The organism is Paenibacillus sp. FSL H8-0261 (assembly GCF_045040645.1).
Lineage (GTDB): Bacteria > Bacillota > Bacilli > Paenibacillales > Paenibacillaceae > Paenibacillus_AQ.
The window spans coordinates 115,344-230,686 of record NZ_CP150297.1 but is presented as its reverse complement, the minus strand read 5'-3'; the positions used below and the strand labels follow the sequence as shown (position 1 = coordinate 230,686).

Sequence of the window (115,343 nt, the reverse complement as noted above, 5' to 3'; positions counted from 1 at the left end):
TATGAAGCTTCCTATCGCGCAAGGTCCATCTTATGTTCCGCTTGGTGCGATCGTCAGTATTTATGCCGCTAGTGGCGGCGGGGAGCTGGGTTGGAGTTCCGTGTTAGGTGCCAGCTTAATCGGTGCGGTTCTAGTTATTATTTTGGGCTATGTCGGGATCTTTAATAAAATCGTTAAGAACTTTATCCCACCCATTGTAGGTGGTACGATCATATTCATAGTTGGTCTTTCTTTATTACCTGTTGCTATAAGAGACAATATCTATGGAGCTTCAGGCGCTTCAATCAATCAGAACGTTTTGTTAGCCCTTATTTCAGCAGGTACACTCCTTTTATTCGTGATTCTCGGTTCTATGTTCCGTAATAAAGGATCGATCTTCCGAATTATTTCCGTCATGATGGCATTAGTAGTTGGATGTATCTCTGCTAACTTGATGGGTGTGTTAGATTTCTCAGCGATTAGCAAAGCGAACTGGTTTAGTATGCCGCGTATCGCTTTTGTAGATTTCGGATTCTCGTTCAACTTTTCGGCTATTATCACCATGGTTATTATTTATCTCGTACTGCTAGCTGAAACAACAGGTACCTGGTTTGCTGTCAGCAACGTAATCAATAAACCTTTAACAGACGAACATATTAATAAAGGGGTTATCGGTGAGGGGATTGGCTGTCTTATTGCTTCTGCACTCGGTTCAACACCTGTTACAGGCTATTCTACCAATGCGGGCATTATCTCCATCACAGGTGTTGCCTCCCGCCGGGTTTTCCTCGCAGTAGGAGGATGGTTTGTCCTCTTCGGTTGTTCTGGTAAATTAGCTGCTCTGATCTCCTCGATTCCATCCGCTGTAATCGGCGGCGTCTTCGCTATCGTTTGCGGGATTATTGCAATTAATGGTGTGCAGGTGATGAAAAACGTAACGATTGGCGAGAAAGAAATGTATATTATCGCAATACCGATGATTATCACGTTAGCTTTGGTACTCATTCCTGGCGACTACCTACATTCCTTGCCTTCATTTGTGCAATATTTATTGGGCTCACCTATCCTAGCGGCTTCATTGGCTGCGATCTTATTGAATAAATTATTGCCAAGTGGAAAATAGAACGTAAAATGCTAGATCTTAAAACGGGCATCAAATGATGTCCGTTTTTTACTTATTTCCTCAGCTTATTGGGTAATGGAATATGCCTAATTGACTCAATGGGATGATACAGTAACATCCATGGACCTGAAAAACGCATAACCCCTTTTATTCTTTGACGATACTCCGGTTTATAACAATGAATAGGGCATTTAGCACAAGCCGTTTTCACTTCCCCGAACTTACAATAAGCTAACCTCTTCAGAGCATAATCGTTTAGATCCTGACATTCGTTGCAAAGCCCCTTATGGTGATGTTTTTTCTTACAATATATACGAATCATTTTCGTGACAATATCTTGTTCTTTTTGAATTTTAGGACCTTCATTTAACTTTCGGTTCACCTTTATTGTCATTTATGAGCCCCCTTGTAACTTGTACAATAAGATCTCATCTAATTATAGAGGAAAAGCAGTCCTTCTTTTTTTACATTTCTAAGGATTTTTATCATACTACACACCCGAGGCGTTATTTCGTTATACTCATAATTCTTTTAGAAAGGCTGTAACGTTTATAGCTTTTTACGGATATATAAAATGAGGAGGTGAACGGATGCAGGACAACGAGGAATTATACAGGGAATATTCAACCCAAGTATATAAATTCGTATTTAGCTTTTGTCATAATCACTTACTGGCAGAAGAAATCACCCAAGAAACCTTTTATAGAGCTATAAAGTCCATACACAAATACGATGGAACCTGCAAAGTATATGTATGGCTTTGTCAGATTGCTAAGCATGTGTGGTATCAGGAACTGGACAAGCAGAACAAAAGGAAGACTTGTGAATTAGAAGACCCTCCTTTTTCTAACACAAATTCAACAGAAACTGAATTCATTTTAGCTCAAGACAAAATGGAGTTATTTAAACAGCTTCATTTACTTGATCCAAATACCAAGGAAGTATTGTATCTGCGTTTGACCGGAGAGTTCAGCTTTCGGGAAATTGGCGAAATTCTCGGAAGGGATGAAACCTGGGCAAGAGTTACCTTTTACCGTGGAAAACAAAAATTAATGAAAGGAAGATCTTCATGAAATGCGAGATCATTCAGGATTTATTGCCCTCCTATATCGAAAAGCTAACCTCGTTACATAGCAACGAAGAGATTGAAAAACATCTGCAAACCTGCGAAAGCTGCCTTCAGTCATATAACGAAATGACTGCAACAGCAAATCTAAACGTGCCTATTGTTGATAAAGAAGAGGTTAACAAACTTAATTATTTTAAAAAGGTGAAATCAAAAAACATAAAGGTAATCGTCCTTTCCATCTTATCGGTAATCATACTGGCTGCAGCTCTTATTGGACTTTTTGTGATTGGCTTCCCTGTGTCCTCAAAAGATGTGACCATCGATTATCAGAAGACAAAGACTCATTTGGAGGTTCATCTGACTTTGGAAAACGGCAAGGACTTGGTGTTCTCAGGAAAAACCAAATTTATCCGCGATGAAAATAATAATGTGATCGGTTCCGAAACTAGGTATACCCCTAGAGGCTTGATTCACAATCCCTTTGATGATGTAGGAAAAAAAGTTATGTTGGGGACGGAGATTCAAACCGATCTGGATTTTCCAAACAAATTTATCCTTGAATTCAAAGATAAAACTATGACGTTCATTAATGGCGTTTTGGTGGAGTAGACATTGCCGTTAAAATGAAAAAAGACACCTTTTAAGGTGTCTTTACTGATACTCCATGTGGAACTTAGTATCTGTTCATACCTCTATGATGAGCGAAGGACTTGTCTTCTCATCCACATCGTTGCAACCCACTTTTCGCCTTTGATCACTGGCGTACCTGCATGCAAGGTGGACTCGTTTAATTCATGATTATCGTAAAAATATTCGAAGTAGACCGCCATACCTTTGTTAGGACTCACTGTTAAATTAAGCATAGGGAAAGCTGTTTCTCCACCTTCCTCCACATCATTCAAATACATCACGAGCGTACTAATTCGATTATTGCTACTTGCTCGACTCGTTTGAGTGAAGAAATCATGATGGGGTAAATACTCTTGGCCAGGGATATACAGCAGAACTTGCAAGCCATCACCATGCTCGATAGGAATATTCATAATTTGAGAGAATCGTTTCTCGATTCTTGTAACCGTCTCATTCTCCTCACAGAACACACCACTGCTCGTTCTAATCGGATTGACCGCATGGTCTTCACCAATTCTTGAACGTTGCAATCGTTGCCTAGAATATTCAATTAACTCATTACACTCCTCATCGCTAAGCACATTTCCTAACAAGACAACCAGCGGTTCCTCATACTTGGCAAGAATTCGAATCTCTCGATCCTCTGTCTTAATCGTATTTCCAGCATGATCAAATATCGTCCGTTCTTTGTCTGTCGCATTCCCTGTCGTATTCCCTATCATCCTTATGCAGCTCCCAAGTTATAACATCCATCGCAAAAAACATACCATAAAATGGTTTTATTTGCTTGATTAACTTCAGAACATCTAAAGACTCAGAAAATCAACCTATTGTACGCTTATATAAATCTACAGACAAATCAAATCCCTTTCGATACACAAAAAAACCTTCAACCACATGGCTTGCGGTTGAAGGTTTTCGCTGTCGCTAGCTTAGTTTAGCTGCTTCGAGGAAGCGCTGTAGAATCACGGTCATTTCGGCACGTGTAATGACGTTGTCCGGGGTAAGCTGACCTTGATTGCCTTTAATGATTCCGTATTTAATGTTAAGCGCAGCAGCTGCTCTTGCGGACAAGTTAAGCAAGTGGTGATCTTTGAATGCGCTAAGCTGTTGGGTGGCTTCACGATCGGTAATCGTTGTTTCTAAACCGGCAAGCTTCATGGCTTTCGCCAGCAGCACCATCGCTTCTTCCCGACTTAGCTTCTCGTTGGGAATGTACTGACTGCTATTACTTGTCGTTACTAACCCATAGCCCTCCGCAATGGAGACCGTTTCATAATACCACTGACCACTTTTAATATCAGAAAAGCTTGCAGACTGATCGAATTCATGCAATCCGAGAGCCCGAACCAGCATCGCCGTGAACTCTGCTCGGGTAATTTGCTTGTTCGGCTGGAAGCTCGATTCGGAGATGCCTTGGACAATCAGCTTCGACGCCGCTTGCTCGATCTCTTTCTTCGCCCAATGCTTCTGAATATCGGCAAAGGTTTTAGAATTCTCTATTACGGCATAGGCGCTATTCGTCAGGCTGTAAATAATGGCAAATGTCTTGCCGTTCTCCTTCACTATTCGGGTTGGCACCGGCACAATGTTTCCGTCCTTCGTAATCGTAATGCCCGTCATGATTCTACTGTAGGGATCTGCCGAATTTGGGATAGTGATCGTCCGCTCGACATAGCTGAGAAACTTGTTGAGTTCAATCGTGGTACCACCATGCTTTGCCGATATGTTGAAATTGATCACCGGCGACAAGAGTCGGGCTTCACCTAACTTATTGGAAACCTGCTCGATATCATTATCTGGCGCATTATTAATCTCGACTTGAATCTCCATGTTGCGCAGCGCATCTTCCGATCCGAAGCTCTTCGCGACGAGGCTCCAATCAATCTGATTAGCGGCTAGGAGATAGGAAGCAAGCTCCGTTTGAATTTGAATATCCGCGTTTCGGTCATTTAGTGTTTTGATAATTTGACTGTTTAAGAGTAGAAGAACACGATCCGAATCATTGTGAACCGGTATGAAAATGAATGGTTTATTGGATAAGGAATCAAGGTAACGCGATAATTTTGCTTCGTCGAAGGTTACCGTTGTCACTTTCTTTCCGTTAATAACGGCAGTTGTTACTTTTCCTAAATCCTTGTGCTTCACACCATTGATTTCAATCTCCAGCTCTGAACCTGAACTTAAGCTTGAAACTAAACTTGAAACTGAATCCGAACCGGATTGAGCGGTCGGGACATTCAGCGTAAACGTAACACTCGTCTGATTGCCTGCTGCATCGGTGACGACGAGCGTATAGTTGGCGGAAGAAGTAATTGTCGCTCCATTTGTGAACGGCTGGCCGTTTAAGGTAGCCGTACCCTCATTGAATCCAATCGTTAACGGACTCGTATAGTTGCTTATTCCTGCAGTTAGGCCGGTTATCTTCGGGTTTGTTTTATCAATCGTGAAGGATACGGTAGTAATGTTGCCCGCCGCATCCGTGACGACGAGCGTATAGTCGCCTTCGTCTCTGACTTCAGATCCGCTTACAAATGAATCTCCGTTTAAGGTTGCAGTACCCATGTTAAAGGTGATCGTTCTGTCGGTATTATAGCTCGCTCCGTAAACAACACCGATTACGGATGGGCCAGTTTTATTCATCGTAAAGTTGACTGTCGTAACGTTGCCTGCCGCATCCGTCACAATGAGCTTATAGCTGCCTTCTCCGGAAACAGTCGCGCCGCTCGTAAACGAGTCTCCATTCATGGTCGCTGTGCCTTCGTTAAACGCGATCATTCTATCCACATTGTAGCTTTCTCCTTCAGCAACGCCGGTAACCGTTGGGGCAGTTTTATCGATAGTAAAGTTAACCGTCGTAACGTTGCCCGCCGCATCCGTGACGACGAGCGTATAGTCACCTTCTGCGGAAACGGTCGCGCCGCTCACGAATGGATCACCGTTCATACTCGCTGTACCTTCGTTAAATGCAGCTGATTGGTTCGTATTATAGCTAGATCCTTCAGTCACACCACTAACCGCAGGAGCAGTTTTGTCGATGGTGAATTGAATGGTTGTAACATTGCCCGTCCCGTCCGTTACGATAAGCGTGTAGTCGCCTTCGTCTCTGACTTCAGATCCGCTTACAAATGAATCTCCGTTTAAGGTTGCAGCACCCATGTTAAAGGTGATCGTTCTATCCACATTGTAACTCTCTCCGTCAGCAACGCCGATAACCGTTGGGTTGGTTTTATCGATAGTAAAGTTAACCGTCGTATTGTTGCCTGCCGCATCCGTTACAATGAGCTTATAACTGCCTTCTGTGGAAACCGTCGCGCCGCTCGTGAATGGGTGGCCATTCATAGTCGCTGTGCCTTCGTTAAACGTGATCGTTCTGTCCACATTGTAGCTCGTCCCGTCAGCAGCGCCGGTAACCTTTGGGATGGTTTTATCGATAGTAAAGTTAACCGTCGTATTGTTGCCTGCCGCATTGCTGACGACGAGCGTATAGTCACCTTCTGCGGAAACGGTCGCGCCGCTCGTGAATGGGCTTCCGTTCAATGTAGCTGTGCCTTCATTAAAAGTGACCGTTCTGTCCACATTGTAGCTCGTCCCGTCAGCAACACCGGTAACCGTTGGGGCAGTTTTGTTGATGCTAAAGTTGACTGTCGTAACGTTGCCTGCCGCATCCGTCACAATGAGCTTATAACTGCCTTCTGCAGAAACCGTCGCGCCGCTCGTGAATGGGCTTCCGTTCAATGTAGCTGTGCCTTCATTAAAAGTGACCGTTCTGTCCACATTGTAACTCTCTCCGTCAGTAGCGCCGGTAACCTTTGGGATGGTTTTATCGATAGTAAAGTTAACCGTCGTAATGTTGCCTGCCGCATTGCTGACGACGAGCGTATAGTCGCCTTCTGCGGAAACGGTCGCGCCACTCGTGAATTGGTGGCCATTCATAGTCGCTGTGCCTTCGTTAAACGTGATCGTTCTGTCCACATTGTAGCTCGTCCCGTCAGCAACACCGGTAACCGTTGGGGCGGTTTTGTTGATGCTAAAGTTGACTGTCGTAACGTTGCCTGCCGTATCCGTCACAATGAGCTTATAACTGCCTTCTGCGGAAACCGTCGCGCCGCTCGTGAATGAGCTTCCGTTCAATGTAGCTGCGCCTTCATTAAAAGTGACCGTCATATCTGCTTTATAAATTCCATTATTAATAATGCCATACACGGTAGGCGCGGTTTTGTCGATCTGAAATTCTATTGTCGTTGAGTTGCCAGCAGCATCCACCGCGATGAACGTATATGTTCCTTCCACACTCACGACGGTTCCGCTGGTGAATGGACTGCCGTTCAACATTGCGTAGCCTTCATTAAAGGAAATCGTCCGATTTGAATTATAAAGCCCGTTATTCGTGATGCCGCTCACTACGGGTTTAACGGTATCAAGCGTAATTGTATCACTTAAAGTTATGATATCTTTACCGTCTGTTATTTGATAATAAACGGTTTGGATTCCTTCTGCATTAAACAACGTCCAATTTTTGCTCGACAAAACGTCTTCCCATTTGCTCCATGTTAGCTGATCGTTCGAAAACCTCACTTGCAACACATCTTCAACATCTGGATCGGAAGCCGTTAAATTCAGCTTCACGCTGCTCGAATTCGTGTACAGTGCGCCGTTGTTAATCGCTATCGATCCAGTTGGAGGATCGCTTTGCGCATAGGTGACGATGAGTTTAGGATGATAGGCTGCGGTGAGATACTCTTTTGAGCTGACGAATGCGCGTGCGTTCGTTAAACTTTCATTGCCTTGGAGGATGAATGTAGCCTGCCGATCAACCGCACTCGTGATTTCGGCCACAATAGGCGTAACATCAAAGGTTACGAATCCGTCATTGGGTATCTGGTTATTGGATTTCCGAGTATAGTTAATCGAGGATTTTTGGGGAAAGACGGCTCTGTCCGTATTATCCATATCGTTATTGTCCGAACCGTACGCGTCTAAATAAAAATTGGCAAGATCACTTCCTTCTTTGAAGTTCACATAAAGCTGAAGCTCATATTTGATCGGCCTACCCGGATGCGGGAGGTTAGAATCCAGATTGAAGCGTAAGGCTCCTCGGGCCGTATAAGCCCCTCCTTCAATACCTTTGCCAATATATATCCTGCCTTGCATGTCATTATTAAACACTCCAAAATCGCTGTCCCATAACAAATCACTTTCTGCCGATAACGATTGGGTCGTTATCGGCGGATCCGCCGCCAAAACCGGACCCGCCGCCGGTGCCAGCAATCCGACGAATAAAACGGCGATAATAAAAAAGATTGGTTTTCTTCCTTTCAATATGGTCTTCCCCCTTTGTAATGGACAAAAAATCTGAAGTTTTCGTTAGCTTCAGGTCGAGAAACGTAAAGGCCCCGTATTTCGTTATTATCGATACGGATATTCTGCGTCAACGTAGATAATGAAGTACATTGGAAAATAAAGTTACATATTATTGTGGGGTTGGCTACCTCCGGCTACCTGAAGCACCGCTAGATTCACTTGTAAGTTTTCTGCGGATCAGGGTCATGCCACCTTCAGTGACTATCTCCAATCTATATAATAAATCTTTTAAAATGCGATAAGTAGTGACGTCAGTCATCAAATTGTCATATGACATTTTTACATTTTATGGTGTAATAATCCATAACCTCATTCAGTTGTGGATCTATATGGTGGAGGTGAGCCGCAGCGATCCCCTGTCCGAAAATAACACATATCTGTATCCCCTTTATACCTGAACACTAATAAAAAAAGCCCCAAACATATTGTTTGGGGCTTCGAGCTCTATATTAGAGTTTTACGACATTCTCAGCTTGTGCTCCGCGATTGCCTTGTACGATATTCCACCGGGTTTAATATCCCACTTTTCCTTTGATACGTAGATAGCATAACTCCTGCTAGAATGAACAAAGACCCTAATATTTCTACACCTGTAATAGGTTTGGACAATAATATCAATCCCATGATCATAGCTACAAAAGGTTCTAAATTAGATAATACAGACGCTTTTGAAGCATCAACATGGCGAATATTGTTATTCCAAACCAGTGTAGCTACACCATGTACAACAACAGCGGTTCCGATCAGAAGAGCCCAATCCGTAATATTCGAGCTCATTCGTACAGGTGTATCTAGCGAGAAGGCAAATGGGATCGATACAATAAAGCCCACCAGATTCGAATATAAAGTAATCGTGAGTGGATCTATTCTTTGTGAGAGTACCCTAGTCATAATAATCATAATGGCGAAGGTTATCATCGTTACAACAATCCACAGTAGTCCTTTATCAAAATGCAAAGAGGAGGATCCCCCTTTTACAACGACAAAATAAATGCCTATGATCGCTAGAATAGACCCCATCAACATACGGATCGTTAATCTTTCCTTTAAAAAAATTGCCGCTAATAAACCAGTTAAAATAGGAGTCATAGCTAAAATAATTGCAGATGTTGTTGGATCAGCTGTTTGCAGCCCTTTAAAAAAGGACCATTGATTAATAAATACACCAATGACACCTAGAGATAAAATTAGGAATACATCCGATTTACTCACCAGCTTAAAATTCTTTTTGTAAGCCGTTATTCCTACTAGACATAACACTATAAATAAAAGTCTCAGTGAAGTTAATAGACCGGGGGAGAAGTCCTCAACTAAGATCTTTCCAAACACAAAATTACTGCCCCATACGACTACACAAAAAGTGAGCCAACCATAAGCTTTTAACATTTAAATCACCTTTCAATAATACCGACTCCACAATTTTCCCATTACAGCCTTACGCCAAAAAAAATAGACCCCACCCATCGTAAGATACGGGGTCTATTGTACTGTTGGTTAGCAAACATCGGTTCTTCTTTGTATCTATTATAACCTCCATGGGTTTTTCATGCGCTTAATTTATAGAGGAAAAAATATCCACAATGCGTTGAATGTAACATATTAAGCCTCCACTTTTTTCTTATTCTTCATGGACCCGGGAGCACCCGTGCCAAACTGATAACGGTAAAGTACAACTACAGCAATAATCACTAGGGACATGACGAGAAAAATATTACTGTACACATGGGCAGTTGCATTAGCATTCAAAGGATTGAACTGCACAGCGGCAGTACCCTTGTCGAGCATTTTACCGACCACACTCATGGCCATCGCGCCAGAGATAAAATTGATCATGGAGAGTAATCCCATACCCACTCCTGTTTCCTCTTTTGGCAGCGATCGCGAAATCGTATTGGACATCGAGATTTGCATGAAAGTCTGGCCCACGTTCCCTAATGTTAAAATAATGGCAATGAAATATGCCGATAATCCAATAAAAGTAGAGAGTAGGGAGAAAGCAAGAAATAACAATACCGAAGCGACGAACACAAGTACGAAATTACCACGATCATCAGCCAACCTGCCTCCCTTGCGTCCCATGATAGCCGAAGCAATAGCAGCTGGTACTAACACGAACCCAATGGTCGAAGGGGACAAACCATTCACTGTCGCTAGAAATTGTGGTGTCATGAATGTCATGCTAAAGCTCATAGCTGTCGTCGTAAAAGCAAGCAACAACCCAATCGAATAGGTTTTGTTACGGAACAAAACGGGTTTAATAAAGGGTTCCTCAGCTTTCCGAATCCGAATGATAAATAAGGCTAGCAAGACAAGGCCCCCGAGGAACAACCACAGTTGCATCTGTGTGATGGCAAGCAAGAAGATTGCGACTGCTGCAGCTAGTAACCCGCCACCAAGGACATCAATACTTCCTGCCTTCCCTCTCGCATTATCTAAATACTTTCGGAAGAAAGGAAGCGTCAGTAGCGGAAGCAAGGAAAGGACGAACATGAGTCTCCAGCTTCCAAAGCTGGTGATGAGGCCTGCAGCGACCGGTCCCAAAGCATTACCAAGCGCTAACCCAACCGCAGAAGTTCCAAGCGCTCTCCCCCTCTTCTCGGGAGCAAAATAACGGATTGGAATGATCATTGCTGTTGCAGGAAGGACGGAAGCACCGGCAGCTTGAATTACACGGCCCAGAATAATAATCCAAAACTCACTAGCAAGCAGACCTATTAATGAACCGAGAGCGAATATAAGCAGTCCATACGTTAACAAATCCTTCAACCGATATTTATCCGCCAATTTCCCCATGACGATGGAACCTACCGCGTAAACCACCATATAACTGGTCATAATCCAACTAACCTGCGAAGGAACGAGATTAAACTCTTTGCCGATCTCAGGAAGAGCTACATTGAACATCGTACCGTTCATAACCGAGAATATTAGGGTAACTACAAGTATTTTCAGCAGCTTATCTGCATTTTGTGATGATGTATCCGCCATAATCTAAACCTCTTTTCTGATTAAATTCATAATGAATTATAAGTAAAAAGATAAATAATGAGTATCCTCAGTATTATATATTACTGAGGATACTCATTATTTTCTCACCTGTCAAGTTATATCCTTTACATGGAACTATAGCTGGATACGCCTTATAAGAGTATAATATAAAGAGTGTACTCATTAAGAGTACACACATATTCACCGTTGCCATGAAATTGAGAATGAAACATTGACAATAAAGTCAAGGAGGCACTACATCCATGAACACAGATCATCCCAAGGCGATAGACGTCATTCACATATTAATGAGATCAACCAACTACATTAAAACAGAATTTCAATCCCAGTTATTAGCGCTTAATACGCCTTATCATCTCTCCGGTCCCAGGTTACGTCTGCTTTCAGTCGTTGCCGAAACAGGCAATATCCGTATGAATGAGTTAGCTGTTAAGTTAGGGATCAAAGCACGCACCGTTACCGATTTTGTTGATGCACTTGAGCAGGATAAGCTCCTCGTTCGAATTCCTGATCCAACCGACCGACGAGCTACACTGATCCAGCTTACGGAGCTTGCACAATCCACGATTGAGGAAGTTCTTACTTTCCAGGATACAGTCGCTGACAACATGCTGGAGAATCTTTCAATGGAGCAAAGAAAGCAATTCTATGACCTTCTATTGCAACTAACCAAAAACAAAGCAATCTCCGATTTATGTGAAGAAGCTAAGTGAGTCGCAGCCATATCGAGGACAGGAACTCACGGCACCCAGCTCACCTCCCCCGGAACTCATCCCTCAGCAATCTGCGGTTTCACCCTTGGCTGTCGATCCGGGAGCAATTGCTGGTTGTTTGTTTCGGAATACGTACGTTTAGCTCGTGAATAGAAATCAATTCTGGTTTTTCCCGGTGTTCGTAGGACGCACCTCGGTTGCGGGGTTTCAGTGGAACGGAAGATTTTGGGTCTACACTGGAATCCTTCACATGCTTCTAAATAAACACGTAAAAAACTCCGTTCCGCTAGGAACGGAGCTTTTGGATCTACGTCAGAGTTAATTATCATTTAACCCTTAATGCTTGGCCACAGCGTGCACAGTAGCGGGTACCCTGAGGAGACAATGACCCGCAGCCTTCACAGTAAAGCTCCTTCGTCATGGGCTTCACTTGATCGTCATGCCTTATCGCCTCATGCGTGGTTGGATTCAACATATTCAATGCATGGAACTCCTCTTTTCTTCCCCTACGAATAAGTGAGAATAATAAATAGAGTCCTATAAACCCGACTACAGCCATAGCTGCCGCCTTCATCAGACCCGATTCAAAGTGATAATTCCATAGTGCATGCATCACGACTGCCGACAAAAACATCTCCATTGCACGTAGCCCTCTCGTCCACGGATTACCGTCTCCCAAATTCGAGTGCTTATGCATGCTGCTTACATACCAGATACCCACAGTTGCAATCGCAGTCCATGTTCCATGACCGAATGGCGATAATAATGCTCTCATCCATAGGACGGCGAGCATCCCAAGTGAAGAAGCTTCGTCTATATGCACCCATCCATAAATAATACTTTCCACTGCAGCGAATCCCATTCCTGCTGCGGCACCAAACACCACTGCATCCATCAAAAAATGGATTTTTCGCGTTCGAACGAGCATCACACAGACTAATAATTTTGCAGTTTCTTCTATTAGAGCTACAGACAAAGGTACGTAAAACTGCGAAAAGTCAAAGGAACTTGCTTTTACTTCAAAAAGCCAAATCCGCTCTAAATACCAAGCCAGAGGGATAGCAACAATTGCGGTAGACACAAAAACTAAACCAAGCCTCCTCTGACGAAAGCCTATTAACTGCTGATTTCTCACAAAAGCTACGAATGCTAGGGGACCCACGACACCTCCAACAATTAAGGCGGCGATCTTCCACCATTGGCTATGAAGGAACAGTGCCAAGAAGGATAAGACAAGGAATCCACCGACCAGCCATAGCAACTGGTTAATCCAATTGTCTTTGGCTTTAGGTAGCGATTCATTATCCTCGATAATAGACTCCTCGCCGAAAGCAATTGTAACTCTCTCCATCAGATGGGGGGTTCGCATATTTAGAAACTCAATGAGTTGTTGACGAACCGGAGCGTAATAATCGAGTATAGATAAGAATTCTAACTTGCCCATGATTAGCAATTCACTATCTTCTATCGCGATCAACGTGTGTGAGGAAGCCGTGTCTGTTAGTAACTCTGTCTCTCCATAAAAATCCCCTTCACGAAGAACAGTCTTGCGCCGCTTTTGACCGTGAAGTTCGATACTCCCGCTACTAATCATGAGAAATTGATCCATTACCGCACCTTCTACGATAATCTCTTCGCCCTTCGTTACTTTCTTGATCATTGTAATCTCTGCAAGACCCCGAAGTTCAGCATCAGGGATGACCGACCAAATTGTCGCTTTGCGAAGCATACTATGGATCATTCGGATCCGTGTATTCACAAGTACACTCTCATAAAATAGCGGACTCAGCTTCGCCAAATATTCGAACGAGGAACGGTCTAGACGCAAAGCTTGTACTGGCCCGATTGCCGTAACACTAGCTGATCTTTGTACGTTCCGAATAAGACCGATCTCTCCTACTAACTCTCCCGGTCCAAGTTCAGCTAAGAGCAGCGCCTTTCCAACTAAGTTCACCGAGGTGACTTGCACTTTCCCTTGCCATATAATGAAACAGTCCTTAGAGGTGGACTCTTCCATAAGAAGTCGTTGTCCATCCTCTAAAGACATAAGTTTTATAGCGTTAATTACATTTCGTAGCTCATCATCAGGAATACCTCGTAATAACGGATGATCACGTAGAAAATCGACTGCAGCACTTGGTATCATAGGTTTAACTCATCACCGCATATTTCCAATAACACTACTTCTGGAATCTTGCATTTTTTTAATAAAATTTGTCATTGTATCAAAAGCTTCGTTACGTTTATTCGTTAGACTTTGCAGGCGCAGCATATCCATTTGCTGACTATTACTTGCACTATCAATCTGTGATTTGATTTGTCCCAACAGATTCTCAAGTTGCCCTTTTGTTTGCGGTATAGCCATACTCATAGCAGTAAACATGGCCCCCTTGTCATCTGCCAGCTTTACAGCAGCGTTGGCCTCGGCACCTGAAGGAAGCTTCGCTAGCTCTTCATTGATCACTCCTAGCAATTGATTCAGTTTTGAGATTGTTTCATTCTTGGCTTGTACGGATGCGATTTGATCTTTCAACTGATCCTCTAACATAGTTGCACGACTCGACTGTACAGCCATCATTGCTGCTTCAAGATCCATGCCCTGAATGTTAACCTGTGTCATACCACTCATATCAACGCTACCTACCGAATTTTGCGTGGCATTTCCATTCAGGGCATCCTTAACAGAGTTATACACCGAATTGTTATACAACAAAGCCCCTCCTACAATGATCCCCAGTACAAAAGTACCTGACATAGATAAAACTAATTTTTTCACGCTCATTTCATTTCCTCTTTTCATTTATGGATGATCATTGCGTCATTACGATTAACAAATCCAAATATGCGCTTTCTTTGTTAATATTGTTATATCATTTTGGGTAATTAATGGTCTGTAACCCCAATTACAATTTCCAAATACTCGAACTCAAATTACATCAAGTATATTTCTAAGTCTATCTATGTTGCACACGAGTATTTTCCTCTGATCAATACGTATTAACTGCTCATCCTGTAATCCAAGCAATGATTTTGTCACGGTCTCGCGCGCCGTTCCTGTCATATCTGCCAGGTGCTGATGCGTCAGCTTCAAATCGATTAGAACACCCTCATCAGAGGGCACTCCATGCTGTTCTGTTAGACGCAGCAATACGCGAGCAATGCGCGTACGCACGTCAATAACGGTCAAGTCTGTTATTAATTTATTGGCATCACGTAGACGATCTAACGCTGTTTCCAAAATGCCGATTAATATTTCTGGATTACTTTTTAATAAGGGTATGAAATCGCGTTTTTTCAGAATACATAAGGTGGATTTCTCAATGGTTCTTGCAGACGCAGAACGTGCTCTTTCATTTTGCAATAAAGCCATCTCTCCAAAGAAATCACCTTCTCTAAAAATAGAAAGGATTACATCCCTAGAGTGGTTATCTTGATAGATTTGAACAACTCCAGATATAACCAGATAGAGTTCCTCTCCCTCTTCACCTTCAAAAAAGATGGACTCTCCCTTTATATAAGTACGCTCGCTACATAACTTGGCAATTTCAGCTAAATATTCATCATCAAGATGTTCGAAGAATGGGAAGTCTCGTAACAGTTGTGGGTTCATCTTCAAGAGCAGCCTCCAGTGTATCATTTTATAATTTCTATTAGGCTTCAACTCTAGCAAAAGTTAAATCTTTAGGACCATCCTTTATTGTAATACTTTTAAATTAAGATAAATAGTGACTGTAGTCATCAAATTATCATGTGACATTTTTACATTTTCTGGGCATTTAAATAAAAAAGAATCAAACGCATGGATCATCGAAAAGATGCTCATGGCTTGACTCTTATTTTCTACTTAAAAGCTCTTCGTAAGGCCTCAATTCTTCTTGCTACACTCTCCTGCACAATTTCACTTTTTTCCGCTATATCATACCCATGAATGGTCCCCTTGGTATAATACACTTCAACCTCAATCCAGGTTCAATTATCGTTAGCTCGACTGTTCCGTCTTTATAGCCTGCAATAACTTGTTTCGTTACATTCACACCTTCAGGTGAGTTGAATTTATTCACACTTCTCGCAATGAGTTTATTCAAAATTGGTAATAACAAAGGATTTAATGGGAGTGTCGTCTTCGCGTAGGGTTCAAAGTCGCTATGGATATTATATTTATTCATTGGATTCCTCCTCTAATAAGTTATTTACTTAAGTACATATTAGCAAATCGTACTAAACTGTCTAGCAATCGTAAGATCAGCGTTAGCGCATCCGACCACGGCTGCGTCGGCATGATTCAAGTAATAAGATCACAAGAAAAGCGACCCTTTAAGGTCGCTTTTCTAATGCTCCTTTTGAAGCTGAGGCACGTCGAACCGCTGCTTGAAAAGTTTACGAAGCACGGTTTAGAAAAAAACTATCTATTCCAACTTCATATAATACAGATTCGCCGTACTGTCCTTCGTAATGGTATGTGCGCCCGCCGTAAGGGAGACAGTGGCAATGCCATTCGTTATAGGATAATTTGTTCCATCCACTTTTATTTTGGTTCCTTCTGTATTGAACACTAGGGTTAGGGTTGAAGCTTTAGCAGCTGTGAACTGAATACTGGTTGCACTCTCGATTTTTAGACATTGGGTTAGGGTTAAACCCTGATATGTCACATTTCCCTTACTTGTTGAGAGATTTCCTTGGATATTGAAGAAGCTGCTCGTTGTTCCATCAGTGGTAAAGTTATGAATGGTTGCTCCCGCTGTCGGCACTGGCGTTGCCGTCGGTGTAGGTACAGGTGTTGCTGTTGCTGTTGCTGTTGCTGTTGCTGTTGCTGTTGCTGTTGCTGTTGGAGTCGGTGTCGGACTTGTTGGGTTTGAATTGCCCCCTACAGAGACAAGCCCCGTTGTGTAGCTTCTGATTGCAGACATCAGTGCAGTATTCAGCGCATACGATGCGTCATCCACGGAATCATTAAATTCCCATGTGAAGTCTCCACCATTCAGACGTCCGGCTTTTGCCGTAACAACCTGTTCCACATTGCCTACGTTGTCAATATTCGATACGTTCACTCCAGTTTGGACGCTCGTATCGAAGTTATTATAAGCTGTTCCGCCTTTTAATGCTTTGTATGAGCTTGGGACGGTTTCATTTCTCGACGAGGCTAAATAGGCATCAAATGAGGTTGCATTAGCAGGAGCTGTCCCTGTGTTGGAGTTAGCGTAGATAAGACTTGAAGCATCAACAATTAGATTGTTATAAGCTTTAATCACACCCCCATTTTCACCCGAGAACGTACCCTCACCTAAAGCATCTGTACCCTGTAAAGAACTAAGCATTGGGTCTTTAGTATTTCTAAAAACATTGGATTCCACAAAAGCCGAAGCTCCGGTTGTAACGCCGACACCATATTTCGAGACTCCATCATAGAAGTTATTATAGACGTGAACAGAGGCCACTCTGATCCGCGGATGACGGGAGTCCGAATGATCGAACCAGTTATGGTGGAAGGTAACAAAGAATTCTGCAGACTCACTAAGTCCGACTAGAGCAGCCTTTCCGGAATCAAAGTAGTGGTTGTACGAGATGGTAATGTACGTTGATCCTTTTTTGAGGTCCGTAGATCCGTCACCTTTGGCTTGGTCCGCGTCGCCCCCTGCGGATCCATAAAAAATATCATTATTATGCACCCATACATTCGCATTGCCTGTGTCCATTGAAATGCCATCGTCAGGAAATAACATCACACCCAGATTTCTTACTTCCAAATTACCAACATATCTAAGCAGCAATCCCCAACCGTATGCATAAGCATCTTTTCCGATACCTTCGATTGTAATATTCATTTCCGAATAATTATTTTTACCTTTGACTTCAAGATATCCACTGCTGTTAAGCTGTCCACTCAGGTCAGCAGCTGTAACTTTACCGATAATTCGGATGGCAAGTGGGGTTGTATCATAACCCTTTTGTCTCAGAGCCAAGATGCTACCAAGACCAACGCCTGTTTGTACAGCACCTGAGCTGTTGATTTTCACATCAAGTGTTACGGTTTTCGCATTCTGAGATGTTATATACAGCACTTGAGCACCATTCTTGAGGGTTCCATTCTCATTATAAGCGCCAGAACCCGTACCAAATGGCGAGCTTGCCGAAAAAGCAAACCCAGATCGATCATATGACGTTACGGATAACGTATTTGATACCGCACTTGCCGTTCCTCCCCCTGATAGGGTAGCTTCAACCTTCATTACATAACTTCCAGCTGCAAGCCCTACAGCATCCGCTCTCCAATAGGAAGAATATTTGCGGATCAATTCATTATCAATCTGTTGGTACCCCGAATCTGATGCGCTTGCCTGTTTAACATATACGTTATATCCTGTCGCATTACTTACAGGTGACCATTCCACATATGCCGCTTCATTCCAGCCTCCACTGCCTGTCATCGAAAGACCAGCAGCATGCACTACTGTATTTGTCCATCCACCTGCTATCAAAGAAAGTGCAAGAGAAAACAACACACCAATACTGATTACCTTGGCAATACTTTTTTTCATTTTATTCCCTCCTGATTCTAATTTGTTGCAGATAGAATTGTAACCGCTTGCAAGAAGATATAAAGCTTCCTTTTCACCTCCTGACAATATTACATTTTATGGGACTAAAACATCCTCAACATATCAGAACAGAAATCAGTTCCGATACAATCATTTCCTCATATTTTTTCACATCTAACAGTATTCTGAGTTAATGATTATAGGACAGAGCATTGATTCACCCGTCCTTTCAGCAATGTATCCTGGGCTCTTGTGAAAATACAACATGAATAGCCACACAGTAGCCAGCACATAATAAAATTCACAACCATTAGATAATCAAGGGAGGAGCTTTCAATTGAGTGCAAATCAACCAGATAAGAATCTAATCAACACAGTAAAAGAACTGGAAGCCACGCCCGTAAACAGCCTGGAAGCCCAACAGCAGCAGCAAGCCCGTAATGATCGCCGCAAACAAGCTCTGCATGACAGCGATGGCAAATTCTCAGAAAATGAATCTGGGAACTTCCATTAGAGTCTTCAGCTATGTCCGCACCCCAATAAATCGCACGTTTTATGATCCTTTCCAAAATGAAAAAAACGTAAAAAAGCGACCAACGATGGTCGCTTTTTTACTGATATTAAGAAATGCCTTCTCCTGCAAATCATTCTTATCTTCAGTATCCAGACGAATACTCTTTGCTTTCTTTTAAGCGAGCAATATCATGGCCCGTCGGGTTTTGGAAGACACGAAGCCCAAATATCGGTACAACTGCAAAAATGTGATCAAAGATATCAGCTTGAACCGATTCATACACCACCCAGTTAGTATCATTGCTAAACGCGTAGATTTCTAAGGGCAGTCCATTATCCTCTGGCGCGAGCTGTCTGACGATCAGCGTCATATCCTTATGAATTTTAGGATGATTCCTCAGATACTCATGAATATATTCTCTGAATACACCAACATTCGTGAGATGTCTTCCATTTACTTTACTCTCCGTATTGATTTGATGTTCGATATTATAAATGCTAATTTCATTTAATCTCGCCCTTATAAAATCGGAAAGGTGGTGAATCTTCTGGAATTCCTCCATCATTTCTTTTGTACAAAAGCATATGCTGCTTGTATCGATATGAACGCTTCGTTTAATCCTTCTGCCGCCAGATACTTGCATGCCCCTCCAGTTTTTGAACGAGTCTGAAATAAGGGCGTAGCTGGGAATCATGGTGATTGTTTTATCGAAATTCATAACCTTTACCGTATTCAATGTAATGTCAATTACATCACCATCCGCATTATATTTAGGCATTTCGATCCAGTCACCTACACGAACCATATCATTAGATGATAATTGAACACCTGCCACCAAACCCAATATAGAATCTTTGAAAATTAGCATAAAAACAGCGGATAATGCACCTAACCCACTAAGTATAATCAGTGGATTCTGACCAATGAGGTTAGAGATCACCACAATAACACCAATGATAAATAGAATAATCTTTGCAACCTGAATGTACCCCTTGATCGGCCTAATCTTGGAGACCTCGAATGAGCGATAAATAGCATCGATGGCATTAAGTAGTGCATTAAACACCGTGATAGTGACGATAATCATATAAGTTAAGGCGGATTTTTCAATAAAAGCCTGATATAGCGGAAAGATAGACGCAGAATAATAGATGATGAAGGCTGGCGCCAGATGCGACAGCTTGTGAAACACTTTTTTCTCCAAAACGATATTATCCCATGCATACCGATCCTTACTAATGAAATGAATAATTATCTTCAGCACGATTTTTTTGGCTATTAAATTGGCCAGTACAGAGAGTAGTGCTATAAATAAGACCATGATTATATTCGAAAGATAACCTGTCATTTGTTCGTTTACACCGTATCCTGCTAGTTGATCTTTTATAAAATTCATCATTTCCTCCTGCTGTGTGTTACTTAAATTGTTTGATGAAATGGACTAGCACTAACATTCGACGTATCGATCGTTGCGGGTGAACTATTATGGCCTAGTTTCAATTAATTGTATTAACCTGGTTAACGCGCTTGAGTAAATTGTGTCATGTCTATGCACAAACCATACCTGCAAATCTCGATACTCTTCAGGCAAACGGTGGGAAGTGATTATGCCCTGTTCTTCCGCCTTGGCAATCGATGACTGTGGCAACATAGACACACCAAGTCCAGAGGAAACGCCATCTAGAATAACTGCTAATGTGCCAAATTCCATAATCTGATAAGTGGTCAGGCCAGTGCCTCTCAGAAAACTCTCTGCTTTTGCCCGATGCGTACATCCAACGTCAAAGAACAACATCGGTTTCATGAGTAGCTCATACATTTCGTTTTGTCCCGGCTCAGAGATCAACACCAACTCCTCTTCAAAGGCCGCGATATGTTCTATATCTGGCTCATCAACAGGACCATAGACGAACGCTCCATCAAGCTCGTAATCCAACACCTTTTGTAAGAGCGCATGTGTCACACCCGTAGTGAGCGATAAATTAACATCCGGATATCGTGATTGATACTCGGCCAATAAAGGAGTCAGATGAATGACTGCTGTCGCTTCAATGGAGCCTATCCGAAGAGGCCCTGCAGGATGGTCCGAATATTGTGTTGTTTTCACAGCCTCGTCCATCAGAGTCAGTATTTTATCCGCATATCCCAGTAAATTCTCGCCAGCCAAAGTTAGCGTCATTCCTCGATTGGATCTCCGAAAAAGGGGTGTTTTCAACTGAGCCTCAAGATACTGAATTCGAGTCGTCACATTAGACTGTACATAGTTCAACATTTGCGCAGCCTTGGTTATGCTACCCTCTCGAGCCACAGCCTGAAATATTCTTAAATCTCCGCTTTCCATTTCTATATCACCTGCTTGGTATGATCATTTATGATACTCACAATCGGTTTTGTTCATTTTACTGTATGATTCCCACTCTGTACAATTCAATAAAGATTCATTGAAATACGAATGACTGGAGGATTAGGATGAAAGCAATCGTACATGCTGGGATGAACGGCTTGAAGAGCCTGACATATGAAGACGTTGTTGATAAACAGCCAGGCTTCGGTGAAGTAAAAGTAAGGCTGAAAACCGCAGGGTTAAATCATCGAGACTTATTTCTCATAGCGGATCGAAAAAATGAGGATGCTCCCCTGATTATGGGCTCTGATGGGGCGGGTATAATTGAAGCGGTAGGTGAAGGCATAACATCACTTACAGTAGGTACCGATGTAATCATTAATCCGTGTATCGGATGGGAAATCACCCACGATGTCCCGAACGTTCCGGCCATAGTGGGCGGCCCTTCAGATGGTACATTTGCCGAGTCTATCGTCATCCCTGCGCAAAATGCCATCAGCAAGCCAGCTTATTTGTCTTGGGAAGAAGCGGGCGTGTTGCCCTTATCTGCCTTGACAGCCTATCGGGCTTTGTTTACGAGAGGCCGCTTACAGCAAGGTGAACATATCCTTATTCCGGGTATTGGTGGCGGTGTGGCTACTTATGCCATGCTTATGGCTTCAGCAGCGGGTGCAAGAGTCAGTGTCACATCACGAAGTGAATCAAAAAGGCAAGTTGCTCTTGCACATGGGGCAGATCATGCCTTTGACAGTCATAGTGATTGGAAGGAAAGTATGAAAGGAGAAACTGTGGATCTCATCCTGGATAGTATCGGGCCAGCGACGTTCCAACAGTACTTTGATATCATTAAGCCAAATGGCCGGATCGTTACGTTTGGAGCAAGCTCAGGAGATCGAATGGAAATAGCAGCACGATCCATATTTTTCCCCCAAATCAGTATCATCGGCACCTCAATGGGAAGCAGTGAGGAGTTTGTTGCGATGCTTCAATTTATGGAACTCCACTCGATACGCCCTATCATTGATAGTGTGTATCCTTTACAAGACACCCTTCAAGCCTTTCAGCGAATGCAACAGGGGGAGCAGTCTGGGAATATTGGAATAAGAATTGATTGAAAAAAGACACCTTGTGAGGTGTCTTTTATTTACTCTATATGGAACCGAGGCGTGGCACGGTAAATCCATTAGCCGCCGTGTGTTCTAGGGCATGTAAGTATTTCCACTGCAACATGCCAAGAGTCAGCAACCATCTATCCTATTACGTGGCGCTAACACGTCGTTTAGCAAGCGCCATCGCGGCAGCATAGCCGGAGCTCCAGGCCCATTGCAGGTTATAGCCGCCGCAATCTCCATCGACATCCATCACTTCACCTGCCAAATACAGCCCAGGGACTAACTTAGATTCTAACGTTCCTTCGATTAGCTCCGTCGTATCGATGCCACCGGCTGTTGTTTGTGCATTCGTGAAGCTATTGGTATCGGTCACTTTAAATTCCCAACGTTTCAAGATTCGATAAAATATTTTCTTGGTTTTCCATGATAAATCCATACAAAGCAAGTGCGGCTGTTGATCAATTCCAGCCTCCTTCAGCAGAACTGGAATCAGTTTCTTGCTGACGATGCCCACAAAAGAATCGGCAACCGTCCGGTGTCCGAAGATCCCCCAGTGGATCTCCAGAAAATCAATTAACTCTTCCTCCATGCGCTCCGGCATTAAATCAACCGACAATGTCACCGATTCTCCTATTCCGAGATTATACGCAGCCTTTCTGCTGAGCTGAAGTATGGGCGGGCCCGAGATACCATAGTCCGTAAAAAGAATCTCACCAGACTCAGTGCGGATGACTTCATTGTTTACGATAACATGGGCCTCTCCCTCAAATTTGATGCCCGATAGTTCCTTCAAATACGGATAATCCAGCTTCAATTGTACAATGCCTGGCACCGGGTTGATCAGGGTGTGCCCCAGACGTTGGACAAGCGTATAACCGGAGCCGTCCGTTCCCGTTTTGGGAGCGGTAAGGCCGCCTGCACATAGAAAAAGATAGTCGCTGGTATACACAACCTGTTCCTCTGTCTCCGTCTGGCAGGTTATCGCGAACCGCGGATGTCCCGCCGAAACGGTAACATCCAACACTTTATGTTTATAATATACGGGAACATTCCGATCCTCCAGCGCCAGCTTAAATACACCCGGCACCGAAGCCGCCTGCAGCGACATCGGATACATCCGGCCATTCTCCAAGCTTACAAAAGGAAGCCCGAGCGAGGAGAAAAATTCGATCGTTTGGCGGACACCGAATTGCCGCAATACATGTATTGGGAATCCTTCCTGATTACTGTGATACTTGCGTGATAAAGCGGCCGCTTCATCCGTACCGGTGGCGGTGGATTGGTTCGTAATGTTGCAACGCCCGTTACCCGTCGTTATTATTTTCTTCCCAAGCCGGTCATTGCTTTCAATAATTGCTGTATCAATACCTTGATCCCTCGCTGTAACTGCAGCCATTAGACCTGCAGCACCCCCACCGATAATGAACAGCTCGTGGTGCTTAGAAGTCTGATCCTTATACATGTTAATTGATGCATCCCTTTTCCTAATAAATTTATTGAATTGACTTAGCTAGCGCCATCGCGGCCACATATCCGGAACTCCAGGCCCATTGCAGGTTATAGCCGCCGAAATCTCCGTCGACATCCATCACTTCGCCAGCCAAATACAGCCCAGGCACCAGCTTGGATTCCAGCGTTCCTTCGATGAGTTCCGACGTATCAATGCCGCCGGCTGTCACTTGCGCATTCGTAAAGCCATTGGTATCCGTCACTTTAAATTCCCAACGCTTCAAGATTCGATAAAATTTCCCCTTGGTTTTCATCGATAGATCCTGGCAAAGCAGCTCTGGCTGTTGATCTAAGCCAGTCTCTTTTAGTAGGACAGAAACAAGCTTCTTATTGAAGATGCCAACAAGGCAATCCGCCACAGTCCGGTGTCCAAAGGTCTCCCAGAGCCTTTCTAAAAACTCAACTAGCTCTTCCTCCGTGCGGCCCGGCATCAGATCAACCGACAATGTTACCTGTTCTCCTCTTGCAAGATGATACGCAGCCTTCCTGCTTAGCTGAAGAATTGGCGGGCCGGTAATACCATAATCCGTGAAGGCAATTTCGCCCTGTTCACTGCAGATGACTTTACCGTTCACAATGATATGAGCTTGTCCCTGAGATTTGATAGTGGACAGTGCCCTCATGTTCGGATATTGCAGCTTCAATTGCACAATGGCCGGCAAAGGCTTAATCAGGGTGTGTCCCAGACGTTCGGCAAGTGTATACCCAGGAGGTTCTTTTCCCGCATTTGGACCGGCAAGGCCACCCGCAGATAGAAGTAGATAGTCGCTAGTATAAACAACATCCTCCTCTGTCTCCGTTTGGCATTTTATCTTGAAGCGCGGATGATTCTTCGAAACAGTAACATCCAACACTTTGTTATTGAGGTATACCGGAACATTCCGATCCTCCAGCGCAAGCTGGAAAATATCCAGCACCGCTGCTGCCTGCAGCGACATTGGATACATCAAGCCCTCCTTCAATCTTGTAAGTGGAAGCCCGAGAAAGGAGAAAAAATCTATAGTCTGACGGATGCCAAATTGCTGCAATACCGCAATTGGAAATCCGGCCTGATTACTGTGATACTTGTGCGATAAAGCAATTGCTTCATCCGTACCCGTTGCAGTGGATTCATTCGTAATGTTACAGCGGCCATCACCTGTCATTAATATCTTCTTTCCAATCCGGTCGTTACCCTCCAGAATGGCAGTATCGATACCCATATCACGCGCAGTAACGGCGGCCATTAGTCCGGCAGCACCTGCGCCGATAATAAACAGCTTGTGGTGCATAGAAGTCTGATTCTCATACATGGTTGGTCAATGCATCCTTTATCCAATTTTTCTAAAAGCACAGAGTCACTTTATTAAATTATAGCATAAGTATACTGGTTTTCATTTATATCTCCCTATTAACTCTTCCTATCCTATGTTTGCCATTTTTATCCTTATATAGAACCTTGAATTTTTCTTCACGCCTTCTTCACTGCAATCTTTAATTCCACATACGAAAGATACTGGATCTAGCAAGATACTCATTTTTTTGAACCGTCACGCATAGTCCAGATCATACTCTGAAAATATGAAAAAAGACACCCTTCATGGTGTCTTCAATAATACTCCATATGGAGCCGAGGGGAGGCTTGGAAAACCCACAATCCGCCGTCGTGTGATGCTGAGAATTTTTGGAGAAGTAGCTTAAGATCACAATGCCTCAAATCATCAACTTTTACAACATATGATAAGTATCAAACTTCTCTTTCAAATTGCAGACTTATATTAACTTTTTATAGTTTTCCAGTATTGATAGCCACAAATGATGCAACAAGGTATTTTCTTTGTATCTTAATGAAGATCTTCATACAATGCCTTGATCACAATGAGCTCAGATTATTATTTATTATGAATGAGCTATTCATAGGTAATTTGATATACTAATTGTATCATCTTAAAGGAGGAAAAAAATTGAAGGTTTTCTGGACGTTTATTTCTATTATATTTGGTTTCATTATCATTCTATACTGTTTACCTGTATCAGGAATAAAGATATATACTTCCTATGGTAGTATCGATTCTTGGATACAAATGTATGGAGGAATATTCGGCAATATAATCGGTGGTGCTATAGGCGGTTATGTTGCGTTTTTAATTGCAAAAATGCAGATAGATCATCAGAATGAGCAAGAGAATAACGATAAAATAAATCGAAAAATAAATCATATAAGACTGTTAATTGGTGAATTGGAGCATAACAGCCGAGTTTTACATGAATCAATTACCGAGAAAAACAAAAGATACTTTTCACGACTTCAAGGTGGAATATGGAAGTCCCTTAACATTTCCATGGATTGGATGGATTCAGAAATTTTCAAACAACTTTTCGATCTCTATATGAATATCTGGAGCATTAAAAGATTGGAAAGTGATAATCGATTTCAAGAAACCGAGATAGAGCGATGTAATAACTGTCTTATCAATTTGAATGATTTAGTGAATAAGTTAAATAATAAGCTTGAAGAATTTCAAGCATAATTTCAAAGACAACAGAATGAACCCCTGCCCGTATTAACCATTGTGGTTTTGTGCGGACAAGGGTTAATTTTTCCGAGCCGTGGCTTGGCAAATCCACAATTCGCCGCCGCGTGATGCTACAGTTATTTGGTGAGGTTGCTTGAGACATGAAATGGTCTAGTGCTGCTAAAATAATTTATCAACAGGAAAGTCCTTAGAAAAATAATCTTGATGAATTACTAAATGATCATCAGGTATACCAAATTCGAATGAGAATTTTTCCTTTATTCTGTGCGGGTTGGGATCAACAATCGTAATTCGAGGTACAGTTTTCCTTTTCATAAAAGCATTTTTAAACAAATGGTTGCTTTGAATATCCGTCACTGGAAAAGAATATCCAATAATAACAATCTCACTTGCTTCAGTCAAACAAAGTTCTGCTTCTCTCCATAGCTCCTTAAACAAGTGGCCGTACATGTCGTAGGTTTTGTGTTTAACAGGTGGGATAATTAAAGGCATTGAAGTAAGTCCAGACTTCCCAGCAGTGCCTTTAGGCATATGAGGAAATCTTGGAGTTACTCTTACGAACACTTGATCTTCTGGAGCTGGCTTTCCTGGGTCCGGTATATTAGGTGGGTAATATCCATAGGAGTACGGCTCGTAATTACTCATATACCTACCATTATGTGTATCGTAAGGATCAATTGTAGATTCAAAAACATAAAAAGTTTCAGGGCTAGCTGACTGAGTCATTGTTATCTTCTCATTTTCAATTGTAGTTGCACTACTTAGCCAGTTGGTAGAACCGTGTAGCTTAATAAGCTTAGGATAATCAGTTTTTTGTGGGATTGAAGCAGACTCCCATGCATTTCTATAGATCATTTTAGGCGTTACGAAATACCCAGCATCCGAAGTCCATTCTGTAGTTTCAGCTAATGCTCGATCCATAAGCGTATCCCAATTGAAAGTAACAATAACATCATCTTTTTTCAAAAGCTTAGCTAAATTTATGTGTGGTTCAGACACAGGTCCATTTTGTATTTCATTAATAACAGAAGTAAATAGAAACACCAATTGATTATAAGACTTAAAGGATTCCCTAAGACTGACACAGTCCTGTGAATCATTAAAAGCACGAAGTAACTTTTCCTCAATCTCAGAATGTAAAACTTCAATGTCTGTACTATAATTCACAAAATCTTCCGGTTTCATCTTGTGATGTTGGTTCAAGTAATTAATAATCTCTCCTACCAAAACCCATGGATTTTGACTTATTTCTAACTTGTTGTAAGTTTTAAAAAAATCAATTGCAACGGGCATTCTAATCTTTGTTGGGGAACCATCATAAGCTTTTGATGCGCCAGCTCCCAGAATGATAGCTTTCATTCTTTCAACTCTCCTTTGGTTCAGTTTCAGCTCTGAGATACGAATATGCTACTCTCACTCCAATGCTATTTTCACCCAATCTAATTGGAACCATGATGAACCCATGTCCAACATTATTTGTTGTGGTTTTATATGGACAAGGGTTGGATTTACAGAGCCATGGTTCTGTAAATCCATAATTCGCCGCCGCGTGATGCTGAGGATTTTTGGGGAGGTGGCTTAATAAACATCTTGCATTGATGTGTTAACCTCTAGGAAACATGATAAGTATCAAACACACCATTAAACCCACAAGATTTAATAACATTTTCGTATTGCTTACGTAGTGCAATATCATCAAAGTCATTTAGATACCAAGTAACATCTGCATTCGGTAATCTGCGACAAATCTCCGTTATGTATATTTTATCAACCTCGGAGAAAGAAAATCCGAATGAATATACTCTATCAACAGATATTGTTCTAATACTATTAAAGAAATCCTGGTTCCCTTTAATAGCTTCGGTTGTTTTCTTTCTTAATTTCCCTTGCATACCCTGTAGTGCGTTCTCAGAACCAACATGGCGACCCATATATTCTTCTGTATAATCAGTATCGTTTCCATGCCCAAACAATAATTTGCCGCCTTGCTTCCCATGAATGTGACAAACATTCTTCGCTTCGTATAGCGCCTCTAACGTAGCAGTGTAATTGAAGGTTAGGAAAAGATCTTTACCATTATCAATCAGCTTTTCAAAATCACTCTTGGGAGATACTTTATTAATATCTATTGTATTAATCCATTCAGCAAAATAATCGGTAATCTCCAATACTGCTCCAACGAGATTGCTTGATAGGTCTTCATTTCTGTAAACTTTGTGCCACTCGTTATCATCATCATCATCAAAGTTATCGAGGTATTCATCTAAATCTAAATAACCAAGTGATGTTTCGAGATCGGACCATTTTTCACCTTCCGGCTCGGCATTGGTAATGACCTCCATCAAGAAACCTACTACATCAATATCACCATAACTCATATCACCATCAGGCATCATTTGAGCTTCGGGTACACATCCATCGAATAAAGCATCAGGATATTCCTCCTTAAGATATTGATGGAAGTCTTCATAAGATGTTTGCATACCATGAGCTAAATCAAATCCATTACCAATAGTATATAAATTCGCCATTTTCATCACTCCTTTGCTCAAGTATACAATCTTATATTAACTAAGTCAATATAACTAAGTTATTTTAAAAGTGTATAACTTTGTTTAAAAGGAGTTATAAATGGATAGACTCAGCTCGAGTTCCTCATCTCTAAATTGATAGAGTTGCGTTTTGGGTCCGGCATACCTTTGTTCCTTCTTATTAAGAACCTCTAAAAGACCCTGTCTTCCCTTAGTTGAAAGAAGCTTTTTGGAGAAGTTTGTTTCGTCAACCTGAAATTCAGGCACAGTATCCCTTAATAGTCGATGTAACTCTCGGAGAGTAAATCCTGTTTCATCTAAAAATTGTCTTGCTATTGTCGTTGTTAATAATTCAGTATGCATTCGTTTAATAGCGCAACGGAGAATATCCTCATGATCAAATGCTAATCCTAATTCAAGTGCTTCATCTAAGGTGAAAAGTTTTGCTTCCATAGCATCTGTACTCGCTTCTAGATCCTTAAATACTACTTCCCTAAACACATCAGTCCCGTTTTGAACAGTTACAAAAACCTCTGGTCTTACTAATGCAAAATATGCAACAGATGGTATCCATCCCCTTGGGTCTCTACCTTCGTTGTAGAATGTCTTTAGCTGATCAAGTTGAAAGTCTTTGACAATACCAGTTTCCTCTTTTAACTCCCTTTCTGCCGCTGCATCTAAAGTTTCATCCATCTTAGAAAATCCCCCTGGTAATGCCCATCCCCCACCATAAGTTTCATCTTTTCGTCGAATCAACAGAATATAAGTTTTAAATATGGGCATATGCGGACGTTTTTTACACTCGAATTCAGGTATTACTGTAAAAACACAAATATCTACAGGTAATCCATCAGGTGTATGAAATGCCCAAATGGAGTCCACAGCACCTGGCAATAATCGTTTTTCACCTCCTGGGTACTGGCCATAAACTGCAATATTATTTTCAGATCCAACAACCAAATCGTCGATAATACAAGACGTATGGTTTGAACTCAAGCTCTTATAGAACTCCCCATTCAAATAAACTTCATACGATAAAGCATTTGCATCAGCTAATTCGGCCCAATTTACACGTACTGGTTTTGTTAATAAGCGTTCCATCCTTAACTTGCCCATTAACTAACACGCCCCTTTAACCCTGTTTATTTAACTACGTTATTATAACACAATTAATTCCTTTTAAATAAAAAAGCTAGTATTTGCAGAATGTTTATTACATTCTACAAATACTAACCAAATCAAATCATTTCCGAGTAATTCATTTACCATTGTGGTTTTATATGGACAAGGGTTTACACAACTGAGGGGAGGCGAACCCCTGTCCGAAGATAACGGCACATAAGCTTCTACGAGTGTAGTTACAGTTTTGATGTCACCCTAGAAGCATTCTAACCAGCATTTGATGAGTCTGTCTGATTTTACTTAGATAAAAATTGGCTATATTACTGCTCTTGCTTGTTATATATTCAACAAATTATAGAATCGTATAGAAATTACTTATCTATGGTTAAAAAAGGAGACTGATCATAGGAATAACTCCTTAGAATAGTGATGCAATTATATAAGTTAATACGCAAAAGTACCTTTGCCGCTACAGATGATGGCTGGATCCTTTTAATTTTTAGAAGTGCTAATTCCCTGCAGAATCAAGATACGTTTCAGCTTCTTCTATCGATTCGTACAAGTTTGCAATATCTTTAAACATACGATGCATTTGCGTTTTGTAGAAAGAAGTAGGCGCAACATACACCCATTTGTGTTTTGTAGAGATTCCAGCTTTCACAGCATCTTCACTAGTTGGAGCAAGAATTGCCAACACTTCTTGCTTAAATACCAGGCCACCAGTAATTACAGTCATACCTGTAAACCCTCGCTTAGTTTTCTTCAGTACTTTCGGAAATTGTTCCGCGTACGCAAGGGCATCCTCAACATCCATACCGTCCGATGTTACAATAATTCTGTTTTTGTTTTTAACATAATCAATAGTAAAACTCATGATAGTAATTCCTCCGAATGTTTTTGTTTTTGGATGCTTAATACTATAATTTTATATCAGTTCGAGCTCTTATAGATATTATTAACTTCAAAGTGAATGATCTAATTTTAGATGTAGACAACATGTCTACAATAATGAACACATTTAGTTCCCTATAACTCCTTGTCTACATTCGGTCTACAATCCAACCACTAAACAGCAAAAAACCCGCTATTTTAGCGGGTTTTTCTTATGGAGCCGAGGGGAGTCGAACCCCTGTCCGAAGATAACGGCACATAAGCTTCTACGAGTGTAGTCACAGTTTTGATGTCACCCGAGTATCGCCCCGTAACCGGCTATACGTTGGGTCAGCCTGATTATCTTCTTCCGTTGACCCCAGGCGGAGACCAGACGGCGTATCCCACTACTTGTTAGCCCCTATCCCTGTCACATGGGCGATGCAGGGTAGAAGCACGCGCGCAGTTTCTTAGGCTGCGAAAGCGTAGTTGTTTTGTTGTTTGCCGTTTAATAGGCTTTAGCGTTGATGAAGCGGACGCGTCCCCACTACTCGCTACTCATGCTCGAACTACCCCCGTCGAATCCAAGAACGGCCCCTCATTAAAAAGGGCGCTTCGGATCAAGCGGATCTTCCAAGCAAGAGAGATCCTATCCACAGCTTCTTCTTCAAGAAGTCTGTAACGAAGCAATAATCTTACTTACTCAGTATATCACATTTATCAATACTTTAACACGTAGGTTAAAGGAATTGAAGGTGGAAACTGGTACTCATTTGAATCGTACATTCATCCTAGATTATCTGGCGATCTTTTGCTTTTCACGCAATACACGCTGGATATCACGCTGAGCATCACGCTTAGCAGCAGAGTCACGTTTATCGTACTCTTTCTTACCTTTACCAAGACCAATTAACAGCTTCGCGTAGCCATTTCGCACATAAACCTTGAGTGGCACAATCGTAAATCCATCTCGCTTGGACAAGCCCAGCAGTTTATGAATTTGCTCCTTGTGCATCAGCAATTTACGAGTACGCGTCGGGTCAGTAGGGTTAGCACGATTACCTTGTTCAAAAGGGCTGATATGCATGTTGTGAATGTGAATCTCACCGTTACGGATCGTAGCAAAAGCATCTCCAATATTAGCGCGGCCATTACGCAGCGACTTGATTTCTGTACCTGTCAGCACCAAGCCAGCTTCATAAGTATCCTCGATAAAATAATCATGGGAAGCTTTTTTGTTCTGGGCAAGTACTTTCCCGTCTGCTTTTTTACCCATGAGAATCACTCCTTGAATCATATTCATAAGTTAAAGTAACCATGTCTCTCTAATCTTAAACGACATAGTCATCGAACGTCTGATCTATATTGTAACAAATGGAATCGATTGTGCGCAAGGAAGGATCAGGTAATCCTTTCCCAGCCATTTTGACAACTAGTTGTCAGTAAGTTTACCCAATAGTTAACTTTAATTACATTTATTTATAAAAAAGGTGTTCATGTTTCTATATTCACTCATTCCAGTCAACTCATACCCTTTTCTATTCACTCTCTCCCTCCGACGCTACGCTAAAGCTAGATAAATGTACTTTATACATCTATTTAATATATTTAGACGCTCGATGGTTGTTTAGTTGTACTTTCTGCAGTTAATAACTCAAAATCATGCGGTTTTGAAGATACTGATCAGATTTAGATGTACAAAGTGCAATTAACCTCAATCTCTACTGAATCGCCGGAATTTCAACTGCACATTATGCAATTAAAAAATAAGCATCGTGATAGCACTGGTTACTTTGCTTCAACTCAAGTGTCATAGTTACAAAACGACGCTGTCACATAGCTTCTTCTGATTATTACTCAACAAACTTGCGGCAACCAATAGTCTCGGTCAGAAACGAGAATTTCACACTTGAGCAGCGAAAAAGAATTAAAAAAGCACCGCCCCCAATCTGGTCAAGCCCCCATTTTATAGACGCTGAAAAAAGACCCTAGGCAATAAGCTGTTTCCGGTACTCTACCGGAGGCAGCTTATTTAGCTTTCGTTGTGGCCGATGTTGGTTATAAAATCGAATGTAATCTTCAATTTTCCTTTGTGCCTCATCGATATTTCGGATATCATAAGGATAGAGTCCTTCCGTTTTGAGATGCGAGAAGAAGCTCTCCATAGAGGCGTTGTCATAACAATTGCCTCGGCGAGACATGCTGATTCGGGCGCCAACCTTTGGCAGCATGTCGTGGTATGCATGAGACGTGTACTGGAACCCCTGATCGCTGTGAACGATCAGTCCGGTCACGTCTTTTTGTTGACTCCACGCCTGCTGAAAGGTCCGGAGAACCAGTTCATTGTCGTTCCTAGCGCTCATTTGATAAGCAATAATTTCGTTATTGAACAAATCTTTAATAGCTGAAAGATAGAGCCACTTTTCGCCTATGCGATATTGCGTAATGTCTGTCACCCATTTTTGGTTGGGAGCATCCGCTTTGAAATCCCGTTTCAATATATTTTTCGCCACACGATCTCCTTCGGAAGTAGCATAATTAAAACGATGTTTTCGGCGGATCCTCGAACGAATGCCTAAATCCTGCATAATTCTGAGTACCTTCTTATGATTCATCCAAACCCCGTGGTCTTGTAGCAAGAATAATTGAATTTGGCGATAACCGTAGACTCCGTTATACCGTTCATATACCTTTTGAATGAGCGCCTTTGCTTCCTGATCCCGATCTGTTCCTTTGCGCTTCAAGAAAGCGTAGTATCCACTTCTGGAGACCCTAAAGAGTTTACACAGGTCGCTAACGGCATACTCTTTTGCAGCGCTCTCAATGGTTCTATATTTGTGCGTTTCACCTCCTGCATCCAGATTTCCAAGCACTTTTTTAGCATTTCATTTTCCCGTCTGAGCTTTTGAACATACCTATCTTGATCGATATATTCTTTACGACGCCCCCGTTGATCTAGTAACCCAAATTCCCCTAGCTCTCGGTATTTCTTCATCCATTTCTTTACCCGCCCTTGGTCTTGAATCTCAAAATGCTCCGTAATTTTCCGGTAAGTCCATCTTTCCTCCACATGTAAACGAATGGCCTCTTTTTTAATCTCATCCGAGTAAGTTTTGAACTTCTGTCCTTTAATCGCCATAAAAATACACCCCCTAGAATTTCATCGGACAAACCAGGGGTTTTATCCAATGTCTATTCTAAGGGGTGCACTTCAATCAAGGGAGCGGTGCTTTATCTTTCGTCATAGAGCTACGAAACGTAGCCCAATAACGTTATTTATTTCTTCTTTCTCTTACGAGGAGCTCCGTCTGGTGCGTTACCTGTAGTGTCGCTACGTTTAGAAGCGGCTTGTTCCGACGTCTGAACGTTGCCCGGTGTCACGGATTGACCGATGAACACACCGCTTTTGTTCTTCTTTTTCCGGCGACCTTTACCTGTTGGAGCGCCGCTACGGCCTTCTCCACCGCCAAAGTTACCGCCGCGGTCCTCACGGCTACGGAACTTCGTGCTGCCGTCCAGGCCGCGGACTTCGCCGCCGGAAGAGTCAGACGCAGGAGCGCCGTATCCGCCTTTGCCGGAGCCAAAGCCGAAGCTGATGCCGCGTCCACCACCGGCACCGCCGTTGTCACCGCCGCGGCCTCGCCCGCCGCTGCGCTCACGTGGCGCGCCTGCGTTGCCCGCTTCGCCCCCGCGCTCTGCGCCGGTGCTTCCGCCCGGCGCCGCAACTACCCGGCTCGCATCCTCGCCGGCATCACGCCCGCGCTTCCGCTTTCCGCGTCCGCCCGGTGCACCAACACCGGCCGCTTCGCGCGGCCCTTCACCGGCGCGCACACCAGCGCCCGGCTTACCCTTGCCCGCGCCTACAGCAGCGCCGGGCTTGCCTTTACCGCCGCGGCCCTTGCTGCCCGCGCCGCCTTTACCCCCGGCTGGCGCCTTGAAGCCGCCGCCACCTGGACGGCCGCCTTTGCCACCGCGGCCGCCTCCAAAACCACCGCCGCGATGTTCACCTGGCGCGCGTGGTTTCATGTCGACCAACTCGAAATCGATCGTGTGGTCATCCATATTTACCTTGGCGACTCGAATCTTAACCTCGTCGCCAATGCGGAACACCCGCGATGTGCGCTCGCCAATGAGCGCCATATGGGCCTCGTCGAAGTGATAATAATCGTCGCTCATCGCACTGAGACGAATAAGGCCTTCGACGGTATTGTCCAGCTCGATGAACATTCCGAAGCTGGTCACACTGCTGACCATTGCCTCGAATTCCTCGCCTACTTTATCCTGCATGTATTCAGCTTTCTTCAGCTGCTCTGTATCGCGTTCTGCTTCTACTGCCAAACGCTCACGTTCCGAGGACTGCTGAGCAATGTCAGGCATCCGACCAGCCAAATAATCATGTCGTTTCTGGCTCAGCGCCCCTCCATTCTCAATCACTTCACGCATTACACGGTGAATGACCAGATCGGGGTAACGGCGAATCGGAGAAGTAAAGTGGGAATAGTATTCTGCAGCGAGTCCGAAATGGCCTGTGCTCTCCGCATCATATTTCGCCTGCTTCATGGAACGCAGCATCATTGTGCTAATAACGGTCTGTTCTTTAGTCCCTTGGATTTGCTCCAACAGATCCTGCAAAGCACGTGGATGAACCGAATTGCCACGGCCCTTCACGTGATATCCGAAATTGGCCGCAAAAGCCATAAAATTCTGTAGCTTCTCAGGGTCCGGATCTTCGTGAATCCGGTAAAGGAACGGAACCTTCAACCAATGGAAATGCTCAGCAACCGTTTCATTCGCCGCGAGCATGAACTCCTCGATAATCTGCTCAGCTACAGAACGCTCACGCTTCACAATATCTACAGCTTTACCGTTCTCATCTACGATGATTTTGCTTTCTTCAAAGTCAAAATCAACCGCGCCCCGCCGCATCCGTGCATCACGCAGCTTCATCGCCAATTCTTTCATAAGACGGAAATCATCAATTAATGGACTATAGCGCTCCAGCAATTCAGCGTCTTCATCCTCCAAAATTTTGCGGACATTGGAATAAGTCATTCTTTCCTTGGTGCGAATCACACTTGTAAAGACATCGTGCTTCACGACCTTCATTTGTTCATTAAATTCCATCTCACAGGACATCGTTAAGCGGTCTACCTGCGGATTTAAACTACAAATCCCGTTAGACAAACGGTGAGGCAGCATCGGAATCACCCTATCCACCAAGTACACACTACAGCCCCGATCATAAGCTTCTTTATCGAGCTCAGAGCTCTCACGCACATAATAACCTACATCAGCAATATGCACGCCTAGCTTGTAATGTCCGTTCTCCAGTCGCTGAACATTAACCGCATCATCCAGGTCCTTAGCATCCTCACCATCAATCGTGACAATGTTTAGTCCGCGCAAATCGCGACGTCCCTGCTCAGCAATTTCCTCTTCTGTGATTGAATCCGGAGCGTTGTCCGCTTCGTTCATCACTTCAGCCGGAAAGGCCTCTGGCAGCTGATGCTTACGGATAATAGATAGAATATCGACTCCTGGATCATCCTTATGTCCGAGGATCTCAATAATTTCACCCTCTGCCGCTGATCGGCCTTCTGGATAATTCACGATACGTACAACGACCTTTTGACCGTCTACCGCCCCCATGAAGGATTGCTTCGGAATAAAAATATCGCGATTAATCCGTTTATCATCAGGCAGCACAAAGCCATAGGTCTCCAGATTTTGAAATACGCCAACCGTCTGCAATACTCCCCGTTTTACAATGCGCTCAACTTCGCCTTCCATACGTCCGCCGGACGGACTTTTAGAGGTAATACGGATAAGGACGATGTCACCATTCATAGCTCCCTTAAGATCATTCGCATGGATATATACGTCAGGATGATCACGATCATCCGGGATAAGAAAAGCGAAGCCTTTCGCATGAGCCTGTAACCGGCCTCGCAGTAAATCCATTCGTTCCGGCACGCCATAACGTGCATTACGAGTTAATACAATTCTTCCGTCCTGCTCTAATTCAATTAGTAATTCCTCGAACTTTTTAAACCCTGTGCTATCTTCTAGAGCAAAATGGCTCACCAGCTCTTCATAAGTCATTGGTTTATATGCAGTTTCCCGCATGAAATCGAGTAATATTTCTTGTGTTATCATGTTCGTCACCCCAGCCCTCCGCGGCTCCAAGCCGCTGGCAAATATGTATGTCTTGTCCTGCTCTGTAGTAATGCCAAGTAAAATTTACCTTTACCTACTTCATACCCTAGTATACACGAAATCAATCCTGCGCATCCCTGTTACTGTCATCCAAAGGTAAACGCAGTACGAAATTTCATTCACATCGAAGGAGAAAGTTTATTTATTAAGGCTTTACCGTAACGAATCTTATTCTTTCTGCTATGCAAAGAAAAGCACCTGCAGGTGCTTTATCCCCTTTTTATTATAACAAAAAAGCCTTCGCTCCATTCCATTCAGAACAGAGCGAGGGCTTACTGTAGGTACTTTAGTCAATGAAAACAGCAGCTAGAATCGCCATAATGAAGAATCCTGCAGCAAGTCCAACTGTTACACGTTGTAGTACGAGTTCCATACCACGAGCTTTTGTTTTACCAAAGAGATGCTCAGCACCACCGGAGATGGCACCGGAAAGACCCGCGCTTTTCCCCTTTTGCAGAAGAACGACCGCAATAAGACCGACGGAAAAAATCAGGAGCACAACTTTCAAAAAGATATCCATTCACTTCCACCTCCTACGCCTAAGCATCACTATCTATGGTAATTGAGGTTATCACGATACATAAACAGTATTCTTATTTTATCATAGCAGTGCCGGTAATACAACCGCCTAGACTGTTAAGTCGTAGCTTTTCTTGAAAGATTAGGATAAACATATATTAAAAAAAGACCCGCCATATGGCGGGTCTTCGTACTCTGCTATAAAAGCAGATTATCTTTTAAGGTTGTAGAAAGATTTCAGGCCGTTGTATTGAGCCAATTCACCCAACTCGTCTTCGATGCGAAGCAATTGGTTGTATTTAGCAACACGGTCTGTACGGGAAGGAGCACCTGTTTTGATTTGACCAGCGTTAGTCGCAACAGCGATGTCAGCAATTGTGCTATCTTCGGATTCACCGGAACGGTGAGAGATAACTGCTGTGTAACCAGCACGTTTAGCCATTTCGATAGCATCGAAAGTTTCAGTCAATGTACCAATTTGGTTAACTTTAACCAAGATGGAGTTACCGATACCTTTTTCGATACCTGTTGCAAGACGCTCAGTGTTTGTAACGAACAAGTCGTCACCAACCAATTGAACTTTGTCTCCCAATTTTTCAGTAAGCAATTTCCAACCATCCCAGTCGTCTTCGGACATACCGTCTTCGATTGTGATGATAGGATATTTTTCAACCCATGAAGCAAGAAGGTCAACATACTCAGCGGAAGTGTAAGATTTACCTTCGCCAGCAAGGGTGTATTTACCGTCTTTGTAGAACTCAGTGGAAGCAACGTCCATACCCAAGAATACGTCAACACCTGGTTTGTAACCAGCTTTTTCAATAGCTTCGATGATTGTAGTGATTGCTTCTTCATTCGAACCAAGGTTTGGTGCGAAACCACCTTCGTCACCAACAGCTGTGTTCAGGCCTTTAGATTGAAGTACGGATTTCAAGTTGTGGAAGATTTCAGCACCTGTACGAAGAGCTTCTTTAAAGCTTGGAGCTCCTACAGGAAGAACCATGAACTCTTGAACGTCGATGTTGTTGTCCGCATGCTCACCACCATTGATGATGTTCATCATTGGTACTGGAAGAGTTTTAGCGTTGAATCCGCCCAGGTATACGTACAAAGGAATATCCAATGCTGCTGCAGCTGCGCGAGCTACGGCCATGGATACAGCTAGGATTGCGTTAGCGCCCAATTTTCCTTTGTTATGAGTTCCGTCCAAAGTGATCATCAATTTGTCGATGCCCACTTGGTCAAGAGCGTCCATACCAATAACTTCTGGAGCGATGATTTCATTTACGTTCTCAACAGCTTTCAGAACGCCTTTACCCATGTAACGGGATTTGTCGCCATCACGAAGCTCTACAGCTTCATGAGCGCCAGTGGAAGCGCCGGAAGGAACGATAGCGCGGCCTTTAGCACCGGATTCAAGATAAACGTCAACCTCTACAGTAGGGTTACCACGGGAGTCAAGGACTTCGCGAGCATAAACATCAGAAATAATAGTCATTTTAGTTAATCTCCTTTAAACAATGTTTTGGTTTTGATTGTTGAAGCTTAATCTTAGGTATTGTTTCCTTATTTGCGACTAGCGATCATGGATTGACCAGTCATTTCCGCAGGCTGCGGAATTCCCATCAGATCCAGAATGGTTGGTGCTACATCAGCAAGGATACCGCGATCGCGCAATACAACATTTTCATCCGTAAGGATGAACGGAACCGGGTTAGTAGTATGAGCTGTGAACGGACGACCGTTCTCATCAAATACCATGTCTGCATTACCGTGATCGGCGATAATGATCGCAACGCCACCCTTGGCAACTACTGCGTCCACTACTTTACCTACACACTCATCAGTTACCTCTACAGCCTTGATTGTTGGCTCCAACATACCGGAGTGTCCAACCATATCAGGGTTTGCAAAGTTAAGGATAATAGCATCCTGTCTTTCAGCTTCGATTTCTGCTACGCAGGCTGCAGCCACTTCGTAAGCACTCATCTCGGGTTGAAGATCATAGGTTGCCACTTTAGGAGAGTTGATCAAGATACGAGTTTCTCCTGGAAGTTCCTCATCACGTCCACCACTGAAGAAGAACGTTACGTGCGGATACTTCTCAGTTTCCGCGATGCGCAGTTGCTTCTTGTTGTGTTGCACAAGTACTTCACCCAATGTGTTATCCAGGTTCTTCGGTGAATAGGCTACATAACCTTGTACCGTTTCACTGAAAGTAGTCAGGCATACGAAGTGCAAGTCTTGCGGGAACAAAGGACCCCGGTCGAAACCGCGGAAATCTTGATTCGTGAACACTTGTGACAATTGAATAGCACGGTCAGGGCGGAAGTTGAGGAACACGACGGAATCGCCGCTTTCTACTGCCGTTACTGGCTTGCCTTCACTGTCTACAATCACGCTAGGTTCAACGAATTCGTCGAACACGGAATTTGAATAAGATGCAGTGATAGCTTGCAGAGCATCTGTGTATTTCGGTCCTTCGCCATAAACCATAGCACGATAGGCTTTTTCTACACGATCCCAACGTTTGTCACGGTCCATTGCGTAATAACGCCCGGATACCGTTGCAATTGTACCTACTCCAACTTCTTCAATCTTAGCAACCAGATCTTGAACAAACTTCTTACCACTATCTGGAGGTACGTCCCGGCCATCCATGAAAGCATGGATATACACTTCGTGCATATCTTCTTTCTTAGCCAGGTCAAGCATAGCAAACAGGTGATTAATATGGCTATGTACCCCTCCGTCGGATACAAGCGCGTAAAGATGAAGCTTTTTACCTGTGTTCTTAGCATTTCTAACTGCGGCTACCAGTGTTTCATTATCGAAGAATTCGCCCTCACGGATCGATTTATCGATACGAGTCAAATCCTGGTATACAATCCGTCCTGCACCAATATTTAAGTGCCCTACTTCAGAGTTGCCCATTTGGCCTTCTGGAAGACCAACAGCTTCACCACAAGCAGTAAGGGTAGTATTAGGATATTGTTTCAAGTAACGGTCATAGTTAGGTTTGTTAGCTTGAGCAACGGCGTTACCTTCAGATGTTCCACGCAAACCGAAACCATCCATGATGATCAAAGCTACAGGTCTTGGAGCTGACATCTTACTTCGCCCCCTCAACCAATTGAACGAAGGAAGCAGGCTGCAAGCTGGCACCGCCAACAAGCGCACCATCGATGTCACTTTGGCCCATGTACTCAGTTACATTCTCAGGCTTCACGCTGCCGCCGTATTGAATACGAACAGCTTCAGCTGTTGCAACATCATACAAATCTTTTACAAGACTGCGGATGTAAGCAATAACTTCGTTAGCATCTTGGGAAGTGGAAGATTTACCTGTGCCAATAGCCCAGATAGGTTCGTATGCAATGACAACTTTTGCTGCTTGCTCGGCACTAAGTCCTTGGAATGCAGCTTCAGTTTGTACTTTACATACTGCTTTAGTTTGATCAGCTTCACGCTCTTCGAGCTTTTCGCCAACACATACGATTGGAGTGATACCGTGACGGAATGCAGCATGCATTTTCTTATTCACGATTTCATCTGTTTCGCCAAAATAAGCACGACGCTCTGAGTGACCAATGATTACATAGTCTACTCCAAGATCGCTAAGCATTACACCACTGATTTCTCCTGTGTAAGCACCGTTATCTTCAAAGTGCAGGTTCTGTGCGCCAATCTTGATGTCTGTACCTTTTGCAGCTGCTACAAGTGCAGGCAGGTTAGTAAATGGGGCGCAGATTACAGTCTCAACGCCTTCTACTTCTGCTTTGCCTTTGATGTCAGCAATAAAGCTTTCTGCTTCAGGAACTGTTTTGAACATCTTCCAGTTACCCGCAATAATTGGTGTTCTCATGAATTAAATTGCCTCCTTCTATACGTCTTACTTGTCGTTCAGTGCTTCTACGCCAGGAAGCGCCTTGCCTTCCATGAACTCAAGGGATGCACCGCCACCAGTGGAGATGTGATCCATTTGGTCAGCCAGGTGGAATTTTTCTGCTGCTGCTGCGGAATCTCCGCCGCCAATAACAGTGTAACCTTCAGTTGTTGCACAAGCTTTTGCTACTGCAAGTGTACCTTCAGCGAATTTATCGATTTCGAATACGCCCATAGGTCCATTCCAGACAACCAGCTTGGAGTTCTTGATAATATCGGCATAAAGTTCACGAGTCTTAGGTCCGATATCAAGTCCTTCCCAACCTTCTGGGATTTCATTGTAATTAACGATCTTAGTGTTAGCATCAGCACCGAATTTATCAGCAACCACAACATCAACAGGAAGCATGAAGTTTTTGCCAAGTGCTTTAGCTTTTTCGATGAATCCAAGAGCAACGTCAAGTTTGTCGTTGTCTACAAGTGACTTACCGATTTCAAAGCCTTGTGCTTTAGTGAATGTATAAGACAATCCACCGCCGATCAGGACGTTATCAGCCAAAGACAACAAGTTATCAATAACATCAATCTTGTCTTTAACTTTCGAACCACCGATGATCGCAGTGAAAGGACGTTCTGGGTTAGTAAGAGCTTTACCAAGAACGGTCAATTCTTTCTCCATCAAAAGACCGGATACAGCTGGTAGGAAATGAGCGATACCTTCTGTCGATGCATGTGCACGGTGAGCCGCACCAAACGCATCATTGACGAACAAATCAGCCAGTTCAGCGAATTGTTTAGCCAATTCAGGATCGTTCTTTTCTTCGCCTGGGTAGAAACGAACATTCTCAAGTACAAGTACGTCGCCTTCGCCTAGCTCAGCAATTTTTGCTTTGACAGCTTCGCCAACAGCTTCGTCAGCTTTAGCTACTGGTTTGCCGAGAAGCTCGGACAGACGTTCAGCAGCAGTAGTCAAACGCATGGAATCTACGAATTGACCTTTAGGACGTCCCATGTGACTCGCAAGAATGATCTTTGCACCGTTCTCAATCAAATATTTAATGGTTGGAAGGGTTTCGCGAATACGAGTATCATCAGTAATCTTACCGTCTTCTACAGGTACGTTGAAATCCACGCGTACAAATACGCGTTTACCCTTTACTTCTACATCACGGACGCTCTTTTTGTTCATGATTAATTCCTCCACACCCAAAGTTGTTTCTAGCAGGAAACAAGAAATACATTTAGAAAGAGCGGAAACAAGGAACTTCTGTTTCCGCTCTATAGATGTTACTTATATCAAGTCAATTACTTAGCGATTTTAGCGAATTTCTCCAAAGTACGAACCAATTGTGCAGTGTAGGACATTTCATTGTCATACCAAGCAACAGTCTTAACGAGTTGTTTGTCGCCAACAGTCAATACTTTAGTTTGTGTAGCATCGAACAGGGATCCGAAAGTCATACCTTTGATATCGGAAGATACGATTTCATCTTCAGTGTAACCATAAGTGTCTGGATCGGAAGCTGCTTTCATTGCTGCGTTGATTTCTTCAACAGTAACGCTCTTATCAAGAACAGTTACAAGCTCAGTCAGGGAACCAGTTGCAACTGGAACACGTTGAGCCGCACCATCCAATTTACCTTTAAGTTCTGGAATAACAAGACCGATTGCTTTAGCAGCACCAGTAGTGTTAGGAATGATGTTTTCAGCTGCTGCACGAGCGCGTCTGAAGTCACCTTTAGCATGTGGAGCATCCAAAGTGTTTTGGTCACCAGTGTAAGCGTGAATTGTAGTCATCAAGCCTTCAACGATACCGAACTTGTCGTTCAATACTTTTGCCATTGGAGCTAGGCAGTTCGTTGTGCAAGATGCGCCGGAAATAACAGTCTCAGTACCATCAAGAATGTCATCGTTAACGTTGTAAACGACAGTTTTCATGTCGCCAGTAGCTGGAGCGGAGATAACTACTTTCTTAGCTCCACCTTTCAAGTGTTTTTCAGCTGCTTCTTTAGTTGTGAAGAAACCTGTGCACTCAAGTACGATATCAACGCCTAGGTCGCCCCATGGCAATTCTTCAGGGTTGCGGTTAGCAAGAACCTTAACTTCTTTGCCATTGACTTTGAAGAAGCCATCATGCACTTCAACATCACCTTGGAATTTACCTTGAGTTGTATCATATTTAAGCAAATGAGCAAGCATCTTAGCGTCAGTCAAGTCGTTGATTGCTACCACTTCGATACCTTCTACATTTTGAATACGGCGGAAAGCAAGGCGTCCAATACGTCCAAATCCGTTAATTCCAACTTTTACACTCATTGAATAGTTCCTCCTAGAATTCGTTTTATTTATTCAAAACAGACCGTGAAGCCTGTCATGACAACAATGTTAAGTATGATGCAAGATATATGTTCTAGTGAGTTACGAGGATATCTGTAACTGATTATCAATTTCCTTGCCGATTTCCACAGCAGCAGCCTCGTCGGTGACGAGTATATTCTCCTGCCCGAAACGCAGCATGGCATGAATGGCTTTGGCCTTTGGTTTGCCTCCAGCAATACCGATGACTGTCTCCGTCCGAACAATATCTTCTAGACGTAGTCCCATCGTAAGCATCGTATGGACAACCTGACCATCTTCGTTAAAGTAATACCCAAAGGATTCAGCCACGGCTCCCTCACCCTGGATTTCTGAGACAGTTGCCTCATCCAGCTTGCGGCGGCGAGTCATTTCAATGGCATCCCCAATCCCATGTACAATAATACGCGAACTGCGGATGATTTGTACAATCTCTCCAATATTAGAGTCAAGTGCTAGTGACTGGTAGGCATCCCCACTAAGTAAATCAGGTACATGCAGCAACCGGTAATTCGCTCCTACCCGTTTTGCCATTGTTGAGGCAATCGTATTGGCTTGAATCTCCATACTCTCTCCTAATCCACCACGCGCCGGAACAAACCAAGCGTTCTTATAGGAAAGGGATAACGGCGGTGTCAATTGATCAGCCATATCGGCAAGCGTTGATCCACCTGTGACAGCAACTATATCATCTGTACGAAGTACACTGAGCAGCGCTTTTGCACCCGCTCGGCCAAGCTCACGTTTAGTGAATGGCGATGACTCACAATCACCCGGCACCACAATAACTTTATCCAGACCGTACGTTGCCCGAATTTTCTCTTCCAGCTCATCCAGACCAAACAGGCTCTTAACGACCGGCTCTAGCAAATCAAGCAGTCTACGCCCAGCAGCGCTAATGCGCATGCCAACGCTCTCGATCTCAATGAGCCCTTGCGATTTCAGAAGATCCGTCTCGGCACGCAGTACCCGCTCAGTCATATCAAGCGAAGCGGCAAGCGTTCTGCGCCCAATTATATCGGACAGCATGATCTGATGAAGAATCGTGTACCGTCTCTTAAGGGTTTCCATGAGATCAGGCAGAAGCTGCTTTTGGATATCTAATAAATTACGCATACTTTCACTCCTGCAACTTCGTCTTCCTCTATTCCCTTGTTCATGGTCTCAAAATGTCCCGGGTAAACTTTTTAAGTCCCACTCATATTCTAACCAAATATTGCTCGAAGTGCAAGTCTTCCGAGAGTAGAATTCTCAAGCGCTTGTCTTCTTATACATTTATAGGATTGGGAAAGAGGTTCAGCTCCAAAAAACCTGTCATTAACAATCCAGATTCTTTAGCTGAGTGAAATACAATGTACGCTTGTCCACCTTGAAGACTATGGATAGAGCCTGTGTACAGTATTATTATTTCATTGCAATTGCACAGGAATTGTATTATAATCATTTTTGTTGCGCCCGTGGTCCAATGGATATGACGTAGGCCTCCGAAGCCTGAGATCCAAGTTCGATTCTTGGCGGGCGCGCCATTAATTTCACTTTTGTACATAATTTAGTAGTGCCTATACTACTACTTAACCAAAGAGCCGCGTGTCGGCTCTTTTTTTTGAATATAAGTTTGACTTTCTTTGACTTTTTGTTTGAATTTGTTTATCATGTGGGTAATACGGCAAGAGTAAAAATGAATACATTTGAAGAACCAATATCAAGGAGGTTTTCCACGTGAGTTATATTCCTATGGTAGTAGAACAGAGCAACCGCGGTGAGCGCGCTTATGACATCTATTCCCGCCTGCTGAAGGACCGCATCATTTTCCTTGGAACGGAGGTTAATGACGTGGTAGCCAATTCTATCATCGCACAAATGCTGTTCTTGGCTGCCGAAGATCCGGAGAAGGACATTCACCTTTATGTGAATAGCCCAGGCGGTTCCATTACTGCAGGTATGGCTATTTTTGATACAATGCAGTACATTAAACCGGACGTTTCCACCATCTGTGTGGGTATGGCAGCTTCTATGGGAGCTTTCCTACTTAACGCTGGCGCTAAAGGCAAACGCTTCGCGCTGCCTAACAGTGAGATCATGATTCACCAACCTCTGGGTGGTGCTCAAGGTCAAGCAACGGATATCGAAATCCGTGCCCGTCGTATCCTCAAATTGCGTGATAAGTTGAATCGTATTCTTGCAGAACGTACGGGTCAACCGCTAGAACGTATTGAGAAGGATACAGATCGTGATTACTTCATGACTGCTGCAGATGCGGCAACTTACGGTATCGTTGATAAAGTCATCGAGAAAACACTGCCTAGCGGTGTGTAAGCTATAAAACAACACAAAGAGGCTGTGCCCTATCCACTTGATGGTTAGCGCACAGCCTCTTTACTTTTCAGACCACCACTTCATACGAATCTCAGTTAAATCAAACCGCCATATCCAAGCGCATCGAGTTTCTCAGCAATCACACGGTAGCCTCGGCCATTCGGATGTAAGTGGTCAATCGATAATAGCCCTCTCTCATTTCCTGCAAACTCACTATAGATAGAAGCAAACCCACATACTCGGCTACTATACTGTGAGGCATAGCGGTTAAACTGCCGCACCCACTCTGTAGCACCCACTACCTGAGGATAAGGATTATACAGTCCCACAATCCGAATGATAAAAGGTCTACGCGTTCCCGTCTTCAATTGGAAGAGGATACTCATAATTGCAGCAAAATTTTGTTTGCATTCTTGCAATGATCTTCGCAGCTCTTTAGATAAATTTTCAGGTTGTCTAGCTGCAGCCTTCGCAGCATGGATTAAATCGTTGCCACCGATGGATAGAGTGATGATGTCGGCTGCTCGAATGGCTTTGCGAGTCATTGCACTCCCCCGCAGCCGCTGTTCCAGTTCAGAAGTAGTCAATCCATTCACGCCCAAATTCGTAGAGGCTACATTAGAACGCAGTCTCCCTTCCGCCATTCTACGGTACACCGATACAAAACCGTTCCCTGGCAGAGCGCCAAATCCAGTCGTCAAGGAATCGCCAATTGCAGTGTATTGATAGCTCATAGCTCTCCCCCGTTCATAAACTAGTTACTCCATTTAGCATATGAATTCGAGGTGATTCTGGTAAGGGGGAGATGTCCAGTGGTGACACTAGCGGGTACGACTTCTCTATTTATTTTACAGCAGCAAATGGGCTACCGCCTTCCGGCAACAATTCTTTGAAAGTAAAGGGATATTCCGGGAACCCCGCAGCATAAGCTGTGTATTCATACAATTGGAAGAACAGAACGACCTGATCATCCTTCAGATAAAAATACTTTTCCGTATTCAATCCGTTGAATCCTCCCAAATAACTTTCCTCCGCTTTTACTAGCTTGTTCAACTTAGCATTCAACTCTTTTTTGTAGTTTGGGTTAGCTCCGAACAGGTCGCCCAACAGTAGACGTTTGCCATCCTTGAGCGAAAAGGTAAAAGCCTCCCGATTGGTCATACCATGAGCGCCGCCCGTATCGCTATACTGTGACATCACTAAGCTGATCACACCATCCTGATTGTAGGTCACCACATAATCTATATCATAAGTATACTTAGGCTCTGACCCAGATCGATTCGAGATATCCTTCTCTGCGCCTGCAGCGAATTTCATGGCACTTTCTTTCAAAATATCATTCATGGCCTGCTGTGCATTGGAATTGCTTAATCCACTAAACTTCGGATAATCAAGCTGGATCAAAGCCTCTTTTCGATCCTTAGCATAGGTCTCTGTAGTTACTATCAACGCATTCTGTGATCTATTCACCACATTCAACCTACTAGAGCCCCGACTCCAATCCACTTTATAGCCTAAATAATCATTTAACAGACCTGATGGAACATAGAGCCGATTGTTTATTAGCTTTCCTTCATACTCTCGAATGTAATAATTGTTCACCCAAATTGAAGTACCATAGCTAGATAACAGCAACTTGGCCTTAGTCGTTCCCTTTCCGATCGTGTATGCATTTTCTTTTTTATCATAAGTTAGAGGTAATTGCAGCACATCACGCATAAAGGTAATCGGAATCCAGACCTTCCCTTCCTGCAAAATACCTGTCTGCTGTGAAATCACCCCGTTCGCCTTTAAAACTATACTTGTAGCAATAGCCTTGCTCTTCGTCTGATCAGAAGCTGCATAACCCGTATCACTGGGCAGCAATCCTCCACCAAGCAATAATCCAGCCGACATCAAACCTATGCCCCATTTGCGTACTGTTTCTTTTGAAATATTCACCATCTAATTTTCCCACTCCTTTCCAGTTTATTAAACCTAATCTTGGAGAATTTACACAAAAAAAAGAGGCGCCCCCCACTATTACTAGTGGAAGATCACCTCTCCTCTCTGCAATCATCTTGTTCTGCTACTATTTCAATTCATACATTACGCTCAGCTGTGTTGTAACTTTAACTACTCCCGGTTGAACGGATGTGCTTGCACCAGCATCTGCTGCAGCCATTTCCATTTTTAGATTCTGTTCAAAATAAACCGGAGTGACATTGCCATCATTTTGGCTGACCGTGATTACTTGACCCAGGCTACGTTTAGCTGCCTTAGCAATAGCACCTGCTTTAACATCTGCGTTCGCCATCGCCTTTTCAATCACCTGAGCTTCAAAGGCAGAAGTATCTTCCACGGAAAAACGTGCATTTCCGATATTATTTGCCCCCGCCGCAGATGCAGCGTCTAGCAATTCACCAACCTTGGTCAGATCTCTATAGGACACTAACAGTGTATGATTCGCGTTGTATCCTTTCACTTGCTGTCCTTCTTTTTCGCTATAACTGTAGTTGGGTTGCACATAGAATTGGGTACTTTGAATATCCTTATCTGCGATTTTCCAAGTCCCCTTCAGTAGTGTAGTGATCTTTTGGATTTTAGCAGCATTTGTTTTTTGCGCTTCTTGCGCAGTTGTAGCCGTAGTATCCACACCGATGGACAAGTATACAATATCCGGCTTGATGGACAATTCACCTTTACCTACTACACTAACGACATTTTTCTGCACTTCATCTGCGTAAGCCTTTGCGGGACCTTGGAAGACTCCACTCATGCTAATCCCTCCAATTAACAAACTTCCTACGATCAACACTGAACCAATCTTTTTTACCAAACCTTTCATATTTGCCAGCCCCTTTCATCCTTTGTGATTTGTTATTATCCTCTAGACGAGTCTTTTTGGTAAATGTTGCACAGTTAAAATCTATTTTTTGGTATAAAAAAAAGCCCCTGGGGGCTTTTTAGTCATTCGATAAAAAGTCACTTCAAAAGATTATTGGTTCTCAAGCTCTTCTTTGCTGACGAGACTCGTCAAAGCGTTTACAGCTTGATCCGCGTCTGCACCATCCGCGCTGATATAGATCTCCGTGCCGGAACTGATCGCTAGGCTCATAATACCCATAATACTTTTGGCGTTTACTTTTTTATCGTCTTTTTCCACGAAAATCTCCGACGAAAACTTGTTAGCTTCTTGCACAAACAATGCTGCCGGTCGAGCGTGTAGCCCTGTCTTCAACCGAACAACTACCGGGTGCTTTGTCATGAAACGCTTACCCCCTAATTGAGTTCTCCCCAAAAATTTCACATTAATTTTATATTATTATATCATTATAACGTAAACCACACTAGAAAAAAAGTGACTAGCCGCCTCGAACCTTGTCCGCCAGTTCATCAATCTTACGAAGACGATGATTTACTCCGGACTTACTAACCGTACCTTTCAGCATTTCACCAACCTCTTTAAGGTTGATATCTGGATGTGCCATTCGAATTTCTGCAACTTCCCGCAGTTTATCCGGTAGGCTCTCCAGCCCCACTTCTCGCTGCAGCAGTTTGATATTCTCAATCTGCCGCACCGCGGCACTTATCGTTTTATTGAGATTCGCGGTCTCGCAGTTCACGATCCGATTCACGGAATTACGCATATCACGCATAATTCTTACATCCTCAAATTTGAACAACGCTTGATGCGCCCCGATCAGACTTAAGAATTCGATAATCTTCTCGCCTTCTTTAATGTATAGAATGAACCCTTTTTTACGTTCAATGCAGCGTGCGTTTAGGTGAAATTCACCAGCCAGATCGACCAGCGCCTTACAATGCTCCTCATACATCGAGGAAATCTCCAAATGGTAAGAGGAACCCTCCGGATTATTAACGGATCCGCCCGCCAAAAAGGCACCCCGCAAATAAGCACGCTTACAGCAGTTATTCCCAACAATCTCTTTATCAATACCGTCGGTAAAAATAAATCCTTCGGACACAATTCTGAGATCATTTAAGATTTCCTGTACGCGACTAGGGATTCTAACGATATAAACGTTATTTTTCTTCAAACGCATTTTTTTACGCACGAGTAGCTCAATATGGACCTGGTAATATTTCTTAAGTAAAGAATATACCCGCCTTGCAATCGCGGCGTTCTCCGTCGAAATGTCGAGAATCACCTTTTTGCTTGAAAGCTGCACAGATCCATTCATACGGATAAGCGCTGACATTTCCGCCTTCTCACAACAGGGCTCACTCTCCACCATCGTCAGCTCTTTTTTGGTAAGGGCCGCAAAAGACAAGGGTCTCACCTCTTTCTGAAAATAAGTACGTCATTCATATATACAAGCATAAACGCCTTCGGCGTCCTTTTGAGGACGGTAAGCGTTTAAGCGAGAAATATAAGAAAGTATAGGTGTAAAACTTATATTTTCTTATATTTTAAGTTATACCCTAGGGTTTCTGTTTATCCAATCTTGCACAAGCTGATAGATATGATGACTAAGCTTATCAGTATCATGCCTTAAATAAGTTCGGAATAACACTAGCTTATCCGCTATAACTTTATATGCACTGCCTTCTAGTACATCCTTATCGAGCTGTACCGGACGTGCACCCTTCTCAGCGTACTTCGACTGCACCTGCTCAGGAATTTCACCGTCATTCACAATAATATAATCAAATAAATGAATCCCAATATGATCATAAACGGCTTGTAGATGGTCATTTACAGTATAATTATCCGTTTCACCAGGCTGAGTCATTACATTGCAGACAAAAATTTTGATTGCATCAGAAGATACAACTGCTTCTGCTAGCTTCGGAACAAGTAGGTTCGGAAGAATGCTCGTATATAGACTCCCTGGACCCAAAAGAATTGCATCAGCATTTCGAATCGCTTCAAGTGCTTCAGGCAACGGTTCCACATCAGCAGGCTCCAAAGAAACCCGTTTAATGATCCCGCCTGCTTCCGGTATCTTAGATTCACCCGTGATAATCGTGCCGTCCGACATTTCTGCACGCAATACTACGGCATCCCCCGCAGCGGGTAATACCCGTCCGCGAACAGCAAATAATCGGCTAAGCTCACGAACAGCTGTGACAAAATCGCCAGATATATCTGTAAGTGCGGCAAGAATTAAATTGCCAAGACTATGACCCGCCAAGCCTTCGCCCGTGTTGAAACGATATCTCATAATATCCGCCATGAGCGGCTCTACATCAGCCATAGCTGTTAATACGTTGCGGATGTCCCCAGGAGGCGGCATTTGCAGTTCACTGCGCAAAATGCCCGAGCTTCCTCCATCATCTGCTACGGTAACTATAGCTGTAATATCTAGCGGCTTTTCTTTTAAGCCGCGAAGCATGACAGATAGCCCCGTGCCACCGCCCATAACGACGATACGTGGACGCTGTCTTTGTTCTTCAGCCACTATGGACCCCTTCTCTCATTAGTGCCGATCACGCTCGGAATCCCGATGACTAACGGCTACGGATTCCGTTTCGCTGACGCCCAGCATTTTGCCCAAATATTCAGAAATGGCTACTGAACGGTGTTTCCCGCCTGTACAGCCAATGCCGATAATAATCTGGGATTTACCTTCCCTACGATATTGCGGAATTAAGAAATGAAGCATATCGAGCAGTTTGGTCAGGAACACCTGTGTTTCAGGCCACTTCATTACATAGTCATAGACATCGCTGTCCTGACCTGTTTTTGGCCGCAGGTGATCCACATAATGTGGGTTAGGCAAAAAGCGAACATCGAAGACGAGGTCTGCATCAATAGGAATACCATACTTAAATCCGAACGATGTAATGTTGACGGAGAGTGTACTTTTTCCTAAATGCGAGAACCGAGAAACGATCTTCTCCTTGAGCTGCACTGGTTTCATACTGCTAGTATCCAGACATAATGTAGCTGAATTCTTTAATTCCTCAAGCATTTTACGTTCCAGCTTGATACCATCAAGCGGAAGTCCCTTAGGCGCTAGAGGATGATGACGCCGGCTTTCCTTGTAACGCTGCACAAGCACCGAATCCGTAGCATCCAAGAACAAGATTTCACAGCCAATGGTTGACTCATCTTTAATATAGGCTAGAGACTCGGACAAAGCAGTGAAGAATTCCCTACCGCGCAGGTCAATCACAAGCGCTACCTTGGCGATCTTACCCTTCGACTGCTCAATCAGTTCTGCAAACTTAGGGATCAGCACCGGCGGCAAATTATCGACACAGAAGAACCCTAGGTCTTCCAGACTCTGCACAGCAATTGTCTTACCCGCACCTGACATTCCGGTAATAATGATCAGGGTGGCTCCAGCCGTTGGAGTATTGTCCAATTCGGTCATTAAAGCGTCCCCTCCCTAAATTAGTATATGAATACTCCCTATCTTTTAAGAACGAAGCAGAAGACCTGCTGCACCCACAATACCTGCATCATTACCAAGCTCTGCAGGAATAATCGAAACACCAGTCTGAAGCGGAGCCGGTGCGAGCTTAGCAAACACACGACGAACTTCATCAAATAGAATATCTCCAGCCTTAGACACACCACCACCAATGATGAAGACCTCAGGGTTAAGCACGGCTGCAACAGAAGCCATAGATTTACCCAGGTAGTATGCTGCACGGTTTACTATGCGAATCGCTACTTCATCGCCAGCCTTAGCCGCATCAAAGACTTCCTTCGCAGCAATCTTCTCTACCATTGAGAGGGAAGTACGATCACCACGAGCTACTGCATCGTTAGCCATACGAATAATTCCTGTAGCGGAGGAAACGGTTTCCAGACATCCCATATTACCGCAACCACATTGAATGGCTTCCAAATCCGGCACTACAGTGATATGGCCAAGCTCACCTGCTAGACCTGCAAAACCTTGATAAATCTTTCCGTTAATAATGATTCCGCCACCAACACCTGTTCCTAGCGTATAGCAGACACAATTTTCAATCCCGCGTCCTGCACCACTCCAGGCTTCACCCAGTGCAGCCACGTTCGCATCATTGTCTATTTTGACAGGCTTGTTCCAGCGATCTTCCAAAATGGAGCGAATCGGCACATCTTTAAATCCTATGTTGGGCGCAAGGATAATGATTCCTTCACGAATATTTGTGAACCCTGCTACGCCCGCGCCTACACCTGCAAGCTGATCCCAAGAGTACGGGGAATCCTCCACAATTTGGCGTACATACTTCTCGATATTATCGATAACAGTATCGACACCTTCTGCAGTTCCTGTGGGTCCCTCATAAGTATGCAGTAGCGTTCCCTCAGCATTGCAGATTCCAACCTTAATTGCAGTTCCACCCAAATCCACGCCAACGTAGATATTCTCAGACATGTAACAAGCCACCTTTTTTTATACTAAAATAGTTAATCCTAAGTACCAACTATAATAGAAGCCCCCTCTGTGGTCAAGGAAAGACAACACACCCGGGAATTCCTTATTTTAATACTATACTCTATTATATTCTAAAAAGACCCCCTTACGACTAAGTAAGAGAGTCTTCTGACTATATTATTATCTGGAAAATAACCTAAAACACCCATTTATTCTGACAAAATACGCTTTTGCCCCTCCAGTGCACGGATAGGTGCGATATTCTGTGTAAACTCCAGCGTACCCATATACCGACCAGTCTCGTCGCGGACGGCGAAATAACGGATATAGATAAATTTATCCTTGATGTTGATCCAGAAGTCCTCAGCATCCTTACGACCTGCCTTAAAATCTTCCAGAAGCTTCTCCACCACATGAACACTTTGAGGCGGATGACAGTTCTGTACCGTGCGGCCGATAACTGCCTTAGTTCGGGCAAAGATACGTTCCTTCCCGTGTGAAAAATATCGAACGACATCATTCTCATCAATGAATGTCAGATCTACTGGCAGGTGATTGAGTACTGTTTCGAGCTGATGCAATGACAACAGCCCTGTCTCAAAACGGATGAACCCTTCTTGCGGAGCGGCTCCCACTGCTCCACCCTGCAATGCTGCACCTTCCGGCTCTGCGGCACGTTCGGGTATCCACTCCTGCTCCGGCGCCGTTAGGCAGAATCCGATCTCATCGCTCTCCCGAGCGATTTTGACCCATTCGTCTTCCGTCAATTTATCCAGCGACATAGGCAATAAAATATTTTCTTCCTTAAAAATCATTTCATTAACTTCCTTGATGATCTCCGTAAGTTGAACACCAATATCTGCTGCATTTCCGCTGTAGCTGCTGAGCGCTGCTTTTGCATCTTTAATCATACGACGGATATGATCATCCACGCCCCACATTACCTTGGTTGGTCCATAAATGCCGTATTTTTCAAGGTAAGGGAACAACAGATTTTCTTTTCGACTATAGTGTTTATCTAGATCCAGCAGTAAGCTAAGATCCTTCAGCAGCTTAAAGATCAGCTCCTCGCTGTCATTCTTCTGGAATTTGGTAGCATGCAAATCTAAACGGAAGTTCACAAGTCTTTCAATCTCACGGTTTTCTAGCTTGAAGGTGTGGACTGGGTGGCCGGGTTGTTCTTCAGGCTTTGAGGAGCGGTGAATTTGCTCAATAGAGCCTTTGAATATTGCTGTATGCACCGAACAAAGCCGCTGTACCTCGGATACCGGAATTCCCTCTTCAGTCATTAACGAATGCTCCATTGCAGAGATTTCCGCAACAGTAACATCACCTACAGCTTCCTCGAAGCGTGCCTTAACCTCTTCAACACTTTTGCCTGCATGCAGTTCTTTAATAATCTCCTTGAGCATGGCTTGGCGACGAGTTTGCTCCGGTACATCAACCTCGCGGTTATTTATCAGTTCACTCATTATTGATCTCTCCTTAATGAAATTTTGATGATAGATTCCTTTATTTCATAATCTCGAAGCCATGTCGTTCAAATGCTAACTTCACGGTGTTGAGATCCATTTTCTTCAGCTTGATTCCTTTGGATAAGGTCATGAAACGGCCAGCGGTCTGCAGCATACCTGGCTTAGCAATGTCCTTAAAGCCCAGCTCTACCATAATCTCAACGACCTCTGGATGCCGGGATACCATCTCGAAGATAGACTCATCCATTCGCAGCATTTTTTCCATTGGACTCTTCTCCTTTATATGAGAACTATTCTCAACAACAGATTAGCACAGGCCGTACAAGGCAATAGTGATTGCAATCACTAAATTAGAAGAAAGCAATGACCGTTCTTTTAAAGATGGATTATGTATAATGTGAAATTAAAAAAACTGCCCCCTACGCTACATAGCATAAGGGACAGTCTAATTCGTAATAAATTATTTATTATAGCGTTACTCCTGTTTTGAATATGGATATCTCGCGGAAGTTATTCTTCTCGTTATTTACCCATTCCCCACTAGCCACGCTGATAATGTAGTTAATGAAGTCACGCAGAACCTCATCTGGAGAACCATCTTCAACCAACACACCCGCATTAAAATCGATCCAGTGACGTTTACCTTCATACAATGGGGTATTGGTAGACACCTTCATTGTTGGCACGAATGTACCAAAAGGTGTCCCCCGTCCGGTCGTAAAGATCACCAATTGGCAGCCAGCAGCAGCCAGAGCCGACGAAGCCACTAGGTCATTGCCCGGCGCGTTAAGAAGATTTAAGCCTTTGTTAGTGATAAGCTCTCCATACTTGAGTACATCCATTACCGTAGAATTACCGGATTTTTGAGTGCAACCCAGCGATTTATCCTCAAGCGTAGTAATCCCTCCGGCTTTATTGCCTGGTGAAGGGTTTTCATATACCGGCTGTTTATAGTCCATGAAATACTGCTTAAAGTCATTGATGAGATCAACAATTTTGTGGAAAATAGCTTCGTCTGCAGCACGTTCCATCAGAATCTTTTCGGCGCCAAACATTTCAGGTACTTCAGTGAGTACAGTTGTGCCGCCTTGGGCAGCCATATAGTCAGACAGACGTCCAAGAAGCGGATTCGCTGTAATCCCGGACAGGCCATCCGAGCCTCCACACTTCAGACCAATCTTCAGCTCAGAGAGTGAGACTTCTTCCCGATGATCGCCCTGTACGTTATTGTAGAGTTCCTTCAGCAGCTTTACGCCTTCTTCAATCTCGTTTCCAACCTCTTGGGAGACAAGAAAACGCACTCGATCGTCATCGTAACTACCCAGCATGTCTTTAAAAATATGCAAATTGTTATTCTCACAACCTAGTCCGAGCACAAGTACGGCACCCGCATTTGGATGCTTAACCGCGTTAGCAAGTATTGTACGAGTATTGTCATGATCATCACCCAGCTGGGAGCAACCATAGTTATGCTTCAGTACTAGCACGTTATCGAACGGCGCAATATCCCCAACCTCTGCCTTAAAAATATTGATGATCTGCTCCGCCACTCCATTCACACAACCAACCGTAGGGACGATCCACAGCTCATTACGAATACCTACAGATCCGTCAAAGCGACGATACCCCTTAAAGGTCAAATTCTCCGTTTTAAAAGGATTGGGGGTCAGCTTCTGCTCAAAAGTATATTCCTCAACCCCTGTTAGGTTTGTCTTCGTATTATGGGTATGCACCCACTGGCCCGGCACGATAGGCGCTTTAGCATGACCGATGGGATAACCATACTTCAATACATTCTCGCCTTCGCTAATACTGGTTAGTGCAATTTTATGACCTCTAGCAATATCTTCCGTAATTTTTATCTCTTTTGAACCAATCACAATGGTGTCGCCTGCTTGATAGTCTTTAAGTGCAACTGCCACGTTATCAGCCTCGTTGATCTGCAGTACCTCTTTCATAGTCTTAATCATGTCGTTATCCACCTCCTGTGTATTAGTTGTGTGCAGGTCTCTTCACGTACGCTTGCAGCGCTTGCTTCATACCTGTTCTCTCAATCGCAATGAGCCCTTCTGTCACCTTGTCAGTAAGACCAGCCACTTCATTCAGGTCACAGCCCCAGCGATTTGTCGCTGCTAATACCTCGACAGCCAGTGCCCGTAACCCAGTGTCTGTGCCATCCCATCCTCCCCACAAGGAGGCGAACCATTCCAAAATATCCGCATCATCCGCCAGCTGAATCTCTTCTTCCCCTCTACGTCCTTTATAGAAGGCAATTAATGCACTCATTGAGAAAACAAGCTTCTCGGGCAATTGTCCTTTGGACTCTACATATTGCAATAAAGAAGGCAGATCTCTTGTCTTAAATTTCGAGATAGAATTAAGGGAGATGCTCATCAAGTAATGCTGCACATAAGGGTTCAGGAACCTTTCCAATACCGCGTCTGCAAAAGAATTCAATTCCTCTACCGGCAGATCCAGCGTCGGAATGATCTCATCGTAGATTAAGGACTTCACGTACGCCCCAACCTCTTCGTGCTCAATGGCCTCGGCAACCGTATCAATGCCGTACAAATACGCTACTGGTGTCATAGCTGTATGAGCTCCGTTTAAAATCCTCACTTTACGAGTGCGATAAGGGGCCATATCATCCACCACCAGCACATTAAGACCTGCTAGTTCAGCCGGGAACTCCTTTTTAATCCACTGCGGTCCTTCAATCACCCAAAGATGGAATTGCTCGCCGACAACGACCAGCTTATCCTCATAGCTCAATTCTTCCGTAATCTCAGCGATGGTGTCTCTTGGATATCCAGGAACGATGCGATCTACCAAACTACAGCAGAAGGTGTTGGCTTCATTCATCCAGTTTACAAAGCCCTCTCCCAGATTCCACAGGTCAGCATATTTCAAAATAACCTTCTTAAGCTCATCCCCATTTCGGTCAATCAGCTCGCACGGAATGATGATAAAACCTTTAGAAGCATCACCGTTAAAAAATTCAAAACGCTTATACAATAAGGCCGTCAGTTTACCTGGAAAACTGCTCTGCGGAGCATCGGTTAACTTGTCGCCCGCTTCAAAAGCAATTCCCGCCTCAGTGGTGTTGGACACGATAAAGCGCAGCTCTGGATTCTCGGCAAGCTTCATATACTCCTCATGCTGGGCAAAAGGATTAAGCGTCCGTGTAATACAGTTGATGACCTCATGTTCTTTTACCGCTGCTCCATCTTTGATTCCTTGGAGATAAAGCGTATATAAACCGTTCTGAGCATTTAGCATTTCTGCAAGTCCGTTGCCCAGCGGTTGTACAACCACCACGCCACCATTGAAATCCGTTTTTTGATTCATGGTATGAATCTGCCAATCTACAAAAGCGCGCATGAAATTGCCTTCTCCAAATTGCAGAACCTTCTCAGGATATTGCTTGTAAGCTCTCCAACTATCACTATTTAATCTGTTCATATAAACGCCTCCTATTTATAAATGCACACGTAAAACTAATTAAATATACTTTATAAGACAATATTTTTATTACTATTTTATTAATTTATGCACACGTGAAAATTTTAGTTCAAAATCCTTCACAAGTGAAAGGATCAAGCTGCTATGCGCAGCTTTTGCTTCTACAGTTTCCTAACCGATTCTCTCGCAATAAACTCCGTATCAATCGAGGTTAGCCCGTCATTCTCCAAAGGTTCTTTAATTAAGCTTAGCAGCTTGCGGGCTCCTTGCTCGCTGATCTTCTCAATAGGACGTTTAACTGTGGTAAGCGAAGGATTCGCAAAGAGCGAAAATCCAATATCATCAAAACCAACAATAGAAACATCGTTCGGCACCTGCAGCCCGCGCTCAAACACAGCTTTCATAGCCCCGATCGCCATATCGTCATTGGAACAGAATACTGCCGTCGGCGGTTTTTCCAAATCTAGCAGCTTGCCCATCGCCTCATATCCACTTTGCATATCGTAATTACCATTTCTCATATAATCGTTACGAACAGGGATATTATGGTCAATCAAAGCTTTTATAAAACCGTCTCTGCGTTCCTGCGTGGATTTAAAGCCCTCAACACCTTCAATGATCGCAATGTCTTGATGCCCGGACTCAATCAGGTGTTTGCCTGCATGATAAGCGCCTTCCCGGTCATTCGAGATGATATTAATAATGGAGCGATCATCTATCTGCCGATTCAGCACAACGATTGGAATGCCTTGCTGGACAACATGGTAAATGAATTTATTATCTGCTTCACTCTGGCTCATTAGAATAATTCCATCAAAGCGTTTGTGATGAATAGAGGAATATTCCGCATAATCGTCGATCCCACGGATGAACAGATTATACTCTACATCTATGACACTATTTACACCACGAATCGTATCAGAGAAGAAACCAGACGTGGTGCCGTTGGCGATACTCGTGAAGAACAAGCCAATGGTGTATGACCGCTGCATCACAAGGCTTTTGGCATTGTAATTGGGGACATAACCCACTTGCGCAGCGATCTCGGCAATTTTTTTACGTGTAACTTCTTTAATTAGGGGACTGTTGTTAAGTGCTCTTGATACAGTTGTATGTGAAACATTCGCCAGTTTGGCGATATCCTTGATTGTAGGTGCCATGGGTCAACCTTCCTTATCAAACGGGTTTGGCTCTTCCATGTAAGGATATCATAACGATTACCTAGTCACCAATGCCTGTTTCGAGAAATTGAAATAATGATCAGCGTTATTGTAACAGATATTCTCAATCATACCGCCTAACAGTTCCATATCATCCGGGGCTTCTCCATTCTCTACCCAAGAACCTACAAGATCACATAGAATTCTTCTAAAATACTCATGTCTGGTATATGATAAAAAGCTTCTGGAGTCTGTTAACATTCCGACAAACTGGCTAAGTACACCTAGATTAGCAAGCGTCTTCATCTGTTCCAGCATGCCATCCTTGTTATCGTTGAACCACCATGCCGTCCCGAATTGAATCTTCCCTGGAATTCCGCCGCCTTGGAAGCAGCCCATTAAACCAGCAATGACATGGTTATCATTTGGATTCAGCGAGTACAAAATCGTCTTAGGCAGCGCATTCTCACGATCCAGCGCATCTAACAGACCTGCCAGCGGTTTAGCAATCACGCCATCATTAATCGAATCATAGCCGGTATCAGGGCCGAGTCGTCCGAACATTACGCTGTTATTATTACGTAGCGCATGGATATGGAATTGCATCGCCCAATCCAGCTCGTTGTACAATTTGCCAAGGAATACTAATGTGAACCCTTTATATTTCTTTTCTTCTCTCTCACTTACAGTGCCTTCACGAAGAGCTTTGTTGAATATAGCCGTAGCTTCCTCCAAGGTAGCAGGCTCAAACATTACTGCATCCAAAGCATGATCGGATACACGGCCCGCTCTGGCATGGAAGAATCTCACTCTGCTCTCCAATGCTTCTAGAAACTGACCATAATTCTCAACATCCATTCCTGAGACTTCGCTTAGCTGGGCTACCCAAGGCTTAAAGGTAGGACGATTAATCTCAAGGGCTTTATCTGGACGAAACCCCGGAACTACGCTGGCATCGAATCCACTCAAGCTGCTGATTTTTTCATGATATTCCAGAGAATCTACTGGGTCATCGGTGGTGCATACAACAGTTACTTTCGATTTAACAATTAGATCTCTCGCTCCATATCCTTCACCTTGCAACTGTCTGTTCACTTCAGCCCAAATCTTCGGAGCATTAGCCTCATTTAGCAAATCATATACTCCAAAGAAACGCTGCAACTCAAGATGTGTCCAATGATAGAGCGGATTCCCGATAATCTTAGGAACGGTTCTAGACCATGCCAAGAACTTTTCATAGTCACTAGCATCACCAGTAATGAACTTCTCCTCTACACCATTTGCCCGCATCACTCTCCATTTGTAATGGTCGCCATACAGCCAAGCTTCGGTAATATTGTTGAACGTCTTGTTCTCATAGATCTCTTGAGGACTGAGGTGGCAATGATAGTCGATAATAGGCATATCTTTCGCATGATTATGAAACAGCTTAATGGCGGTTTCACTCGACAACAGGAAGTTCTCATCCATGAATTTTTTGCTCATGAGGTTTGCTGCTCTCCTTTATAATCATAATGGGAGTTACAATTAATTTAACGTGAACATTTTTCGAATCATGATATTTTAACTCAGTTATTTCTTTGAATTATAATAATTTCGTTGCTACATATGTTTAAATTGTTCACGTTAACATTATCTCTCTTATTGTAAACGTATTTTTAAAATGCGCAAGCCCTTTTCGAAAGACATTGTTACAGTTATTTCAACAGCACCCAGCTTCCTGCTACAAAAAAAAGCAGGCGACCTTTAAGATAAGGATCACCTGCTTGAATTCATTCCGATTAAATTTAGTTATATTAACTACCCAAGTTTTCGCTCCAGTCATGTACCATTGTGCCTTCAAGGTATTTCTCAGCGTCCATTGCTGCCATACAGCCAGTCCCTGCTGCGGAGATCGCTTGACGGTAACGGGTATCCTGTACGTCGCCGCAAGCGAATACACCCGGAATGTTCGTCTCGGTAGTACCTGGATTTACTACAATATAACCATTGGTATCGGTCGTAATCTGACCGCCCAAGAATCCGGTATTCGGCGTATGACCAATAGCGACAAACACGCCGTCCGCTTCGATGAGTTCTTCAAGCCCTGTAACATTGTTGCGAACCGTCAGTCCCTTAACTCCAGACTCGCCGGTTGTTACTTCAAGCGGTGTACGGTTAAGTGCCCACACAACCTTACTGTTATCGCGTGCGCGGTCCTGCATAATTTTTGAAGCTCTGAGCTCATCACGACGATGAACCACGGTTACGCTAGAAGCAAATCTTGTTAAGAAGCTGGCTTCCTCCATCGCAGAGTCTCCACCACCGACCACGATAATCTTCTTGTTCCGGAAAAAGAAGCCATCACAAGTAGCGCAAGTGCTGACCCCACGGCCCACATTCTCCTGCTCCCCTGGTATTCCTAAATATCTGGCAGAAGCACCGGTAGAGATAATTACCGACTCTGCCTCTAATACACCCAAACCATCTACTGTCACTTTAAATGGACGCTGTGAAAAATCCACTGAATCCACCCAACCATTCTTGAATTCAGCACCAAAACGTTCAGCCTGCTTCCGCATGTTGTCCATTAAATCCGGGCCGAGAATCCCTTCGGGAAAACCTGGAAAGTTCTCCACTTCCGTTGTCGTTGTCAGTTGTCCACCTGGCTGCATCCCTTCAATTACAAGTGGGTTAAGGTTGGCACGTGCCAGATAAATAGCAGCAGTAAGCCCGGCCGGGCCTGTTCCGATTACAATCGTTTTGTACATAACAGTGGCCTCCTCACAATAGGGTTTATGCATCAAGAATTTAGATATTTTCAGTAAACGGGGGAAGACTGTCGCTCACACTTCCCTGAAAACTACATTCATCATCGATACGCCGAGCATAACGACTGACCATCGACACGGATACGTCATAACGCTGAGCTACCTCGCGGTAGGTGACTGGAAGGTTATGCATTTTTGCGATCAGATATTCTAAAGCAGCACACCAGCCTTCCGTTTGACGGATAAAAGGAACATCTGGATATATGCTACTCACGAATTGCTTCCAAAGTAATTCAGCATCTTTTTTCTGGACGGCATCAAATCTCCGGTCCATCATACTTACCGTCTGGTCGATGACTTTTTGCCAATCTTCTCTCCATTCGGGCAATCCCTTCAGACGCGCATTAGAAGTTTCTTTGGCTTCCTGAAGTACATTTTCCTCCGGAACACTACCAATCAGTCGCTGCAGGCTCAGAAGCGCAGCTTCCTGCAGCTTTTCTTCCTGCAATGGCTGTTGCTTCAGAAGTCCTTGTAGAATCTCGGACATTTCTTCATCCTCAATCCAGCGCAGAGCTTCCGTAACCTGAAGCTTCGTATTGGCATCACCGTAGCGAAGTGCCCAGAAGAAGGAAGATCGAAGCAGTGGATTATTCCGCACCTCTTCAGCAAAGCTGCCTTTGTTGTCTTTCCACAGCTTCAGCTGCTCTTGAAAGGGGAGCTGATAGTTGTAACTGATTGGAGACAACGCCTTGCCTTCCCCCTGCGCTTGCTGCAGTTGGGCCAGAAAAAATCTCGGCACAGCCGATTCCGGATCCAGCTTAGCAGCTTTTTGCCAGCAACGCTGAGCCTCTGCATAGAGACCGCTATTACTTGCTGCTGCCGCACAGTAATGGTACAAACTGGCGTCACCGCCGACTTCCTCATCTTTCAGCAGGCGCCGAAAATGACCATAGGCGGTTCTATGCCGTCCCAGAATCCCCATCGTAGTGGCCATCTTGAATAAATGCTCCTGGTGAAAAGGAATAGTCGTCTCTAGCAGACGTAATAATCCAGCCAGTTGCCCGCGGTCACCTTCATACTGCAAAAAGATCGCCAAGTTACAAAGTGCGTGCAAATTCCCAGAGTCCTGTTCAAGCACCCGCATAATGCATTCTTTGGCTTTGGTAAAACGACCCATATAGAAATACGCAAGGGCTAGGTTGTTATGCGCCGCCAAGAAGTCTGGCGTATTGCTCACAATCTCTTCAAGCAAAGTTACGGCTTGTGTAAACTTGCCTTCTTCCAACAGCGCTCGGGCCCGCTCATGCTCTATTACCCCTTCCCGGCTTCTAATCCGGATAAGTGGTGCAGGACGATCGAGCTCATATTGCAGAAGTTCCATCAACTCTTCCGATTCGGCCAGAAATTCACCGTTCACATCTTCTTCGAGATAAGTAACAAGTGAGCGTTCTGCCTCCTCATAGCTTTCCATATTGGCGAAGTTGTTAGCCATATAGAAATAACATTCCGTCATTCCAGGATCAATATTCTCCAGCACATGGGTCAAAATGTCGTTAGACGCCTCATAATTACCCATCTCTGATAATACGCCTGCTACGTTACAATGATTTACCGGGTTCTCCGGTTCGTACTCTACAGCTTTGCGAAAATTCTTTAATGCCTTATCATATTGAAAGCGATCCAAGGACCGAACGGCTCTTTCAAAGAAAAAATTGGCATTCAGAGTGACAGGAATAACATTACCATTCTCCTCATACTCTGAAGTTCTCTCCATCATGGAAGCAAGGCACCCCCTTATAAGAAGCTTCCTTTTATACTAACGAAAAAATAGGAGGACGGTGCCCAATGGGGTATACCGGAGCTCCAAACTTAATCGCTATTCCGTTCCCTTTATGGGTGCGGCTATCTTCACACAGTATACCACATGTGACCGCGAGATTCTCAAGTTGAGAAAGACTCTACCACTCCACAAACAGCAACTTTTTCACATAAAAATAAAAAAGACGGGGAATTAAATTCCCGCGTCTCTGAAAAGCTTATCGATCGAACCGCCCTCAAGAATAATACGTGTAGCTTGTGCAAGCATCGGTGCCACCGATAAGACCGTAAACCGACTTGAATGATCATCTGGCAGCGCAATAGAGTCAGTAATGACCACTTCCTGAACAGAGGGATGGTCAAGCCGCTGCAGCGCAGGTCCTGAGAACAATCCATGCGTTGCACAGACGATACTGTCCTTCGCACCTCTCTCTTTCAGACCCTCAACCACATTCACGATGGTAGTCCCTGTATCAATCAGGTCCTCGATAATAATCGGTGTACGTCCCTCGACATCACCAATGACATGAGTGATTACAGATTCATTATGGGCTGGACGCTTCTTGATCATAATGGCAAAAGGTGAATCCAGCTTATTTGCCAGCTTCTCAGCCATAGATGCACGTCCTGCATCCGGAGAAACAATGACCAAATCAGACATAGCCTTGGCCTTCAAATGGCTGCTGATCAAATCGAGAGCAGTCAAATGATCGACCGGAATGTTGAAAAATCCTTGAATTGCCGCTGCATGCAAATCGATAGTGATTACACGGGTTGCGCCCGCGGTCGTAAGTACATCAGCTACCATCTTAGCCGAGATCGGTTCACGAGGTGCAGACTTACGTTCCTGTCGAGCGTATCCATAATACGGCACAATAATGTTAACTGTACGTGCTGATGCCCGTTTAGCAGCATCTATCATCACGAGCAGTTCCACGAACATCTCATTAATGGGATGGGAAAGGGATTGCACCAAAAATACGTCGCAGTTCCGGATGCTCTCTTCGTAATGCACGTAAATCTCGCCGCTCATGAAACGGGTCAGCTTAATCTGCCCCAATTCAACACCAAGTCGCTCTGCAATATCTGCCGCCAGCTTTGGATTCGACGAACCGGAAAAAATACGTAATTGTTGATGATGCATAATACCCTCCTGCGGATTATAAATTATAGTTTGAACGGAACAGTGGTACGACGGCGTCCCTCAAATACAGCCAGCTCACGGAAGCCTGTGTGCCAAAGCATGCTACGTGCCTCTTGCAAGCCGTCACCAAGCTTGGCAGGGTCATGTGAATCCGAGCCGAGCGTAAGTGGTATACCGAGCTTAAAAGCCTCCTGTAGCAGATGTTCCGCCGGGAACATCTCAGCACATGGCTTGGTAAGTCCTGAAGCATTCAGCTCCATGGCAATTCCGCTATCCGCTATAACCTTTAAGGTTTCCAGCTCCAGCATTCTCACCTCTGCTTTACCTTCTGGTGTCTGAGGACCATAGCCGAACCGTTTAATAACATCCATATGTCCTATAATATCATATAATCCTGATAACGCCGACTTCTTTACAGCATCATAATAAAGGTGATATACCTCTAGTTCATCCTTGCCTTCCCAGCCATCAACTTGTCGATAATCCGTGATATCCCACTCCCCGAGAAAATGCACAGAGCCTATCAGATAATCCCATGGGTAAGGAGATAAAATCTCACGAATTTGATCCTCGTAGCCTTCAATATAATCTGCTTCCAGCCCTACCCGCAGGTCTATGACTCCGCGGTAGCGTTCCTTCAGCGTCAGGCATTCCTCCACATAACGAGGCAGTTCAGCCATTGGCATGGCCATTTCAGGGTAATAGCTAGCAGGATCAACATGGATGAGCGGCAAGTGGTCGGATAACCCTAGCTGCTGAAGACCAAGCTGTATCCCACGCTGCACATACTCCTCAAGCTTGCCCACGGCATGACCGCAGCGCTCATGATGCGTGTGGTAATCGATATGCATCCGTCAGTTCCCTCCCTAGTACTGGTCCCGGCGTGGGCGCTCGTGGCGGGTACTCAACTCTTCCATGATTTCATCCAGCGGAAGCTTGCGCTCCTGTAGCAGTACTAGTAAGTGATAGATCAGATCACTAACTTCAAGACGCAGCTCGGCATTATCTTTATTTTTGGCGGCAATAATCGTTTCAGAGGCTTCTTCGCCTACCTTCTTAAGGATCTTATCGACACCTTTATCGAACAAATAAGTTGTATACGCGCCTTCCGGACGCTCTACTTCCCGCTCAGCAATCACGCGCTCCAGCTCACCTAGAACAGCAAAACGCTCACCATCCGTAAGGCTAGTAGCTAACGATTTCTGAGACTCCTCGGCTTGGTTATTCAAAGGAATGTCACGGAAAAAGCATGACGTAGCTCCAGTATGGCAAGCTGGTCCTTCAGGGACAACCTTCACGAGCAGTGTATCACTATCGCAATCATAGGATATGGAAGTAATCGCTTGTGTATTGCCTGAGGTTCCACCTTTGTGCCAAAGCTCGCTGCGTGAGCGGCTCCAGAACCAGGTCTGGCCACTTTCCAACGAGAGCTGCAACGATTCCGAATTCATATAAGCAACCATCAAAACTTCTAGTGTGTTAGCATCCTGCACAACGGTAGGCACCAACCCCGCTTCATTCCAGCGAATGCCGGCCAGCGCTTCTTTTTGGCTAATGGATGTATTCTTTTCTGTTTCGCTCATCGGATCTCTACCCCTTTTTGCTTCAAGTCAGCCTTTAAGTCGTTAATGGCAATCTCTTTATAGTGAAAAATGGTCGCCGCCAGTCCCGCATCGGCTTTCCCTTCCGTAAATACATCGTAAAAATGCTCCTTCTTTCCAGCGCCGCCAGAAGCAATCACAGGAATACTAAGTAAATCGCTTACTGCTGAGGTCAGCTTCAGGTCGAAGCCATCTTTCGTCCCATCTGCATCCATACTTGTGAGCAAAATCTCGCCTGCACCCAGCTTTTCAGCTTCCTTGGCCCAGGTCAGAGCACGGATACCAGTGGGCTTGCGACCACCATGTGTATACACTTCCCATTCACCAAATGCCTCGTTATATTTAGCATCTATTGCTACCACAATACATTGAGAACCAAAACGGCGTGCACCTTCCAGAATTAACTGTGGGTTAGTGATAGCAGCCGTATTAATGCCGATTTTGTCTGCGCCTGCACGAAGAATCCGCTTCATATCATCAGGTGTAGAGATCCCGCCGCCCACTGTAAAAGGAATGGCGATTTCACCTGCGGTCTGCCGCACAACCTCAATCATGGTCGCCCGGCCTTCTACGGAAGCCGATATATCGAGAAACACAAGCTCATCTGCACCCTCACCGTCATACAGCGCTGCCAGCTCTACCGGATCTCCGGCATCACGCAGATTCACAAAGTTAACGCCTTTGACTACCCGTCCGTCCTTAACGTCAAGACAGGGGATGATACGTTTTGCTAACATTATTAATCCCCCTTTCCATGTGTTTCCCTAAAACATTTTGATCCCCCTAAATCCCGCTCCACTCACTCTATAATCACTATGTTCCCACGATTCTTGCTCCTAGTAGGACGACGGACTCGCGACAACCGCAAGACCAAATTCATATAGGCGATCTGTGGGCTTGCGCTCATGATATAATCGGTTCATTTAATTGCACAATGTGCAGTTATTTCACCGTCCGTCCAGCAAGCCCTCCGTTAGCTAAAGGATTCTGAATTGGAACAATAGTTGTATGAAGTACACCTATACTATCAAAGGAATAATGCCCAACCTGCCGCTTAATTAACTTATTGCAGCAGATTCCACATCAGGCTTTAGCTGAAACCACCTTAGTCGCTCAATAGCTTAGTGGCTTATTAGCCTAGTTCAACGTTCTATTGCATTCTGTACAATAGAATCGACCTCAAACAATCTAATTGTGCCGTCTGTTGCATTTCGTGCAATAGATTCCTGAGAAATCCACAAAAATAAGAGCTTTGAACTGTTTGGATTGTACAAAGTGCAGTCAGATAAGCATTCAGCTTCTTTAAGCAGCTTTCTATTGCACAAAATACAACCAGCACCCCTAAATATGATTTTCACAGAGTAAGAACGAGTTAATTAGTCAGGTTCGTCAACTAACGCACATACTCAGCACTACTTCTGCCCGAGCGCCTGCAAAGCTTTGGAAAGATCAATATTGCCCGTGTACAACGCCTTGCCAACAATAGCTCCGCCCACACCGCTGCCGCTGTGTACGTTCAGACGTAACAGATCATCAAGACTGGTGACTCCGCCGGAGGCGATCACCGTTTTACGGCTGACCTTCGCCATGGACACAATGCCCTCCACGTTCGGACCCTGCATCATCCCGTCGCGGGAGATGTCGGTGTAAATGAACGTCTCGGCTCCTTTTGCAGCCAGTTCCTTAGCCAGATCCTCAGCACGTACCTCAGAGGTGTTCAACCAGCCATGTGTCGCAACATAACCGTTGCGCGCATCAATGCCGATAGCTACTTTATCACCGTATTTAGCCAATACCGCTTCGGTAAAAGCATGATCGTTAATCGCAGCAGTTCCGATAATAACCCGACTAACGCCAAGCCCAAGCAATTTTTCCACGTCCGCAAGATTACGAAGGCCACCGCCCACCTGAACAGGCACATTAGCATTAGCAGCAATAGCGCCGATAATCGCATCATTCACAGGATGACCTGCTTTCGCGCCATCTAAGTCCACCAAATGAATGAACTTTCCGCCCTGCTCTTCCCATGATTTTGCCACCTCCAGTGGGCTATCATTGTATATCGTTTCCTGACTGTAATCCCCTTGTTGCAGCCTGACACATTTTCCATCCCGGATATCAATCGCCGGATATACAATAAAAGAAGACATTTGGCGCTCCCCACTTTCGTTACATTATATTTATAGCGTAGCTTACGCCCGCTCTCCCTTTAATTTCAAAAAATTTCCCAGCAGCTTGATGCCTAGCTCCCCGCTCTTCTCCGGGTGGAACTGCATGCCGAACACATTATCTTGCCCCACAATAGCTGTGACTGGGTAACCATAATCGGTGACAGCCAGCAGATCACTCTCATTCGCTACAAGCGCATGATAAGAGTGCACAAAGTACACATGACCCTCATCAAGATCTGCAAAAAGCGGACTTTGCGGCTGCCTAAAGCTCAGCTTGTTCCAACCCATATGCGGCACCTTATAGCCATCTCTAGGAGCGAAACGCACCACCGAGCCTGAGAGAATATCAAGTCCATCATGGCTGCCATGCTCTTCACTGCTACTAAACAGTAGCTGCATACCAAGACAGATCCCAAGCAGCGGCTGGGTTCCAGCAGCTACCTGTTTGACCACTAGATCCAAACCGCTTTCCCGCAGCTGCTCCATCGCATCGCCAAATGCACCGACACCAGGCAGAATGACACTATCAGCAGCAAGAATTTGCTCGGCTTCCCCCGTCACTATACACTCATAACCGAGACGTTCTACCGCCTTGCTCACACTGTGCAGGTTGCCCATGCCATAATCGACGATTGCAACAGTCATGCTACAGCACTCCCTTCGTAGAAGGCACACCCTTCACGCGTGGATCAATCAGTGTCGCTTCATCGAGTGCCCGTCCGAGCGCCTTGAATACAGCCTCAATCATGTGATGTGTGTTAGAACCGTAGTGTACGATCACATGCAGCGTAATCCGAGCTTCCAGCGCGAACTTCCATAAGAATTCCTGAACAAGCTCCGTCGAAAAGCTGCCCACCTGCTGTGAAGGATACGTTGCGCGATATTCAAAGTGTGGGCGATTGCTGATATCGATCACAACCTGCGCCAACGCCTCATCCATCGGTACAAAAACACTCGCATAACGTTTGATTCCCTTTTTATCACCCAGTGCTTCGTGCAGCGCTTGACCTAGGCAGATCCCGATGTCTTCAACCGTGTGGTGATCATCAATTTCGATATCTCCCCGCGCCTGTACTGACAGGTCAAACTGGCCGTGCTTCGTAAATAGGTCCAGCATATGATTCAGAAAAGGAACATCCGTCTCCAGCTCGGAAACTCCACTTCCATCTACGTTAAGAGACAGCTTGATATCCGTCTCGTTTGTTTTACGGCTTAATCCTGCTTGGCGCAAGGCCTGTTCATTATTGTTCTCCATATCCGTCTCCACCTTTTCCTTCGTTCTTGAGTCGAATCTCAATGGCTCGTGCGTGGCCTTCTAACCCTTCGCGACGCGCCAGCTCTATAATGGTCTTTCCATCCCGCAGGAGGGCTTCTTTACTGTAATAGATCAGACTTGATTTCTTTATAAAATCATCCACATCCACTGGCGATGAGAAGCGTGCCGTACCATTGGTCGGGATAATATGATTCGGTCCGGCAAAATAGTCGCCCACAGGCTCCGAGCTATACGCTCCCAGGAAGATCGCCCCAGCATTCTCGATGCTGCCCACAAGGCCCATTGGATCCTCGACAACAATCTCTAGATGCTCTGGTGCCAAACGATTCACTACGGAGATTCCCTCCTCCATAGATTCCACAACAATGATCGCCCCGTAATTTTCTACGGATGAACGGGCGATCGCCTGTCGCGGCAGCTCCTGTAGCTGACGCTCCACTTCAGCAGCCACGCTATCCGCCAAGCTCTGCGATGGCGTGACTAGAATCGCCGAGGCCATCTCGTCATGCTCGGCCTGCGAGAGCAGATCCGCTGCGACATAGGCCGGCTCAGCGGTCTCATCTGCGAGCACGACAATTTCGCTTGGTCCCGCGATACTGTCGATGTCCACGGCACCATATACCTCGCGTTTCGCTAGCGCAACGTATATATTGCCGGGCCCACATATCTTATCTACCGGCGCTATGCTCTCCGTCCCAAAAGCCAAAGCAGCTACCGCCTGCGCTCCGCCCACACGGTAGATTTCATTCACACCTGCTTCTGCAGCAGCAACCAGGATGTAAGGATCAATCCCTTCTTTGCCGCCGGTGGATGGCGGGGTTACCATAACGATCTCCGGCACGCCTGCGATCTGTGCAGGGATCACGTTCATCAGCACCGAGGAAGGATAAGCTGCCTTACCACCAGGAACATATACCCCTACCCGCTTCAGCGGACGAATAATCTGTCCCAGAATCGTGCCATCGGGCTGAAGATCCATCCACGAATTCCGTTTCTGTCTAGCATGAAAAGCCCGGATATTGGCTGCAGCCGCTTGAATAGCGGATACGAAAGATTCTTCTACCCGGCCATACGCCGCCTGAAGCTCTTCCGGCGTTACCCGCAGCTGATTCAGCGTGAGCGTGACCCGATCAAATTGCTCCGTGTAGCGAAGAAGCGCCGTGTCTCCTTCTTTTTTAATCGCGAATACAATTTCCTTTACCGCCTGATTTTGCTCTGGCGTTCCATACTCGACTTCTCGCTCTAGCTTAAAATCCTTGCTCGATACAACCTTCATCGCTGGTTCCTCCCTTTACCCCTTAACATCTGTCACCTACCGCAAATTTGGTTCCCCTATAACCGCCTGTAGTCGGTCACACAGCTGCTGTATCTCTTCATTTTTCATCCGATAGCTCACACGATTGGCCACAAGACGGCTCGTAATTTCGAATATGCTCTTCATTTCAATTAATCCGTTATCCCGCAGCGTTTGGCCCGTCTCTACCATATCCACGATACGATCAGCGAGACCAATCAGCGGCGCAAGCTCAATTGAACCATTCAGCTTCACGACTTCAACCTGCTGTCCCTGCTCCCGGAAATACTTTGATGCCACATTCGGATATTTCGTAGCTACACGCTGCTGAATCCCCGGCTGCCAGTTCGGCAATCCAATGATTGACATCCGGCATCGAGCGATGCCAAGATCAAGCAGCTCATATACATCACGATCTTCCTCCAGCAATACGTCCTTGCCCACGATTCCAATGTCGGCCACACCATATTCTACATATGTAGGTACATCTACTGGTTTAGCTAATATAAACTCCATGCCTGCCTCAGGCAGCGGAATAACAAGCTTGCGGGATGCCTCACCATCCGGTGGAATCGGGAGACCTGCCTGGCGGAACAGCTCAGCAGCCTTTTCATAAATCCGACCTTTTGGCATAGCGACCTTCAAAATCTGTGCCATCGTTAAGTTGCCTCCTTTTCCATTTCCATACAAAATTTATCTTAACCGCTCACTCTTACTAGCGATATCTCAGCCATGTTCACTTACAAAAGATACAAAGGTATAGATTTCGCCGTACCGCATACCATCTGCTTCGATCGTATCCGTATCTAGACGCTTCACCGTTTCAAGCTCTTCTGGACCTGCTGCTAGTCTAGTCACTACTGCGTGCCCTTCCGACCGTAAGCGTGTTGCCTCTTCCAGACCTTCTTTTCTGCGAGTAGCATCATATTGGATCAAGATAGGCAGCTCTTCCTCTTCGCTCGATCCAGCCACACCATCGAGAATACGATTCGTTTTTAAAGAAAAACCTGTAGAAGGGATCGGACGTCCAAACTGCTGAAGGAGATTATCATATCTACCTCCACTACATACCGGAAACCCTAATTCCGCTGCATAGCCTTCGAAAGTCATCCCTGTATAATAAGAGAAGTCCCCGATCATCGTCAGATCGATCAGCACATGCTGTGATACGCCGTAAGAGACCAGTACCTCCCACACCTTGCATAAATGATCTATTGAATGACGGGCAAGCGGATGATCGCTAAGCTCCAGCGCCTGTCCACAAATCTCCTTGCCTCCACGCAAACGTAACAGTCCATCCAGTTCATTCTTCTGAGCTTCCGTCAGATCCAGCCGGCGTAAGGTCTCCCGAAAAGAGACGTAGTCACGGCCCAACAAATGGCTTTTGAGCTCCTCCTGAGCCTCCGGCAATTGTGGAAGTGCCTCTTGAAATAATCCATTCAGAAAGCCTACATGCCCCATAGCGATTTTAAAAGATTTCACACCCGCAGCCTGCAAAGATGAAATTGCGAGCGCCACTACTTCAGCATCAGCCTCAGGTGAATCGTCACCTACCAGCTCGACCCCTGTCTGGAAAAACTCCGCTTCCCGCCCTGCTTCTTCCTCAATGGCACGGAAAACATTAGCGTGATAGGACAACCGCAATGGCAATGGCTCATCCTTTAATAAAGATGCCACAACACGGGCAACCGGAGCTGTCATTTCAGAACGAAGCACTAGCGCCTGACCACGATTGTTGAGCAATTTATAAAGCTTTTGGTCGGACGTAGAGCTAGCCACGCCAACTGTATCGTAATATTCTAGCGTCGGAGTCATCATTTGCTGATAACCCCAGCGACTCATGCAATGCAGTACATCATTCTCAATTTTGCGTAATTTCGTTACGGCCCGGGGCAGATAGTCCCGAACGCCAGACGGCTTCTCAAATCCCTTTGGTTTGGACATCTTCATTGTTCACCTCGTCAGTTATCATTAGATACTGTTTATATTTACTTTACTATGGTAAAGTGGTAGCAAATTAAAGTATTTTCAATATCGTATCATGGTCACTGCTTTTTCGTCAATCTAACGGGGTAAAGCTATGACTTCCATTCTAATGCTTGTATGCTTAAAGCTTGTCTACCTAGGTTGAATTGTTCACAAAGAAAATCTAAATCAAACACTTATGTACTTCGAACCAATACTTGGGAATTCCTTTATTTTGCCTCCACGTTTATCCAATACTATAATGAGCTAATATGATTGTACTTCATAATTCTGTAATTAGTGTTCTAAAAATCTACTTACAACTAGAAAGAAGGGCTAATGCGTGACTAAATCCTATATGATTGGCGTTGATATTGGAACTACAAGTACCAAAGCAGTTCTCTTCGAGGAAAAAGGAGCCATAGCTGCACAAGCTAATGTAGGATATCCCTTACATCAGCCCTCACCCTCAATAGCGGAGCAGGACCCAGAACAAATCCTGAGTGCAGTCTTCCATACTATCTCTAAAGTTATGCGGCAAAGCGGTGTATCTGCGGATGAAATCCTATTCGTATCCTTCAGTTCAGCCATGCACAGTGTCATTGCAGTTGATAAACTGGGTAAGGCCCTAACTGCCTGCATCACATGGGCTGATAATCGCAGTGCCGGATGCGCACTTCGTTTGAAGGATGAGCTAAACGGTCATGAATTGTATCTACGCACAGGTACACCTATACACCCAATGTCTCCGATCACCAAGCTAATGTGGCTTCGTGAAGAGCAGCCTGACGTATTCCAGCAAACCTATAAATTTATTTCCATTAAAGAATACATATTCGCAAGATTGTTTGGCGAATACGTCATCGATCATTCCATTGCCTCTTCCACAGGCATGCTCAATCTAGAGAATCTAGAGTGGGATAAAGAAGCTTTAGAGATTGCTCATATTACAGCGGATCAACTCTCGCGGCTTGTTCCCACCACGCAGATCATGCAAGGGCTGCTCCCTGGTCTAGCTGAGGAACTTCTGCTGCTCCCTACAACCCCATTTGTTATTGGCGCCAGTGACGGCGTCCTGTCCAATCTCGGCGTAGGTGCAATTGAACCCGGTGTAGTGGCCGCTACGATTGGTACGAGTGGAGCAATTCGTACCGTAGTGGATCACGCGCTCACCGATCCCAAAGGACGGACCTTCTGTTATAACTTAACCCCAAAACATTGGGTAATCGGAGGACCCGTCAACAATGGTGGTATGCTGTTCCGTTGGGTAAGGGATGAGTTCGCGGCCTCTGAAGTTGAAACCGCCAAACGACTAGGCATTGATCCTTACGAGGTTCTGACTCGTATTGCAGAGCAAGTTCCTGCGGGAAGCGGTGGACTTTTATTCCATCCTTACTTGACTGGAGAACGGGCGCCGCTGTGGAATCCGGATGCCCGCGGCTCCTTCTTTGGCCTTTCTATGAACCACCATAAGGAGCATATGATTCGATCAGTACTAGAGGGCGTAATCTTCAATATGTATATGGTTCTCCTTGCTATGGAAGAACAAATCGGACGCCCAAGCAGAATCCTTGCCACTGGCGGATTCGCCCGCTCCTCAGTGTGGCGGCAGATGATGGCTGATATCTTTGATCAGGAGGTTGTCATTCCGGAGAGTATCGAGAGCTCCTGCCTCGGTGCGGTTGTACTTGGCCTTTATGCTACGGGTCGTGTAGATTCCTTTGATGTGGTGTTTGACATGATTGGTTCAACCTATAAGCATGATCCATTGGATGAACATACCAAAATATACAAGCAGCTACTGCCGATCTATATTTCTGTCTACCGTAGTCTCGAAAGCCAGTATCAAGCCATTGCAGAATTTCAGCGAGAACAAGCTGGAGAATAAGGCAAAAATAAAAAGCGTCGGTTTGCCCTCATATGTGGGCAAACCGACGCTTTTATATTTCCTTGCAATAGACTATGCACTTTTTGATTCTGCTTTTGCTTTCTGTGGACCCGAGCCGAAGATGATCCAAGCCGATTTAATATATCGGAAGGCAAAGGCCACTACCACCCATGAACCTAACAACGCAAAGAGCCAACCCCCAGCAATCGCTGCGGTATATGCAAGAGAACCCCCGTGAAACGGTAATTTTCTATAGAAAAATAGCAGTAACGGATGCAGTAAATAGATTCCGAAAGAGCAAGCTCCGGCAGATAACAACAGTCTTGTGAGCAAGCTTCGGCCCGCTCCGTACAATAAGAAGGAGACTTGTAGCAACACCACACAAGAGAGTAGCGCATGAAGGTTAGAGAATCCCTCATACCATAAACTATTGATGACTGTTTTCTTCGTATAGTTGTTAAACCATAGCTCAACTTGAACAACCCCAGCTACGATCCACAACAACCACAACGTAATCCATACCGGACCTTTACCGGCGCGCCAGCCTTCACGTGAAGGTACCAGCCATTTTTTCAAAGAAGGATAATATACTGCAATCCCAGCACCCAGCAAGAAATACGAGAAATAAGTGATTGCCAGACTCCCCTTGGACAACTGCCAATACCCGTTATTAGTCATGTATTTATTCAGCAACACAAAACCCCATTGTAGAGCCAATCCGATTAGCGGTGCCCAAGCCGCCAGACGACGAACCTTTTGCAGACACCACAGAATGAGTGGAAACAATACGTAGAACTGAATAATGATAATAATATAATACAAATGCGTGTATGCTGTTCCTGTCCACAAATACTTCCAAAGCTTAGAAGCCATCTCCCCTGGAGGTAAACTCCATGTATGTCCCGCCGTCATTTTTAATGCAAAATACAACAGTGAAAATAGTACATAAGGCACGATAATATAAAGCAGCCTTCTACTGTAGAACTTCCCCAGCGTCTTTCCACCCAGAGGACGATCAATATAGTTATAGAACAGCACGAACCCACTCAAAAATATGAATGAAGGTACAGCAAACTGGCTGAATTTATTAATAAATAAGAACGGATGAAACATGTTTGTACCTAGTGTCTCCGCCAACGTTCGCGAAGTAGCATGAATAGCTAGCACTGCAAAAATAGCAATCGCTCGAAAAATATCCAGCTGCGGAATTCTTTCTTTTTGTCTCATTATCTTTCCTCCTGTTAAGCTCCGCATCAAAATGATGCCTAATCAAGTATTAACCTTCCTCATCTCCTCCGAGGCATGTCCTGACTTTACCTTGGAACTAGACTCTAGAGACCGAGGAACACTTCCCAAGAAGATCCATGACTTAGGAATTCGGCGAAAAGCAAACTGCACCATGAACCAGCTTCCTCCCAGTGCAACTACAAGTCCTCCATAGATGAAGAAAACATAAGTTAGCGATTCCAAGGGAATATGATATCGGAACCTGCGATATATCGCCAGCAATAGCGGATGAATCAAATAAATTGCAAATGACAACTCACCTAAACGAGTCAAGAAAGCAACGATCACACGAGGGGCCTTACGATAAAGCAAAAATGCAGAGTACATCAGAACCAATGCTGATAACATCGTATGGACATTCCATAATAGCTCGTACCACAGCGAATCCGTCCACACCCCAAAATGGCGGGCTACATACCATAGCTGCACATGGATAAAGGCTGCAATTAACCACAAGCTTACTAATAGGGCAGTCCATCTTTTTTGCTTGGCAGCCAGCTCACTCCATGGCTTTATCAGCCACAGCTTCACCTTCTCAAAGTGAATGGCGATATAAGCACCCATCATATAATAAGCTAGGTAGGAGATTGCCAAGCTCCCTTTTTCAACAATGTGCAGTTCGTACTTATTCCAAAAAATAAAACCCCACTGAAGCGCCAAACCCATCGGTATCGCCCATTTCATTAAGAAGCGGGAACTCTGCAGTAGCTTAAGCAGCACTGGAAAAAGCAAATAAAACTGAATGCTAATAAAGACAAAATACAAATGCGCATATGCGGAACCCGAGAATAACGCTCTAGAAAAGCTTAACAAGTTATCTCCAAGGCTCTGCATCAATCGTCCGTTCACATATAGAGTTAGTGCATAATAGCCCATAGAAGCTAGCAAATAAGGCAGTAAGATATACTTTAATCGTCGACGGTAGAAATTAATGATCAAGCTACGTGTCACAGGACGACCATAATAATTATAAAACAATACGAAGCTGCTAAGGAAAATAAATGAGGGCGTACCGAATTTAAAGAAAATGTTAATCCAGTTCAGCCAGTAATAATAAGGTGAATGCAGTGCCTGCTCTCCAGCAGCAAAAGATGAGGCATGCACATGCAGCACTCCTAATATAGCTAGAGCTCTGAAAATATCCAGCTGGGGCAGCCTTTCCTGTCTCACAGTATTCATATTAAATTCCTCTTCTCTACTATGATGGTTGTTCATAGAGACGCTAAGCGGAATGTGGAAACTGAACATACCAGGAAGTCTGCACTTGCTGAATTTACATTCTGATATTTGACGCTGAATGCCTAGCGTGGGATTTACGTGATTACTAAGGTTAATTATACCGCCTACATCCGAATAAAAAACTTAAGAAGATCTTAAAGTTTTCTTAATATGCTTCTCCAAGACGCAAGAAACCCTGCAGATCCTGCGCTAAAAAAACGCAATATGAAACTGCAGGGTTTACGAAGCATCTTTTACACTTGTTCCGAAGAATCTTCCGATGAAGCTGGACGTAGCTCTCGCAGTGGATTGCCTCCTACAAAAGAGCCAGCCGCCACATTCTTGTGTACTACTGATCCTGCGGCAACAACTGCCCAATCACCGATGGTTACACCGGGAAGAATCGTTGTATTCGCGCCAATCAATACATTTTCACCAATCACTACTTCTCCCAGGCGATACTCCTTGATTAAATACTCATGCGCCAATATCGTCGTGTTATAACCGATAATAGAGTTCTCACCCACCGTTATTTTTTCCGGAAAAAATACATCCACCATCGCCATCAGACCGAAGGAGGTATGCTTGCCTACCTTCATCCCGAGAATCTGACGATAGATCCAGTTCTTTAACGGTAGAATCGGGCAATAACGGGCAATCTGAATAAAAATAAAATTGCGGACACCCTTCCACGGGCTGACCGTACGGTAAATGTACCAAAGTGAGTTATGACCTTCTACAGGATATCGGGTTACGTTTCTCACGATTCACTCGTTCCTCGCTCCACAATTTCTATAATATCCTTCATGTTATGGATGATATAGTCGGGATCATACTTGCGGAGAGTCTCTTCGCCTTTTAAAGACCACGATACTCCAGCCGCATATACACCAGCAGCTTTTGCTGACTGAATATCAACCGTACTGTCACCCACCATAAGAGTTTTACGAGGATCAACGCCAAGGTTATTGACTGCTGTCAGAACAGGCTCTGGATGTGGCTTTGGTTCAGTAACATCGTTCACCGTCACAATCGTATCCATGTACTTTAGCAAATCAAACATCTCAAGCGATTTAATCGTTGTTGGACGAATTTTTGTAGTCACAATCCCCAATTTAATTCCACGACGTAAGAGCTCTTCCATTGTTTCATTCACTTGAGGAAAGGGACGTACTAACTCATCGTGATGTTCATAATTATAAGAACGGTAGGATTTCTCAAGCGCACCACTTACATCCTCAAGTCCAGAGAAGACTCTCATCTGTTGCTGAAGGGTTGTGCCCATATGCGGAATAATCACTTCCCTAGTGAGTGGAGGTAGACCATTGTCCTTCAGCGCGTACATGAACGAACTAATAATTAGCTCATTCGTATCGACAATCGTTCCATCTAGATCAAAAAGAACGCATTCTATCATAAGCTTTACTGCTCCTTCTTATCTCCATCCGCAGGCTGTCCTTGCTCAGGTTGAGCCCCGTGACGAGCTTTCTGCGGTGTATTTACTGCGCTTTCAGGCACTATGGTATCTGCTTTGATCGGTTTAGTACATACGATAGGATCAGAATAATGTGCTTTAGGCTCTCCGGTGACCCTACGAATAATGATAAGCAGTACAGCTGCGACGATGATCAGTAGAGCAAGCAGCTGAGAAATACGGATATTTCCATAGCTTGGGTCCAAGTATCCTTGCTCAAAACCTAACCATTCCATCGGTTTCCACAATCCGTTCATAAAGGATGCCAAGCCTGCACTTCCATTAAAGGCCAAGCTGTCCGTACGTATGGCTTCAATGAAGAAACGACCGATGGAATACCATATAAAGTAAGACATGAAGATCTCACCGGCTCGCACAAACTTCTGACGACGAAGTAGCATTAGTAGCGCGATACCCAGTAAGCTCCAAAGAGATTCATACAAGAAGGTCGGATGATGAAAAGCATCCCCTATGTACATTTGGTTCACAATGAAGTCCGGTAAATGCAGTTTATCCCGTAAAAAAGACTCTTCAACCACGCTGCCGTATGCCTCTTGGTTGACAAAGTTTCCCCAGCGTCCAATCATTTGACCCGCAAGTAGTCCAGGTGCACAAATATCAACGATACGCCAGAAGGGGTAGCCTTTATAGCGGAAATAAATAATCCCGCAAATAATGGCTCCAATTAACGCACCGTAAATGGCGATGCCACCATTCCAGATCTTAAAGACATCTATTAAATTATCCTTATAATCCTCCCATTTAAACGCTACAAAGTAAATCCGTGCCCCAATAATGGCCGAAGGCACACCTAGCAGCAGCATATCCATAAAGAATTCTTGTGGTATACCAAACCGTTTGCCCTCGCGGATCGCAAGAAATAACCCCGCGAGTGCACCGAAACCTAGTATTAATCCGTACCAGTGTACTTGCAGTGATCCAATTGAGAAGAAAATAGGATTTAGTGCCAATGGGAACATTCTCTCACACTCCTAATCGAGATCATCCATATCTTCAGATATGGTCGCAGTTAGCTTATTCGTGAACTGCAGGGCTGCATTAAAGCCCATTTGTTTCAGGCGATAGTTCATCGCTGCAACCTCTATAATAACTGCAAGGTTACGTCCTGGGCGTACGGGAATCGTTACAAGCGGAACATCTGTGTCAATAATCCGTGTCGTTTCCTCATCAAGTCCAAGTCGATCATACTGCTTGTCTTGCTGCCATGCTTCCAATCTAACAACAAGTGTAATCCGTTTATGATTACGAATGGCACCCGCACCAAAAAGTGTCATTACATTAATGATACCTACTCCACGGATCTCCAGTAAATGACGGATTAACTCAGGGGCTGTACCATGCAGCTGGTTATCTGAAGTCTGACGGATTTCTACGGCATCATCAGCAATCAATCGATGACCGCGTTTTACAAGCTCAAGGGCTGTTTCACTTTTACCAATCCCACTACTACCCGTAATTAGCATACCTACACCATATACATCACAAAGTACGCCATGAATAGTCGCCGTAGGAGCTAATTTTCCTTCTAGAAAGCTCGTCAAACGGCTGGAAAAAATAGTCGTAGCCATCGAGCTGCGAAGCACAGGAAGGGCCTTTTCATTACTTATGTCAATTAACTCCTGAGGCACTTCCAAACCACGTGTAATTACAATACAAGGTGTGTTATCATTACAAATTCCACGAAGTCGACTTTTCCGCTCAGCTTCGGGCAGCATGGAGAAAAAAGCGAGTTCTGTTTTGCCTAGCAATTGAACACGTTCTTCTGGATAATATTCAAAATAACCAGCAATCTCTAGTCCAGGGCGATTCAGGTCATCGACCGTGATGGGTCTCTTTAGACCTTCCTGGCCGGAAATAACCTCTAATTGAAAATGCTGTACCAATTCAGATACTTTTACTTTCTTAGCCATGTAATTTCGTCCTTTCGTCACCTGCGGTATTTGTCCGCTTACTGCGTCCGGTTGGCAGCGATCTCTTTACATTCCGGAGGTAATTCTCCTGCTATCTTAATTGATAACGCTTATGAATGCAATCTTAGCGCCTAACCAAACAGGGGCCATCTAAACAATAAAGCCACCCTTTCGGGTGGCTTTATCAAGAGAGAAAAGATCTTTACAATCTTATCCCAACAAAATGTTAGCTTCGGATTCTTTATCAAAGAAGTGAATTTTGTTCATATCAATAGCCAATTTAGGCTTGCTGCCTTCGCGAGTAGTGGAACGTCCATCTACACGAGCGATTACAGTAGATTTACCAAGGCCGCTCAAGTAAAGGAGCATTTCGTGACCAAGGTTTTCAGTAACATCAACCAATGAAGTGAAGATTGTGTTCGGGGAAGCTTCCAAGAATACTGGCTCTTCATGGATATCTTCTGGACGAACGCCCATGATTACTTCTTTACCGATGTAACCTTTGTTGCGGATGATTTGAGCTTTTCCGCCTGGTACTTCAACGTCAAGGTTCTCAGCACGGAAACGGATAGAACCGCTCACTTCGGACAAAGTACCATTGATAAAGTTCATTGTAGGGGATCCGATAAATCCAGCTACGAACAAGTTTGTAGGTTCATTGTACAACTCTTCAGGGGAAGCTGCTTGTTGAATGATACCATCATACATAACTACGATGCGATCACCCATTGTCATAGCTTCTGTTTGGTCATGCGTTACGTAGATACAAGTAGTTTCAAGGCGCTTAACCAGTTTAGTGATTTCAGCACGCATTTGACCACGAAGTTTAGCATCCAAGTTGGAAAGAGGCTCATCCATCAAGAAGACTTGTGGATCACGTACGATAGCGCGTCCCAAAGCGACACGTTGGCGTTGACCACCGGAAAGCGCTTTTGGTTTACGATCTAGCAAATGCTCGATATCAAGAATTTTAGCAGCTTCGCGAACTTTCTTGTCGATTTCATCCTTCTTCACTTTACGAAGTTTCAAACCGAAAGCCATGTTTTGGTATACGCTCATATGCGGATACAGGGCGTAGGATTGGAATACCATCGCGATATCGCGGTCTTTAGGTGCAACGTCATTAACTACACGATCGCCAATGTACATTTTACCTTCGGAGATTTCTTCCAAACCAGCGATCATACGCAAAGTTGTGGATTTACCACAACCGGAAGGTCCAACCAATACTAGAAATTCCTTATCTTTAATATCAAGATTGATATCGATTACTGTTGCTTTATCTGAACCCGGGTATTTTTTGAAAATATGCTCTAAACGTACGCCTGCCATTGTATTTCCCCCTCGAGTTAATTATTAATTAGTTAATATAAAAATTCTGTTTCCTTGTACATTTATATTACCCCAGTCGGGACACTATGGCTATTTGTAAGGTTCACAAAAAACCTATTTCCTTTTCGTCACTTTATACAAAAGCATAGTAAGCTTAACAATAGCAGCGTCCCCAAAGCTTCGTACATCTGCTCCGGTCTCTTGTTTTATCTTATCCAGACGGTAAAGCAGCGTATTTCGATGGATATACAACTTCTTGGCGGTTTCACTTACATTACAGTCCATCTCAAAAAAGGTCTCCAAAGTCAGCAGCATTTCTTTATCTGATAGTACAGAGGAGTAGTCACCAATTTGTCCAAGCAACTGTTTGCGGCGTACATCAGGAATGCTGTTAACCAGACGTTCCAAATGCAGTTCCCAAGGTAAATGAATATACTCTCCTACTTGAAAAATACGACCGAGTACAATCGTCTCCCTGAGCAAAGCTACAGATCCAGTCAATCCCTTAACAGGGACTATAGCCGGAGCTACTGCCAAATGGAATACCCCTACCCATTCACTAGCTATCAGCTCATGTAACCCCATACTAGTCTGTGCTAGAAGATCATCTACACTCTCTTCTTCATCATCCTTATCATCCCCGCCCGTAAGTAATTCTTTACGAGCTAAAATTAACCATTCCTTCTCTTGAAGGGGAATAAGCAGAATTTCGTTCTCAAAATAGCTACGCAATAATTTCATCAGTGAACGATAAGAGATCTGTGGACTATGAGCAATCTCACTACTTAGGAGGAATGGAATCATATCTCCGAACAGACGTCCCTTTAGGGTGATCTCATCGGGAATTTCAGTGTCATTCTTCTCTTGCTCTAGCTCCGTGTTCAACCAAGCGCCAAGCTGCCGCGCCTCCACTTCACCTTCTTCTCTAAGCCCTGTAGCTTTAAGTGCAATAGCAAAATTTCGAACTGCATAGTTGACCAGTTGTACTTCCAGAGAGGTGAGCCCCTCCATTTCTACCCAGACAGCGGTTATACGTCCGTCACTCTCATACAAAGGTGCCCAGAGATGACCCTCATGGATTACCAGCTGATCCTGTCCTTCTAATCCCATGCTAAAAAGAGAAGCTGAATGCTGCCTCCCTAACTGCTTGATTCCGGTTCTCTTTCCGGTGAGCTGCTCTAATTTTTTCCGCAATGTCTCACTATCCATAGTCACCATGCTCCACCACTTTTGCTCTTTTCGCCTATTTTAGCATATTCTCTTATATTATGTTAATCGCTACAGTAGCGCGCTACTATAATACAACCATAAAACACAAAAAAAGCCACCACCATAAGGTGATGACTTTCTGTTTGGGATGAGCCATGAAGGACTCGAACCTTCGACACCCTGATTAAAAGTCAGGTGCTCTACCAACTGAGCTAATGGCTCATAAATGGTGGGGGATGATGGATTCGAACCACCGAACACGTACGTGAGCAGATTTACAGTCTGATGCGTTTGGCCACTTCGCTAATCCCCCAGGGAAAAGTGGCTCGAGACGGATTCGAACCGCCGACACGAGGATTTTCAGTCCTCTGCTCTACCGACTGAGCTATCGAGCCATATTAAATTGACATAAAAATAAAGTGGTAGCATTAAACTTCCCACCCTAGTCTTGTGGAAAAAAATGGCGGAACCGACGAGATTCGAACTCGCGATCTCCTGCGTGACAGGCAGGCATGTTAGGCCAACTACACCACGGTTCCGCATTGATAATAATGGTGCCGGCGAGAGGACTTGAACCCCCAACCTACTGATTACAAGTCAGTTGCTCTACCAGTTGAGCTACACCGGCACGGTGTAAAAAGTAATTCTAAAAAAGTAATAATGGTGGAGGCTGAGGGGATCGAACCCCCGACCCTCTGCTTGTAAGGCAGATGCTCTCCCAGCTGAGCTAAGCCTCCAGGTATTATGGTAGCGGCGAAGGGGATCGAACCCCCGACCTCACGGGTATGAACCGTACGCTCTAGCCAGCTGAGCTACACCGCCACAATAATTAGAAATGCTATGGATTGAAAATGGCGGAGAGAGTGGGATTCGAACCCACGCACCGCTTACGCAGTCTAACCCCTTAGCAGAGGGTCCCCTTATAGCCACTTGGGTATCTCTCCAAACGATATCAGTACCACAGCAATCCAAACAGGAATTTGACTCCCTGAAAACTGAATCCGAATTGAATTTGCATTTTAAGTATAGGATAAGCCCTCGACCGATTAGTATTGGTCAGCTCCATGCATTACTGCACTTCCACCTCCAACCTATCTACCTCGTCGTCTTCAAGGGGTCTTACTAATTGGGAAATCTCATCTTGAGGGGGGCTTCACGCTTAGATGCTTTCAGCGCTTATCCCGTCCGTACGTAGCTACCCAGCCATGCTTCTGGCGAAACAACTGGTGCACCAGCGGTACGTCCATCCCGGTCCTCTCGTACTAAGGACAGCTCCTCTCAAATTTCCTGCGCCCACGACAGATAGGGACCGAACTGTCTCACGACGTTCTGAACCCAGCTCGCGTACCGCTTTAATGGGCGAACAGCCCAACCCTTGGGACCTACTTCAGCCCCAGGATGCGATGAGCCGACATCGAGGTGCCAAACCTCCCCGTCGATGTGGACTCTTGGGGGAGATAAGCCTGTTATCCCCAGGGTAGCTTTTATCCGTTGAGCGATGGCCCTTCCATGCGGTACCACCGGATCACTAAGTCCGACTTTCGTCCCTGCTCGACTTGTAGGTCTCGCAGTCAAGCTCCCTTATGCCTTTGCACTCTTCGAATGATTTCCAACCATTCTGAGGGAACCTTGGAACGCCTCCGTTACTCTTTAGGAGGCGACCGCCCCAGTCAAACTGCCCGCCTGACACGGTCCCCGTACCCGGTAAGGGTACTAGGTTAGAACCTAGATACGATCAGGGTGGTATCCCAACGGCGCCTCCACCGAAGCTTGCGCTCCGATTTCTACGGCTCCCACCTATCCTGTACAGATCGTACCCAAATTCAATATCAAGCTGCAGTAAAGCTCCATGGGGTCTTTCCGTCTTGTCGCGGGTAACCTGCATCTTCACAGGTATTAAAATTTCACCGGATCTCTCGTTGAGACAGCGCCCAAGTCGTTACGCCATTCGTGCGGGTCAGAATTTACCTGACAAGGAATTTCGCTACCTTAGGACCGTTATAGTTACGGCCGCCGTTTACTGGGGCTTCGGTTCATAGCTTCGGGTTACCCCTAACCACTCCCCTTAACCTTCCAGCACCGGGCAGGCGTCAGCCCGTATACTTCGCCTTGCGGCTTCGCACAGACCTGTGTTTTTGCTAAACAGTCGCTTGGGCCTTTTCACTGCGGCCCCCTCGTGCTATTCACACTACCGGGGCACCCCTTCTCCCGAAGTTACGGGGTCATTTTGCCGAGTTCCTTAACGAGAGTTCTTCCGCGCGCCTTAGAATTCTCTTCTCGCCTACCTGTGTCGGTTTGCGGTACGGGCACCTTCTCCTGGCTAGAGGCTTTTCTTGGCAGTGTGAGATCATGACCTTCGCTACTACAATTTTCGCTCCCCATCACAGCCCAGCCTTAACGATGTGCGGATTTGCCTACACATCAGCCTCACTGCTTAGACGGACATATCCATCAGTCCGCGTCACTACCCTCCTGCGTCACCCCATCGCTCATAGCGGATTACGGTGGTACAGTAATTTCAAACTGTTGTCCTTCGACTACGCCTTTCGGCCTCGCCTTAGGTCCCGACTTACCCTGAGCGGACGAGCCTTCCTCAGGAAACCTTGGGCTTTCGGCGGATCAGATTCTCACTGATCTTTTCGTTACTCATACCGGCATTCTCACTTGTATGCTGTCCAGCGCTCCTTACGGTACACCTTCAACCCACATACAACGCTCCCCTACCCCAGATACATACGTATCTAGCCATAGCTTCGGTGGTGTGTTTAGCCCCGTTACATTTTCGGCGCAGAGTCACTCGACCAGTGAGCTATTACGCACTCTTTCAATGGTGGCTGCTTCTAAGCCAACATCCTGGTTGTCTGTGCAACTCCACATCCTTTCCCACTTAACACACACTTGGGGACCTTAGCTGATGGTCTGGGCTGTTTCCCTTTTGACAATGGATCTTAGCACTCACTGTCTGACTCCCGGCAATAAGTATATGGCATTCGGAGTTTGACTGAGCTTGGTAATCCTTGCGGACCCCGCACCCAATCAGTGCTCTACCTCCACTACTCTTATACCGAGGCTAGCCCTAAAGCTATTTCGGGGAGAACCAGCTATCTCCGAGTTCGATTGGAATTTCTCCGCTACCCCCACCTCATCCCCGCATTTTTCAACATGCGTGGGTTCGGGCCTCCAGTGCGTGTTACCGCACCTTCACCCTGGACAGGGGTAGATCACACGGTTTCGGGTCTACGTCCACATACTAAATCGCCCTATTCAGACTCGCTTTCGCTGCGGCTCCGTCTTCTCGACTTAACCTTGCATGTTAAACGTAACTCGCCGGTTCATTCTACAAAAGGCACGCCATCACCCATTAATAGGGCTCTGACTTTTTGTAAGCACACGGTTTCAGGTTCTATTTCACTCCCCTTCCGGGGTGCTTTTCACCTTTCCCTCACGGTACTGTTTCACTATCGGTCGCCAGGTAGTATTTAGCCTTAGCAGATGGTCCTGCTGGATTCATACGGGGTTTCACGTGCCCCGCACTACTCGGGATCCGTCTCGGAGAGAACACAGTTTAGGTTACAGGGCTTTTACCTCTATCGCGGGCCTTTCCAGACCTCTTCACCTACCATATTCCTTTGTAACTCCATGTGAGACGTCCCACAACCCCTAAGAGCAAGCTCTTAGGTTTAGGCTGTTCCGCGTTCGCTCGCCGCTACTGACGGAATCACTATTGTTTTCTCTTCCTCAGGGTACTTAGATGTTTCAGTTCCCCTGGTCTGCCTCTACATCTCCTATGTGTTCAGAGATGAGTAACTGCGAATTACCACAGCTGGGTTTCCCCATTCGGACACCCCCGGATCAAAGCTTGCTTACAGCTCCCCGAGGCAGTTTCGTTGTTCGCCACGTCCTTCGTCGGCTCCTGGCGCCTAGGCATCCTCCGTGTGCTCTTATTAGCTTAACCTTGATTTTTCCTAAGAAAAATCTCACTAATAACATTTACTTGTTTGCACAAGTTGCTAAAAGATGTTCTAAAACGCAAATTCGTTTCGGTATCCAGTTTTCAAGGATCAATGTTTAAAGAAGGTATTGAATTAAAAATTATGGTGGAGCCAAGCGGGATCGAACCGCTGACCTCCTGCTTGCAAGGCAGGCGCTCTCCCAGCTGAGCTATGGCCCCATAAAAGATATAAAGTTATATGGTGGGCCTTGGTGGACTCGAACCACCGACCTCACCCTTATCAGAGGTGCGCTCTAACCAACTGAGCTAAAAGCCCATATAACATATATAACATTGTGAATCAACCAAAGAATGGTTGTCCGCTTGGCGGCGTCCTACTCTCCCAGGACCCTTCGGTCCAAGTACCATCGGCGCTGGAGGGCTTAACGGTCGTGTTCGGGATGGGTACGTGTGGAACCCCTCCGCTATCGCCACCAAACGCATACGAAAGAGACTTGCTCTTTCAAAACTGAACACGAGTGAGTGTTCGAACCCTAAGGTTCTATTGTGGAAGTTTAACTTCCGATTTGAATGTCTTCATTGCAGAAGACGATTCTCCATAGAAAGGAGGTGATCCAGCCGCACCTTCCGATACGGCTACCTTGTTACGACTTCACCCCAATCATCTACCCCACCTTCGGCGGCTGGCTCCCTTGCGGGTTACCCCACCGACTTCGGGTGTTGTAAACTCTCGTGGTGTGACGGGCGGTGTGTACAAGACCCGGGAACGTATTCACCGCGGCATGCTGATCCGCGATTACTAGCAATTCCGACTTCATGCAGGCGAGTTGCAGCCTGCAATCCGAACTGAGACCGGCTTTGATGGGATTGGCTTCACCTCGCGGTTTCGCTTCCCGTTGTACCGGCCATTGTAGTACGTGTGTAGCCCAGGTCATAAGGGGCATGATGATTTGACGTCATCCCCACCTTCCTCCGGTTTGTCACCGGCAGTCACTCTAGAGTGCCCAGCCTTACCTGCTGGCAACTAAAGTTAAGGGTTGCGCTCGTTGCGGGACTTAACCCAACATCTCACGACACGAGCTGACGACAACCATGCACCACCTGTCTCCTCTGTCCCGAAGGCCGCCACTATCTCTAGTGGATTCAGAGGGATGTCAAGACCTGGTAAGGTTCTTCGCGTTGCTTCGAATTAAACCACATACTCCACTGCTTGTGCGGGTCCCCGTCAATTCCTTTGAGTTTCAGTCTTGCGACCGTACTCCCCAGGCGGAGTGCTTACTGTGTTAACTTCGGCACCAAGGGTATCGAAACCCCTAACACCTAGCACTCATCGTTTACGGCGTGGACTACCAGGGTATCTAATCCTGTTTGCTCCCCACGCTTTCGCGCCTCAGCGTCAGTTACAGCCCAGAAAGTCGCCTTCGCCACTGGTGTTCCTCCACATATCTACGCATTTCACCGCTACACGTGGAATTCCACTTTCCTCTTCTGTACTCAAGTCACCCAGTTTCCAGTGCGACCTCAGGTTGAGCCCAAGGTTTAAACACCAGACTTAAATGACCGCCTGCGCGCGCTTTACGCCCAATAATTCCGGACAACGCTTGCCCCCTACGTATTACCGCGGCTGCTGGCACGTAGTTAGCCGGGGCTTTCTTCTCAGGTACCGTCACTCCGATAGCAGTTACTCTACCGGACGTTCTTCCCTGGCAACAGAGCTTTACGATCCGAAAACCTTCATCACTCACGCGGCGTTGCTCCGTCAGACTTTCGTCCATTGCGGAAGATTCCCTACTGCTGCCTCCCGTAGGAGTCTGGGCCGTGTCTCAGTCCCAGTGTGGCCGTTCACCCTCTCAGGTCGGCTACGCATCGTCGCCTTGGTGGGCCGTTACCCCACCAACTAGCTAATGCGCCGCAGGCCCATCCCTCAGTGACAGATTGCTCCGTCTTTCATTCTTTCTTCAGGAGAAAAAAGAAATTATCCGGTATTAGCTACCGTTTCCGGTAGTTATCCCAGTCTAAGGGGCAGGTTGCCTACGTGTTACTCACCCGTCCGCCGCTAAGTTGTTTTGAAAGCAAGCTTTCAAAACAACTCCGCTCGACTTGCATGTATTAGGCACGCCGCCAGCGTTCGTCCTGAGCCAGGATCAAACTCTCCAATTAGTATTGAAAAGAGCGATATGCTCATTTTGAAACATCTGACGAGAAAATTAATTCTCTAATTTTGGATTTCACTTTCGTGATTTCCCACTCACTCGTTGTTCAGTTTTCAAAGATCAATGTCTCATCTTTCGTTGTCGTTGCTTGTCAGCAGCGACCTTTATAATATATCACAGCACCTTTGTTTTCGTCAAGCGTTTTTTTAATTTCTTTTTTTCGCTTACCGTTTCAGCAAGTTGTTAATCAACATCTTGTCCAAAGGGGCGAGACTTAATGTATCATATTTTTCAAACTCACGTCAAGCATTAAAACAAAATAATTCTTAATCCTATTAACATTACTACGCCTGGAAGACCAAGAACCGTTACTGCGCCTATGGTTGCGGGATTCAGGGGAATATGAACTTGTGTGATTAAACCCGAGAAATTCACTACATATATCGTGAGCGCAGCCAGTACCAAATGAGCTCCGAACAGACTAAGCCATCCAAAGCCAAGTTTTTTCCGGAATACAATTACACTTAACAATACAACCGATATGACCAGTACTCCTATAGCTAACATTCTTAGCATGTTGATCCCTCCTATATCTCCATTTGGTTAGCGCCTACATCTGACTGCTATTTAATCCAATGCTCTTTGCATGTTTGAGATGTATCTGATACTTACGCTCTGCTGCCTCTAAAATATAAATAGCATAATCAATTTGATCTTGACCCAACGCTTCATCAAACATTAGGTACGCTCTCTCCCACTCAGATTGCGCCTTACGAACCTCCAGCAACGTTTCCCAGCCCTCCGTATCTTTTCTACCCTGTTCTTCATCTGCTCCCCGCCACAATGAGGTCCACCATCCCATTACTCATTCCTCCTCAGAATAATTTCGATGCAAAATTACATCTCGTTATTCTCATTCATATCGGGATAGGGACAAACTTAGAACAAAAAAAGGAGGCCCAGGGGGCCTCCTTTTGAAAAACACGACTTTAGAGCTACTAGAATAGCTCACGACGACCTTCCAACGCTTTGGACAAGGTAACCTCGTCGGCATATTCAAGATCGCCACCAACAGGCAAGCCATGGGCTATTCTGGTGATTTTAATCTCAAAAGGCCGAACTAGACGAGAAATATACATCGCCGTTGCCTCACCCTCAATGTTGGGGTTGGTCGCCATGATAAGCTCACTCACTCTTTCATCACTCAAACGAGTCAATAATTCCTTCAAGCGAATATCATCAGGGCCTATACCTTCCATAGGTGAAATCGCACCCTGAAGAACGTGATAATACCCATTAAACTCTTTGGTTCGTTCTATTGCCACCAAATCCTTGGAGTCTTGGATCACACAGATTACTGAAGGATCTCTAGTTTTGTCCTGACATATCTTACACGGGTCCGTATCCGTAATATTACAGCAGACGGAGCAATAATGAAGATTACGCTTGACACTTACTAGCGCTTTAGCAAAATCAATGACGTCATCCTCTTTCATGTTAAGCACATGAAAAGCTAACCGGGCGGCTGTCTTCGGCCCAATCCCGGGCAAGCGCGTAAAAGCATCGATCAGCTTGGCTAGCGGTTCGGGATAATACAAATTAATAATTCTCCTTTAGACGAAAGTGGAGTGAGTGAATTAGAACAAGCCTGGGATCTTCATTCCACCAGTAAATTTACCCATATCATTGTTCGCAAGATCTTCAGCTTGAGTCAAAGCATCATTAACTGCAGTGATTACCAAATCCTGTAGCATTTCAACATCTTCCGGATCAACAGCTTCTGGCTTGATTTGGATAGAAAGCAGCTTTTTGTGGCCATTAACTTGAACTGTAACTACACCGCCACCTGATGAGCCTTCAATCACCTTGCCCCCTAGTTCTTCTTGAGCTTTAAGCATTTGCTCCTGCATTTTCTTAACTTGCTTCATCATTTGGTTCATATTATTCATACATCATCTCTCCTTTGGAATGCGCAATTTGCGCTAGTATGCTTACATTACTCTTTTATGACAACAAGGTCTTCTCCAAAAAGCTGGATAGCCTCATCAATCCAAGGTTCAGATTTCGCATCTGCAGTATCATGTTCATGCTCTAGCCGCAACTCTTCCTTGCTAGGCTGTCCCACTGACTTCTGAGCGGCTTCGTTCCAATCGCGCTGCATAATAGTTACCAGTCTATAAGGTTTACCAAGACGCGCTGCAAACACATTCTCAATGACCTGTCTGTTTGCTGGCTTCTCCGTTGTATCACGATGAATCGTGTTCTTAAATGCAACAAGCACAGCATCGTCCATTACAGATACAGGTTCTCCGTCTACAAACCACGCATGAACCGTTACCTTCTCCTCTTTTACCCCTTGCAAGACAAGACTCCACTGTTTATAGATAGCTGCAAAATCAGGACTATCCTTACCAGCAATAAACTTATCAACATTTGGAGGCATTTTGGAGGTTGCAGAGATTCTAGGCGCAGAACTTGGAGTCGGATTCGATTTCGCAGAAGAGGCACCATCTCGCCCACCTCCGGAAATACCACCGGCCTGCAATGCCTGCTCCAGCTTTTTCTCCAGCGCAGTAATCTGTCTCTTGAGCAGATCCAGTTCACCAGAGTGGACTGCAGGAGCATTCGCCCCTGACCCAGCCTGCAATGCACCTAACGGAGCAGCTGATGCGGTCTCACTTTCCTCTTGCTGCAAGCTACAAAGCTTCATCAGCGCGACTTCAAACAAAGTCTGCGGATGAGTAGCATATTTCATTTCACCCAGGTACTTATTAAGTGTATCTACGATCTGAAACAGACGATCCCGGGAAAATGCGGTGGCCATATCTTTAAACTCGGCGGGATTAAGCACTCGCTCCGTCAGTTGATCGGCCCCAGGTACCATCTTAATCATTAATAAATCACGGAAATAATACATAAGATTCTCTAGACATTTATCAGCACTCTTACCTTCATGCATAAGCTGTTCAACAAGCTCCAGCAGAAGACCCATATCACCTTCCAATATGGCAGTGGCAAGACGTGCAAATTGCTCAGAGGGTATCCCTCCGGTCATCCCCAGGACTTGCTCGTACGTAACTTTGCCATCTGTAAAAGATGAAATCTGATCCAGCAAACTCACTGCATCGCGCATACCCCCATCAGAAAGGCGGGCAATATACTGCAATGCGTTAACATCAGCTGTAATCCCTTCCTTCTCACAGATAGCACTCAGATGTGCTGTCTGCTCTTCCAAAGCTACTCTGCGGAAGTCAAAACGCTGACAACGAGAAATGATCGTCGCTGGCAATTTATGAGGTTCCGTAGTCGCAAGGATGAACATTGCATGTGACGGCGGTTCTTCCAATGTCTTTAATAGCGCATTAAATGCTTCTGTTGTCAGCATATGCACTTCATCAATAATATACACTTTACGGCGCACCTCGGTAGGTGCATATTTCACCTTGTCCCGGAGGTCGCGAATCTCTTCTACGCCCCGGTTGGATGCCGCGTCTATTTCCTGCACATCCATCACATTACCCGCAGTGATTCGCAAGCAGGAAGGACACTCGTTGCAAGGCTCCGGACCTGGCCCACGTTCACAATTGACCGCTTTCGCTAAGACTTTAGCAGCACTTGTCTTACCAGTTCCCCGCGGACCACTGAACAGATAGGCATGCGAAACCCGCTGTTCACGAATTGCGTTCTGCAGCGTTTGGATAATGTGCTGTTGTCCAACCATGTCTTGAAACGACTGCGGCCGCCAAGCACGGTACAGCGCGATATGTTCCACTATGCATTACCCTCTCTTAGGCTGCCTCTTTCCCGGCATTTGTCGCAAATTTATTATACTATATTCATCGGCCATTGACCAAAAACAAAAAGCATCTTTGCTTGTGGCAAAGATGCTGTTATAAACAGAATTATAAACCGTGCACCTGTTATTGATGACTACGATCCAAGCGGCAACCCTACATGACTGCTCGGGCTAGGCCACCCTCCGGCACAAGAGTAAACTTACTTATGGCTGCTTCCTTCCGGACCTGACCAGGTTCATAAGCACTCATTGCGGAGGACCCAACCGTCAACACAGCCCGTAGGAACCAAGGCCTCACATCGATAGCACCTCTAACAGGAATTCAACCTCGCTACAGCGGATTGCGAGTTACAGGGCACCGCTACCTCCCCGTCTAGCACGGCGAAGATAAGTATAGCTCACGCTCGGACAAAAATCAACTCCAAGACATAAAATGAGCCCCCAGCGAGAAAGCTGGGAGCTCGATCTAACCATTAAGCCGCTAAGCGGCTGTTCCAATTAGATACCGTATTTCTTCTTGAATTTATCAACGCGACCGCCGGCATCCAGGAACTTCTGCTTGCCAGTGAAGAAAGGATGGCAGCTGGAGCAAATTTCAACACGAAGCTCTTGTTTAACAGAGCCAGCTTCGAAAGAGTTGCCACATGCGCAGGTTACCTTAGTTAAGTTATACTTTGGTTGAATTGCTGCTTGCATTTTGAATTTCACCTCTCATGCCCTAAGCCTCATGCGGACCCAGAGTTATATGATTACACTGTGGTATTTTAGCACGAAAAATTCAATTGATCAATATGTTTCATTGGTAATTCATTGGTACATTTACTCTATTAAATGTTGAGTTGCCGTTGCTTTACCCGAGCCATATTTGCTGGTGGTACATGTGTGTAAGAACCAATAACAACATCCGGCAATTCGTCCCGGAAAATTTCCAGCATCGTCTTCATGCCGAGAATTTCACCCTTAGCAGGAGGAATTAACTCCAGATAACTCTCTGGATCAATGTTCAGATTACGCATCTGAATAAGCTTCAGATCCGTACGTCTTACAAACTCCACCATTGCCTCAATCTCTTCTTCGCGATCAGTTACTCCAGGGAAAATCAGATAGTTGATCGATGTGTAAACACCTTGCGAGGCAGCATACTTCAAAGACTTCTCTACATTAGCCAATGTGTAGCCACGTGGTTTGTAATACGCATTGTAATGATCATCTAAGGCACTGATCGTGCTGACACGCATCAAATCCAGCCCAGCATCGACGATTCCACGAATATGATCGCTTAAACCAGCATTGGTGTTGATATTAATGTAGCCCATGTCAGTAATCGAGCGCACTTCACGGATTGCTTCTATAATAAGTTTTGCCTGCGTAGAAGGCTCACCTTCACAGCCTTGTCCAAAACTGATAATCGATTCAGGCGTCTTCAAGTGCTCCAACATAACTTGTGAAATTTCATTGACCGTTGGTCGGAAATTCATACGAGTCTGCGGAGACACAAAACCACTATCATCAGGTTGCTCAGAAATACAGCCAAAACATCCAGCATTACATGAATAAGAGACAGGTACACCGCCCTCCCAACGCCCTAAGAAGGTGTTGGAGGAAGTCAGGCATTCATAACCAAGCGCACAGTTAGAAAGATGCTCATAGAGACGGTTATCAGGATATTTGGCAGTCAACTCGCCAACGCTTACCTCAAGATCCTGTTTATCACAGTTCAGTGGGTTCCACTTCTCCGGATTATCGGTTGGATCCGCCGCAACATAGAACCCGCCATCCTTCCACACTACAGCCGAATACCCAAACAGAGGAAGCTTGTAAGACTTATCTGTCTTTACATACCCAGGAAGACACAAGCGAGTATAGCCCTGAGGCAGCAGCGCGCCTACAGCCTGTGAGCCATCCGGCAACGCCATCATTTCACCTGTCTCAGGATCCATACCCACAGCCCGCGTACTAGGCAAGCCCACAAGAGTGGCGCCTTCAGGCAGCGGAATCAACTCTTCCTCCAACATTTCAACGATCATATCCCCACTACGGGCTAACCCGTACAGTTCTGGATGATCATATACGTTTCCTTGCCCGTCGGCATATACCAAATACATGTTAGTCTCCTCTTATTATCAATTCTCAAGTTGTAGGTACTGAAGAAGTCTTTGCCCGTGTTGTGCGACGAGCAGCCGTACCACTGTTGGAAGTTCCTCCGCTACTTGCAGTTCCATTTGGCGATTGTTTAGCTCCCGCAACGTCAAATGATGCTAAGAATTCAGCATTAGTCTTTGTATCACGCAGCTTTTTGATGAATCCCTCCACAAAATCGTAGGATTCATTCATATTTTTGCGAATCGCCCAGATCGTATCAAGCTCTTCTTTGCTCAAGAGCACTTCTTCACGACGTGTACCTGAACGACGAATATCAATAGCAGGGAATATACGGCGTTCCGCCAATTTGCGGTCCAAATGAAGCTCCATATTACCAGTACCCTTAAACTCTTCATAAATAATATCATCCATACGTGATCCGGTATCAATTAAAGCAGTTGCTAAAATAGTCAGTGAACCGCCCTCTTCTACATTCCGTGCAGAGCCAAAAAACCGTTTCGGCCGATGAAAGGCTGCTGGGTCAATCCCCCCACTAAGCGTGCGTCCAGATGGTGGAACCACAAGATTATACGCACGTGCAAGGCGGGTAATGCTGTCTAAAAGAATAACTACATCCTTCTTGTGCTCAACTAAACGAAGAGCTCTTTGCAACACAAGTTCGGCCACTTTAATATGATTCTCTGGAAGCTCATCAAACGTCGATGCAACCACTTCGCCTTTTACTGAACGCTGCATATCAGTTACTTCTTCGGGACGCTCATCTATTAGCAATACAAAGAGTTCAATCTCAGGATTATTAGTGGAAATACTATTGGCAATTTCTTTCAAGAGGAGCGTTTTTCCTGCTTTAGGAGGTGCTACAATCAAACCCCGCTGCCCCAAACCTACAGGAGCGAGCAAATCCATTATTCGGGTAGACAAATGAGTAGGGGATGTTTCAAGCGGTAGCTTGTCTTGCGGATAAAGTGGTGTTAATGCTGGAAAATGTAGTCGCTCCGCTGCGCTAGCAGGGTTCTCGCCATTAACGGCATTGACTTGAAGCAGGCCAAAATATCGTTCATTTTCTTTCGGCGTCCGGCATTTCCCAGATACAAGATCTCCGCTTCTGAGATCAAACTTCCGAATTTGTGAGGCTGAGATATAAATATCTTCAGCGCTAGGCAAATAGTTAATCGGCCTTAGAAATCCATAGCCCTCAGGTAGAATTTCCAGTACGCCTTCCATAAACATAAGACCGCTTTGCTCTGCCTGTGCCCGAAGGATCGCAAAGATCAGTTCCCGTTTCTTCAGCTGTCCGTAATAAGGGATCTGGTATTTCTTGGCCAGCTTATACAACTCGGTCAGCTTCATTTCTTCCAAATCGGAAATTTGAAGATCCATGTAATAACCACCTATTCAATTTTTAAATGAGTTCGCCCTAGTCTATCTACTAGGCAAAATGATGAGTCTATTAAAATGCCCATTAGGATATTAATACCCAATTTGGAAGGATATATGCGGTAAATAAGCAAATAAACCTCCTTCCAAACGGGATATCCTAATTTTATTCGTTCTCACGCCAAACATGAGCACCAAGTTGTCGAAGGTTGCTCACTAAATTATCATAACCACGGTCAATATATTCTACGCCGGTCACCTCGGTGATCCCATCCCCTACTGTCAATCCAGCAATGACAAGAGCAGCGCCTGCCCGTAAATCAGTCGCTTTCACCTTTGCAGCGTTAAGCTTACCACCCTCAATAATTGCAGAACGGCCTTCAACGCGTATTTTCGCGCCCATCCGTACCAATTCTGGCACATGTTTAAAACGGTTGCTGTAGACGAAATCGCTAAGCACACTAACGCCTTCCGCCTGTGTCAACATACTTGTCATAGGAGATTGTAAATCTGTAGGAAAGCCAGGATAGGTCAACGCTTTGACATCTGCGTGCTCATATTTAGCTCTACCTATAACGCGAATACTTTCGTCAAGCTCTTCAATATCAACGCCCATCTCTAAAAGCTTGGCCGTTAAAGCTTCTAAGTGCTTAGGAATAACGTTATCTATCAACACATTACCACGCGTAGCCGCAGCGGCAATCATATAAGTTCCTGCTTGAATCCGATCGGGAATAATGGAGTGACGGCAACCGTGCATCTCCGATACCCCTTCGATTCTGATGGTTTCTGTACCGGCGCCTTTAATAACAGCGCCCATAGAGTTCAATAGGGTTGCTACATCTATAATCTCAGGCTCTTTAGCCGCATTTTCAATAATTGTGGAGCCTTTGGCACGTGAAGCCGCCAGCATGATGTTAATAGTGGCACCTACGCTTGATACGTCTAAATAAATCTTCGCACCGCGTAGCTCTTTAGCATATAAGTGGATAGAACCATGTTCGTTGGTAACTGTTGCTCCCAGTGCCTCGAATCCTTTGATATGCTGATCGATTGGACGAGGTTCGAAGTTACAACCACCGGGTAGACCTATTGTCGCTTCTTTGAATCTTCCAAGTAGAGCTCCCATCATATAATACGAAGCTCGAAGTTTCTTAACCGGACCATTAGGCATAGGTATAGATACAATACGCGAAGGATCAATTTTCATCTGGTTGCCTGACCAAGATACACTTGCGCCAAGCTCTTGCAAGATTTCGGAGTAAACGGCTACATCACTAAGGGACGGTAAATTATCAAGAACAACTTCAGATTCGGCCAAAATCGCCGCAGGAATAAGTGCAATAGCACTATTCTTTGCTCCACTGATGGTTACAACGCCCTCTAGCGGACGTCCACCGCCAATCATTAATTTTTCCATAGATTTATCAATTTCCCCCTACGTGTATTGCAGCTGTGTGGGCAATACGTGCTGTGGACTTTTAGTGATGAAAATGGAAAGACACCGGCTAAGCGGTGTGCTTTCCTCATCAAACTATTCAACTGGGCAGAGCTACACCCTGCCCTTTACAAATTGCTTGTCCACCTGTGGCGGAAGCTAACAATGATTAGGCTTTGTTGTTGGATCCAAATTCGCGGATTTTACCGATAACGGTTTCTTTGATCGCATCGCGACCTGGTGCGATGAATGTACGTGGATCGTAAGCATCAGGTTTAGCAGCTAGAACTTCGCGAACAACTTTTGCGAACACGATTTGGTTCTCAGTGTTTACGTTGATTTTGGAAGTACCCAAGGAGATAGCTTTCTTGATGTCATGTTCAGGAATACCTGTACCACCATGAAGAACCATTGGGATGTTAGTAGCGTCGCGGATTTCTTCCATTTCTTTAAATCCGAGGTTAGGCTCGCCATGGTAAGGTCCATGAACGGAACCTAGTGCAGGAGCCAAAGTGTCGATACCTGTTTCTTTAACAATACGTACGCACTCATCAAGCTTAGCATACATGATGCCGCCGATAACGTCGTCTTCTTGTCCACCAACAGTACCTACTTCTGCTTCTACAGAAACACCTTTAGCGTGAGCATATTCAACGACTTTTTTAGTCATATCAATGTTCTCATCGATTGGGTGGTGGGAACCGTCGATCATTACGGATGTAAATCCAGCATCAATTGCTGCTTTACATTTATCAAAGCTAGATCCATGGTCAAGGTGGATCGCTACAGGAACTGTGATATTCATATCGATAATTAGACCTTCTACCATTTTAACAACAGTAGTGAAGCCGCCCATGTGACGTGCTGCGCCTTCGGATACACCAAGGATTACTGGTGATTTCTCTTGTTCAGCGGCACCAAGAATAGCTTGTGTCCACTCCAAGTTGTTAATGTTGTACTGACCTACTGCGTATTTTCCTTCAAGTGCTTTGTTCAACATGTCTGTCATAGATACTAATGGCATGGTTTCATCCTCCTAAGAATGTTGGTTGGCTATGTTTTTAAACCGACATCACATACAGGCTTATTATAACACATCCTGAGTCAAATACTAAATAGGATAAACAAAAAAATGTCCCGGTGGGACGATTTTTATCCAGCCCGTATAGCATTTGCACTCAAACTGTTTATAATCACCATAACCAAATAGAATCGATACAGAAAATATTACTTTAACTGCATTGATCTACAGACTTATTATGAAGATGCATATTGACCGCTACCCGCATTTCATCGATGTCAAATGGCTTTGTGAAATGCATCAATGCGCCTAGCTTGGTTGCTTCCTTAATCATATCCAGCTCCCCATAAGCGGTCATCATTATGACCTTAATGGATGGATTTAGTTCCTTCAGATGCTTCAAAATCTCGAGTCCATCCATTCCCGGTATTTTCATATCGAGCAAAACCAAGTCAGGAGACTCACTGCGAACAATGTCTAAGGCCAATTTTCCGTTAGCTGCTTGAAATGTCGTATATCCTTCGCTATTGAACACTTCCATAAGAAGAATCCGAATCCCATTCTGATCATCGACAATTAACACTTTCTTTTTTTCCATATAATACCCTCCCAGAGATTAAGCCAGATTGACTATACCGCGCTCTCCACAGCTAACGGCCCCTTCAGAAACTAACCCATACGAAACCTATTATTCGTGCTTCACTGCTCAAATCCTGCTAATTGGATAAAATGGGTAAATAAAGAGTCTGAATTACAGTGATGTCATTTACGGAGCTCTTCAAAATGGACAAACAGGCATAAACACCTTCGGCGTCCCTATAAGGACGGTAAGCGTTTAAGCGAAAAATATTAGACATATAGGATAGATGAACAACTTATACTTTCGAATAGTTAAAAAAAAGAGCCTCCTATGGGAGGCTCTTCAGGTTTGATATAAAACCCGTAGGTTCCAATTATATTTACAAAATTACTGCTGTTCGGAATGAGTCAAAGAAGCTTTGACGAAATCACGGAACAACGGTTGTGGACGGTTTGGACGTGAAGTGAATTCCGGATGGAATTGAACCGACAAGAACCAAGGATGTCCCGGAAGCTCTACGATCTCAACTAAACGGCCATCTGGAGAGGTTCCGGAAATAACCAGACCTGCTTTTTCAATCTCATCACGGTACGTATTGTTGAACTCATACCGGTGACGGTGACGCTCATAAACCAGTTCATCATCGTAGCAAGACATTGCCAGGGAACCCTCAGCAATCTTACAAGGATACAAGCCAAGGCGCATAGTACCGCCCATATCTTCAATATCCTTCTGCTCAGGAAGCAGATCGATCAGTGGATATGTTGTGTTCGGATCAATTTCGGAGCTATTCGCACCTTGTAGACCTAGAACAGAACGGCCATATTCGATTACGGAAACTTGCATACCTAAGCAAATTCCGAAGAAAGGTATCAATTTCTCACGGGCATAACGAATCGCGGAGATTTTACCTTCAATTCCCCGATCACCGAAACCACCAGGAACAAGAATACCACCAATACCACGCAGCATTTCATCCACGTTCTCATCCGTAATTTCCTCTGCATTCACCCAGCGAATCTTAACCTCTGCATTAGCAGCAAAGCCTGCGTGTGAAAGTGATTCAACAACGCTCAAATAAGCGTCATGCAGTGCTACGTACTTACCAACAATCGCAATTTCCACTGTTTTTTCAAGCTTCTGAATCCGTTCAAGCATACTTTCCCATTCACGCATATCTGGCGCAGGTGTTGTAAGCTTCAAATGATTAACAACAATCTCGTCCAATCCTTCATCACGAAGATTCAATGGAACTTCATACAACGTTGAAGCATCGCGGCATTCCACAACAGCATTAGCATCAATATCGCAAAAGAGTGCGATCTTCGCTTTCATATCTGCGGAAAGCTCATATTCCGTACGGCACACGATGACATTCGGTTGAATACCGATACTGCGCAGCTCTTTAACACTGTGTTGTGTCGGCTTTGTCTTCACTTCTCCAGCAGCCTTGATATAAGGAATCAAGGTTACGTGGATATACATCACATTTTCCCGTCCGATATCACTCTTGATCTGACGAATGGCTTCCAGGAACGGAAGACTTTCAATATCACCTACGGTTCCACCAATCTCTGTGATTACAACATCAGAGTTGGTCTCGCGGCCTGCACGGAACACGCGTTCTTTGATCTCATTCGTAATGTGTGGGATAACTTGTACAGTTCCGCCCAAATACTCTCCACGACGTTCCTTGCTGATTACGGATGAATAGATCTTACCTGTCGTCACATTGTTGTTCTTTGACAGATTAATATCAATAAACCGTTCATAGTGTCCAAGGTCAAGGTCAGTCTCCGCACCGTCATCGGTTACGAATACTTCACCGTGCTGATAAGGACTCATCGTTCCAGGGTCTACGTTAAGATACGGATCAAATTTCTGAATCGTTACCTTTAGACCTCTGTTTTTGAGCAGCCTGCCCAGCGAAGCGGCGGTAATGCCCTTGCCCAGGGAAGACACAACGCCACCCGTTACAAAAATATACTTTGTCACTGTAAAACCCTCCTAAATAAAGTCCAGACATAAAAGCGGCGCATGGTGTTTATCGTAACCCGTTTTACTATCATCAAAACAGGGGAAATCAAAAGTTTGATTCACCGGGGAAAACATAAAGCGTCGTCCCGCAAATTACATAAAACTACAGCTACTTTGCATCTAAAAAAACAAAAAAGTGACACCCGTAGAACCGGGGCACTTTTTATTTTAAGAAACGCGTTTATTAACTTACATGATAAGCCCATGCAATAGTTTACTCTGACGTTCCCCCACTGTCAAGGGAGGAATTATACCATCAGCAAGACTCTTTGAAATTATTTATCTTACTTGTCAGCTTCTGCATCGTCTTCATCTGAGTCATCTTCTGCATCGTCTTCATCTGAGTCATCTTCGTCTATGTCATCTTCATCGATCACGACATCTTCGTCGACTTCTTCTTCGCTGTCGTCGTCGGAATAGAGGTCGTCGCGATCTTCGTCGATAGCGTCGAAATCCTCTTCTTCAGCAGCGTAGTTTTCTTCTTCTTCAGCAAAGTCGTCATCTTCCAAATCATCGTCTTCATCGTTGATGATACGCACGCGTTTGGTGTTACCAACCGGATCATCAGAGCGCTCTAGAGGATACCAGCGTTTCAATCCCCAAAGGTTGGTTCCGACACAGGCAAAACGCCCATCAATGTTAATCTCGGTATATAACTGGGCAATAGTATCTTGGCTTTGTTGATCGGTCATGCCGCGCAACTTGGCTACCTCGACCATCAGATCACGGTAATAATACGGTGTATTGGCTGCCTTAAGCACTAGAAAGGCCAAATCCACCATCGGCATTTCTTTAACTTTCTCAGGGTCTAGCTTTAAATTGAGTGGCGTACTCACTAAAGGACACTTCCTCTCACGCATTGTTCACATTACGGTTTATTTCAATAATATCCATTAACAAAACTAAGTAAAACCTATTTGACAACAAATTGCAAGTCAAAAGCGGTAACAGCTAACAGAAAGAGCCTTCAGGCTGTTATCCATAGCAGAAACCTGTCTCCATCTTGAAGAAGGATAAACCCAAAACATATGTACCGGTTTGAAACTTATAATTCCTTTTAAATAAAAAAAGGCGGAGGAAACCCTCCGCGCATGACTGTATCCACGCCAAGGATCGGCTCCTTACGTGATGTTACAAAGAGAGTGTTAATCTCTTCTGTCTATTTTATGTAAAGCGCCGTCTTTTGACACGATGGGCAGCCCATTTCGTTAAAAAAGGGCAAGTTCCCATTCGGACCCCCTCTTCCACTCATACAATATGGCAGCAGGGCACCGAGGAGGGGACAGCGAAACCTATGGACTATTACAAATTTTGGAACATGCTTCTTGAAGAAATATCGGTTGCCCCCAACAATGGTGAGCGGCGTATTCTTACCTTCAATGATCCCCGCCAGTATGCCGGGGCATTCACACAATGGAAGGCGCTGAAAGCGAAGCAGCCTGAGCTGCGGCAAGTGCAGGTATCTCCGCTGATTCGGGCCTTTTTTGTGCCTGCTGCCGGAGCTGGAAAACTAATGAACCGATTTGCAGACCTCCTAAATGTCGAAGAGGATCTACAAATACAAATCCATTCCATAGCTAACGAAAAGAGCGGTACCGCCACACTCCCTTGGGGAGTAAAAGCCATTCATGCTCCTCAGGCATGGTCCAAATCAACCGGAGTTCACGTCAAAATCGGCGTAATCGACACAGGTGCTGATTACCGCCATCCCGATCTGAAGCATTCATTAGCCTCTGGGGTCAACTTACTACACCGCGGAATGTTGCCGCTAGATGATAATGGACACGGGACTCATATCGCCGGCACTCTAGCTGCGGCAGGAGGAACACGCGGTATGATGGGAGTGGCTCCACGAGCGTTGCTATATCCAGTCAAGGCTTTTGATCATAGCGGCTCCGCGTATGTATCGGACATTGTACTGGGCATTGATTGGTGCGTACAGAATAAAATTGATATCATCAATATGAGCTTCGGAATGAAAACTAGAAGCAAAGCGCTTCACAATGTGGTTATTAAAGCGTACCGAGCCGGAATCGCTGTCATCGCCTCATCCGGGAATGATGGAAAACGTGGCGGAGACTATCCCGCACGTTATCCTGAGACGATTGCCGTGGGTGCCATCGATAAAAGACATCGTGTTGCTGGCTTCAGCAACCGCGGTTCTTATATCGATGTCTATGGCCCCGGCGAAGGCGTGACCTCCTGTTGGCTGAAGGAGGGCTACAAAGAGATGAGCGGCACCTCCATGGCGACCTCTCATGTCACGGGAGCCGCTGCACTGCTGCTCTCGGTGCGACCGGGGCTCTCGCCAAGGGAGCTGAAGCTGCTCTTGCGCCGCACCGCGTCCCCGGTGCGGCTGCGCAAGGGGCAGCGACGCGCATCCCTTGGCGGCGGCGCTGCCGATGCCCTACGCCTGCTGAAAGCAGGAGTGAGGGCCAAGCGGGCGGTATCCGCGAACGTATAGACCCTACCCGGGCACCGGGTGGGTCACTCTGACGTGAGCGCAGCTTGTGCCGGTGCGAAGAACGGCACAAAATAAAATCCGCCTCCCAGGGAACCGGAAGGCGGATTTTTTGTCGTTTGATGTTGAATTACATGCGGTCTGGTGCGGAAACACCAACAAGACGCAGGACATTAGCAATGGTGGTACGCGCAGCACCAAGCAGTGCAAGTCGTGCCACGGTTTGAGAGGCATCCTCAGTGATTACACGTTCAGCTTTGTAATAACTGTGGAACATCGCAGCCAGCTCATATACATAACGGATGAGGCGATGTGGAGCATAACCTTCAGCCGCAACAGCAATTTCTGCTGGGAGCTCACCAATTTTGCGCAGCAGGTCATATTCATGCACTGCTGTCAGCTTGGAGAAGTCAATCTCAGCGTAATCAGGAATGGAGATCCCTTGCTCCTCTGCCTGACGGAAGATGCTGCAGATACGCGCATGCGCATATTGAACGTAGAATACAGGGTTCTCATTAGAAGTAGAGATCGCCAAGTCCATATCGAAATCGAGATGGGAATCCATGCTACGCATGGTGAAGAAATAACGAATCGCATCGATTCCTACTTCTTCCATCAAATCTTCCATCGTAACCGCTTTGCCGGTACGTTTCGACATTTTAACCTTTTCACCATTCTGGAACAGGCTGACCATCTGAGCAATCAGAACCACTAGCTTCTCAGGATCATTGCCAAGTGCTGACATCGCCGCTTTCATCCGCGGAATATAGCCATGATGATCCGCACCCCAAATGTTAATCATTTTATCGTAACCACGGCCATACTTATCGCTGTGATAAGCAATGTCCGGTGTAAGGTAGGTGTATGTGCCATCGTTCTTAATCAGAACGCGGTCTTTATCATCGCCATACTTAGTCGTTTGCAGCCAGGTTGCCCCATCCTGCTCATAAACTTCTCCACGATCACGAAGCTCATCTAGCGAGCGTAACACTTCTCCGTTCTCGTACAGGGAAGTCTCACTGAACCAGATATCGAAGTTTACGCGGAATAGTCCCAGATCACGTTTGATTTTATCGAGCTCTTTATTAAGTCCATAAGTCCGGAAAAAAGCTGCGCGGTCACTCGGGCTCATTTCGAGTAGTGTATCACCCTTTTCAGCCACAAGCTCTTTAGCAAATCCCTTAATATCCTCGCCATGGTAACCGTCTTCAGGCATTTCTGCTTCTTGGCCCAGCTCCTGCAGGTAACGAGTTTCAATGGATTTGCACAGGTTGACCACCTGGTTACCGGCATCATTAATATAATATTCCCGTGTCACCTGATAGCCTGCATAATCAAGTACGTTGCAAAGCGCATCGCCGACAGCAGCACCACGAGCATGTCCTAAATGAAGGCTACCCGTTGGATTAGCGCTGACGAACTCCATTTCAACCTTCTGACCTTGACCGATGTTAATACGGCCATAATCATCACCCTGCTCAGCAACAAGGCTGATAATTGGATACAAATAATTCTTGGACAACGTAAAGTTAATAAAGCCTGGTCCGGCAATCTCAGCTTTTTCAATAGAAGCGCTGCTAGTATCCAAATGTTCTATAATTGCCTCAGCAATTTGGCGCGGGTTACGTTTTGCGATTTTGGTCAGCTGCATAGCAGCGTTCGTAGCCAAATCACCGTGTGCCTTATCTCTTGGTACTTCCAGTACGATATCCGGAACCTCTTCCGGTGCAACAATTCCTGCATTTACAATTGCATCGGCAATGGCTTCTTTTACCCGTTCATTCACTAGCTCCAACGGATTCTTTCTCTGTGTCATAATTTCGGTTCCTCCTGTATATGCAAACTAATAGCAAACTTTCCTGACAATTCCTCGTATACGTACAAATCATATTCCCATGCAACCGTTAGGGAGCGCCCTTCGCGCACCACGTCCAGCTTGTTCGTTTCTGTAGAAAGATTAAACTGTGTATATGGTGAACGATAGAATCCCGGCAGACGCCGTCCGGATTGAAAGCTCTGTTCCGACTGTATCCCACCGTGGCGGATTAGCTTTAGCTGATTGCCTGCAATCTTTATTGTTGTACGAACAGAAATTTCCTCTCCTCGAGGGCCTTGCTCTAACTCTTCATATTGAATATATAGATGCGGTCCTTTGGATACTACCTCTCCATTCGCTTTCATAACATTCCGCTGACCATCTTGAAGGCTCACGAGCGTAATAGAGACGTCATATTTGTTAGACTGTAGTTCGGGCATCACACGTTCCTCCATTCTGCAAGCCTCTGCATTCTGCATAAGAAAAACGCCTGTCGTAAAACTTAAACATTTTTATATTCATTCAAAGGCCTATTCGCTTTCCCATTGTACACTATATCCAGTTCAAAGAAGCATTTCAATCTCAGAATCCATTAGATCTAGCTTAGCTCATAAAATTTTACCATATTGATGGATAAAAGCACACTTGGAACATGTAGTAAAACTGTACACAAGTGCAACCAACTTCATAATCACAAAAAAAACGGTTCCCTTAGGAACCGTTTAGAAAACTAAAAGCTATGCTCGCCGCTACCTTTACTAACCCGCCCGTTACAAGGACAAAATTTTCAACGAAAATCTAAGTTGCCAAGATGCGCCGCCATCTTTAGTTACATATAACGATGAATAATCGCGTTCGCGAACGGCTAGCCAGCCTTCTTTATTACTAGTGAACGAGATTACTCCTTCATACCCAGCAATCGTCGGAAGATTGGTCCACTGCTTGCCACCGTTATATGTGCGTCCTACCGCTACTTTTTCTGCTGCGTCGGAATAACCCACCAAGAAGGTCGTATTGTTCCCTATCAGCTCCAAATTTCCCGGTCTGCCAGACGCAGGCCCTTTATTTACTACAGCTCTTCCACTACCCGGAGCAGGCCCACCCCCAGCAGTTTCCTGAGCGATCACTCTATTCCAGCTTTTACCCTTATTCGTACTTGTATATAGGGAGTATGAGGTTTGACTCATCCCTGAGCCGCCATAGAGAACCACATCAACTTGATCTCCCTTTGAAGTGATTTGCCCATACTCTGGATCGGTAAAGGCTACCTTTAACGATAAACTCCAAGTTTTGCCACCATCTGCGGTCTTCATTACCCGGTAGCTGGTTCCAGGCACAGTTACAACGGCCCAGCCGGTATTACGATCACTGAAATAAGCACCGCGTGTATTGGATGGGGTTGAAATCTTACTCCAGCTAAGTCCCCCGTCCTTGGTGTAATACGTTGATGCCCTGTTATACCCGAAACCAATCTTACTGTCGATAAAATCGATTCTTTCAAAGCTAACAGCTTTATTCGAAAGTCTTTTCCATTCTGAGCCGCCATTAGAGGTACTGATTAAATATCGAGCTTGACCGTCTTCTACAGAAGCAAGGGCAAAACCATGCACGTTATCGGGAAAATCAATCTGTTTAAAGCTCCATTGGCCTTCATAAATTTCTTGAAAATTGCAGCCTCCATCAGAAGTGCCAATCATAAATCCATTGCCTGCTGCCCGTCCGATATCTCCATTCAGAAACTGAACATCAGAAAAGGTAAGCGGTGTGGATACGTCTCCTGAATGCTTGTTTTGCAGAGACTGTAGTAGCCCATGATCTCCAGTGCCGCACGCCGCTGGTGTAGCCGATGCCGCAGCATGTACAGAAGAAGCTGATGCACCCCAGCCTGAAACCATTATTAGCGTCGCCGAAAGGGCGGTTATTGTCGATCTGTGAATCTTTTTCGTCCAGTTCATAATGACACCTCCTATTGTATATATACCCTCGCTTTCAATCTCTACTCTTTTATACCTCCTGAAGCACGCATGATCCACCATTGAATAGTCACAAAATGGAAACAGTTTGTCATCTCCTATTTAAATCTCCTCCGGTGATAGTCCCTTTAACAGATCACCTAGTTATACAATGAATATCCTTCCAGTTCCTTTCCCATAATACAAGGAGAAGGGAGTCTGGTATCATGTCACGTGAATCAACGAGTCCACCCAAACGAAAAAGCCGCTTCCGCCGTTTATTCCGGCTGCTGGTAGCCATGATTATATTGTTTCTACTGACCACGGGAGCTCTGCTCGGTTACCTATACCAAAAAGATCTCCCTCCCATTGGCGACGATGTGCGCTCCAAGCTACTCGACTCCAGGGGCAATATTCTTGCCACCTTTACCTCAGACGGGCGTAGCCGTGAACCGGTCAAATTAAGTCAAATTTCTCCCTTACTCATTGAAGCCACACTAGCCGTCGAGGACCGTAAGTTTTACGAGCATTCCGGATTTGACATGAAAGGGATGGCTCGGGCCGTGCTCGTCAATCTGGAAGAGGGAAACCGAACGCAGGGGGCTAGCACGCTAACTCAGCAGCTCGCGAGAAATCTTTATCTCTCCCACGAGAAGACGTGGACGCGTAAAGCTAAAGAAGCCTTGTATACGATGCAGCTCGAGATGAAATACAGCAAAGATGAAATCTTGAACATGTATTTAAATAACATCTACTATGGCCATGGTGCCTATGGCATTGAAGCAGCCTCTCAAATGTATTTTGGTAAATCTGCAGCAGACTTAGACTTGGCAGAGAGTACCATGCTAGCTGGGATTCCAAAAGGACCAACCTATTATTCGCCGTACAATCATTTAGACAACGCTAAAAAACGCCAAAAAATCATTTTGACTGTCATGACCAATTTAGGACAAATCACACAAGAAGAAGCAGGACAGGCTGTTCAGGAGGACTTGAACTTAAAGCCACAAGGCCAGAAGGATACCACTGTGGTTGCACCTTATTTCAGAGATTATATCCGCAATCTGGCCACAGAATCTCTTCACATCAGCAGTGATGAGCTGGAACAAGGGGGACTAAATGTTTACACTACCCTTGACCCTGACATGCAGCATGCCGCAGAACAAGCAGTCGACAAAGAGATGGATCAAAAGAGTGATCTGGAGACCGCTCTTGTTTCCATTGATCCTCGCACTGGCTACATTAAAGCTATGGTCGGCGGAAAAAATTATCGTACCAACCAATACAACCATGCTCTAGCCACCACACGTCAGCCTGGCTCGTCCTTTAAGCCGATCATGTATTTAGCAGCACTCTCTTCTAAAGAGATGACTGGTCTTTCCGTTTTCAAAAGCCAGCCAACGATGTTCCATTATGATAACAATCGCAAAACCTACCAGCCTCGGAACTTCGGGGATAAGTATCTGGGCGAAATCAATATGCGACAAGCCATTGCAGCATCCGACAATATCTATGCCGTGAATACGATCATGAAGATCGGCGCGGATAAGGTGAGCGAGATGGCAGGCAAGATGGGCATTGATAGTCCGCTTCAAAGCGTGCCGTCACTGGCACTCGGCACCTCACCGATCAGTCCGCTAGAAATGGCTGCGGCATTCGCTGTTATTGGAAACAGTGGTCAGAAAATGCCCACCACAGCCATTCTAAAAATAACGGATTCTAATGGTATGGTGCTGTATGAAGCACCACAGCCAAAGGGTGAAGCCATTGTAGAGCCTTCTGCCGCCTATGTGCTGACCCGTTTAATGGAGGGAGTATTTGAGACTGGGGGGACAGGAAACCGCGTAGCTTCTATAATCAAACGTCCGGTAGCCGGCAAGACTGGAACTACGGATACAGACGGCTGGATGGTAGGCTTCACCCCCGAGCTGTCCACTGCAGTTTGGGTTGGATATGACAAGGGGCGCGACATCACAACTACCGATGGCCGACGGGCAGCTCCAATTTTCGCGGAGTTTACTGAAAAAGCGTTGGAAAATATCCCGCCTAAGATTTTTCCCATTCCAGATGGCGTAGTCAGTGTATACATCAATCCGCAATCCGGTAAGCTAGCTACAGCAGCCTGTCCCGAAAAAGAACTGGAGACTTTCATTAGTGGAACTGAGCCCACCGAATACTGTGATCAACATGGCAAAGTTCCCGCTGTCGATGATGTACAAAGCAAAGTAGATCCTGCTGAAGAAAGTCGTTCCCTGTGGAACAATATTAAACGCTGGTGGTTGAATTAACCTCTTCATTAATTGAAGAGGTTTTTCTTTTTTATTACTTATTTATTGTAGAATCCATAGGATGGCCAAACTCGATTTTCACTTCTCCCACAAAGGATGTAACCGCTTCATTAATTATATTCACCCCATTCTCTTAACTCACAATTACTGCTATAATAGTTAGTAGCAACCAAAATATAAAGATGTAAATGAGGGACATGGGATGAAGGATACAGGCATGATCCGGAGTTTAGACAGTCTTGGGAGAATTGTGGTTCCCGCAGAAATCCGTATGACTCGTAATATCGACATTGGTGATCCTATCGAATTTTTTATATTAAACGATAACACCATCATACTCAGGAAGTACACCTCGACAGAATGTACGTTTTGCAGAAGCCACGACCATGTCACCTACTATAAAGAGCAATTTATTTGCAGTAGCTGTCTAAAAGAAATTGCCGACCCTGAACGCATGTCTCAAGTGCCTGAGGCGCGCCAAGATTTTGCAGGCGAAGTGTCAGAACACAGCAGCACGATCCGGAAGACGAAGACAGAGGATATGTGCCAACGCCTGGAGCGGGCCATAGAAGAACATCCATATGCCAATCAGAAAGAGCTTGCTGAAATTCTTGGGATCAGTCAAGCCAGAGTAAGTCAACTCAAACGCAAACTTAGTACGGCAGGCAAATCGTAAACTAATTCATTGTGTTCAATTCAAAAAGGCTTCGACTCTCCTATTTCAGGATGTCGAAGCCTTTTTTCTGTATCAGGTAACCTTGACCGGGTAATTCATTCCTACTCGTTCAGTGTAGCCTTAAGCTCATCGGAGGACGCAGTCCACCATGCCTCATTATGAGAGATCAAGAGGGATTTGAGGGCAGCTTTTTCAACTGCGCCAAGCCCTCCCACATCGATTTTGCGTTTTAGAGCAGCATCCAACTTATTGACATGCTCGGCGAGAATTTTCCAACCGCGACGTGCTTCCGTATCGATCCACATTTCGCAGGCCGTTATTCCACCATAGAATTGACTATCCTGTGTACGGTCCACTGCTACCCATACTACCCAAACCTGTCTACCATTAGGTACATCTTCACGGTTCATGGAGAATTTAATCCCCTTTTCAACCTTACTCTTGGCATGCATGGCACCAATATCAATGACTGCTTCACCGCCATCAATAATGACAGGCGATACGTTATTGAGCTCTATAGAGCCTGCTCCAAAGCCTTTATGTTTACTTTTGGCATTCACAATATTTAAGGCAATCTGTTTCTTGCCCTCCGGTTGTATATTGTCCACGAGTGCACACCCTTCCTCTTACGAATAATTTAATTTTAGCTAATAATGCGGCGATTGCAAACATATACATCCCGTAGATGCTTGTCACGGGAGGAATCACACTATGAAGTCACTGTCATTAAGGTACATCATCATCTTTGCGACCCTGGCCACCCTCGTGCTATTAGGAGGCATATGGGTCTATTCGGGGGATAACTCCACATCTTCTGTTACTAGCTTTGTTTCAAAAGAGGCCAAGTCCTCAAGCGGCACAGCTCCTGCAGCTGCACCACAACAGACACTGCCTGAAAGCGCCCCCGTTCCAGCAGAAGAGGCATTAAGTCAACGAGTTGTCGAGTATCACATCGATGTTCAGCTTGTTCCTGATACAGAAACCTTAATCGCTTCTGAGACGGTAACCTGGACACACCCCGGTGTAAAACCGGTAAGTGATCTATATTTTCATATGTATCCAAATGCTTTTGCTTCACCAGATACTACCTTTATGAAGGAGTCCGGGGGAACGCTCAGAGGTGACACCATGCCAGAGAACGGCTTCGGAAGTATGACTTTAACCGATTTGCGCACAACAGAAGGAACATCACTAATGCAAAGAGTGCAATTTGTACAACCCGATGATGGTAACGTCAACGATAAGACACTCCTAAAGGTACATCTCCCACAGCCGGTTAATGGTGGAGAAAGTGTCACGCTTAAACTCCAGTACGAGGTCCAGCTCCCCAAAATATTTGCCCGTATGGGCGCATCAGGCAATTTCGTGATGGCTGGGCAATGGTTCCCTAAACTTAGTGTATACGAGCCTATGGGCACACGCGGGGTTAAGGAGGAAGGCTGGGATTTGCATCAGTACCACGGCACCTCTGAATTTTACAGCGATTTTGGCATCTTTAATGTAACGATTGCGGTTCCTTCCGACTACACGGTAGCTGCGACCGGATTTCCTGTGAAGAATGCCAAGCTAAAGCAAGATCAGAAAATATATCAGTTCTACGCTGACGATGTCCATGACTTTGCGTGGGCGGCATCCCCTGATTTTACAGTAGCGGAAGAAGCCTTCTCTACGCCAGAAGTGCCTGGTGTACGGATTAAGGTGTATCTCGATCCATTACACAAAGACTTAAAGGAACGATACCTTCAGGCCGCTAAGGCAGCTCTGACCTACTTCAGCAAATGGTATGGTCCTTATCCCTACTCGACTCTGTCTATTATCGTTCCGCCTAAGGAGGGGAATGGGGCTGGAGGAATGGAGTATCCAACACTCATTACAGCGTTTGGAGCCACAGACTCTTCTCCTGACACCTCACTTGAAAGAACCGTCGTTCATGAAATTGGCCATCAATACTTTTACGGCATGGTAGCCAGCAATGAATTCGAAGAGGCTTGGCTAGATGAAAGCTTCACTTCTTATGCTGAAGACAGACTCATGGAGCAAGAATATGGCATCAAAACGAATCTCCCTCTTCAGTCCAGCTTGGTGACCAAATCAGAGCCGCTAAATTTAGAAACATGGAAATATGCCGGGGCAGAATCCTATAGCCGGAATGTGTATATTCGTGGAAAGCTAGTACTTAAGGATATTGAACGCCAAGTAGGCACTAAGGCAATGAACAGCATCATGTCCACTTACGCACGCAAATTCCGTTTCCAGCACCCCACTACGTCTGATTTTCAAAAAGTCATTGAGAAGGTAACCAAAAAATCATGGCAGCCTTATTTCCAAGATTATATTTATGGTGGTGGTGCTCCTGATTTCTCAGTAGATACGATTACGATTAAAAAGAATGGCAACAGCGATGCTCAGAGCTATGAATCCATAGTAAAGATTACAAACAAAGGGAGCCATTACGTTGACGTTCCCATTAAATTCACATTCGCCGATGGCTCTGCTACAGAGCGGGTCTGGAGCGGTGAAGGAGCAGAGACTACCTTCCAATTGTTAAGCGATAAGCTTCTGCTCTCTGCTGAGGTTGATCCTGAGCATACCATTCTGTTAGAAAACAAACATCTTAATAACTTCAGACTGGCGGAAATAGAGCCCAAAACGCTCTCCCGCTGGACATTAAGTGTAACTAAACTAGTTGAAACCGTGCTCGGAACTCTTGTCTGGTGAGGTGAATGATTGTGAGAACATCGATAACCCGCGGCTGGCAAAGCATGAAGGAGCAATTTTATATTCTGATTCTGCTCTTCATCTACCGACTGCTCTGGGGCTACTTTATGTACGGCTTCATCCGATCTGCTATCGTTCCAATTCTACTACGTTATCCAGATAAAGACGCTGGAGGCAGCGGAATGGGCAGACTACTCTATTATGTCGAAGGGCAGTTCAGCTTGAACACAGATCCTGCGATACGTACTTGGTTATGGATGTTCCTAGGGCTTGTTGTCTTACGACTGCTACTCTCCCCCTTCATAAGGGCAGGATTACTGCATGAACTCCATCAGGAGCGAAAAGGAGAGCGTGGCCTGTTCTTTTTTCCCGGTATGAAGCTTTATGGATTTCCAGTGTTTATCTTCAGTCTAATCGAATGGGTGCTGGCTCTACTTCCGTTATACTGGCTTGCTCCAAAAATGTACGGGCTATTCTTGTCCTCCTTTCTGAACTACTCTTTGTTACTTCATCTAGTTCCATACGTATTGGCATGGCTTATATACATCTTTATCGTGCGCCTGTTCCTTCTATATATGCAGTTTGGTTATACCAGCGGCACGGGGATATTCTCCTCCTTATTCATTTGCTTGAAGTCACTGATTCCGGCAATAGGAATTTCAATCGTACTTGGTGCAGCAGGCCTGATCCTTTTGCTAGTGTGCGGAATAACGGGTATCTTCTATCCTGGCCTACCAGCACTTCTTATTCGTCAACTTTCATCACTGCCCTCAACACTCTTCAAAATGTGGGGAATTTCAGCTCAATATCATCTATGGCACAGTAAAGCATTTCCACAATAATTTGAAGCATTACAGAACATAATATAAGAGTCCCGGTTCCTGAATCAGGAGCTGGGACTCTTTCGCGTTATAGACAAATTATGAGGATTTGCAAAATCGTAAAGACTTTGTTACAATAAGTCCTGTT

General features: G+C 44.9%; 94 protein-coding genes, 11 tRNA genes, 3 rRNA genes, 2 other RNA genes and 1 pseudogene (1 of these 111 only partly in view). 16 read left to right on the top strand and 95 right to left on the bottom strand.

Features of this window, described 5'->3' with window-relative positions; genetic code table 11:
- On the top strand, nt 1-1,102 hold the 3' portion of the coding sequence (locus MHI27_RS01100; protein ID WP_042184073.1) for a uracil-xanthine permease family protein. Its footprint begins 251 nt before the window's first position; the window shows 1,102 of its 1,353 coding nt (coding positions 252-1,353); its start codon lies off the left edge, out of view; the stop codon is at nt 1,100-1,102.
- Between the two features lie 52 nt (nt 1,103-1,154).
- Here the strand turns inward: MHI27_RS01100 and MHI27_RS01095 are convergent, their stop codons facing one another.
- Entirely contained in the window at nt 1,155-1,496 is a 342-nt protein-coding gene (locus MHI27_RS01095) for a nitrous oxide-stimulated promoter family protein (protein WP_042184071.1), read from the bottom strand.
- 196 nt (nt 1,497-1,692) lie between these two features.
- On the opposite strand from MHI27_RS01095, the gene MHI27_RS01090 reads away from it, so the two are divergent.
- Complete coding sequence (locus tag MHI27_RS01090; RefSeq protein WP_379424849.1) at nt 1,693-2,175, top strand: RNA polymerase sigma factor; 483 nt, start codon at nt 1,693-1,695, stop codon at nt 2,173-2,175.
- Nucleotides 2,172-2,780: a zf-HC2 domain-containing protein gene (locus MHI27_RS01085; RefSeq protein ID WP_076286684.1), complete on the top strand. Its 609-nt coding sequence runs from the start codon at nt 2,172-2,174 to the stop codon at nt 2,778-2,780. Before MHI27_RS01090 ends, MHI27_RS01085 begins: the two co-directional genes overlap by 4 nt.
- Before the next feature lie 83 nt (nt 2,781-2,863).
- Here the strand turns inward: MHI27_RS01085 and MHI27_RS01080 are convergent, their stop codons facing one another.
- From MHI27_RS01080 to MHI27_RS01065, 4 genes are all read right to left on the bottom strand, one after another.
- Nucleotides 2,864-3,520, bottom strand: a complete 657-nt coding sequence (locus MHI27_RS01080) for a 2OG-Fe(II) oxygenase (RefSeq protein WP_371915751.1) — start codon at nt 3,518-3,520, stop codon at nt 2,864-2,866.
- A 208-nt stretch (nt 3,521-3,728) separates the two neighbouring features.
- A complete protein-coding gene (locus tag MHI27_RS01075; RefSeq protein ID WP_405175391.1) occupies nt 3,729-8,123 on the bottom strand; it encodes an S-layer homology domain-containing protein in 4,395 nt (1,464 codons plus the stop codon).
- A 510-nt stretch (nt 8,124-8,633) separates the two neighbouring features.
- Nucleotides 8,634-9,551 carry a DMT family transporter gene (locus MHI27_RS01070; RefSeq protein WP_405175390.1) on the bottom strand — a complete coding sequence of 306 codons (918 nt, stop codon included), beginning with the start codon at nt 9,549-9,551 and terminating at the stop codon, nt 8,634-8,636.
- A gap of 213 nt (nt 9,552-9,764) precedes the next feature.
- Complete coding sequence (locus MHI27_RS01065; protein ID WP_405175389.1) at nt 9,765-11,153, bottom strand: MFS transporter; 1,389 nt, start codon at nt 11,151-11,153, stop codon at nt 9,765-9,767.
- A 263-nt stretch (nt 11,154-11,416) separates the two neighbouring features.
- On the opposite strand from MHI27_RS01065, the gene MHI27_RS01060 reads away from it, so the two are divergent.
- Both MHI27_RS01060 and MHI27_RS01055 read left to right on the top strand, forming a co-directional pair.
- Entirely contained in the window at nt 11,417-11,887 is a 471-nt protein-coding gene (locus tag MHI27_RS01060; protein ID WP_076286808.1) for a MarR family winged helix-turn-helix transcriptional regulator, read from the top strand.
- Nucleotides 11,888-11,906: 19 nt separating this feature from the next.
- A pseudogene (locus MHI27_RS01055) lies at nt 11,907-12,209 on the top strand (hypothetical protein); the annotation flags it as partial.
- 3 nt (nt 12,210-12,212) lie between these two features.
- Here the strand turns inward: MHI27_RS01055 and MHI27_RS01050 are convergent.
- The 5 genes from MHI27_RS01050 to MHI27_RS01030 form a co-directional block, all read right to left on the bottom strand.
- On the bottom strand, nt 12,213-14,033 hold the full coding sequence (locus MHI27_RS01050) for a cyclic nucleotide-binding domain-containing protein (RefSeq protein ID WP_405175388.1): 1,821 nt from the start codon (nt 14,031-14,033) through the stop codon (nt 12,213-12,215).
- Between the two features lie 12 nt (nt 14,034-14,045).
- Nucleotides 14,046-14,669: a hypothetical protein gene (locus tag MHI27_RS01045; RefSeq protein WP_405175387.1), complete on the bottom strand. Its 624-nt coding sequence runs from the start codon at nt 14,667-14,669 to the stop codon at nt 14,046-14,048.
- A gap of 144 nt (nt 14,670-14,813) precedes the next feature.
- Nucleotides 14,814-15,497, bottom strand: coding sequence for a Crp/Fnr family transcriptional regulator (locus MHI27_RS01040; RefSeq protein ID WP_042184055.1), 684 nt, complete (start codon nt 15,495-15,497; stop codon nt 14,814-14,816).
- Between the two features lie 301 nt (nt 15,498-15,798).
- Nucleotides 15,799-16,053: a hypothetical protein gene (locus MHI27_RS01035; protein WP_405175386.1), complete on the bottom strand. Its 255-nt coding sequence runs from the start codon at nt 16,051-16,053 to the stop codon at nt 15,799-15,801.
- Nucleotides 16,054-16,293: 240 nt separating this feature from the next.
- Entirely contained in the window at nt 16,294-18,423 is a 2,130-nt protein-coding gene (locus MHI27_RS01030) for a pectate lyase (RefSeq protein WP_405175385.1), read from the bottom strand.
- A gap of 337 nt (nt 18,424-18,760) precedes the next feature.
- Between MHI27_RS01030 and MHI27_RS01025 the strand changes: the two genes are divergently transcribed.
- A complete protein-coding gene (locus MHI27_RS01025) occupies nt 18,761-18,937 on the top strand; it encodes a hypothetical protein (RefSeq protein WP_179085866.1) in 177 nt (58 codons plus the stop codon).
- 142 nt (nt 18,938-19,079) lie between these two features.
- On the opposite strand, the gene MHI27_RS01020 is transcribed toward MHI27_RS01025, so the two are convergent.
- A complete protein-coding gene (locus MHI27_RS01020) occupies nt 19,080-20,333 on the bottom strand; it encodes a mechanosensitive ion channel family protein (protein ID WP_405176678.1) in 1,254 nt (417 codons plus the stop codon).
- Between the two features lie 87 nt (nt 20,334-20,420).
- Nucleotides 20,421-21,278, bottom strand: coding sequence for a LysR family transcriptional regulator (locus tag MHI27_RS01015; protein WP_405175384.1), 858 nt, complete (start codon nt 21,276-21,278; stop codon nt 20,421-20,423).
- 128 nt (nt 21,279-21,406) lie between these two features.
- Between MHI27_RS01015 and MHI27_RS01010 the strand changes: the two genes are divergently transcribed.
- Nucleotides 21,407-22,396 carry a zinc-binding dehydrogenase gene (locus MHI27_RS01010; protein WP_076286815.1) on the top strand — a complete coding sequence of 330 codons (990 nt, stop codon included), beginning with the start codon at nt 21,407-21,409 and terminating at the stop codon, nt 22,394-22,396.
- A gap of 142 nt (nt 22,397-22,538) precedes the next feature.
- Here MHI27_RS01010 and MHI27_RS01005 read toward each other — a convergent pair whose 3' ends face one another.
- Both MHI27_RS01005 and MHI27_RS01000 read right to left on the bottom strand, forming a co-directional pair.
- Nucleotides 22,539-23,855 carry an NAD(P)/FAD-dependent oxidoreductase gene (locus MHI27_RS01005; RefSeq protein WP_405175383.1) on the bottom strand — a complete coding sequence of 439 codons (1,317 nt, stop codon included), beginning with the start codon at nt 23,853-23,855 and terminating at the stop codon, nt 22,539-22,541.
- Between the two features lie 31 nt (nt 23,856-23,886).
- Nucleotides 23,887-25,194, bottom strand: a complete 1,308-nt coding sequence (locus MHI27_RS01000; protein WP_405175382.1) for an aminoacetone oxidase family FAD-binding enzyme — start codon at nt 25,192-25,194, stop codon at nt 23,887-23,889.
- Between the two features lie 651 nt (nt 25,195-25,845).
- On the opposite strand from MHI27_RS01000, the gene MHI27_RS00995 reads away from it, so the two are divergent.
- The gene (locus tag MHI27_RS00995; protein ID WP_405175381.1) at nt 25,846-26,412 is read left to right on the top strand and encodes a hypothetical protein; all 567 of its coding nucleotides are present in this window, start codon (nt 25,846-25,848) and stop codon (nt 26,410-26,412) included.
- A 165-nt stretch (nt 26,413-26,577) separates the two neighbouring features.
- Here the strand turns inward: MHI27_RS00995 and MHI27_RS00990 are convergent, their stop codons facing one another.
- The 16 genes from MHI27_RS00990 to MHI27_RS00915 form a co-directional block, all read right to left on the bottom strand.
- Complete coding sequence (locus MHI27_RS00990; RefSeq protein WP_405175380.1) at nt 26,578-27,777, bottom strand: hypothetical protein; 1,200 nt, start codon at nt 27,775-27,777, stop codon at nt 26,578-26,580.
- A 251-nt stretch (nt 27,778-28,028) separates the two neighbouring features.
- Nucleotides 28,029-28,949 carry a bacteriophage abortive infection AbiH family protein gene (locus MHI27_RS00985; RefSeq protein WP_405175379.1) on the bottom strand — a complete coding sequence of 307 codons (921 nt, stop codon included), beginning with the start codon at nt 28,947-28,949 and terminating at the stop codon, nt 28,029-28,031.
- A gap of 84 nt (nt 28,950-29,033) precedes the next feature.
- The gene (locus MHI27_RS00980) at nt 29,034-30,065 is read right to left on the bottom strand and encodes an NUDIX domain-containing protein (RefSeq protein WP_405175378.1); all 1,032 of its coding nucleotides are present in this window, start codon (nt 30,063-30,065) and stop codon (nt 29,034-29,036) included.
- 514 nt (nt 30,066-30,579) lie between these two features.
- Nucleotides 30,580-30,945 carry a hypothetical protein gene (locus MHI27_RS00975; protein WP_042184038.1) on the bottom strand — a complete coding sequence of 122 codons (366 nt, stop codon included), beginning with the start codon at nt 30,943-30,945 and terminating at the stop codon, nt 30,580-30,582.
- A gap of 229 nt (nt 30,946-31,174) precedes the next feature.
- Nucleotides 31,175-31,539, bottom strand: a transfer-messenger RNA (tmRNA) gene (gene ssrA, locus MHI27_RS00970).
- A 198-nt stretch (nt 31,540-31,737) separates the two neighbouring features.
- Nucleotides 31,738-32,217 carry an SsrA-binding protein SmpB gene (gene smpB / locus MHI27_RS00965; protein WP_042123338.1) on the bottom strand — a complete coding sequence of 160 codons (480 nt, stop codon included), beginning with the start codon at nt 32,215-32,217 and terminating at the stop codon, nt 31,738-31,740.
- A gap of 712 nt (nt 32,218-32,929) precedes the next feature.
- Nucleotides 32,930-33,730, bottom strand: a complete 801-nt coding sequence (locus tag MHI27_RS00960) for an IS3 family transposase (RefSeq protein ID WP_256721794.1) — start codon at nt 33,728-33,730, stop codon at nt 32,930-32,932.
- On the bottom strand, nt 33,682-34,080 hold the full coding sequence (locus MHI27_RS00955) for a helix-turn-helix domain-containing protein (RefSeq protein WP_076301175.1): 399 nt from the start codon (nt 34,078-34,080) through the stop codon (nt 33,682-33,684). Before MHI27_RS00955 ends, MHI27_RS00960 begins: the two co-directional genes overlap by 49 nt.
- A 137-nt stretch (nt 34,081-34,217) precedes the next feature.
- On the bottom strand, nt 34,218-37,097 hold the full coding sequence (rnr, locus tag MHI27_RS00950) for a ribonuclease R (protein WP_405176677.1): 2,880 nt from the start codon (nt 37,095-37,097) through the stop codon (nt 34,218-34,220).
- 346 nt (nt 37,098-37,443) lie between these two features.
- Complete coding sequence (gene secG, locus MHI27_RS00945; protein ID WP_042123332.1) at nt 37,444-37,677, bottom strand: preprotein translocase subunit SecG; 234 nt, start codon at nt 37,675-37,677, stop codon at nt 37,444-37,446.
- A gap of 210 nt (nt 37,678-37,887) precedes the next feature.
- A complete protein-coding gene (gene eno, locus MHI27_RS00940) occupies nt 37,888-39,174 on the bottom strand; it encodes a phosphopyruvate hydratase (protein ID WP_042123330.1) in 1,287 nt (428 codons plus the stop codon).
- A gap of 68 nt (nt 39,175-39,242) precedes the next feature.
- Entirely contained in the window at nt 39,243-40,787 is a 1,545-nt protein-coding gene (gpmI, locus tag MHI27_RS00935; protein ID WP_042123328.1) for a 2,3-bisphosphoglycerate-independent phosphoglycerate mutase, read from the bottom strand.
- A gap of 1 nt (nt 40,788) precedes the next feature.
- Nucleotides 40,789-41,541, bottom strand: a complete 753-nt coding sequence (tpiA, locus tag MHI27_RS00930) for a triose-phosphate isomerase (protein ID WP_042123325.1) — start codon at nt 41,539-41,541, stop codon at nt 40,789-40,791.
- Between the two features lie 27 nt (nt 41,542-41,568).
- Nucleotides 41,569-42,750 carry a phosphoglycerate kinase gene (locus tag MHI27_RS00925; RefSeq protein WP_042184036.1) on the bottom strand — a complete coding sequence of 394 codons (1,182 nt, stop codon included), beginning with the start codon at nt 42,748-42,750 and terminating at the stop codon, nt 41,569-41,571.
- Nucleotides 42,751-42,866: 116 nt separating this feature from the next.
- Nucleotides 42,867-43,877 (bottom strand): type I glyceraldehyde-3-phosphate dehydrogenase, encoded by a 1,011-nt coding sequence (gene gap / locus MHI27_RS00920; RefSeq protein ID WP_036687120.1) that lies wholly within the window; start codon nt 43,875-43,877, stop codon nt 42,867-42,869.
- Nucleotides 43,878-43,979: 102 nt separating this feature from the next.
- The gene (locus tag MHI27_RS00915; RefSeq protein WP_042123320.1) at nt 43,980-45,032 is read right to left on the bottom strand and encodes a sugar-binding transcriptional regulator; all 1,053 of its coding nucleotides are present in this window, start codon (nt 45,030-45,032) and stop codon (nt 43,980-43,982) included.
- 335 nt (nt 45,033-45,367) lie between these two features.
- Between MHI27_RS00915 and MHI27_RS00910 the strand changes: the two genes are divergently transcribed.
- Together MHI27_RS00910 and clpP are read left to right on the top strand one after the other, a co-directional pair.
- A tRNA-Arg gene (locus MHI27_RS00910) sits at nt 45,368-45,442 on the top strand.
- 193 nt (nt 45,443-45,635) lie between these two features.
- Complete coding sequence (gene clpP, locus MHI27_RS00905) at nt 45,636-46,232, top strand: ATP-dependent Clp endopeptidase proteolytic subunit ClpP (RefSeq protein WP_060626469.1); 597 nt, start codon at nt 45,636-45,638, stop codon at nt 46,230-46,232.
- A gap of 95 nt (nt 46,233-46,327) precedes the next feature.
- Here clpP and MHI27_RS00900 read toward each other — a convergent pair whose 3' ends face one another.
- The 26 genes from MHI27_RS00900 to MHI27_RS00775 form a co-directional block, all read right to left on the bottom strand.
- On the bottom strand, nt 46,328-46,966 hold the full coding sequence (locus MHI27_RS00900; protein ID WP_405175377.1) for a GDSL-type esterase/lipase family protein: 639 nt from the start codon (nt 46,964-46,966) through the stop codon (nt 46,328-46,330).
- A 109-nt stretch (nt 46,967-47,075) separates the two neighbouring features.
- Entirely contained in the window at nt 47,076-48,176 is a 1,101-nt protein-coding gene (locus tag MHI27_RS00895; protein WP_405175376.1) for a PdaC/SigV domain-containing protein, read from the bottom strand.
- 127 nt (nt 48,177-48,303) lie between these two features.
- Nucleotides 48,304-49,059 (bottom strand): SIMPL domain-containing protein, encoded by a 756-nt coding sequence (locus MHI27_RS00890; RefSeq protein WP_042184030.1) that lies wholly within the window; start codon nt 49,057-49,059, stop codon nt 48,304-48,306.
- A 150-nt stretch (nt 49,060-49,209) separates the two neighbouring features.
- Nucleotides 49,210-49,479: an HPr family phosphocarrier protein gene (locus MHI27_RS00885; protein WP_036687106.1), complete on the bottom strand. Its 270-nt coding sequence runs from the start codon at nt 49,477-49,479 to the stop codon at nt 49,210-49,212.
- Nucleotides 49,480-49,576: 97 nt separating this feature from the next.
- Nucleotides 49,577-50,506, bottom strand: a complete 930-nt coding sequence (gene whiA, locus MHI27_RS00880) for a DNA-binding protein WhiA (protein ID WP_042123310.1) — start codon at nt 50,504-50,506, stop codon at nt 49,577-49,579.
- A gap of 144 nt (nt 50,507-50,650) precedes the next feature.
- A complete protein-coding gene (gene yvcK, locus MHI27_RS00875) occupies nt 50,651-51,598 on the bottom strand; it encodes a YvcK family protein (RefSeq protein ID WP_179085868.1) in 948 nt (315 codons plus the stop codon).
- A gap of 57 nt (nt 51,599-51,655) precedes the next feature.
- Nucleotides 51,656-52,555, bottom strand: coding sequence for an RNase adapter RapZ (gene rapZ / locus MHI27_RS00870; RefSeq protein ID WP_042123306.1), 900 nt, complete (start codon nt 52,553-52,555; stop codon nt 51,656-51,658).
- Between the two features lie 45 nt (nt 52,556-52,600).
- Nucleotides 52,601-53,551: an ROK family glucokinase gene (locus tag MHI27_RS00865; protein ID WP_042184026.1), complete on the bottom strand. Its 951-nt coding sequence runs from the start codon at nt 53,549-53,551 to the stop codon at nt 52,601-52,603.
- 209 nt (nt 53,552-53,760) lie between these two features.
- Complete coding sequence (locus MHI27_RS00860; protein ID WP_405175375.1) at nt 53,761-55,023, bottom strand: DUF438 domain-containing protein; 1,263 nt, start codon at nt 55,021-55,023, stop codon at nt 53,761-53,763.
- Between the two features lie 40 nt (nt 55,024-55,063).
- A complete protein-coding gene (locus MHI27_RS00855) occupies nt 55,064-55,291 on the bottom strand; it encodes a DUF1858 domain-containing protein (RefSeq protein WP_042184022.1) in 228 nt (75 codons plus the stop codon).
- Nucleotides 55,292-55,493: 202 nt separating this feature from the next.
- Nucleotides 55,494-56,984 (bottom strand): UxaA family hydrolase, encoded by a 1,491-nt coding sequence (locus MHI27_RS00850; protein WP_405176676.1) that lies wholly within the window; start codon nt 56,982-56,984, stop codon nt 55,494-55,496.
- A gap of 34 nt (nt 56,985-57,018) precedes the next feature.
- Entirely contained in the window at nt 57,019-58,488 is a 1,470-nt protein-coding gene (locus tag MHI27_RS00845; protein WP_405175374.1) for a tagaturonate reductase, read from the bottom strand.
- Nucleotides 58,489-58,649: 161 nt separating this feature from the next.
- Nucleotides 58,650-59,648 carry a LacI family DNA-binding transcriptional regulator gene (locus tag MHI27_RS00840; RefSeq protein ID WP_340973653.1) on the bottom strand — a complete coding sequence of 333 codons (999 nt, stop codon included), beginning with the start codon at nt 59,646-59,648 and terminating at the stop codon, nt 58,650-58,652.
- A 57-nt stretch (nt 59,649-59,705) separates the two neighbouring features.
- Nucleotides 59,706-61,133, bottom strand: a complete 1,428-nt coding sequence (gene uxaC / locus MHI27_RS00835) for a glucuronate isomerase (protein WP_405175373.1) — start codon at nt 61,131-61,133, stop codon at nt 59,706-59,708.
- 311 nt (nt 61,134-61,444) lie between these two features.
- The gene (gene trxB, locus MHI27_RS00830; RefSeq protein WP_076299975.1) at nt 61,445-62,398 is read right to left on the bottom strand and encodes a thioredoxin-disulfide reductase; all 954 of its coding nucleotides are present in this window, start codon (nt 62,396-62,398) and stop codon (nt 61,445-61,447) included.
- A 40-nt stretch (nt 62,399-62,438) separates the two neighbouring features.
- On the bottom strand, nt 62,439-64,175 hold the full coding sequence (locus MHI27_RS00825; RefSeq protein WP_076286824.1) for a tetratricopeptide repeat protein: 1,737 nt from the start codon (nt 64,173-64,175) through the stop codon (nt 62,439-62,441).
- Nucleotides 64,176-64,409: 234 nt separating this feature from the next.
- A complete protein-coding gene (locus MHI27_RS00820; RefSeq protein WP_042123288.1) occupies nt 64,410-65,360 on the bottom strand; it encodes a ribose-phosphate pyrophosphokinase in 951 nt (316 codons plus the stop codon).
- Nucleotides 65,361-65,383: 23 nt separating this feature from the next.
- Entirely contained in the window at nt 65,384-66,211 is an 828-nt protein-coding gene (gene hisJ / locus MHI27_RS00815) for a histidinol-phosphatase HisJ (protein ID WP_405175372.1), read from the bottom strand.
- Nucleotides 66,212-66,226: 15 nt separating this feature from the next.
- Entirely contained in the window at nt 66,227-66,943 is a 717-nt protein-coding gene (gene hisIE, locus MHI27_RS00810; RefSeq protein ID WP_340973647.1) for a bifunctional phosphoribosyl-AMP cyclohydrolase/phosphoribosyl-ATP diphosphatase HisIE, read from the bottom strand.
- The gene (gene hisF, locus MHI27_RS00805) at nt 66,940-67,698 is read right to left on the bottom strand and encodes an imidazole glycerol phosphate synthase subunit HisF (RefSeq protein WP_405175371.1); all 759 of its coding nucleotides are present in this window, start codon (nt 67,696-67,698) and stop codon (nt 66,940-66,942) included. Before hisF ends, hisIE begins: the two co-directional genes overlap by 4 nt.
- 675 nt (nt 67,699-68,373) lie before the next feature.
- Entirely contained in the window at nt 68,374-69,111 is a 738-nt protein-coding gene (hisA, locus tag MHI27_RS00800) for a 1-(5-phosphoribosyl)-5-[(5-phosphoribosylamino)methylideneamino]imidazole-4-carboxamide isomerase (protein ID WP_405175370.1), read from the bottom strand.
- Between the two features lie 42 nt (nt 69,112-69,153).
- Nucleotides 69,154-69,777: an imidazole glycerol phosphate synthase subunit HisH gene (gene hisH, locus MHI27_RS00795; RefSeq protein WP_341050929.1), complete on the bottom strand. Its 624-nt coding sequence runs from the start codon at nt 69,775-69,777 to the stop codon at nt 69,154-69,156.
- A gap of 1 nt (nt 69,778) precedes the next feature.
- A complete protein-coding gene (gene hisB / locus MHI27_RS00790; protein ID WP_036687073.1) occupies nt 69,779-70,387 on the bottom strand; it encodes an imidazoleglycerol-phosphate dehydratase HisB in 609 nt (202 codons plus the stop codon).
- A complete protein-coding gene (gene hisD, locus MHI27_RS00785; RefSeq protein WP_405175369.1) occupies nt 70,374-71,684 on the bottom strand; it encodes a histidinol dehydrogenase in 1,311 nt (436 codons plus the stop codon). Before hisD ends, hisB begins: the two co-directional genes overlap by 14 nt.
- Before the next feature lie 36 nt (nt 71,685-71,720).
- Nucleotides 71,721-72,359, bottom strand: a complete 639-nt coding sequence (gene hisG, locus MHI27_RS00780) for an ATP phosphoribosyltransferase (protein WP_042123270.1) — start codon at nt 72,357-72,359, stop codon at nt 71,721-71,723.
- Nucleotides 72,360-72,428: 69 nt separating this feature from the next.
- Complete coding sequence (locus MHI27_RS00775; RefSeq protein WP_042193089.1) at nt 72,429-73,646, bottom strand: ATP phosphoribosyltransferase regulatory subunit; 1,218 nt, start codon at nt 73,644-73,646, stop codon at nt 72,429-72,431.
- 379 nt (nt 73,647-74,025) lie between these two features.
- Here MHI27_RS00775 and gntK point away from each other — a divergent pair, with 379 nt between their 5' ends.
- A complete protein-coding gene (gntK, locus tag MHI27_RS00770) occupies nt 74,026-75,555 on the top strand; it encodes a gluconokinase (RefSeq protein ID WP_405176675.1) in 1,530 nt (509 codons plus the stop codon).
- A gap of 72 nt (nt 75,556-75,627) precedes the next feature.
- Here the strand turns inward: gntK and MHI27_RS00765 are convergent, their stop codons facing one another.
- The 35 genes from MHI27_RS00765 to rpoE all read right to left on the bottom strand — a co-directional run bounded on the left by MHI27_RS00765 (nt 75,628) and on the right by rpoE (nt 103,299).
- Entirely contained in the window at nt 75,628-76,782 is a 1,155-nt protein-coding gene (locus MHI27_RS00765) for an acyltransferase (protein ID WP_405175368.1), read from the bottom strand.
- Nucleotides 76,783-76,824: 42 nt separating this feature from the next.
- Nucleotides 76,825-78,021, bottom strand: coding sequence for an acyltransferase (locus tag MHI27_RS00760; RefSeq protein ID WP_405175367.1), 1,197 nt, complete (start codon nt 78,019-78,021; stop codon nt 76,825-76,827).
- 293 nt (nt 78,022-78,314) lie between these two features.
- Nucleotides 78,315-78,824 (bottom strand): acyltransferase, encoded by a 510-nt coding sequence (locus MHI27_RS00755; protein WP_405175366.1) that lies wholly within the window; start codon nt 78,822-78,824, stop codon nt 78,315-78,317.
- Nucleotides 78,821-79,477 (bottom strand): pyrophosphatase PpaX, encoded by a 657-nt coding sequence (gene ppaX, locus MHI27_RS00750; RefSeq protein WP_405175365.1) that lies wholly within the window; start codon nt 79,475-79,477, stop codon nt 78,821-78,823. The genes MHI27_RS00755 and ppaX overlap by 4 nt, the downstream gene beginning before the upstream one ends.
- Nucleotides 79,478-79,482: 5 nt before the next feature.
- Nucleotides 79,483-80,514 (bottom strand): prolipoprotein diacylglyceryl transferase, encoded by a 1,032-nt coding sequence (gene lgt, locus MHI27_RS00745; protein ID WP_341059075.1) that lies wholly within the window; start codon nt 80,512-80,514, stop codon nt 79,483-79,485.
- A gap of 12 nt (nt 80,515-80,526) precedes the next feature.
- Entirely contained in the window at nt 80,527-81,465 is a 939-nt protein-coding gene (gene hprK, locus MHI27_RS00740; RefSeq protein ID WP_042183988.1) for an HPr(Ser) kinase/phosphatase, read from the bottom strand.
- 210 nt (nt 81,466-81,675) lie between these two features.
- The gene (locus MHI27_RS00735) at nt 81,676-82,797 is read right to left on the bottom strand and encodes an ABC transporter ATP-binding protein (protein ID WP_042123255.1); all 1,122 of its coding nucleotides are present in this window, start codon (nt 82,795-82,797) and stop codon (nt 81,676-81,678) included.
- Nucleotides 82,798-82,911: 114 nt separating this feature from the next.
- Complete coding sequence (locus tag MHI27_RS00730; RefSeq protein WP_042183986.1) at nt 82,912-84,006, bottom strand: CdaR family transcriptional regulator; 1,095 nt, start codon at nt 84,004-84,006, stop codon at nt 82,912-82,914.
- Nucleotides 84,007-84,155: 149 nt separating this feature from the next.
- Nucleotides 84,156-84,228: transfer RNA gene (locus MHI27_RS00725), tRNA-Lys, on the bottom strand.
- Between the two features lie 5 nt (nt 84,229-84,233).
- Nucleotides 84,234-84,319 (bottom strand) — tRNA-Tyr (locus MHI27_RS00720).
- A gap of 9 nt (nt 84,320-84,328) precedes the next feature.
- Nucleotides 84,329-84,401 (bottom strand) — tRNA-Phe (locus MHI27_RS00715).
- 66 nt (nt 84,402-84,467) lie between these two features.
- Nucleotides 84,468-84,545 (bottom strand) — tRNA-Asp (locus tag MHI27_RS00710).
- Between the two features lie 13 nt (nt 84,546-84,558).
- A tRNA-Thr gene (locus tag MHI27_RS00705) sits at nt 84,559-84,634 on the bottom strand.
- A gap of 33 nt (nt 84,635-84,667) precedes the next feature.
- Nucleotides 84,668-84,743, bottom strand: a tRNA-Val gene (locus MHI27_RS00700).
- Nucleotides 84,744-84,751: 8 nt separating this feature from the next.
- Nucleotides 84,752-84,828 (bottom strand) — tRNA-Met (locus tag MHI27_RS00695).
- Between the two features lie 30 nt (nt 84,829-84,858).
- A tRNA-Ser gene (locus MHI27_RS00690) sits at nt 84,859-84,950 on the bottom strand.
- 82 nt (nt 84,951-85,032) lie between these two features.
- Nucleotides 85,033-87,961, bottom strand: a 23S ribosomal RNA gene (locus MHI27_RS00685).
- A 140-nt stretch (nt 87,962-88,101) separates the two neighbouring features.
- Nucleotides 88,102-88,177, bottom strand: a tRNA-Ala gene (locus MHI27_RS00680).
- A 20-nt stretch (nt 88,178-88,197) separates the two neighbouring features.
- Nucleotides 88,198-88,274 (bottom strand) — tRNA-Ile (locus tag MHI27_RS00675).
- Nucleotides 88,275-88,319: 45 nt separating this feature from the next.
- Nucleotides 88,320-88,436: ribosomal RNA gene (gene rrf, locus MHI27_RS00670) — 5S ribosomal RNA — on the bottom strand.
- Between the two features lie 124 nt (nt 88,437-88,560).
- A 16S ribosomal RNA gene (locus MHI27_RS00665) occupies nt 88,561-90,118 on the bottom strand.
- Together the 16S, 23S and 5S rRNA genes with 10 tRNA genes alongside form the textbook arrangement of a ribosomal RNA operon.
- Nucleotides 90,119-90,420: 302 nt before the next feature.
- The gene (locus tag MHI27_RS00660) at nt 90,421-90,678 is read right to left on the bottom strand and encodes a pro-sigmaK processing inhibitor BofA family protein (RefSeq protein ID WP_405176674.1); all 258 of its coding nucleotides are present in this window, start codon (nt 90,676-90,678) and stop codon (nt 90,421-90,423) included.
- Nucleotides 90,679-90,721: 43 nt separating this feature from the next.
- Nucleotides 90,722-90,973 carry a DUF2508 family protein gene (locus MHI27_RS00655; protein WP_052404100.1) on the bottom strand — a complete coding sequence of 84 codons (252 nt, stop codon included), beginning with the start codon at nt 90,971-90,973 and terminating at the stop codon, nt 90,722-90,724.
- A gap of 136 nt (nt 90,974-91,109) precedes the next feature.
- Nucleotides 91,110-91,709 (bottom strand): recombination mediator RecR, encoded by a 600-nt coding sequence (gene recR / locus MHI27_RS00650; protein WP_042123249.1) that lies wholly within the window; start codon nt 91,707-91,709, stop codon nt 91,110-91,112.
- A gap of 39 nt (nt 91,710-91,748) precedes the next feature.
- Nucleotides 91,749-92,060, bottom strand: coding sequence for a YbaB/EbfC family nucleoid-associated protein (locus MHI27_RS00645; RefSeq protein ID WP_042183982.1), 312 nt, complete (start codon nt 92,058-92,060; stop codon nt 91,749-91,751).
- 47 nt (nt 92,061-92,107) lie between these two features.
- Nucleotides 92,108-93,883, bottom strand: coding sequence for a DNA polymerase III subunit gamma/tau (gene dnaX, locus MHI27_RS00640; RefSeq protein WP_076301044.1), 1,776 nt, complete (start codon nt 93,881-93,883; stop codon nt 92,108-92,110).
- A gap of 137 nt (nt 93,884-94,020) precedes the next feature.
- Nucleotides 94,021-94,289, bottom strand: an RNA gene (ffs, locus tag MHI27_RS00635) — signal recognition particle sRNA large type.
- A 116-nt stretch (nt 94,290-94,405) separates the two neighbouring features.
- A complete protein-coding gene (gene rpmE / locus MHI27_RS00630; protein WP_042123239.1) occupies nt 94,406-94,603 on the bottom strand; it encodes a 50S ribosomal protein L31 in 198 nt (65 codons plus the stop codon).
- Nucleotides 94,604-94,734: 131 nt separating this feature from the next.
- Entirely contained in the window at nt 94,735-96,012 is a 1,278-nt protein-coding gene (locus MHI27_RS00625; protein ID WP_042183978.1) for a radical SAM protein, read from the bottom strand.
- A gap of 25 nt (nt 96,013-96,037) precedes the next feature.
- Entirely contained in the window at nt 96,038-97,390 is a 1,353-nt protein-coding gene (rho, locus tag MHI27_RS00620) for a transcription termination factor Rho (RefSeq protein WP_042123234.1), read from the bottom strand.
- A gap of 163 nt (nt 97,391-97,553) precedes the next feature.
- A complete protein-coding gene (locus MHI27_RS00615) occupies nt 97,554-98,807 on the bottom strand; it encodes a UDP-N-acetylglucosamine 1-carboxyvinyltransferase (protein WP_060623903.1) in 1,254 nt (417 codons plus the stop codon).
- A gap of 187 nt (nt 98,808-98,994) precedes the next feature.
- The gene (gene fba, locus MHI27_RS00610) at nt 98,995-99,849 is read right to left on the bottom strand and encodes a class II fructose-1,6-bisphosphate aldolase (protein ID WP_036679934.1); all 855 of its coding nucleotides are present in this window, start codon (nt 99,847-99,849) and stop codon (nt 98,995-98,997) included.
- Between the two features lie 208 nt (nt 99,850-100,057).
- A complete protein-coding gene (locus tag MHI27_RS00605) occupies nt 100,058-100,444 on the bottom strand; it encodes a response regulator (protein ID WP_042123230.1) in 387 nt (128 codons plus the stop codon).
- A gap of 369 nt (nt 100,445-100,813) precedes the next feature.
- Nucleotides 100,814-102,421 carry a CTP synthase gene (locus tag MHI27_RS00600; protein WP_076286902.1) on the bottom strand — a complete coding sequence of 536 codons (1,608 nt, stop codon included), beginning with the start codon at nt 102,419-102,421 and terminating at the stop codon, nt 100,814-100,816.
- A 326-nt stretch (nt 102,422-102,747) separates the two neighbouring features.
- Complete coding sequence (gene rpoE, locus MHI27_RS00595) at nt 102,748-103,299, bottom strand: DNA-directed RNA polymerase subunit delta (protein WP_042183972.1); 552 nt, start codon at nt 103,297-103,299, stop codon at nt 102,748-102,750.
- A gap of 458 nt (nt 103,300-103,757) precedes the next feature.
- Here rpoE and MHI27_RS00590 point away from each other — a divergent pair, with 458 nt between their 5' ends.
- Entirely contained in the window at nt 103,758-104,927 is a 1,170-nt protein-coding gene (locus MHI27_RS00590; RefSeq protein WP_405175364.1) for a S8 family peptidase, read from the top strand.
- A gap of 127 nt (nt 104,928-105,054) precedes the next feature.
- Here MHI27_RS00590 and argS read toward each other — a convergent pair whose 3' ends face one another.
- The 3 genes from argS to MHI27_RS00575 all read right to left on the bottom strand — a co-directional run bounded on the left by argS (nt 105,055) and on the right by MHI27_RS00575 (nt 108,695).
- The gene (gene argS, locus MHI27_RS00585; RefSeq protein ID WP_405175363.1) at nt 105,055-106,740 is read right to left on the bottom strand and encodes an arginine--tRNA ligase; all 1,686 of its coding nucleotides are present in this window, start codon (nt 106,738-106,740) and stop codon (nt 105,055-105,057) included.
- Nucleotides 106,737-107,180, bottom strand: a complete 444-nt coding sequence (locus MHI27_RS00580) for a DUF1934 domain-containing protein (RefSeq protein WP_339248356.1) — start codon at nt 107,178-107,180, stop codon at nt 106,737-106,739. Before MHI27_RS00580 ends, argS begins: the two co-directional genes overlap by 4 nt.
- Nucleotides 107,181-107,510: 330 nt before the next feature.
- Nucleotides 107,511-108,695 (bottom strand): hypothetical protein, encoded by a 1,185-nt coding sequence (locus MHI27_RS00575; protein ID WP_405175362.1) that lies wholly within the window; start codon nt 108,693-108,695, stop codon nt 107,511-107,513.
- Nucleotides 108,696-108,919: 224 nt separating this feature from the next.
- On the opposite strand from MHI27_RS00575, the gene MHI27_RS00570 reads away from it, so the two are divergent.
- A complete protein-coding gene (locus MHI27_RS00570) occupies nt 108,920-110,980 on the top strand; it encodes a transglycosylase domain-containing protein (protein WP_405175361.1) in 2,061 nt (686 codons plus the stop codon).
- 202 nt (nt 110,981-111,182) lie between these two features.
- Entirely contained in the window at nt 111,183-111,656 is a 474-nt protein-coding gene (locus MHI27_RS00565; protein ID WP_076286897.1) for an AbrB/MazE/SpoVT family DNA-binding domain-containing protein, read from the top strand.
- Nucleotides 111,657-111,757: 101 nt separating this feature from the next.
- Here the strand turns inward: MHI27_RS00565 and MHI27_RS00560 are convergent, their stop codons facing one another.
- Nucleotides 111,758-112,264, bottom strand: a complete 507-nt coding sequence (locus tag MHI27_RS00560) for a YwhD family protein (protein WP_341126939.1) — start codon at nt 112,262-112,264, stop codon at nt 111,758-111,760.
- 103 nt (nt 112,265-112,367) lie between these two features.
- On the opposite strand from MHI27_RS00560, the gene MHI27_RS00555 reads away from it, so the two are divergent.
- Both MHI27_RS00555 and MHI27_RS00550 read left to right on the top strand, forming a co-directional pair.
- Nucleotides 112,368-114,374 (top strand): M1 family metallopeptidase, encoded by a 2,007-nt coding sequence (locus MHI27_RS00555; RefSeq protein ID WP_405175360.1) that lies wholly within the window; start codon nt 112,368-112,370, stop codon nt 114,372-114,374.
- An 11-nt stretch (nt 114,375-114,385) separates the two neighbouring features.
- Complete coding sequence (locus MHI27_RS00550; protein WP_405175359.1) at nt 114,386-115,216, top strand: hypothetical protein; 831 nt, start codon at nt 114,386-114,388, stop codon at nt 115,214-115,216.
- Nucleotides 115,217-115,343 lie beyond the last annotated feature (127 nt).

Excerpts from the sequence above, each read along its gene's own strand:
- MHI27_RS01095 (WP_042184071.1), bottom strand. The coding sequence starts at position 1,496 with ATGACAATAAAGGTGAACCGAAAGTTAAATGAAGGTCCTAAAATTCAA.
- MHI27_RS01090 (WP_379424849.1), top strand. The coding sequence starts at position 1,693 with ATGCAGGACAACGAGGAATTATACAGGGAATATTCAACCCAAGTATAT.
- MHI27_RS01085 (WP_076286684.1), top strand. The coding sequence starts at position 2,172 with ATGAAATGCGAGATCATTCAGGATTTATTGCCCTCCTATATCGAAAAG.
- MHI27_RS01070 (WP_405175390.1), bottom strand. The coding sequence starts at position 9,551 with ATGTTAAAAGCTTATGGTTGGCTCACTTTTTGTGTAGTCGTATGGGGC.
- MHI27_RS01065 (WP_405175389.1), bottom strand. The coding sequence starts at position 11,153 with ATGGCGGATACATCATCACAAAATGCAGATAAGCTGCTGAAAATACTT.
- MHI27_RS01060 (WP_076286808.1), top strand. The coding sequence starts at position 11,417 with ATGAACACAGATCATCCCAAGGCGATAGACGTCATTCACATATTAATG.
- MHI27_RS01050 (WP_405175388.1), bottom strand. The coding sequence starts at position 14,033 with ATGATACCAAGTGCTGCAGTCGATTTTCTACGTGATCATCCGTTATTA.
- MHI27_RS01045 (WP_405175387.1), bottom strand. The coding sequence starts at position 14,669 with ATGAGCGTGAAAAAATTAGTTTTATCTATGTCAGGTACTTTTGTACTG.
- MHI27_RS01040 (WP_042184055.1), bottom strand. The coding sequence starts at position 15,497 with ATGAACCCACAACTGTTACGAGACTTCCCATTCTTCGAACATCTTGAT.
- MHI27_RS01035 (WP_405175386.1), bottom strand. The coding sequence starts at position 16,053 with ATGAATAAATATAATATCCATAGCGACTTTGAACCCTACGCGAAGACG.
- MHI27_RS01030 (WP_405175385.1), bottom strand. The coding sequence starts at position 18,423 with ATGAAAAAAAGTATTGCCAAGGTAATCAGTATTGGTGTGTTGTTTTCT.
- MHI27_RS01020 (WP_405176678.1), bottom strand. The coding sequence starts at position 20,333 with ATGAATTTTATAAAAGATCAACTAGCAGGATACGGTGTAAACGAACAA.
- MHI27_RS01015 (WP_405175384.1), bottom strand. The coding sequence starts at position 21,278 with ATGGAAAGCGGAGATTTAAGAATATTTCAGGCTGTGGCTCGAGAGGGT.
- MHI27_RS01010 (WP_076286815.1), top strand. The coding sequence starts at position 21,407 with ATGAAAGCAATCGTACATGCTGGGATGAACGGCTTGAAGAGCCTGACA.
- MHI27_RS01005 (WP_405175383.1), bottom strand. The coding sequence starts at position 23,855 with ATGTATAAGGATCAGACTTCTAAGCACCACGAGCTGTTCATTATCGGT.
- MHI27_RS01000 (WP_405175382.1), bottom strand. The coding sequence starts at position 25,194 with ATGTATGAGAATCAGACTTCTATGCACCACAAGCTGTTTATTATCGGC.
- MHI27_RS00990 (WP_405175380.1), bottom strand. The coding sequence starts at position 27,777 with ATGAAAGCTATCATTCTGGGAGCTGGCGCATCAAAAGCTTATGATGGT.
- MHI27_RS00985 (WP_405175379.1), bottom strand. The coding sequence starts at position 28,949 with ATGGCGAATTTATATACTATTGGTAATGGATTTGATTTAGCTCATGGT.
- MHI27_RS00980 (WP_405175378.1), bottom strand. The coding sequence starts at position 30,065 with ATGGGCAAGTTAAGGATGGAACGCTTATTAACAAAACCAGTACGTGTA.
- MHI27_RS00975 (WP_042184038.1), bottom strand. The coding sequence starts at position 30,945 with ATGAGTTTTACTATTGATTATGTTAAAAACAAAAACAGAATTATTGTA.
- smpB (WP_042123338.1), bottom strand. The coding sequence starts at position 32,217 with ATGGGTAAAAAAGCAGACGGGAAAGTACTTGCCCAGAACAAAAAAGCT.
- MHI27_RS00955 (WP_076301175.1), bottom strand. The coding sequence starts at position 34,080 with ATGGCGATTAAAGGACAGAAGTTCAAAACTTACTCGGATGAGATTAAA.
- rnr (WP_405176677.1), bottom strand. The coding sequence starts at position 37,097 with ATGATAACACAAGAAATATTACTCGATTTCATGCGGGAAACTGCATAT.
- secG (WP_042123332.1), bottom strand. The coding sequence starts at position 37,677 with ATGGATATCTTTTTGAAAGTTGTGCTCCTGATTTTTTCCGTCGGTCTT.
- eno (WP_042123330.1), bottom strand. The coding sequence starts at position 39,174 with ATGACTATTATTTCTGATGTTTATGCTCGCGAAGTCCTTGACTCCCGT.
- gpmI (WP_042123328.1), bottom strand. The coding sequence starts at position 40,787 with ATGTCAGCTCCAAGACCTGTAGCTTTGATCATCATGGATGGTTTCGGT.
- tpiA (WP_042123325.1), bottom strand. The coding sequence starts at position 41,541 with ATGAGAACACCAATTATTGCGGGTAACTGGAAGATGTTCAAAACAGTT.
- MHI27_RS00925 (WP_042184036.1), bottom strand. The coding sequence starts at position 42,750 with ATGAACAAAAAGAGCGTCCGTGATGTAGAAGTAAAGGGTAAACGCGTA.
- gap (WP_036687120.1), bottom strand. The coding sequence starts at position 43,877 with ATGAGTGTAAAAGTTGGAATTAACGGATTTGGACGTATTGGACGCCTT.
- MHI27_RS00915 (WP_042123320.1), bottom strand. The coding sequence starts at position 45,032 with ATGCGTAATTTATTAGATATCCAAAAGCAGCTTCTGCCTGATCTCATG.
- MHI27_RS00900 (WP_405175377.1), bottom strand. The coding sequence starts at position 46,966 with ATGAGCTATCAATACACTGCAATTGGCGATTCCTTGACGACTGGATTT.
- MHI27_RS00895 (WP_405175376.1), bottom strand. The coding sequence starts at position 48,176 with ATGGTGAATATTTCAAAAGAAACAGTACGCAAATGGGGCATAGGTTTG.
- MHI27_RS00890 (WP_042184030.1), bottom strand. The coding sequence starts at position 49,059 with ATGAAAGGTTTGGTAAAAAAGATTGGTTCAGTGTTGATCGTAGGAAGT.
- MHI27_RS00885 (WP_036687106.1), bottom strand. The coding sequence starts at position 49,479 with ATGACAAAGCACCCGGTAGTTGTTCGGTTGAAGACAGGGCTACACGCT.
- yvcK (WP_179085868.1), bottom strand. The coding sequence starts at position 51,598 with ATGGGCGGTGGCACGGGGCTATCTGTCATGCTTCGCGGCTTAAAAGAA.
- rapZ (WP_042123306.1), bottom strand. The coding sequence starts at position 52,555 with ATGACCGAATTGGACAATACTCCAACGGCTGGAGCCACCCTGATCATT.
- MHI27_RS00865 (WP_042184026.1), bottom strand. The coding sequence starts at position 53,551 with ATGTCTGAGAATATCTACGTTGGCGTGGATTTGGGTGGAACTGCAATT.
- MHI27_RS00860 (WP_405175375.1), bottom strand. The coding sequence starts at position 55,023 with ATGAGTGAACTGATAAATAACCGCGAGGTTGATGTACCGGAGCAAACT.
- MHI27_RS00855 (WP_042184022.1), bottom strand. The coding sequence starts at position 55,291 with ATGGAAAAAATGCTGCGAATGGATGAGTCTATCTTCGAGATGGTATCC.
- MHI27_RS00850 (WP_405176676.1), bottom strand. The coding sequence starts at position 56,984 with ATGAAAGAGGTACTGCAGATCAACGAGGCTGATAACGTGGCAGTTGCA.
- MHI27_RS00845 (WP_405175374.1), bottom strand. The coding sequence starts at position 58,488 with ATGAACAGATTAAATAGTGATAGTTGGAGAGCTTACAAGCAATATCCT.
- MHI27_RS00840 (WP_340973653.1), bottom strand. The coding sequence starts at position 59,648 with ATGGCACCTACAATCAAGGATATCGCCAAACTGGCGAATGTTTCACAT.
- uxaC (WP_405175373.1), bottom strand. The coding sequence starts at position 61,133 with ATGAGCAAAAAATTCATGGATGAGAACTTCCTGTTGTCGAGTGAAACC.
- trxB (WP_076299975.1), bottom strand. The coding sequence starts at position 62,398 with ATGTACAAAACGATTGTAATCGGAACAGGCCCGGCCGGGCTTACTGCT.
- MHI27_RS00825 (WP_076286824.1), bottom strand. The coding sequence starts at position 64,175 with ATGATGGAGAGAACTTCAGAGTATGAGGAGAATGGTAATGTTATTCCT.
- MHI27_RS00820 (WP_042123288.1), bottom strand. The coding sequence starts at position 65,360 with ATGCATCATCAACAATTACGTATTTTTTCCGGTTCGTCGAATCCAAAG.
- hisJ (WP_405175372.1), bottom strand. The coding sequence starts at position 66,211 with ATGCATATCGATTACCACACGCATCATGAGCGCTGCGGTCATGCCGTG.
- hisIE (WP_340973647.1), bottom strand. The coding sequence starts at position 66,943 with ATGAGCGAAACAGAAAAGAATACATCCATTAGCCAAAAAGAAGCGCTG.
- hisF (WP_405175371.1), bottom strand. The coding sequence starts at position 67,698 with ATGTTAGCAAAACGTATCATCCCCTGTCTTGACGTTAAGGACGGACGG.
- hisA (WP_405175370.1), bottom strand. The coding sequence starts at position 69,111 with ATGTCTTCTTTTATTGTATATCCGGCGATTGATATCCGGGATGGAAAA.
- hisH (WP_341050929.1), bottom strand. The coding sequence starts at position 69,777 with ATGACTGTTGCAATCGTCGATTATGGCATGGGCAACCTGCACAGTGTG.
- hisB (WP_036687073.1), bottom strand. The coding sequence starts at position 70,387 with ATGGAGAACAATAATGAACAGGCCTTGCGCCAAGCAGGATTAAGCCGT.
- hisD (WP_405175369.1), bottom strand. The coding sequence starts at position 71,684 with ATGAAGGTTGTATCGAGCAAGGATTTTAAGCTAGAGCGAGAAGTCGAG.
- hisG (WP_042123270.1), bottom strand. The coding sequence starts at position 72,359 with ATGGCACAGATTTTGAAGGTCGCTATGCCAAAAGGTCGGATTTATGAA.
- MHI27_RS00775 (WP_042193089.1), bottom strand. The coding sequence starts at position 73,646 with ATGTCCAAACCAAAGGGATTTGAGAAGCCGTCTGGCGTTCGGGACTAT.
- gntK (WP_405176675.1), top strand. The coding sequence starts at position 74,026 with ATGATTGGCGTTGATATTGGAACTACAAGTACCAAAGCAGTTCTCTTC.
- MHI27_RS00765 (WP_405175368.1), bottom strand. The coding sequence starts at position 76,782 with ATGAGACAAAAAGAAAGAATTCCGCAGCTGGATATTTTTCGAGCGATT.
- MHI27_RS00760 (WP_405175367.1), bottom strand. The coding sequence starts at position 78,021 with ATGAATACTGTGAGACAGGAAAGGCTGCCCCAGCTGGATATTTTCAGA.
- ppaX (WP_405175365.1), bottom strand. The coding sequence starts at position 79,477 with ATGATAGAATGCGTTCTTTTTGATCTAGATGGAACGATTGTCGATACG.
- lgt (WP_341059075.1), bottom strand. The coding sequence starts at position 80,514 with ATGTTCCCATTGGCACTAAATCCTATTTTCTTCTCAATTGGATCACTG.
- hprK (WP_042183988.1), bottom strand. The coding sequence starts at position 81,465 with ATGGCTAAGAAAGTAAAAGTATCTGAATTGGTACAGCATTTTCAATTA.
- MHI27_RS00735 (WP_042123255.1), bottom strand. The coding sequence starts at position 82,797 with ATGGCAGGCGTACGTTTAGAGCATATTTTCAAAAAATACCCGGGTTCA.
- MHI27_RS00730 (WP_042183986.1), bottom strand. The coding sequence starts at position 84,006 with ATGGATAGTGAGACATTGCGGAAAAAATTAGAGCAGCTCACCGGAAAG.
- MHI27_RS00660 (WP_405176674.1), bottom strand. The coding sequence starts at position 90,678 with ATGTTAGCTATAGGAGTACTGGTCATATCGGTTGTATTGTTAAGTGTA.
- MHI27_RS00655 (WP_052404100.1), bottom strand. The coding sequence starts at position 90,973 with ATGGGATGGTGGACCTCATTGTGGCGGGGAGCAGATGAAGAACAGGGT.
- MHI27_RS00645 (WP_042183982.1), bottom strand. The coding sequence starts at position 92,060 with ATGAATAATATGAACCAAATGATGAAGCAAGTTAAGAAAATGCAGGAG.
- rpmE (WP_042123239.1), bottom strand. The coding sequence starts at position 94,603 with ATGCAAGCAGCAATTCAACCAAAGTATAACTTAACTAAGGTAACCTGC.
- MHI27_RS00625 (WP_042183978.1), bottom strand. The coding sequence starts at position 96,012 with ATGTATTTGGTATATGCCGACGGGCAAGGAAACGTATATGATCATCCA.
- rho (WP_042123234.1), bottom strand. The coding sequence starts at position 97,390 with ATGGATCTTCAAATTTCCGATTTGGAAGAAATGAAGCTGACCGAGTTG.
- MHI27_RS00615 (WP_060623903.1), bottom strand. The coding sequence starts at position 98,807 with ATGGAAAAATTAATGATTGGCGGTGGACGTCCGCTAGAGGGCGTTGTA.
- fba (WP_036679934.1), bottom strand. The coding sequence starts at position 99,849 with ATGCCATTAGTATCTATGACAGACATGTTGAACAAAGCACTTGAAGGA.
- MHI27_RS00605 (WP_042123230.1), bottom strand. The coding sequence starts at position 100,444 with ATGGAAAAAAAGAAAGTGTTAATTGTCGATGATCAGAATGGGATTCGG.
- MHI27_RS00590 (WP_405175364.1), top strand. The coding sequence starts at position 103,758 with ATGGACTATTACAAATTTTGGAACATGCTTCTTGAAGAAATATCGGTT.
- argS (WP_405175363.1), bottom strand. The coding sequence starts at position 106,740 with ATGACACAGAGAAAGAATCCGTTGGAGCTAGTGAATGAACGGGTAAAA.
- MHI27_RS00580 (WP_339248356.1), bottom strand. The coding sequence starts at position 107,180 with ATGCCCGAACTACAGTCTAACAAATATGACGTCTCTATTACGCTCGTG.
- MHI27_RS00575 (WP_405175362.1), bottom strand. The coding sequence starts at position 108,695 with ATGAACTGGACGAAAAAGATTCACAGATCGACAATAACCGCCCTTTCG.
- MHI27_RS00570 (WP_405175361.1), top strand. The coding sequence starts at position 108,920 with ATGTCACGTGAATCAACGAGTCCACCCAAACGAAAAAGCCGCTTCCGC.
- MHI27_RS00565 (WP_076286897.1), top strand. The coding sequence starts at position 111,183 with ATGAAGGATACAGGCATGATCCGGAGTTTAGACAGTCTTGGGAGAATT.
- MHI27_RS00555 (WP_405175360.1), top strand. The coding sequence starts at position 112,368 with ATGAAGTCACTGTCATTAAGGTACATCATCATCTTTGCGACCCTGGCC.